General features: G+C 71.6%; 111 protein-coding genes and 1 pseudogene (2 of these 112 running past the window's edge). 73 read left to right on the top strand and 39 right to left on the bottom strand.

All coding sequences use genetic code 11. The features are described 5' to 3' along the window. A protein-coding gene (locus tag B7R87_RS21395; protein ID WP_006346977.1) for a carboxylate--amine ligase crosses the window boundary here: on the top strand, positions 1-354 show its final stretch. It extends 909 nt beyond the left edge of the window; 354 of the gene's 1,263 nt are visible here — the last part of the coding sequence; the start codon falls outside the window, past its left edge; its stop codon occupies positions 352-354. Positions 355-408: 54 nt separating this feature from the next. Then, the gene (locus B7R87_RS21400) at positions 409-1,677 is read left to right on the top strand and encodes an NAD(P)-binding domain-containing protein (RefSeq protein WP_006346976.1); all 1,269 of its coding nucleotides are present in this window, start codon (positions 409-411) and stop codon (positions 1,675-1,677) included. A gap of 82 nt (positions 1,678-1,759) precedes the next feature. On the opposite strand, the gene B7R87_RS21405 is transcribed toward B7R87_RS21400, so the two are convergent. Next, positions 1,760-2,035 carry a hypothetical protein gene (locus B7R87_RS21405; RefSeq protein WP_153227289.1) on the bottom strand — a complete coding sequence of 92 codons (276 nt, stop codon included), beginning with the start codon at positions 2,033-2,035 and terminating at the stop codon, positions 1,760-1,762. 323 nt (positions 2,036-2,358) lie between these two features. Between B7R87_RS21405 and B7R87_RS21410 the strand changes: the two genes are divergently transcribed. Beyond that, positions 2,359-2,937: a DUF4352 domain-containing protein gene (locus B7R87_RS21410; RefSeq protein WP_006346975.1), complete on the top strand. Its 579-nt coding sequence runs from the start codon at positions 2,359-2,361 to the stop codon at positions 2,935-2,937. Positions 2,938-2,982: 45 nt separating this feature from the next. Further along, complete coding sequence (locus B7R87_RS21415) at positions 2,983-3,492, top strand: DUF5949 family protein (protein WP_040914597.1); 510 nt, start codon at positions 2,983-2,985, stop codon at positions 3,490-3,492. A gap of 23 nt (positions 3,493-3,515) precedes the next feature. Here the strand turns inward: B7R87_RS21415 and B7R87_RS21420 are convergent, their stop codons facing one another. Beyond that, a complete protein-coding gene (locus tag B7R87_RS21420) occupies positions 3,516-4,787 on the bottom strand; it encodes a cytochrome P450 (RefSeq protein ID WP_006346973.1) in 1,272 nt (423 codons plus the stop codon). A gap of 248 nt (positions 4,788-5,035) precedes the next feature. On the opposite strand from B7R87_RS21420, the gene B7R87_RS21425 reads away from it, so the two are divergent. The 3 genes from B7R87_RS21425 (at position 5,036) to B7R87_RS21435 (ending at position 7,050) form a co-directional block, all read left to right on the top strand. Beyond that, positions 5,036-5,536, top strand: a complete 501-nt coding sequence (locus B7R87_RS21425) for a hypothetical protein (RefSeq protein ID WP_006346972.1) — start codon at positions 5,036-5,038, stop codon at positions 5,534-5,536. 127 nt (positions 5,537-5,663) lie between these two features. Beyond that, the gene (locus B7R87_RS21430; RefSeq protein ID WP_130584868.1) at positions 5,664-6,134 is read left to right on the top strand and encodes a tyrosinase family oxidase copper chaperone; all 471 of its coding nucleotides are present in this window, start codon (positions 5,664-5,666) and stop codon (positions 6,132-6,134) included. Between the two features lie 55 nt (positions 6,135-6,189). After that, positions 6,190-7,050 (top strand): tyrosinase family protein, encoded by an 861-nt coding sequence (locus B7R87_RS21435; RefSeq protein WP_040914590.1) that lies wholly within the window; start codon positions 6,190-6,192, stop codon positions 7,048-7,050. A gap of 99 nt (positions 7,051-7,149) precedes the next feature. On the opposite strand, the gene B7R87_RS21440 is transcribed toward B7R87_RS21435, so the two are convergent. Continuing rightward, complete coding sequence (locus tag B7R87_RS21440; protein ID WP_006346969.1) at positions 7,150-7,404, bottom strand: chaplin; 255 nt, start codon at positions 7,402-7,404, stop codon at positions 7,150-7,152. Between the two features lie 164 nt (positions 7,405-7,568). Between B7R87_RS21440 and B7R87_RS21445 the strand changes: the two genes are divergently transcribed. After that, on the top strand, positions 7,569-7,820 hold the full coding sequence (locus B7R87_RS21445; RefSeq protein ID WP_233168894.1) for a hypothetical protein: 252 nt from the start codon (positions 7,569-7,571) through the stop codon (positions 7,818-7,820). A gap of 326 nt (positions 7,821-8,146) precedes the next feature. On the opposite strand, the gene B7R87_RS21450 is transcribed toward B7R87_RS21445, so the two are convergent. Beyond that, on the bottom strand, positions 8,147-9,763 hold the full coding sequence (locus B7R87_RS21450; protein ID WP_006346968.1) for an N-acyl-D-amino-acid deacylase family protein: 1,617 nt from the start codon (positions 9,761-9,763) through the stop codon (positions 8,147-8,149). 16 nt (positions 9,764-9,779) lie between these two features. Beyond that, positions 9,780-11,057, bottom strand: coding sequence for an amino acid deaminase (locus tag B7R87_RS21455; protein ID WP_006346967.1), 1,278 nt, complete (start codon positions 11,055-11,057; stop codon positions 9,780-9,782). Between the two features lie 254 nt (positions 11,058-11,311). Between B7R87_RS21455 and B7R87_RS21460 the strand changes: the two genes are divergently transcribed. From B7R87_RS21460 to B7R87_RS21485, 6 genes are all read left to right on the top strand, one after another. After that, on the top strand, positions 11,312-12,298 hold the full coding sequence (locus tag B7R87_RS21460) for a sugar kinase (protein WP_045852886.1): 987 nt from the start codon (positions 11,312-11,314) through the stop codon (positions 12,296-12,298). Next, positions 12,295-13,047, top strand: a complete 753-nt coding sequence (locus B7R87_RS21465) for an IclR family transcriptional regulator (protein ID WP_006346965.1) — start codon at positions 12,295-12,297, stop codon at positions 13,045-13,047. The genes B7R87_RS21460 and B7R87_RS21465 overlap by 4 nt, the downstream gene beginning before the upstream one ends. 39 nt (positions 13,048-13,086) lie before the next feature. After that, positions 13,087-13,497: a RidA family protein gene (locus B7R87_RS21470; protein ID WP_006346964.1), complete on the top strand. Its 411-nt coding sequence runs from the start codon at positions 13,087-13,089 to the stop codon at positions 13,495-13,497. An 829-nt stretch (positions 13,498-14,326) separates the two neighbouring features. Continuing rightward, the gene (locus B7R87_RS21475; protein ID WP_006346963.1) at positions 14,327-15,811 is read left to right on the top strand and encodes a GntP family permease; all 1,485 of its coding nucleotides are present in this window, start codon (positions 14,327-14,329) and stop codon (positions 15,809-15,811) included. A gap of 187 nt (positions 15,812-15,998) precedes the next feature. After that, on the top strand, positions 15,999-16,643 hold the full coding sequence (locus B7R87_RS21480) for a CatB-related O-acetyltransferase (protein WP_006346962.1): 645 nt from the start codon (positions 15,999-16,001) through the stop codon (positions 16,641-16,643). Between the two features lie 52 nt (positions 16,644-16,695). Then, positions 16,696-17,052, top strand: a complete 357-nt coding sequence (locus B7R87_RS21485) for a VOC family protein (RefSeq protein ID WP_006346961.1) — start codon at positions 16,696-16,698, stop codon at positions 17,050-17,052. 133 nt (positions 17,053-17,185) lie between these two features. Here B7R87_RS21485 and B7R87_RS21490 read toward each other — a convergent pair whose 3' ends face one another. The 7 genes from B7R87_RS21490 to B7R87_RS21520 all read right to left on the bottom strand — a co-directional run bounded on the left by B7R87_RS21490 (position 17,186) and on the right by B7R87_RS21520 (position 21,835). Further along, complete coding sequence (locus tag B7R87_RS21490; protein WP_006346960.1) at positions 17,186-17,485, bottom strand: hypothetical protein; 300 nt, start codon at positions 17,483-17,485, stop codon at positions 17,186-17,188. A 346-nt stretch (positions 17,486-17,831) separates the two neighbouring features. After that, the gene (locus B7R87_RS21495) at positions 17,832-18,968 is read right to left on the bottom strand and encodes an EstA family serine hydrolase (protein ID WP_006346959.1); all 1,137 of its coding nucleotides are present in this window, start codon (positions 18,966-18,968) and stop codon (positions 17,832-17,834) included. A 142-nt stretch (positions 18,969-19,110) separates the two neighbouring features. Next, positions 19,111-19,782, bottom strand: coding sequence for a nucleotidyl transferase AbiEii/AbiGii toxin family protein (locus tag B7R87_RS21500; RefSeq protein WP_006346958.1), 672 nt, complete (start codon positions 19,780-19,782; stop codon positions 19,111-19,113). Continuing rightward, a complete protein-coding gene (locus B7R87_RS21505; protein ID WP_006346957.1) occupies positions 19,779-20,147 on the bottom strand; it encodes a hypothetical protein in 369 nt (122 codons plus the stop codon). The genes B7R87_RS21500 and B7R87_RS21505 overlap by 4 nt, the downstream gene beginning before the upstream one ends. 524 nt (positions 20,148-20,671) lie before the next feature. Continuing rightward, the gene (locus tag B7R87_RS21510) at positions 20,672-21,322 is read right to left on the bottom strand and encodes a hypothetical protein (protein WP_006346956.1); all 651 of its coding nucleotides are present in this window, start codon (positions 21,320-21,322) and stop codon (positions 20,672-20,674) included. Continuing rightward, positions 21,315-21,530 carry a hypothetical protein gene (locus B7R87_RS21515; RefSeq protein ID WP_040914572.1) on the bottom strand — a complete coding sequence of 72 codons (216 nt, stop codon included), beginning with the start codon at positions 21,528-21,530 and terminating at the stop codon, positions 21,315-21,317. The genes B7R87_RS21510 and B7R87_RS21515 overlap by 8 nt, the downstream gene beginning before the upstream one ends. Beyond that, complete coding sequence (locus tag B7R87_RS21520) at positions 21,527-21,835, bottom strand: hypothetical protein (RefSeq protein WP_040914569.1); 309 nt, start codon at positions 21,833-21,835, stop codon at positions 21,527-21,529. The genes B7R87_RS21515 and B7R87_RS21520 overlap by 4 nt, the downstream gene beginning before the upstream one ends. Before the next feature lie 559 nt (positions 21,836-22,394). Between B7R87_RS21520 and B7R87_RS21525 the strand changes: the two genes are divergently transcribed. From B7R87_RS21525 to B7R87_RS21540, 4 genes are all read left to right on the top strand, one after another. Beyond that, on the top strand, positions 22,395-23,396 hold the full coding sequence (locus tag B7R87_RS21525) for a hypothetical protein (RefSeq protein WP_130584867.1): 1,002 nt from the start codon (positions 22,395-22,397) through the stop codon (positions 23,394-23,396). Then, on the top strand, positions 23,393-23,947 hold the full coding sequence (locus B7R87_RS21530) for a GNAT family N-acetyltransferase (protein ID WP_006346954.1): 555 nt from the start codon (positions 23,393-23,395) through the stop codon (positions 23,945-23,947). Before B7R87_RS21525 ends, B7R87_RS21530 begins: the two co-directional genes overlap by 4 nt. Before the next feature lie 149 nt (positions 23,948-24,096). Then, the gene (locus tag B7R87_RS21535) at positions 24,097-24,870 is read left to right on the top strand and encodes a glycosyltransferase family 2 protein (protein WP_006346953.1); all 774 of its coding nucleotides are present in this window, start codon (positions 24,097-24,099) and stop codon (positions 24,868-24,870) included. Between the two features lie 48 nt (positions 24,871-24,918). Continuing rightward, a complete protein-coding gene (locus tag B7R87_RS21540) occupies positions 24,919-25,293 on the top strand; it encodes a hypothetical protein (RefSeq protein ID WP_006346952.1) in 375 nt (124 codons plus the stop codon). Between the two features lie 15 nt (positions 25,294-25,308). On the opposite strand, the gene B7R87_RS21545 is transcribed toward B7R87_RS21540, so the two are convergent. Further along, positions 25,309-26,202, bottom strand: a complete 894-nt coding sequence (locus tag B7R87_RS21545) for a LysR family transcriptional regulator (protein WP_006346951.1) — start codon at positions 26,200-26,202, stop codon at positions 25,309-25,311. A 213-nt stretch (positions 26,203-26,415) separates the two neighbouring features. On the opposite strand from B7R87_RS21545, the gene B7R87_RS21550 reads away from it, so the two are divergent. After that, positions 26,416-26,892 carry a hypothetical protein gene (locus B7R87_RS21550; protein ID WP_006346950.1) on the top strand — a complete coding sequence of 159 codons (477 nt, stop codon included), beginning with the start codon at positions 26,416-26,418 and terminating at the stop codon, positions 26,890-26,892. 90 nt (positions 26,893-26,982) lie between these two features. On the opposite strand, the gene B7R87_RS21555 is transcribed toward B7R87_RS21550, so the two are convergent. The 8 genes from B7R87_RS21555 to B7R87_RS21590 all read right to left on the bottom strand — a co-directional run bounded on the left by B7R87_RS21555 (position 26,983) and on the right by B7R87_RS21590 (position 36,249). After that, the gene (locus B7R87_RS21555) at positions 26,983-28,218 is read right to left on the bottom strand and encodes a cytochrome P450 family protein (protein WP_040914568.1); all 1,236 of its coding nucleotides are present in this window, start codon (positions 28,216-28,218) and stop codon (positions 26,983-26,985) included. Further along, a complete protein-coding gene (locus tag B7R87_RS21560; protein ID WP_006346948.1) occupies positions 28,215-29,480 on the bottom strand; it encodes a cytochrome P450 in 1,266 nt (421 codons plus the stop codon). The genes B7R87_RS21555 and B7R87_RS21560 overlap by 4 nt, the downstream gene beginning before the upstream one ends. Further along, positions 29,480-30,103, bottom strand: a complete 624-nt coding sequence (locus B7R87_RS21565) for a GTP-binding protein (RefSeq protein WP_006346947.1) — start codon at positions 30,101-30,103, stop codon at positions 29,480-29,482. The genes B7R87_RS21560 and B7R87_RS21565 overlap by 1 nt, the downstream gene beginning before the upstream one ends. After that, the gene (locus B7R87_RS21570) at positions 30,084-30,440 is read right to left on the bottom strand and encodes a DUF742 domain-containing protein (protein ID WP_006346946.1); all 357 of its coding nucleotides are present in this window, start codon (positions 30,438-30,440) and stop codon (positions 30,084-30,086) included. The genes B7R87_RS21565 and B7R87_RS21570 overlap by 20 nt, the downstream gene beginning before the upstream one ends. Then, positions 30,437-30,862 carry a roadblock/LC7 domain-containing protein gene (locus B7R87_RS21575; protein WP_006346945.1) on the bottom strand — a complete coding sequence of 142 codons (426 nt, stop codon included), beginning with the start codon at positions 30,860-30,862 and terminating at the stop codon, positions 30,437-30,439. The genes B7R87_RS21570 and B7R87_RS21575 overlap by 4 nt, the downstream gene beginning before the upstream one ends. Then, a complete protein-coding gene (locus B7R87_RS21580) occupies positions 30,859-32,277 on the bottom strand; it encodes a sensor histidine kinase (RefSeq protein WP_130584929.1) in 1,419 nt (472 codons plus the stop codon). The genes B7R87_RS21575 and B7R87_RS21580 overlap by 4 nt, the downstream gene beginning before the upstream one ends. A 585-nt stretch (positions 32,278-32,862) precedes the next feature. Next, positions 32,863-34,215, bottom strand: a complete 1,353-nt coding sequence (locus B7R87_RS21585; protein WP_006346944.1) for a M14 family metallopeptidase — start codon at positions 34,213-34,215, stop codon at positions 32,863-32,865. Positions 34,216-34,554: 339 nt separating this feature from the next. Then, complete coding sequence (locus B7R87_RS21590) at positions 34,555-36,249, bottom strand: chitinase (RefSeq protein WP_006346943.1); 1,695 nt, start codon at positions 36,247-36,249, stop codon at positions 34,555-34,557. Between the two features lie 751 nt (positions 36,250-37,000). Here B7R87_RS21590 and B7R87_RS21595 point away from each other — a divergent pair. The 8 genes from B7R87_RS21595 (at position 37,001) to B7R87_RS21630 (ending at position 45,144) form a co-directional block, all read left to right on the top strand. After that, the gene (locus tag B7R87_RS21595) at positions 37,001-37,912 is read left to right on the top strand and encodes a hypothetical protein (protein ID WP_006346942.1); all 912 of its coding nucleotides are present in this window, start codon (positions 37,001-37,003) and stop codon (positions 37,910-37,912) included. 192 nt (positions 37,913-38,104) lie between these two features. Continuing rightward, positions 38,105-38,818, top strand: a complete 714-nt coding sequence (gene cpaB / locus B7R87_RS21600; protein WP_006346941.1) for a Flp pilus assembly protein CpaB — start codon at positions 38,105-38,107, stop codon at positions 38,816-38,818. 7 nt (positions 38,819-38,825) lie between these two features. Then, positions 38,826-40,079, top strand: coding sequence for an AAA family ATPase (locus B7R87_RS21605; protein WP_006346940.1), 1,254 nt, complete (start codon positions 38,826-38,828; stop codon positions 40,077-40,079). Further along, entirely contained in the window at positions 40,076-40,555 is a 480-nt protein-coding gene (locus tag B7R87_RS21610) for a TadE/TadG family type IV pilus assembly protein (protein WP_233168895.1), read from the top strand. Before B7R87_RS21605 ends, B7R87_RS21610 begins: the two co-directional genes overlap by 4 nt. 752 nt (positions 40,556-41,307) lie before the next feature. Further along, positions 41,308-41,685, top strand: a complete 378-nt coding sequence (locus B7R87_RS33165; RefSeq protein WP_187144617.1) for a TadE family protein — start codon at positions 41,308-41,310, stop codon at positions 41,683-41,685. A gap of 64 nt (positions 41,686-41,749) precedes the next feature. Continuing rightward, positions 41,750-43,093 (top strand): CpaF family protein, encoded by a 1,344-nt coding sequence (locus tag B7R87_RS21620; RefSeq protein ID WP_006346938.1) that lies wholly within the window; start codon positions 41,750-41,752, stop codon positions 43,091-43,093. A gap of 196 nt (positions 43,094-43,289) precedes the next feature. Then, a complete protein-coding gene (locus B7R87_RS21625) occupies positions 43,290-44,231 on the top strand; it encodes a type II secretion system F family protein (RefSeq protein WP_006346937.1) in 942 nt (313 codons plus the stop codon). Between the two features lie 13 nt (positions 44,232-44,244). Further along, entirely contained in the window at positions 44,245-45,144 is a 900-nt protein-coding gene (locus tag B7R87_RS21630; RefSeq protein WP_006346936.1) for a DUF5936 domain-containing protein, read from the top strand. Positions 45,145-45,468: 324 nt separating this feature from the next. Here the strand turns inward: B7R87_RS21630 and B7R87_RS21635 are convergent, their stop codons facing one another. Then, positions 45,469-45,621, bottom strand: a complete 153-nt coding sequence (locus B7R87_RS21635) for a hypothetical protein (RefSeq protein WP_157997797.1) — start codon at positions 45,619-45,621, stop codon at positions 45,469-45,471. On the opposite strand from B7R87_RS21635, the gene B7R87_RS21640 reads away from it, so the two are divergent. The 5 genes and pseudogenes from B7R87_RS21640 (at position 45,590) to B7R87_RS34165 (ending at position 49,421) form a co-directional block, all read left to right on the top strand. Next, positions 45,590-45,835 (top strand): hypothetical protein, encoded by a 246-nt coding sequence (locus B7R87_RS21640; RefSeq protein WP_040914561.1) that lies wholly within the window; start codon positions 45,590-45,592, stop codon positions 45,833-45,835. The genes B7R87_RS21635 and B7R87_RS21640 overlap by 32 nt on opposite strands. Positions 45,836-45,864: 29 nt before the next feature. Then, a pseudogene (locus B7R87_RS21645) lies at positions 45,865-46,515 on the top strand (pilus assembly protein TadG-related protein); the annotation flags it as partial. 22 nt (positions 46,516-46,537) lie between these two features. Then, positions 46,538-47,185 carry a hypothetical protein gene (locus B7R87_RS21650; RefSeq protein WP_006346933.1) on the top strand — a complete coding sequence of 216 codons (648 nt, stop codon included), beginning with the start codon at positions 46,538-46,540 and terminating at the stop codon, positions 47,183-47,185. Then, on the top strand, positions 47,182-47,895 hold the full coding sequence (locus B7R87_RS21655; RefSeq protein WP_006346932.1) for an OmpA family protein: 714 nt from the start codon (positions 47,182-47,184) through the stop codon (positions 47,893-47,895). The genes B7R87_RS21650 and B7R87_RS21655 overlap by 4 nt, the downstream gene beginning before the upstream one ends. Positions 47,896-48,044: 149 nt before the next feature. Next, on the top strand, positions 48,045-49,421 hold the full coding sequence (locus B7R87_RS34165; RefSeq protein WP_130584865.1) for a hypothetical protein: 1,377 nt from the start codon (positions 48,045-48,047) through the stop codon (positions 49,419-49,421). Positions 49,422-49,423: 2 nt separating this feature from the next. On the opposite strand, the gene B7R87_RS21665 is transcribed toward B7R87_RS34165, so the two are convergent. After that, on the bottom strand, positions 49,424-50,143 hold the full coding sequence (locus B7R87_RS21665) for a TetR/AcrR family transcriptional regulator (protein ID WP_006346930.1): 720 nt from the start codon (positions 50,141-50,143) through the stop codon (positions 49,424-49,426). A 328-nt stretch (positions 50,144-50,471) separates the two neighbouring features. Here B7R87_RS21665 and rfbA point away from each other — a divergent pair, with 328 nt between their 5' ends. After that, positions 50,472-51,347 (top strand): glucose-1-phosphate thymidylyltransferase RfbA, encoded by an 876-nt coding sequence (gene rfbA / locus B7R87_RS21670; protein WP_040914559.1) that lies wholly within the window; start codon positions 50,472-50,474, stop codon positions 51,345-51,347. Positions 51,348-51,366: 19 nt separating this feature from the next. Here the strand turns inward: rfbA and B7R87_RS21675 are convergent, their stop codons facing one another. Genes B7R87_RS21675 through B7R87_RS21690 form a run of 4 tightly spaced genes read right to left on the bottom strand, consistent with a single transcriptional unit; the run spans position 51,367 to position 55,062 of the window. Next, positions 51,367-52,329 carry a Gfo/Idh/MocA family protein gene (locus B7R87_RS21675; RefSeq protein WP_040914558.1) on the bottom strand — a complete coding sequence of 321 codons (963 nt, stop codon included), beginning with the start codon at positions 52,327-52,329 and terminating at the stop codon, positions 51,367-51,369. A gap of 47 nt (positions 52,330-52,376) precedes the next feature. Then, entirely contained in the window at positions 52,377-53,486 is a 1,110-nt protein-coding gene (locus tag B7R87_RS21680; RefSeq protein ID WP_006346927.1) for a DegT/DnrJ/EryC1/StrS family aminotransferase, read from the bottom strand. A 49-nt stretch (positions 53,487-53,535) separates the two neighbouring features. Then, positions 53,536-54,246 carry a class I SAM-dependent methyltransferase gene (locus B7R87_RS21685; protein WP_006346926.1) on the bottom strand — a complete coding sequence of 237 codons (711 nt, stop codon included), beginning with the start codon at positions 54,244-54,246 and terminating at the stop codon, positions 53,536-53,538. A 36-nt stretch (positions 54,247-54,282) separates the two neighbouring features. Next, the gene (locus B7R87_RS21690) at positions 54,283-55,062 is read right to left on the bottom strand and encodes a cyclase family protein (protein WP_040914557.1); all 780 of its coding nucleotides are present in this window, start codon (positions 55,060-55,062) and stop codon (positions 54,283-54,285) included. A gap of 189 nt (positions 55,063-55,251) precedes the next feature. Between B7R87_RS21690 and B7R87_RS21695 the strand changes: the two genes are divergently transcribed. The 3 genes from B7R87_RS21695 (at position 55,252) to B7R87_RS21705 (ending at position 57,009) form a co-directional block, all read left to right on the top strand. Beyond that, positions 55,252-55,695, top strand: coding sequence for a nuclear transport factor 2 family protein (locus tag B7R87_RS21695; protein WP_040914556.1), 444 nt, complete (start codon positions 55,252-55,254; stop codon positions 55,693-55,695). Between the two features lie 54 nt (positions 55,696-55,749). Continuing rightward, positions 55,750-56,682 carry an NAD-dependent epimerase/dehydratase family protein gene (locus B7R87_RS21700; protein ID WP_006346923.1) on the top strand — a complete coding sequence of 311 codons (933 nt, stop codon included), beginning with the start codon at positions 55,750-55,752 and terminating at the stop codon, positions 56,680-56,682. Positions 56,683-56,751: 69 nt separating this feature from the next. Then, positions 56,752-57,009 (top strand): acyl carrier protein, encoded by a 258-nt coding sequence (locus tag B7R87_RS21705; RefSeq protein WP_006346922.1) that lies wholly within the window; start codon positions 56,752-56,754, stop codon positions 57,007-57,009. Between the two features lie 96 nt (positions 57,010-57,105). On the opposite strand, the gene B7R87_RS21710 is transcribed toward B7R87_RS21705, so the two are convergent. Beyond that, positions 57,106-57,825, bottom strand: a complete 720-nt coding sequence (locus B7R87_RS21710) for a class I SAM-dependent methyltransferase (protein WP_006346921.1) — start codon at positions 57,823-57,825, stop codon at positions 57,106-57,108. Between the two features lie 208 nt (positions 57,826-58,033). On the opposite strand from B7R87_RS21710, the gene B7R87_RS21715 reads away from it, so the two are divergent. The 4 genes from B7R87_RS21715 to B7R87_RS21730 all read left to right on the top strand — a co-directional run bounded on the left by B7R87_RS21715 (position 58,034) and on the right by B7R87_RS21730 (position 63,773). Beyond that, a complete protein-coding gene (locus B7R87_RS21715; protein WP_198965077.1) occupies positions 58,034-59,293 on the top strand; it encodes an aromatic ring-hydroxylating oxygenase subunit alpha in 1,260 nt (419 codons plus the stop codon). Between the two features lie 71 nt (positions 59,294-59,364). Then, positions 59,365-60,582, top strand: a complete 1,218-nt coding sequence (locus B7R87_RS21720; RefSeq protein WP_040914555.1) for a class I SAM-dependent methyltransferase — start codon at positions 59,365-59,367, stop codon at positions 60,580-60,582. A gap of 81 nt (positions 60,583-60,663) precedes the next feature. Beyond that, the gene (locus tag B7R87_RS21725; protein ID WP_006346918.1) at positions 60,664-62,058 is read left to right on the top strand and encodes an activator-dependent family glycosyltransferase; all 1,395 of its coding nucleotides are present in this window, start codon (positions 60,664-60,666) and stop codon (positions 62,056-62,058) included. A 74-nt stretch (positions 62,059-62,132) separates the two neighbouring features. Continuing rightward, positions 62,133-63,773, top strand: a complete 1,641-nt coding sequence (locus tag B7R87_RS21730; protein ID WP_006346917.1) for an FAD-binding oxidoreductase — start codon at positions 62,133-62,135, stop codon at positions 63,771-63,773. Positions 63,774-63,825: 52 nt separating this feature from the next. On the opposite strand, the gene B7R87_RS21735 is transcribed toward B7R87_RS21730, so the two are convergent. Further along, on the bottom strand, positions 63,826-64,944 hold the full coding sequence (locus B7R87_RS21735; protein ID WP_130584864.1) for a nucleotide disphospho-sugar-binding domain-containing protein: 1,119 nt from the start codon (positions 64,942-64,944) through the stop codon (positions 63,826-63,828). A 195-nt stretch (positions 64,945-65,139) separates the two neighbouring features. Here B7R87_RS21735 and B7R87_RS21740 point away from each other — a divergent pair, with 195 nt between their 5' ends. The 4 genes from B7R87_RS21740 to B7R87_RS21755 all read left to right on the top strand — a co-directional run bounded on the left by B7R87_RS21740 (position 65,140) and on the right by B7R87_RS21755 (position 69,196). Further along, positions 65,140-65,910 (top strand): NAD-dependent epimerase/dehydratase family protein, encoded by a 771-nt coding sequence (locus tag B7R87_RS21740; RefSeq protein WP_006346915.1) that lies wholly within the window; start codon positions 65,140-65,142, stop codon positions 65,908-65,910. Next, positions 65,907-67,142 (top strand): acyl-CoA dehydrogenase family protein, encoded by a 1,236-nt coding sequence (locus B7R87_RS21745; protein WP_006346914.1) that lies wholly within the window; start codon positions 65,907-65,909, stop codon positions 67,140-67,142. The genes B7R87_RS21740 and B7R87_RS21745 overlap by 4 nt, the downstream gene beginning before the upstream one ends. Next, positions 67,139-68,236, top strand: a complete 1,098-nt coding sequence (locus B7R87_RS21750; protein ID WP_006346913.1) for a methyltransferase — start codon at positions 67,139-67,141, stop codon at positions 68,234-68,236. Before B7R87_RS21745 ends, B7R87_RS21750 begins: the two co-directional genes overlap by 4 nt. A 66-nt stretch (positions 68,237-68,302) precedes the next feature. Continuing rightward, complete coding sequence (locus B7R87_RS21755) at positions 68,303-69,196, top strand: alpha/beta fold hydrolase (protein ID WP_006346912.1); 894 nt, start codon at positions 68,303-68,305, stop codon at positions 69,194-69,196. 103 nt (positions 69,197-69,299) lie between these two features. Here the strand turns inward: B7R87_RS21755 and B7R87_RS21760 are convergent, their stop codons facing one another. Together B7R87_RS21760 and B7R87_RS21765 are read right to left on the bottom strand one after the other, a co-directional pair. Next, positions 69,300-69,920: a mycothiol-dependent nitroreductase Rv2466c family protein gene (locus B7R87_RS21760; RefSeq protein WP_006346911.1), complete on the bottom strand. Its 621-nt coding sequence runs from the start codon at positions 69,918-69,920 to the stop codon at positions 69,300-69,302. 75 nt (positions 69,921-69,995) lie between these two features. After that, positions 69,996-70,430, bottom strand: coding sequence for an ester cyclase (locus B7R87_RS21765; protein ID WP_100249097.1), 435 nt, complete (start codon positions 70,428-70,430; stop codon positions 69,996-69,998). Positions 70,431-70,658: 228 nt separating this feature from the next. Between B7R87_RS21765 and B7R87_RS21770 the strand changes: the two genes are divergently transcribed. The 11 genes from B7R87_RS21770 (at position 70,659) to B7R87_RS34300 (ending at position 81,135) form a co-directional block, all read left to right on the top strand. Then, entirely contained in the window at positions 70,659-71,009 is a 351-nt protein-coding gene (locus B7R87_RS21770) for an antibiotic biosynthesis monooxygenase family protein (RefSeq protein ID WP_006346909.1), read from the top strand. After that, complete coding sequence (locus B7R87_RS21775; protein ID WP_040914538.1) at positions 71,009-72,289, top strand: beta-ketoacyl-[acyl-carrier-protein] synthase family protein; 1,281 nt, start codon at positions 71,009-71,011, stop codon at positions 72,287-72,289. Before B7R87_RS21770 ends, B7R87_RS21775 begins: the two co-directional genes overlap by 1 nt. Next, positions 72,286-73,530 carry a ketosynthase chain-length factor gene (locus tag B7R87_RS21780; RefSeq protein ID WP_006346907.1) on the top strand — a complete coding sequence of 415 codons (1,245 nt, stop codon included), beginning with the start codon at positions 72,286-72,288 and terminating at the stop codon, positions 73,528-73,530. Before B7R87_RS21775 ends, B7R87_RS21780 begins: the two co-directional genes overlap by 4 nt. An 8-nt stretch (positions 73,531-73,538) precedes the next feature. Then, positions 73,539-74,324, top strand: coding sequence for an SDR family NAD(P)-dependent oxidoreductase (locus B7R87_RS21785; protein ID WP_006346906.1), 786 nt, complete (start codon positions 73,539-73,541; stop codon positions 74,322-74,324). 32 nt (positions 74,325-74,356) lie between these two features. Beyond that, positions 74,357-75,307 carry an aromatase/cyclase gene (locus tag B7R87_RS21790; protein ID WP_006346905.1) on the top strand — a complete coding sequence of 317 codons (951 nt, stop codon included), beginning with the start codon at positions 74,357-74,359 and terminating at the stop codon, positions 75,305-75,307. Next, entirely contained in the window at positions 75,307-76,656 is a 1,350-nt protein-coding gene (locus B7R87_RS21795; RefSeq protein WP_006346904.1) for an activator-dependent family glycosyltransferase, read from the top strand. The genes B7R87_RS21790 and B7R87_RS21795 overlap by 1 nt, the downstream gene beginning before the upstream one ends. After that, entirely contained in the window at positions 76,649-77,422 is a 774-nt protein-coding gene (locus B7R87_RS21800; RefSeq protein ID WP_045852881.1) for an SDR family NAD(P)-dependent oxidoreductase, read from the top strand. Before B7R87_RS21795 ends, B7R87_RS21800 begins: the two co-directional genes overlap by 8 nt. Positions 77,423-77,489: 67 nt before the next feature. After that, positions 77,490-78,785 (top strand): cytochrome P450 family protein, encoded by a 1,296-nt coding sequence (locus B7R87_RS21805; RefSeq protein ID WP_006346902.1) that lies wholly within the window; start codon positions 77,490-77,492, stop codon positions 78,783-78,785. Positions 78,786-79,005: 220 nt separating this feature from the next. Then, positions 79,006-79,890 carry an ABC transporter ATP-binding protein gene (locus tag B7R87_RS21810; protein ID WP_100249096.1) on the top strand — a complete coding sequence of 295 codons (885 nt, stop codon included), beginning with the start codon at positions 79,006-79,008 and terminating at the stop codon, positions 79,888-79,890. Further along, a complete protein-coding gene (locus B7R87_RS21815; protein ID WP_040914536.1) occupies positions 79,887-80,741 on the top strand; it encodes an ABC transporter permease in 855 nt (284 codons plus the stop codon). Before B7R87_RS21810 ends, B7R87_RS21815 begins: the two co-directional genes overlap by 4 nt. After that, positions 80,734-81,135, top strand: coding sequence for a helix-turn-helix transcriptional regulator (locus B7R87_RS34300; protein WP_006346899.1), 402 nt, complete (start codon positions 80,734-80,736; stop codon positions 81,133-81,135). Before B7R87_RS21815 ends, B7R87_RS34300 begins: the two co-directional genes overlap by 8 nt. A 65-nt stretch (positions 81,136-81,200) precedes the next feature. On the opposite strand, the gene B7R87_RS21825 is transcribed toward B7R87_RS34300, so the two are convergent. Then, a complete protein-coding gene (locus B7R87_RS21825; protein ID WP_040914533.1) occupies positions 81,201-82,490 on the bottom strand; it encodes an activator-dependent family glycosyltransferase in 1,290 nt (429 codons plus the stop codon). A 164-nt stretch (positions 82,491-82,654) separates the two neighbouring features. On the opposite strand from B7R87_RS21825, the gene rdmE reads away from it, so the two are divergent. The 5 genes from rdmE to B7R87_RS21850 all read left to right on the top strand — a co-directional run bounded on the left by rdmE (position 82,655) and on the right by B7R87_RS21850 (position 88,754). After that, on the top strand, positions 82,655-84,262 hold the full coding sequence (rdmE, locus tag B7R87_RS21830) for an aklavinone 12-hydroxylase RdmE (RefSeq protein ID WP_006346897.1): 1,608 nt from the start codon (positions 82,655-82,657) through the stop codon (positions 84,260-84,262). Positions 84,263-84,355: 93 nt separating this feature from the next. Next, positions 84,356-85,150 (top strand): phytanoyl-CoA dioxygenase family protein, encoded by a 795-nt coding sequence (locus B7R87_RS21835; protein WP_006346896.1) that lies wholly within the window; start codon positions 84,356-84,358, stop codon positions 85,148-85,150. 206 nt (positions 85,151-85,356) lie between these two features. After that, entirely contained in the window at positions 85,357-86,556 is a 1,200-nt protein-coding gene (locus tag B7R87_RS21840; RefSeq protein WP_078902153.1) for a cytochrome P450 family protein, read from the top strand. A 29-nt stretch (positions 86,557-86,585) separates the two neighbouring features. Continuing rightward, positions 86,586-87,869: an activator-dependent family glycosyltransferase gene (locus B7R87_RS21845; protein ID WP_006346894.1), complete on the top strand. Its 1,284-nt coding sequence runs from the start codon at positions 86,586-86,588 to the stop codon at positions 87,867-87,869. Positions 87,870-87,944: 75 nt separating this feature from the next. Beyond that, entirely contained in the window at positions 87,945-88,754 is an 810-nt protein-coding gene (locus B7R87_RS21850) for an FkbM family methyltransferase (protein ID WP_006346893.1), read from the top strand. Between the two features lie 60 nt (positions 88,755-88,814). Here B7R87_RS21850 and rfbB read toward each other — a convergent pair whose 3' ends face one another. Beyond that, the gene (gene rfbB / locus B7R87_RS21855) at positions 88,815-89,822 is read right to left on the bottom strand and encodes a dTDP-glucose 4,6-dehydratase (RefSeq protein ID WP_006346892.1); all 1,008 of its coding nucleotides are present in this window, start codon (positions 89,820-89,822) and stop codon (positions 88,815-88,817) included. A 31-nt stretch (positions 89,823-89,853) separates the two neighbouring features. After that, the gene (locus B7R87_RS21860; RefSeq protein WP_006346891.1) at positions 89,854-90,714 is read right to left on the bottom strand and encodes a class I SAM-dependent methyltransferase; all 861 of its coding nucleotides are present in this window, start codon (positions 90,712-90,714) and stop codon (positions 89,854-89,856) included. 402 nt (positions 90,715-91,116) lie between these two features. Between B7R87_RS21860 and B7R87_RS21865 the strand changes: the two genes are divergently transcribed. After that, positions 91,117-91,734: a dTDP-4-dehydrorhamnose 3,5-epimerase family protein gene (locus B7R87_RS21865; RefSeq protein WP_006346890.1), complete on the top strand. Its 618-nt coding sequence runs from the start codon at positions 91,117-91,119 to the stop codon at positions 91,732-91,734. A 90-nt stretch (positions 91,735-91,824) separates the two neighbouring features. Here B7R87_RS21865 and B7R87_RS21870 read toward each other — a convergent pair whose 3' ends face one another. Continuing rightward, entirely contained in the window at positions 91,825-93,282 is a 1,458-nt protein-coding gene (locus B7R87_RS21870) for an NDP-hexose 2,3-dehydratase family protein (protein ID WP_006346889.1), read from the bottom strand. 1,064 nt (positions 93,283-94,346) lie between these two features. Here B7R87_RS21870 and B7R87_RS21875 point away from each other — a divergent pair. Continuing rightward, the gene (locus tag B7R87_RS21875) at positions 94,347-96,317 is read left to right on the top strand and encodes an AfsR/SARP family transcriptional regulator (RefSeq protein ID WP_040914531.1); all 1,971 of its coding nucleotides are present in this window, start codon (positions 94,347-94,349) and stop codon (positions 96,315-96,317) included. 176 nt (positions 96,318-96,493) lie between these two features. Here B7R87_RS21875 and B7R87_RS21880 read toward each other — a convergent pair whose 3' ends face one another. Next, positions 96,494-96,928: a DUF192 domain-containing protein gene (locus tag B7R87_RS21880; protein ID WP_078902152.1), complete on the bottom strand. Its 435-nt coding sequence runs from the start codon at positions 96,926-96,928 to the stop codon at positions 96,494-96,496. 77 nt (positions 96,929-97,005) lie between these two features. On the opposite strand from B7R87_RS21880, the gene B7R87_RS21885 reads away from it, so the two are divergent. The 3 genes from B7R87_RS21885 to B7R87_RS21895 all read left to right on the top strand — a co-directional run bounded on the left by B7R87_RS21885 (position 97,006) and on the right by B7R87_RS21895 (position 100,220). Then, positions 97,006-97,758, top strand: a complete 753-nt coding sequence (locus B7R87_RS21885) for a prepilin peptidase (protein ID WP_130584862.1) — start codon at positions 97,006-97,008, stop codon at positions 97,756-97,758. Positions 97,759-98,071: 313 nt separating this feature from the next. Then, positions 98,072-99,694 carry a DUF2079 domain-containing protein gene (locus tag B7R87_RS21890; RefSeq protein WP_233168901.1) on the top strand — a complete coding sequence of 541 codons (1,623 nt, stop codon included), beginning with the start codon at positions 98,072-98,074 and terminating at the stop codon, positions 99,692-99,694. A 175-nt stretch (positions 99,695-99,869) separates the two neighbouring features. After that, positions 99,870-100,220: a winged helix-turn-helix transcriptional regulator gene (locus tag B7R87_RS21895; protein WP_006346883.1), complete on the top strand. Its 351-nt coding sequence runs from the start codon at positions 99,870-99,872 to the stop codon at positions 100,218-100,220. A 384-nt stretch (positions 100,221-100,604) separates the two neighbouring features. Here B7R87_RS21895 and mgrA read toward each other — a convergent pair whose 3' ends face one another. Beyond that, entirely contained in the window at positions 100,605-101,648 is a 1,044-nt protein-coding gene (gene mgrA / locus B7R87_RS21900) for an L-glyceraldehyde 3-phosphate reductase (RefSeq protein ID WP_006346882.1), read from the bottom strand. Between the two features lie 245 nt (positions 101,649-101,893). Here mgrA and B7R87_RS21905 point away from each other — a divergent pair, with 245 nt between their 5' ends. The 5 genes from B7R87_RS21905 (at position 101,894) to B7R87_RS21925 (ending at position 107,926) form a co-directional block, all read left to right on the top strand. After that, the gene (locus tag B7R87_RS21905; RefSeq protein WP_006346881.1) at positions 101,894-102,655 is read left to right on the top strand and encodes an isoprenyl transferase; all 762 of its coding nucleotides are present in this window, start codon (positions 101,894-101,896) and stop codon (positions 102,653-102,655) included. Between the two features lie 378 nt (positions 102,656-103,033). Continuing rightward, positions 103,034-104,359 (top strand): PhoH family protein, encoded by a 1,326-nt coding sequence (locus B7R87_RS21910; RefSeq protein WP_040914522.1) that lies wholly within the window; start codon positions 103,034-103,036, stop codon positions 104,357-104,359. Positions 104,360-104,799: 440 nt separating this feature from the next. After that, positions 104,800-105,492: an aggregation-promoting factor C-terminal-like domain-containing protein gene (locus tag B7R87_RS21915; RefSeq protein ID WP_006346879.1), complete on the top strand. Its 693-nt coding sequence runs from the start codon at positions 104,800-104,802 to the stop codon at positions 105,490-105,492. 134 nt (positions 105,493-105,626) lie between these two features. After that, positions 105,627-107,108, top strand: coding sequence for an AI-2E family transporter (locus B7R87_RS21920; protein ID WP_130584861.1), 1,482 nt, complete (start codon positions 105,627-105,629; stop codon positions 107,106-107,108). Beyond that, positions 107,105-107,926, top strand: coding sequence for a hypothetical protein (locus B7R87_RS21925; RefSeq protein ID WP_130584860.1), 822 nt, complete (start codon positions 107,105-107,107; stop codon positions 107,924-107,926). The genes B7R87_RS21920 and B7R87_RS21925 overlap by 4 nt, the downstream gene beginning before the upstream one ends. Before the next feature lie 71 nt (positions 107,927-107,997). On the opposite strand, the gene B7R87_RS21930 is transcribed toward B7R87_RS21925, so the two are convergent. Both B7R87_RS21930 and B7R87_RS21935 read right to left on the bottom strand, forming a co-directional pair. Beyond that, positions 107,998-108,534 carry an alkyl hydroperoxide reductase gene (locus B7R87_RS21930; RefSeq protein ID WP_006346876.1) on the bottom strand — a complete coding sequence of 179 codons (537 nt, stop codon included), beginning with the start codon at positions 108,532-108,534 and terminating at the stop codon, positions 107,998-108,000. Between the two features lie 3 nt (positions 108,535-108,537). Then, the gene (locus B7R87_RS21935; RefSeq protein WP_006346875.1) at positions 108,538-109,092 is read right to left on the bottom strand and encodes a peroxiredoxin; all 555 of its coding nucleotides are present in this window, start codon (positions 109,090-109,092) and stop codon (positions 108,538-108,540) included. A gap of 266 nt (positions 109,093-109,358) precedes the next feature. Here B7R87_RS21935 and B7R87_RS21940 point away from each other — a divergent pair, with 266 nt between their 5' ends. The 3 genes in view from B7R87_RS21940 to B7R87_RS21950 are tightly spaced (each overlapping or abutting the next) and all read left to right on the top strand, a layout consistent with a single transcriptional unit that may run on beyond the window. Then, positions 109,359-109,883 (top strand): PadR family transcriptional regulator, encoded by a 525-nt coding sequence (locus B7R87_RS21940; RefSeq protein ID WP_006346874.1) that lies wholly within the window; start codon positions 109,359-109,361, stop codon positions 109,881-109,883. Beyond that, a complete protein-coding gene (locus tag B7R87_RS21945; RefSeq protein WP_006346873.1) occupies positions 109,880-110,566 on the top strand; it encodes an ABC transporter ATP-binding protein in 687 nt (228 codons plus the stop codon). Before B7R87_RS21940 ends, B7R87_RS21945 begins: the two co-directional genes overlap by 4 nt. Continuing rightward, positions 110,563-112,303 carry the 5' portion of an ABC transporter permease gene (locus B7R87_RS21950; RefSeq protein WP_006346872.1) on the top strand. Its footprint extends 623 nt past the window's final position, so only the first 1,741 of its 2,364 coding nucleotides appear in the window; it begins with the start codon at positions 110,563-110,565; the stop codon falls past the right edge of the window. Before B7R87_RS21945 ends, B7R87_RS21950 begins: the two co-directional genes overlap by 4 nt.

Below are 112,303 nucleotides of genomic sequence, written 5' to 3' on the forward strand. Positions count from 1 at the left end.
GCGCAGTTCCGGCTCTTCACGGCGCCCGACGGTACGGATGTCGTCCGGGCGCTGTACCGGGATCTGACCGGCCAGGTCCCGCCGCCGCCGGCCGAATGCCCGGGCCGGGTCTTCGTCGCCGAGAACTACGCGCTGCTGTCGGCGCTGACGGCCCTCCCCGCGGCACGGCGGCCCGGCCGCGCACGCCCCGCCGCCCGGTCGGCCCTCGGGGGGCCCGGTCACGGGTCCCGTATCGAAGCCGCCTGGTTCGCCGGGGACGATCCGCTGCCCTTCGCGGCCATGGCGGGCGCGTGGCTGGGGCGCGGGCTGACCAAGGGAGTCCGCCGGGCCCGCGCCGTACTGCACCGCTCCTGACGGCCCGTCCCCTCATCCAGTCTCCCCCCACCCCTCACCCAGGAGGAACGCACCATGTACGACGTGGCAGTCATCGGCGCCGGGCCCTACGGGCTCTCCGTCGCCGCGCATGCGGCCGCAGCCGGAATGCGGACGAAGGTCTTCGGCCGGGCGATGGAGTCCTGGCGGGCCCATATGCCCGAGGGGATGTTCCTCAAGTCCGAGCCGTGGGCGTCGAATCTGTCGGATCCGGCCGGTGCGCGTACCCTCGCCCGCTACGGAGCCGAGGCGGGCTTCCCGGCCGAGCACGGCCGTCCGCTGCCGATCGGCGCCTTCACGGACTACGGGCTCTGGTTCGCCCGGCACGCCGTGCCCGGGCTCGACGAGCGGACCGTGACCCGGGTCGCGGCGGGCGGCGACGGATTCACCGTCGGGACCGCGGACGGCGAGACCGTCCGGGCGCGTACCGTTGTCGTCGCCGTAGGGGTGCTGCCGTTCGTCCGGATCCCGGGGCCGCTGGCGAAACTGCCGCGGGAGTACGTCACGCACAGCACCGGCCACCGCGATCTGAGCGGCTTCAGCGGCCGGGACGTCACGGTCGTCGGCGCGGGCCAGGCGGCCCTGGAGACGGCGACCCTGCTGGCGGAGGGAGGCGCCAGGCCCCTGCTCGTGGCCCGGGCGGGACGGGTGAACTGGAACACCGTCCCGGTGCCGGAGGACCGGCCGCTGCTGCGGCGGCTGCGGACCCCGCTCAGCGGTCTCGGCTCCGGCTGGCGGAGCTGGGTCTACTCGGAACTGCCCTGGGCCGTACGGAGACTGTCCGACGCCCGGCGCGAGCACATCGCCCGCACCGCCCTCGGTCCGGCGGGCGCCTGGTGGCTGCGGGAGCGGTACGAGGGCCGGGTCCCGGAACTGCTGGCCCACCGGATCCGCGGCGCCCGGCTGCACGAGGGCCGGGTCCGGCTCGCCCTGGACGCCCCCGGCGGCCCGGTCACCGTCGACACCGCCCATGTGGTGGCCGCCACGGGATTCACCCCCGACCTCGACCGGCTCACCCTCCTCGACCCCCGGCTCCGCGCCCGCCTGTCCACGGTCGGCACCGGCCGCGCCCCGGAGCTGAGCCCGTCGTTCGAATCGTCGTGCCCGGGCCTGTTCTTCACGGGCCTGCTGAGCGCCCCGGCGTTCGGCCCGTCGATGCGCTTCGTCCACGGAGCGACGTACACGGCCCCCGCAATCCTGACGGCCCTCCACCGCCACCTCCGCCGCACCCCCCGCCCCCACCACGTCCCGGCCCCGCCCCAGCCGTCCCCCACCGCCGACCGGGAACGGGTCCGGGAGGGCTGAACCCTGCCCGGCCCGGCCGGCCCCAGCCACGGCCCGTCCCGCCCGCCCGGACGGCGGGCGGGACGGGCCGGAGTTCCGGGGGTCAGGCCGGGTGGAACCAGTTGCCGCGCAGGGGTGGGGGCGGGGGGCCGGTGAGGGGGTCGTGCGGGGGTGGGAAGCGGGTTGTGCGGGCCCATTCCAGGTCCGGGCCGCCCGGGAGGGTGCGGTTGGCTTCCGCCCATTCGCGGAGCAGCTCTTCGTAGATCGGAGTGGGGCCGGTCGGCTGGGCGGTCCGGTCCGGGTGGGTGTGGGTACCCGGGTGAGGGGCCGGGATGGTCGGGACGCGCTGCCATCGGGGAGTCGAGGATGTCCTTGCCATACGACAGCAAACGGGGGCTCACGGGACGAAGTCACTGTCGGCATGCCTGCGCGGAGTAGCGCAGGAACGGTTTTTCGAGGCGTGGGGGTGTGAGCCGGAGCCCGGGGGCCGTCCTTCCGCGCCCCGGCGCCGGAAGAGCGCGTATTCGGCTGTACGGAGAGGGCGCATGCGCCCCGATCGCGGGCGCTGGGCGCACGCCGGTGCGGCGCGAATGGCGCGGTGGGGTGCACCTGGGCCGACACGAACCCGGTGAGGCCCCCGAATGGCCGCCTCCCGGACCCCAAAGCCGTGATCATACGGAAAACGGCCTGGATGAGGGGATCATGATGCGACGCAAAGCCCTGTCGATCCTGCTGTCGGTTTCTGTGCTCGGCAGTGGTCTGACCGCCTGCCAGGGTGGGTCCGCCGAGAACGCGGACGCCAAGCCGGTCCACCCGGCCGCGATCGCCCGGCCCGCCGGGGACGCCCGGGGCACCGCGCTTCTGGGCGATGCCGTCGACCTCGGCGGACGGGCCTCCGGCGAGCATCTGCGGATGTCCGCCACGGCGTACGTCGACCCCGCCGTACCGGTCCGGAAGACGGGCGTGCCGGTCTCCCGTCCGGCGGAGGGAATGCGCCGGGTCGGGATCCGGGTCGCCCTGCTCAATGTCGGCGGCAGCTCCTACGATGCGAGCGGTACGCAGACCTGGGTCACCGACACGGCCGGAAAACGCCATCCGGCGGTATCCGGCGGGGAAATCACTACCGGGCTTCCGGTGAAATGGAACATTCTTGCGGCGGGTGAATCGGTCGACGGCTGGCTGCTGTTCGATGTGCCGGAGTCCGCCGCTCTCACCCAATTCCACGGTGACCTCGGAAAATCGGTCGTCGAGTGGCGGCTTCAGGCTCCGCCGAGCAGGTGAACGCCGAGGGTGGCGGGGGGTTCCGGGGCACTAGGGTGCCGAACCATGACGACAGCCAACACCGCTACATCCGCCAAGAATTCCATCGACCGCAGTCATTTGGGCACGCTTTCCGTACTCGCCTGGACCGGTGATCCCGAGGCCGGGCACGATATGCCCTATCTCCTCGTCTATTCCCTCGGTGACGGCGCGGGCAGCGCCGAGGAGGGCGAGGCCGCCCTGCTCGGAATGATCGCGGATTGCGGAGCGAAGGCGGGCGATATGTCCGATGCCACCTCCACTTCGGTGAATTCCCCGGTCCGGCTGCTGGTGGAGGCCGGACAGGCCGTCCTCAACATGCCGCACCTCAGCGCCCAGTGCCCGGCGCCGCCGGAGTGGCTGGCGGCGGCCGACGGCCGGGGCCACGCCCATGTCATCATCGCCAGCCGCCCCTGGCCCGAGGCCAAGCCGGGCGAGCAGATCACCGAGGAGAGCCTCCAGACCTACCTCGGTGACGAGCAGACCCTGCTGTCGTCCGCGCACATCCTGGTCCGCGTCTCCCAGCTCCGTTCGTAACTGCCCCGGCCGGCGGTTCGCCTTCACCGCCGGGCGGTGAAGGCGAACGGCAGCGCCCGTACCCGGTTGTCGAAACTGGAGCCGACCAGTTCCGCCGGGCCCGTGGCCCGCAGCCCCTCCGTCCGGGTCAGCAGTTCACCGAAGACCGCTTTCATCTCCTGGCGCGCCAGATGCGCGCCCAGACAGTAGTGCGGTCCACCGCCCCCGTACCCCAGATGCGGGTTGGGCGACCGGGTGATGTCGAAGACGTCGGGCGATGCGAACACCGCCTCGTCGCGGTTGGCCGACGCGTAGAACAGCACCACCTTGTCGCCCGGGCGGAGATCGCGTCCGCCGACCGAGCACTCCGCCGCCACCGTCCGCCGGAACTGGATGATCGGCGTCGAGTGCCGGACGATCTCCTCCGCCGCGCCGTCCCCGTACCGCTCGACGTCCGAGGCCAGCAGCTCCCGCTGCTCGGGATGGCCGCCGAGGAGGACCAGACCGTGAGCCAGGGCGTTGCGCGTCGTCTCCACCCCGGCGACCAGTAGCAGCGAGAAGAAGGCCCCCAGCTCCCGCGCGTTCAGCGCCCGGCCGTCGACGTCCGCCGTGACCAGCGCCGAGATCAGATCACCTGCGGGCTCCCTGCGGCGCTCCCGGGCCAGTTGCCCCATCACGCGCTGGAGATGCGCCAGGCCGCGCAGCCCCCGCCCCGGCATCCGCAGCCTCCGCCGTCCCACGCCCACGTTCTGCGACGCCTCGTCGATCCGGCGGGCGATCTCCCGCCGGTGGGCCTCCGGGATGCCCATCAGATCGCAGATGATCTCGAACGGCATCCGGGACGCCACCGCCGCCACGAAGTCCGCCGGCCGGTCCCGGAGCATCTCGTCCACGATCCGCGCGGCCACCGCACGGATGTTCTCCTCGGCCGCCGCGAGCAGCCGCGGAGTGAAGGCGCGGGCGACGATCCGCCGCAGATCGGCGTGGTCCGGATCGTCCATGTTCACCATGGAGTTGCCGAACAGCGCCTTCACCCACGCCGCCGGTTCGGGGGTGGTGACCCCGGGGGCGCTGGTGAACGTACGGGGCGTCCGGCTGGCGTGCTGGACATCGGCGTGGCGCACCAGGGCGTAGAAACCGCCGGGCCCTTCGGGGGCGCCGAAGCGGACCGGCGTTTCCAGGGCCCGCAGCCCGGCGAAGGCCGCCAGCCGGTCGGGGCGGGGCAGCCGCCAGAACGCCGGATCGGCGAGATCGAAGGGGCCGCGGTCGCCGTCGGGACCGGATGCGCGGATACGGGCGGGGGCCGGGGTGTTCATGGCCTGTGCTCTCCTCGGGGTCGGACCGGCCGGGCGCACTCCCGCTCCCGGACCGCCCCCATATTCCCGCCCATCTCCCGCTATCAGCGGCTTCGTTCCCCGTGGCAGGGCCCTGCGGCTGCTGCATTCGGGGGAACTTTGCCCCGGCCCGGTCGCCGTGATCGTTCTCCGGGCGCGGTTGTCGCCATCGGGCGCGACGTGAAGACGAGAAGACGTGAAGACGAGAAGGAAGAGGAGCACAACCACCCATGAAGTCGACCACCAGGTGTTCAGTCGCGGCGGTGCTGGCGTGCATGGCCTCGGCTGTGGGGGCGGGCTCCGCCGCCGCCGTGTCCGTTCCGGTCACCCTTCCGCTGGAGAGCCTGGAAACGGTCCTCCCGGTCCCGGCGCCCGAGCTGAGCACCGGGGTGCCCGTGCCGGTGCCGGGCGCCCCGCAGGCCCCCGAACATGTCGCCGGGCGGATGCTGCCGTACGGAACGCTGCCGCAGATCCCGCTCAGCAGCGAACTGCCCGTGACGGAGCTGGGAGTGCCCGTGACGGAGCCGCTCGGCGAGAGCACCCTGGGCGTCGCCCGGGCCACCTCCGAAGCGGCGGAGCTGTCACTGGCCACCCCCGGCGCGTCCCTGGGCGCCCCGCTGTCGGCGCCCCGGCCCGAGCTGTACGGGCAGCCCGAGCCGGTCCTGCCGGAGCTGGCCCTGCTCACGCCGGAGTTCCGGGGAGCGCCCGCGGCGGGCGTGCTGTTCCACTGACGACCCACCGGTCGTACTGGTCGTACCGGCCGGGCGGGGTGGTCCACCCGGAAGGGGAACCCTTTCGCCGTCGTCTCGTTGACAGGGTCCGTCCCCCTGTTCCCCGCAGACCGTGAAGGGCCGCCCCATGCGTATCCCCGACCGCCTCGGCACCACCGCCACCACCAGCCCCGGCCGTTCCGGTACGGGCCTGCCGCGCCGGCTGGCGCTCCGCGCGCTGTTCACGGCGGCGGTGGTCGGCGGGACCGCCGGGGCGCTGGCGCCGCTGGTCGGCGCCCTGCGTCCCGGCCGCTCCGGGGCCGGGCCCGCCGCGCTGGAGCGGTTCTCGGAGACGTACCGCGGCCGGCGTATCGAGGGCACGGCGACGGTGCTGGTCCCGGCCCACGGCGCCCCGGCGCACGGCCCGGCGGGGCATGCGGGCGCGCCGCCGACGGTGGAGGTACGGATCGACGGCAGACCGCTGCACATCATGCGGCGCGCCGACGGCAGCTTTATGAGCCTGGTCAACCACTACGAGTCCTTCCCGACGCTGCGGGAGGTGGCCCGCGCCGCCGTCGACGAGCTGGGCGCGGCGCAGCTGGCGGTGCACCGTGGCTGAGTCCCCTGTGGCTGAGTCCTCTGTGGCCGCGGCGCCTGCGGCCGCGGCGCCCCGGGTGCCCGTCCGCAAGAACCAGCGCGATCTGACGGCGGCGGAGAAGAAGCGCTTCGTGGACGCGGTGCTGGAGCTGAAGCGCCGCGGCGCGTACGACGAGTTCGTCCGGATGCACGGCGAGTTCTATGTCACCGACGGCGAGCTGCGGCCCCGGGCCGCGCATATGACCCCGTCGTTCTTCCCGTGGCACCGGCGCTATCTGCTGGAGTTCGAGCGGGCGCTCCAGCGGATCGACGAGCGGGTCACCGTCCCGTACTGGGACTGGACGCTGGACACCTCGGCCACGTCGTCCCTCTGGGCGGACGACTTCCTCGGCGGCACCGGCCGGACGGGCGACCGCCAGGTCACCACCGGGCCCTTCGCCTACGGGAACGGCAACTGGACGGTCAACTCGCGTGTGGTGGACGGCCGCTATCTCACCCGCGATCTGGGCCGTCCTTCCGATCCGCTGACCCTGCCGACGAAGGAGGACGTCGAGCGGGCCCTCGCAGATCCGGAGTACGACGCTCCGCCCTGGGACTCCACGGCGCGCAGCGGCTTCCGCAATGCTCTGGAGGGCTGGGCCGCGGGCAGTCCGGAGCGCTGGCGCACGCACAACCGGGTGCACCGCTGGGTGGGTGGGCTGATGCTGGGCGCCACCTCGCCCAACGACCCCGTGTTCTGGCTGCACCACTCCTTCGTCGACCTGCTGTGGGAGCGGTGGCGGCGGACGCATCCGCGGTCGGGCTACCTCCCGGCGGCGAAGCTGCCCCGGGGCGACCGGCAGCACAACCGGGTCTTCGCACTGGACGAGCCGCTGCCGCCGTGGGACGTGACGCCCGCGGAGCTGATGGACCACACGCGCTGGTACCGCTACGGCTGAGCGGCGCCCGGCCGGTACACAGGCCGGTGCACAGGCCGAGGGCCCCGGTCCGCCGACGGAGGTCGGGGAGCGGGGCCCTCGGGCTCGGGGATCCGGGGATCAGTAAGCGCCGCCGCCGGCGTTGACGCACTGGTTGCCGAACGCCGGGTTCAGCAGGCCGATCACGTCGATCGTGTTGCCGCACACGTTCACGGGGATGTTGATCGGAACCTGGACGACGTTGCCGGAGATGACACCGGGGGAGTTGGCGGCGGCACCGTGGGCTCCGGCGTCAGCGGCAGCCATTCCCGCGCCACCGGCCAGCAGGGCGCCGGACCCGGCGATGACGGCGGCGGCCTTCGCGATACGCGACATCAGTAGTTCTCCTTGCACAGTCTGAGCATCGGCCGCAGAACTTGCGGCCGTCACGTTGACAACGCGGTACCCCGTAGGTGGTAACGGATCTTCGGCGAACTGATCGTCTGTGCGAGTGGCGTCCGGGCCGTGACCCCCGCGGGGGTCCGGCCGTTGCGCCGGGCATGAGCAACCTTGGTCATCACCGCAACAGCAACCGCAAGCCGTCCCGGGCGCTCGCCGTCGCCGGGTTCGCCCTGGCCGCCGTGGCGGCGGCGGGCGCCGCGACGGCGGCCCATGCCGCGCCCGGGGAGGCGACCGCCACGTCCGGCGGCGAGGTCGACCGCAATCTGCTGAAGCCCCCGCCCGGCGGCATGCTCGCCCCGGTCGCGGACGCGGCGTCCACCCTCTTCCAGGGCCGCCTCCCGGGCGCGTAGCCCTTCGAGGGGGGAGGGGATTCCAGGCGGGTCGCGCCCCGGGGGGTCTTTAGGGGCGCTGGGGGTCCCCCCATGCCCCTCGGGCATAGGGGGCGGAACTGCACGAGCAACCGTCCGCGACGGGTCGTCGGCGACGTGCCCTCACCGCGCCGGGTGCGCCCCGAACCCCTGGCACCCGCCGGGCACCGCGCCGGGCGCGCCCCGAGCCCTGGCACCTGCCAGCACGGCGACGGGCGCACCCCGGCCTCATGCCCCCCGGAGGGAATCCGTGCCGGAGCTCCGACGGCGGTGGGGCCCCGGCACGGACGTTTCGGCGGCTCGGGGGCTCAAGCCACCGGCCGGCGTCGGACCGAGCGGCCCGCGAGGACGTCCGTACGGACACCGTCCTCGATGACGAAGCGGCCGTCGATCAGTACATACGGAATGCCCGTCGGCAGAGTCCGCGGCGCTTCGAACGTGGAGCCCGCCGCCACCGTCGCCGGATCGAAGAGCACCAGGTCCGCGCGGTAGCCCTCGCGGACCAGACCGCGGTCCGGCAGCCGCAGCCGGGCCGCCGGGCGGGACGTCAGATGCGCGACCGTCTCCTCCAGCGACAGGACGCCGAGATCGCGCGCGTACCGTCCGAGGTAGTGCGGGAAGGTGCCGTACGCCCGCGGATGCGGCTTCGCGCCCTGGAGTATGCCGTCGCTGCCGCCGGTGTGGACCCGGTGGCGCATGATCGTGCGGACGTTCTCCTCGTGGCCCACGTGCTGGAGGATCGTCGAGCCGAGCCGGTCCGCGATCATCAGTCCGCGGGCGGTGACCCACGGCGCCTCGCCGCGTTCCTTCGCCGACTCCTCGATGGTCTTGCCGACGTATCCGCCGAGCGCCGGGTCGGAGACGCCGGAGATCTCGATGGTCTCCCACTCCATCGGCACCCCGTGGCAGCCGTCGGAGCCGATCTCCTCCAGATGGTGCCGGATCCGCTCCGCGGTCGCGTCGTCCCGCAGCCGGTCCAGCAGCGCGTCGGGGCCGCCTTCGCTCGCCCAGCTCGGCAGGGTGGCGACCAGGGTGGTGGAGCCGGGGGTGTAGGGGTACGTGTCGAGGCTGATGTCGGCGCCCGCGTCCAGCGCCTCGTCGAGGAGGGCCAGCAGTTCGCCCGCCTTCCCCTTGTTGACGCCGAAGTTCATGGTGGCGTGGGCCAGGTGCAGGGCGCAGCCCGCGTCCCGGCTGAGCCGGACCATCTCCTCGTACGCCTGGAGGGCACCGGCCCCGTAGGAGCGGTGGTGCGGGCAGTAGTAGCCGCCGTAGGAGGCGACGACCCGGCACAGTTCGGTCAGTTCGGCCTCGGGCGCGTACATCCCGGGGGTGTAGGTGAGCCCGGAGGACATGCCGACGGCGCCCTGTTCCAGGCCTTCGGCGACGAGCTGCTTCATCCGGGTCAGCTCGGCGTCGGTGGCCGGGCGGTCCTCCCAGCCGACCGCGTACATCCGGACCGTGCCCTGGGGGACGAGGTAGGCGGCGTTGACCGCGATGCCCCGGTCGAGCCGGTCGAGGTACTCGCCGACCGTACGCCAGTCGAAGTCGACGGAGTCGTCGCCGGGGCCGCCGCCGTTCCAGCCGTTGATGGAGCGGCGGACGCCTTCGAGGGTGCGGTCGTCGACGGGGGCGTACGAGAGCCCGTCCTGGCCCAGCACTTCGAGAGTGACGCCCTGGGCGGCCTTCGCCTCGTGGGCGGGGTCGCGCAGCAGTGCCAGATCGCTGTGGGCGTGCATGTCGATGAAGCCGGGGGCGAGTGCAAGACCGGCGGCGTCGAGGACGCGGGTGCCGGGGCCGGTGGCCGGGGCCGGGTCGCCCTCGCGGCGGATCGCGGCGATCCGGCCTTCGCGTATGAGGACGTCGGCGCGGTAGGAGGCGCCGCCGCTGCCGTCGACGACACGGGTGTCGCGGATGAGGAGGTCCATCGCTGTTCCGCCTGTCTCAGAAGAAGGTGCGGATGAAGTCGGTGACGGTGCCGTCGGCTTCGACCACCGGGATCAGCTGCCACTTGTCGAAGGACGTACAGGGATGGGACAGGCCCATCCCGATCCAGTCGCCGACCTCCAGTTCGGCGTCCGGGGCGGTGCGGACCCAGCCGTGCTGGTCGGAGAGCCCGCTGATCTCGATGCCGTCGGCGGGGCGGATCTCGCCGGTCCGCGCGGACCGGACCACCTGGGCCTCGGGGAGGTCGAGATCGTACGCGGCGTCCCGCTTGCCCGCGTTGAGGAAGGCCTGCCCGGGGCCCGGCCGGGAGACGACCTGCGCCCAGAGCCGGAACGCGGGCTGGAGCGCGCCCTCGTCGGGGACCCGGTTGAAGGGGGTGAGATGGCGGTAGTGGCCGTCGTCGTGGGAGACGTAGGCACCGGAGCGCAGCAGCTTCAGCACCGGGCGGGAGAGCGCCGGGATCTCGGCGAAGACGTCGGCGACGGCGTCGAACCAGGCGGAGCCGCCCGCGCTGATCACCACATCGGCGCTGTCGGCGAACCGGCCCTCCCGGTCGAAGGCCCCGGCCAGCGCCACCAGGCGGCGCAGCCAGGCGCGGACCCGCTCGCCGTCGGCGTCGGGCACCTCGCCCTCGTATCCGGCGACGCCCACCAGCTTCAGCGTGCCGGTGGCGGCGATCGCGTCCGCGACGGCGGCGCATTCGGCCTCGGTACGGGCTCCGGTACGGGCGCCGTCCCCGGCGCCGAGTTCGACGACGACCTCGACCGGGCGGCGGGCCCCGGCCTCGGTGAGGGCCCGGTCCATCAGCTCGACGCCGCGGACCGAGTCGGCGTAGCAGACGAAGCGGAAGTCGGGGTCGCGGTCCAGCTCCCCGGCCACCCAGCGCAGCGCGGCCGGGTCGACGACCTCGTTGGCCAGGAAGATCCGCTGGATGCCGTGGGCGCGGCAGACCCGGGCCTGGTGGGGGACGGCGACGGTGATGCCCCAGGCGCCGCGCTCCAGCTGGCGGGCGAAGAGCTGGGGGGACATGGACGTCTTGCCGTGCGGGGCGAAGGCCAGGCCGTGGCGTTCCGAGTAGGTCTGGAGGAGGTCGAGATTGTGCTCGACGGATTCGGCGGCGAGCGCGAGGACGGGCGTGGTGAAGCCGCCGGTGAACAGGGAGCGGCGCTCGGCCGCCAGCTCGGCCACGGTCAGCCCGTCGGCATCCGGCGGCAGCGCCTTGAAGCGGTGGTCGACGCGCTCGTGGCGGAGCTGGCCCAGCGGTTCGGCGGGCATGGGGTCGCCTCCTCGGTTCGTACTCGTGTCGTACTCGGTTCCTGCGTTGCATTATCTGCAACGGTCATTGCGTATAACGCTTGGTGCTGTCTAACATCCGGCCCAGCGCCGGGTCAATGGACCCGACGGCCCCAGACCCCGCGAGGAGCCCCAGGGTGAGCAGCGTGAACGGACCCGACCTCCCGGCACCGCCCGGCGCGGTCGGTGCGGCCGGACCGGCGCCGGTGACCGAGGTGACCTGTCTCGGTGAGTCCATGGTCACGTTCCTCCCCACCGTGCCCGGGCGCCTCGCCGACGTCCCCGCCTTCACCCGGGCGATCGGCGGCGCGGAGTCCAATGTCGCCTGCGCCCTGGCCGCCGCCGGACACCGCACCGCCTGGGTCAGCCGGGTCGGCGCCGACGGCTTCGGCGACCACCTCGTCGCCGCCGTCGCCGCCTACGGGGTCGACACCTCCGCCGTGGCCCGCGACCCCGGCCGCCCGACCGGCGTCTACTTCCGCACCGCCACCGACCGGTCCGCCTCCGGCCACGAGGTCGCCTACTACCGCGCCGGATCCGCCGCCTCCGCGATGTCGCCCCGGACCGTCCCGTACTCCCTGGTCTCCCGCACCCGCGTCCTGCATCTCTCCGGGATCACCGCCGCCCTCTCCGCCGACTGCCTCGCGCTCCTGCGCGAACTGATGCTTTCCCGCGAAGGGCGCCCCCTGATCTCCTTCGACGTCAACCACCGCCCCGGACTGTGGCGGGCCGCCGAAGCCGGACCGGTGCTCCTCGGTCTCGCCCGCGGCGCCGACCTGGTCTTCGTCGGCGAGGACGAGGCCGAGACCGCCTGGGGCATCGGCGGGCCCGACGCGATCCGCGCCGCCCTGCCCGAACCGCGGACCCTGATCGTCAAACAGGGCGCCGCCGGGGCGACCGCGTACGTCCGCGGCACCGACGGCGCCGACACCGCCGTCTTCGTCCCCGCGCCCGCCGTCGAGGTCGTCGCACCCGTCGGCGCCGGGGACGCCTTCGCCGCCGGCTACCTCTCCGCCACCCTGCGCGGACTCCCGCCGCGCGACCGGCTGCGCCACGGCCATCTCACCGCCGCGGCCGCCCTCACCGTCCCCGGCGACGTCGGCACACCCCCCGGCCGGGACCGCGCCGACCGGCTGGCGGCCCTCGACGACGCCGACTGGGAGAGACTTCGTCTCGGCCCCGGCTGGACCTCAGCCGCGGATGAGGAGGTACGTACGCCATGAGCCAGACCGTCGACCGCGCGCTGAGCATCCTGCCGCTGCTCGCCCAGGGACCCGCCGACCTCGGACAGGTCGCGCAGCGCCTCGACGTCCACAAGTCCACCGCGCTGCGCCTGCTGCGTACCCTCCACGACCACGGGCTCGTCTTCCGGCAGCAGGACCAGCGCTACCGGCTCGGCGCCCGGCTCTTCGCCCTGGCCCAGGAGGCCATCGAGAACCTCGACGTCCGCGAGATCGCCCACTCCCATCTCGTCACCCTCAACGAACAGATCGGGCACACCGTCCACCTCGCCGTGTACGAGGAGAACGAGGTGCTCTACATCGACAAGGTCGAGAGCCGCTATCCGGTCCGGATGTACTCCCGGATCGGCAAGCCGGTCGCGATCACCGTCGCTGCCGTGGCGAAACTGCTGCTGGCCGACCTCTCCGAAGCCGAGCGGCGCATGATCGCCGAACGGCTCGACTACCCCATGTACACGTCCCGTTCGACGCCGAACGCCGCCGCCTTCCTCAAGGAGCTGGCGACCGTACGCGAACAGGGCTGGGCCACCGACCTCGGCGGCCACGAGGAGTCCATCAACTGCATCGGCGCTCCCATCCGGGGCGCGGGCGGCAAGGTCGTCGCCGCGATGTCGGTCTCGGCGCCGAACGTCGTCGTCACGGCCGAGGAACTGCTCACCCTTCTCCCGCTGGTCCGCCGGACCGCCGACGCGATCAGCCGGGAGTACTCCGGGGCCGTCACCCCGCACTGACCCCATCCGTCCCTCCCCGAATCCCACGAGGAAACACGCATGACCGAGAAGACCGCGATCACCCCCGCCACCCACACCGCCCCGCCCGCGAAGTTCTCGCACGGCGTGAAGAAGGGCAACATCCTCCAGGTCGCCGGCCAGGTCGGCTTCCTGCCCGCGGTCGAGGGGCAGCCCCCGACGCCCGCCGGCCCGACCCTGCGCGAGCAGACCCTCCAGACCTTCGCCAACGTCAAGGCGATCCTGGAGGAGGGCGGCGCGTCCTGGGACGACGTGATGATGATGCGCGTCTACCTGACGGACGTGGACCACTTCGCCGAGATGAACGAGATCTACAACGCCTACTTCGAGGAGCAGGGCCTGAAGGCGCCGGCGTCCGCCCGTACCACCGTGTACGTCGGTCTGCCGGCCGGGCTGCTCATCGAGATCGACGCGCTGGCCGTCCTGGGCTGACGCGTCCGGTCCGGCGGGGCGCGTCGCCACGCGTTCCCGCGGGACCGGCGGGCGGCACCGGTCCGGCCCCCTGTACCGGCCGGTGCGCCCCGGTGATCGGGTCCGGTACGGCCGGGTGTCGCGGTGGTACGTACGCCGCGGGCATCCGGTTCCTCCGGACGGCGCGGCTGCTGCAGGCCGCGGGCGTCCGGCGCCGCGCGACACCACCACCATCACCATCACCACTGCTGTACGCCCGCAGGCATCCGGCACCGGCCGGGCCACCGATCCGGCCGGTGCCGGATGAACCGCCTGCGGACGGCCGAGGCCGTGTCCGGAAAGCAGCGCCGTCCGCCCGTAGCGCGGGCCGGGCGGGACCTTGCGGACCCGGCCAGGGCCGGCCGGGGAGAAACCGCCCCGCCCGTGCCCGTACCCGCCACCGGCGGGCCGCCCCCTGAACGGTCCGCCGGTGGCGCCCCGTTCGGCCCGTGCACCCCTGCGCACGGCGCCGTACCCCTGCCCCCTCCGCGGGTCCCGGGAGACCCCCGTGGACCGCACCCCGACCCGGCAGCCGACGCTTCCGAGGTTCAGCGAACGGCACCACCCGCCCTATCCGGCGCTACGGGATCACGTCGCTCGCACTGATCACACCAGCAACATCAGCAACACCAGTAGCTCTCGGCTCTCGGTAGTCACCCTTCCGGAAGCCCCTCAGCACCCCCGGCTGGAACCCCTGACGTACCACCGCACCACCGGCCACGGTCCGGCCTCCGCCACCTCTGCCCGCGGAGTGCCGTACCGCGGTCCGCCGTACCCGAGAACCCCTCCACCGACGTAAGGGTTTGTCGTGTTGCCAACCACCGCCATAGCCGCCTCGGCGCCCGCCGCCGAGGCACCGCCCCACACCGGAGGACTCCTCCTCCTCATCGACGGCACCGCCGGTCTGCTGACCGTCGCCGCGCTCGGCATCGTGCTGCTGCTGGTGCTGATCATCAAGGTGCGGCTCCAGCCGTTCGTCGCGCTGCTCGCCGTCTCCATAGCCGTCGGCCTCGCCGCCGGTCTCTCCGTCACCGAACTCTTCGGCACCATCCAGCGTTCCGCCGCCACCTCGGTCATCGAGACCGGAATGGGCGGCATTCTCGGCCATGTCGCGATCATCATCGGCCTCGGCACGATGCTCGGCGCCATCCTGGAGGTCTCCGGCGGCGCCGAAGTCCTCAGCAAGCGGCTGCTGAACCTCTTCGGCGAGAAGCGCGCCCCGCTCGCCATGGGTGTGACCGGTGTGATCTTCGGTATCCCGGTCTTCTTCGACGTCGGCATCTTCGTGCTGGCGCCGATCGTGTACGCCGCCGCCAAGCGCTCCGGCAAGTCGATCCTGCTGTACGCGATGCCGCTGCTGGCCGGTCTCTCGATGACCCACGCCTTCCTGCCGCCGCACCCGGGCCCGGTCGCCGCGGCCGGACTGTTCGACGTCTCGCTGGGCTGGGTCATCCTCATGGGCGTCGTGGTCGGCCTCCCGGCCGTCGTCGCCGCCTGGGTCTTCTCGGACTGGATCGGCCGGCGCATCCACGTCGACGTTCCGCAGGACATGCTGGAGGCCGCCGAGGAGGCCAAGGCGACGGTCGCCGCCGAACGCGCCGCGGAGGGCCGGAGCGCGCCCGAGTCCGAGGTCTCCCTCGCGACCGTGCTGCTGATCATCGGTACGCCGCTGGTGCTGATCCTGGCCGCGACGTTCTCCTCCATCGCGCTGGACGAGTCCACGCTCCGCTCGGTCATCGAGTTCTTCGGCAACCCGTTCGTGGCGCTGACCATCGCCCTGGTGATGGCGTACTACCTGCTGGGCATCCGGCGCGGCTGGTCCCGCAAATCGCTGGAGCAGGTGTCGACCTCGTCCCTGAAGCCGGTCGGCAACATCCTGCTCGTCGTCGGTGCGGGCGGTGTCTTCGGCGCCGTCCTCAAGGCGAGCGGGGTCGCGCAGGCCCTCTCCGACACCTTCGAGGACGTCGGCCTGCCGATCATCGTGCTGGCGTATCTGATCTCGCTGGTGCTGCGGGTCGCGCAGGGTTCGGCGACGGTCGCCATCGTGACCACCGCGGGCATCGTGCTCCCGCTGGTCGAGAACGCCGACCACTCGCAGGCGTTCCTGGCGCTGGTCATCATGGCGATCTCGGCGGGTTCGATCTTCGCTTCGCATGTCAACGACGGCGGCTTCTGGATCGTCGCGAAGTACTTCGGCATCTCGGAGCGCGACACCCTCAAGTCGTGGACCGTGCTGGAGTGTGTCCTGTCGGTCGTCGGCTTCGCGGTCGCCGCGCTGCTGAGCCTGTTCGTCTAGAGCCCCGCCGCCCCGGACCCCGGTCGGCGGGGTCCGGGGCGGCGGTCCGTCCGTCCGGGGGGCGGGGCGCGCGGATCCCGGGGCCGTGGCCGTGGCCGTCCGGCCAACTCCGGCTCCCTGAAACGTGCTTGCGGTGGTGCGCAGAATGGATGTGATCGTCCACCGCCGCCGACCGAAAGCGATACCCATGAACCGCGTTCCCGCGGACCCGACGGTGCTCCACCCGTTTCCCGACCAGCCGCGGGTCGTCCTGCTCAAGCCGTTGGTGACCTCGCCGCTGATCGACATCGGAGAGTACTCCTACTACGACGACCCCGACGACGCGACCGCGTTCGAGACCCGCAACGTCCTCTACCACTACGGGCCCGAGAAACTCGTCATCGGGAAGTACTGCGCGCTGGGAACCGGGGTGCGGTTCATCATGAACGGCGCCAACCACCGTATGGACGGCCCCTCCACCTTCCCCTTCCCCATCATGGGCGGCTCCTGGGCCGAACACTTCGACCTGATCACCGGCCTGCCCGGCAAGGGCGACACCACCGTCGGGAACGACGTCTGGTTCGGCTACAACGCCATGGTCATGCCCGGAGTACGCATCGGGCACGGCGCGATCATCGCCTCCGGAGCCGTCGTCGTCGACGACGTCCCCGACTACGGCATCGTCGGCGGCAACCCGGCCCGACTCATCCGTACCCGCTACAACGACGACGACATCGCCCGCCTGCTCGCCCTCGCCTGGTGGGACTGGCCCGCGGAACACCTCACCGAACACCTCCGGGCCGTCATGTCCGGCACCATCGACGACCTGGAGAAGATCGCACCCCGGAGCTGAGCTGCGGATGCGCTCCGGTCTTCCTGCGCGGCCACAGGTCTAAGCTCTGCGGATGACCTTGGAATGGGAGCAGGTAATCGTCCACGCGGTGGACCCGGCGGCGCTGGGGCAGTGGTGGGCCGACGCGCTCGGCTGGGTGGTGGTCCACACCTCCGACGACGAGTTCGAGATCCGCCCGGCCCCGGACCGCCTGCCGGGTCTGGACTTCGTCCGGGTCGACGAGGCCAGGACGGCGAAGAGCAGGCTGCACCTCGACTTCAGGCCCGACGACCAGGATGCGGAGGTGGCCCGTCTGCTGGCACACGGCGCACGGCGGGTGGACATCGGCCAGGGGGAGCAGTCGTGGGTCGTCCTGGCGGATCCCGAGGGCAACGAGTTCTGCGTGCTCGCGCAGCGGCGGCCTCAGTAGCAGGTCGTCGGGCCGGGGTCGTCCGACGGCGGCAGCAGTCGGGGGCAGCAGCCGATTGACCGGCTGGATCCGGTGGGCTACGGGGGCATCTTCCGAAGGTGCCGGGCCTTTTCGGCCGTATCTCGGCTGCCCTCTACTTGATCTCGACGAACAACACGTGCGTCGGGGTGTCGCCCACGTTCTCTCCGATGTGGGTGTGCGCGGCCATCCACCCCGCCTCGAACGGGGCGCGGTCCACTTCGACGATCCGGTCGTCGAGCTCCATGCGTCGGCGGAAGGCGCTCAGCGTGATCAGCACACTGTCGGGGTGGTGATGCCGCTGGGTGCGTGTGCCCGGCGTATCGCGATACTCCACGACCCGGATCTTGTCGTTCTCGAAAATGACCCGGTAGAACTCCGGGTCGGTCACCGTGGGGTGCCGACTGTCGTCCACAACGGATCCTCGATTCCATGGACGGAATGGCGGGAAGCCCGGCCCCCGCGTCGCCGGATCACCGGAACCGACAGGCGGATCCCGCCGACGAGGCATCACCGGCTCCAGGGCCCACTCGCCTTGCGCGGGGCCGCTGTCCTCGGTGCTGATATATCCACCCATTCTTCTCCACGCCCCGGCCGGCCTGCGCGACAACTAGCCCATTCGGGTGAGTGCCTGTACGCCGGGCCGGCTCAGGACGTGGACGTCACCGGTGCGAGATTGCTCCCGCTGACCGGGAGGAGTCGAGTGGAAGCCCTCTCCGACCCGGCCCGGTCACCCGCAACATCGGAAGAGAAGCGGCCCCTCAGCGACCCAGTGCCCGGACCACCGACTTCAGCAGGCCCTCGTTCTCCGGGGCCGTACCGCCCGGGAAGGCATACCGGCGGCGGGTGTAGGCGTAGGCGAAGCCCTGCCGCAGGTCCGCGAGCGCGAGGGAGCCCGCGGCGCCGCTGTGGCCGTAGGAGTCGGCGCCGAGGAAGGAGAAGCGCAGGCCCATGGCGAGGAAGCCCAGACCGAACGCGTCCGGCTCGCCGGCCACCAGGTCCGTTCCCTCGGAGTGGATCCGGGCGAACTCGGCGGCCGTGTCAGGCTTCAGCAGCGGACTCCGGCCGTCCAGTCCGAACGCGGCCGCCGCGTACATCCCGGCGAGGCCGCGCGCGGAGCCGATACCGGCCGCCGACGTCTGGCCCTTGGCCCGTACCGTGCGGGAGTTCGGGAAGTCGTACAGCTCGACCGGGTCCGGCACATGCTGGTTGAAGGCGATACCGGCCAGGCTGTACGGGCCGTGGGCGGTAGCCTCCAGTTCGGCCTGCTGCTCCGGTGTCGGCAGCATCGGGAGGACGGTGAGAAAGCGCGGCTCCTCGGACTCCGGGAGGCCCAGCCACATGTCCAGGCCGTACGGGGCGCGTATCCGCTCCTCGTACCACTCCTGCAGAGTGCGCCCGGTGGCCCGGAACACGACCTCTCCGACCAGCCCGCCGATCACGAAGCCGTGGTAGCCGAAGAACCGCCCCGGCTGCCAGAACGGGCGCTGCCCCGCCAGCCGGGCCGCGATCGCCCGGTCGTCGGCCAGCTCCTCCAGGGTGAAGCCCGCGTCCAGGCCGACCACCCCGGCCCGGTGCGCGAGCAGTTCGCGCAGGGTGACCTCGCCCTTCCCTTCGGCGGCGAAGTCCGGCCAGTACGAGGCGACGGTACGGTCCAGGTCCAGCAGACCGTCCTGGACCAGGAGCGCGGTCACCAGATAGGCCGCGCCCTTGGTGGACGAGAAGACGCCGAGCAGGGACTCCCCGGTCACCCCGTCCGACCAGAGATCCACCACCCGCTCACTGCCCCGGTGCACCACCAACTGGGCCCCGGGCTCGTGCTCCTCGCCCGCGAGGAAGGCGGCGAACTCGTCCCGCACCCCTTCGAAACCGGCGGCTACCGTGCCATGGACTGCCATGAACCCTCCCGAACTGCCGTACGGATCTTGTGCCTCACGACAACTTGCCTGCGGGCGCCAACTATTCCCGGCGTCGCCGGCCGTCCGCCCGGGGCTCGGCCCCGTGCCATGACGGGATCGGCGCCGTCCGGCCGAGGGAAGGTCAGTCGTCGTCCGGGACATCCTCGGCCTGGAGCCGGGTGGCGAGGTCGTCGGCCCATGCGAGGGCCCACACGCGCAGGTCTGCTGTCTGTTCGGGGTCGAGGCCGTATGCGGCGAAGTCCTGGTCGTCCCACCACTCGGCTCCCGTGAGACGGTCGCGCAGGTCGTGGAGGCTGAATGCGAAGCGGGCGTGGCGGCGGCCGAGGTTTTCCAGGTCCGCAGTGGAGCGGTGCAGCGTCGCGGCGTGGACGTCGATGAGGTCGCGGACCGCGCCGCGGTCCGCGAGCGCGCGGACCTTGGTGCCGATGACGTCGTCCAGCGAGAGAACGGGACCGTACTCGGTGAGGGCCGGCGGCGCCCAGAATGCTTCCTTGAGGATGTCGACCTCGCACTCCTCACCCGTGGCGGGGTCAGTGGCAATGAGCCGACCCGACAGGGGGCTGGACTCGATATGGCGGACGCCCCAGCCGCGCGAGGCCAGGCCGTCGCCGACCGTGCGGATGATCTCGTCGATGGGGGCCGGGTTCTCGGTGGCCACGTCCAGGTCCTGCGAGAGCCGGTCGACCAGCCCGTGGGCCTGCACGGCGTACCCGCCGGTGATCACGAGCGGGTAGGGCGCACCGATGGCGAGGACGTCGGCCAGGAGTCGACGGTGCAGGTCAGTGAGGTTCACGCGGCGGTCGCGGCGGTTGCGGTGATGAGTTCGGGGAAAGCGTTCTCCCAGACGTCCCTGATCGGGCGGCTGATCAGCGTGCGCAGCACGGGCCACTGCTGGACGAGCAGGTCCCGGTTGAGGAAGTCGATCAGGTCCTGGCGCTGTCCTTCGGCCAGGACGGTGCGGTACAGGCCCATCCGGGAGCGCGGCTGCTCCAGCCCGTAGGAGCGGCGGCCCGACCAGACGACGTGCAGTGGCAGGTCCACCGTTCCGTGGGTGGGACCGGTCAGGTCGTCGAGTCGTTCCGGCAGTCGCTGTGCGTACTGCGCACACAACAGGTCGAACGCGTCCGGTAGGGGAAACGAGAGGGGCTGCACGGTCATGCCCTCATTATCGCCTGGCGGGCGGCGCAGGTACTGCGCCGTGCAGGGCTCGGGCGGTTGTGCGGTCGTGCGGAGTCGGGCATCGGTCCTGCCTCCGGTGCGGTCCGGGAGAGCTTGATCCGCCCGGTTCTGTGCAACCTGGGAGTAGTTTGTTCGCTTCTACCTATAGGGAAGACTTGTCTCATGCTGGGTCCGATTCCGGCGATGGGTCCGGGGGCGGGCGGGTGGTGAGTGCCGTCAGGTTCGTGAGGCGGGGCTGCTTCGGGCAGCCGGGCGGGAACGCCTCCGCGTGAAAGCCGACGAGTGGGTGGTGCGCGGGTGGGGCCGCGGCTGCTCCGGCTTCGGTTCGCTGGGCATGCTTCCCCGCTGACCGGCCGAGCGGAATGAGGCTCGGTGCTTGTCGGCCGGTCTCGCTGCGCGGCCCCCCGTGGCCGGGGAAGTGAGCAGACAGAATCGCTGCTCGTCCCTGGGAGTTCAGCGTGCGACAAGTGATGTGTGGCGTACGGGAATGGTGCTGCTGTCGTTCATGCGATGTCGCCGGAAGCCGGGGTGAAGCGGAGCAGGTCAATGGGCGTGCAGCCCATGAGCCGGATGACGGCGAGATCCGCGAGCAGCCAGGGCAGGCGGGGGTCTCCGTACGGCAGTTGGACCGGGTCCTCGCCGCTGAGCAGGGCGGGTGTGTGGAGGGCGCCTCGGTAGCCCCAGGCCCGGGGGCGGCGCACCCGGAGTGCCGTATGGCCACCGGCGAGGGCCGGGCACTGCTCCAGGGCCAGCACCGCGCACGGCTCCGGGCAGACGGGCGGGGTGATCGTCAGTACGTCCTCCGGGTCGCCGTCCGGGGGACCGGCCAGCAGCCAGAGCATTCCGTTCGGGGACCGCGGGGGCGGTTCCCCGCAGACCTGGCAGAGCAGCCGGGCGAGGGCGCGGCGCTGGCGGCGGGGGTCGAGCTGCTCGTACAGGGGCCGGCCGGCTGCCTCGGTGGCACGCCGCCCCCGGCCACGCGCCAGCAGGACCCCGTCGTCAGTGCGGTCGTGGACGGATTCGTCGCGGTACGCGATCCCGCGCCCCCGCAGGCCCAGGACGAGTGGCTCGGGCAGGACGGGCGCGGCGGACCAGGGCGTCACCCAGGGGACGATCCGGCCGTGGAAGCGGGGGAGGCCGTCCGGATCAGGCACGGCAACCTCCGGAACGGTTCAGTTCGCCGGGTACGGGTCCGGGGGAGCAGCCCGTGGTGTCCTGCGGGCAGACGTACCGCACGTAGCCGGGCCCGCTGGCCCGCTCGACGTATCCGGCCTCGACCGGGGCGGTGGTGGTACGCCCGCAGACGCAGCACACGGCGGAGCGCGGCGCCGGTGGCGGGGCGAGCAGGCTCTCCGTCCTCACCGCAGCCACCCCCACCCGGGCCCGGGCCGCGCGGTCCGCACGGCGACGGGCCGGACGAGAACGATGCCCTGCGGAGCGACGTACAGCCGCCGCGGGGGCGGCGGACCGTCCGGGACGGTACGGGCCCGGAGTGCCTCTTCCCTGGCCAGGAGGAGGGCTTGGGCTTCCTCCTGGCCAGGGGTGGTCCAGGGGCGGGTCCACGGGTCGACGCGGGGTGTCGGGAGGGGGGCGGGCGGTACGGGACGCCGTATCCCCGCGATGCGGTCAGCGATACGGGTCAACAGGCAGGCGATAACATCACGCATACGGCTGATCAGCTCCTTAGCAAGCTGGTTGGTCACAGCCCCGGTGGGCCGTGGCGACGGCCCGCCGGGGTGCGTACTTCGGCCCGCTCCCGCTGGCGAACGGAAATGGGGGCCGGTGAATGGTCCGGCTCCGAGGAAAGCGGGTTGTCGCGGCAGTGGGCCAGGTAATTCGGTCCCTGCTGTTGGATCCAGGGACCGGAAATTTTTACACTCGCGCCAGCACGCTCGGTGCGCGCGGGGCTACCGTGGGCTGATGGTGCAGCCGGAGAACATCCGATTCGCCGCCTATCTGCGGGCTGCCGGGCTGTCGCAGGAGGAGCTGGCCGATCGGCTCAACGAGCATATTCAGGACTTAACCGGCCGGTCCGGCAGTATCACCGACCGCCACATCCGTAACTGGCTGACGGGAAAGACGAGGTGGCCTCAGGAGCGCCAGCGGCTTGCGCTGCAAGCCGAGTTCGGCGTTGATGCATATGAGCTGGGATTCATGCCGAGAAACAGTGTAGCGAGCAACGTTTTATCGGCCGTAGCCCTGGCAGATGCAGATCCGGAGGACATCGTGAAACGTCGCCACTTCACTGTTGCAGGCGCCGCCGTTCTTGGCGCGACGGCGCTGCCGAACGTCGCCACCGCAGCTCCCCTGCCCCGTATCGGTATGGATCAGGTCGACGATCTCGAAAAGGCATTCGACCGGCTCATCACCGATGACGACACCTCGGGTTCGACAGCCCGGCTGGAGGCCGAGGCACTGGCCTTCAGCAAGCAGGCGCTGGCGCTCCAGCACAGCGGCGGCATGCTGCCGGAGCGGGTCCGCTCACGGCTCTACTACCTTGCGGCCGCCTTCACCGGATTCGCGGTATGGGCCGCCGTCGACCGCTGCCGCCCCGAACCCGCCCGGCGTCATGTCGAACGCGCCCTCACCTTCGCCAGGCTCTCCGGCAGCGCGGAGGTCGAACTGCGTATCTGGAGCCACCTTTCGATCCTCGCGGGTCAGGGGGGCAACGACAACGAGGCGATGGCCGCGGCCCAGATGGCTCGGTCCTCCCCGGCCTGCCGCCGGGATCCTCTGCTGGCCTCCCTCACCTCCGCCCGCCTCGCCTCCGTTCACGCGGGTGCGGGGAACGGCCGGGCCGGACGGCGCGCCCTCGACGGCGCCCATGCCGCGTTCCACCGTGCCGACCGCGCCGCGCACCGCGAAAGCTGGATGGCGTTCTACGATGCGGCCGAACTCCACGGCCTGTCCGCCCTGACCCTGACCAAGCTCGGTGAGCACGAGGAAGCGGAGGCTCATCTGCACCAGACCCTCGGCCTGCTCCGCCCCGAGTACCGCCGCAACCGGTCCTACTACACTGCCCACCTCGCCCTCACCCAGCTTCGCCAAGGTGACGCGGAGACCGCGTGCGGCACGGCCCTGAGAGTCCTGCCGGACCGGACCGCCGTCACCGGCAGGACCCACCAGGCTCTCCGGAAGTTCGACCACGGGCTGGCCCGGGTCGCCCCCGGAGCCCGGTTCGCCACCGACTGGACCGACCGTTTCCACGACTGGAAGGGACGAGTGTGACCATCGAAATCCGCCGTATCGACGCCGAAGGGCTGCCGACCGTGCGGCAGACCGTCCTGGACATCCACGCCGAGGTACGCCACCAGGACTTCGGCCTCACCGGCGACTTCCACACCGTCGCCCGCTTCGACGAGCGTCTGAGCGCCTATGCCTCCCGGCCCGGGTGGGCCGCCGTCCTCGGTTACGACGCGGGTGAGCCCGTCGGCTTCTGCTTCGGCATGGCGCTCGCCGCCGACACCCGCTGGTGGCGGAGCATGACCGAGCCCGTTCCCGAGGAGGTCATCTGGGAAGACGGCCGCCGCACCGCCGCACTCAACGAGATTGTGGTCCGCAAGCGCTGGCGCGGCACCGGAACCGCTCGCCGTCTGCATGACACCTGGCTGGCCGGGCGGACCGAGGAGCGGGTGACCCTGTTGGTGGATCCCGCGGCCGGAGGCGGCAAGGTGCAGGCCGTCTACGAGAGCTGGGGGTACGAGAAGCTGGGCGAGCAGCAGCCGTTCCCCGACTCGCCGCGCTTCGCCGCCATGATCCGGCCCCTTCTCACCGGCTGACCGGCGACCGCGGGCGTCCTCAGCGCCGCTGAGCGCCCGGCCGGATGCCGTACGCAGCCCTGACCAGCGCAAACATCTCCATGGCAGATCTTGCCCCATCGCGGTGCTTGAATGGACCCGTCGTTCCCTGTCCGGCAAGGAGAAGCGCTGTGCCCCTGGTGTCTGTCGTGATGCCCGTCTACAACTCGGCAGCCACCCTCGGCGCAGCCGTCCGATCGGTGCTCACCCAGACGCACACCGACCTGGAGCTGCTGATCACCGACGACCAGTCCACCGACGGCTCCATGGACCTGCTCCGCGAGTTCGCAGAGCAGGACGAGCGGGTGCTGCCGGAGACGGCCCCGGAGCAGGGCGGTGCGGGACGGGCCCGGAACCTGGCGATCGGGCGGGCCCGTGGGGACTACATCGCCTTTCTCGACAGCGACGACATGTGGCTTCCCGAGAAGACCGAGAAGCAGCTCGCCTTCGCCGCGGAAGGCGATGCGCCCCTGACCTTCACCTCGTACTACAAGATGGCCGCCGACTACGACGGCGAGAGCACCGACTGGGTCCCGAACGGGCGGGTGGTCCGTGCGCGGCACCACGTGGACTACCGCGCCATGCTGGTCCGCGACTACATCGGCGCCCTCACCGCCATGTACGACCGCAACGCCCTGGGCACCCGGCTGATGCCGGAGATGCGCAAGCGCCAGGACTACGCCCTCTGGCTGTCGATCATGCGGGACGGCGCCGACGCCCGGGGTCTGGCCGAGCCGCTCGCGGTGTACCGGGCCCAGCAGGCGGGCTCCCTGTCCTCCAACAAGCTCTCCCTCGTGCAGTACAACTGGGCCCTGTACCGCGAGCACGAGCATCTGTCCGTCCCGCGGGCGACGCGGGCGCTGGCCGGCGCCGTCTGGCAGTCCCTGCGCAACTCGCGCATCTAGGGCGCCTGGTTCGGCGGGCTGTCGGAGGGCCCGCCTACACTCCCGCGCATGTCGTTCTGGATGCACCTCGTGAAGATCAGCCCCGCCCATCTGCCCGCGATACGCGAGCAGCCCGGTGTGCTGCTGGACCTGTTCTCCGACGACGGGGACGCCGAACCGCCCGCGGGCTTCGACCGGGCCACGGACCTCCTGGAGTTCCAGTTCCGCCCCGAGGAGGAGAACCTCGACCACCACCACTGGCTGACCACCGTCCACCGCGTCGGTGAGGCCCTCGGTGAGGATTTCGACCACGGCGATCTCTTCGCGGTCGGCCCCGACCAGGTCGCGAACATCGCCGGTACGCTGCCGGGCGACAGCCCCGTGAAGGAATTCTTCACCGATGCCGCCGGAGAGGGCCGGGCGGTCGTCGGGGGACTCGGCTGAGGCCGCCGTCCCGGATCAGCCGACCCGCCCCGGCGACACCGACCGCAGCAGCTCCTCCAGCTCCCGCGCCGACAGCAGTGGAACCGCCGGGCGGGCCGTGTGGATGGTGCGGCGCAGCGCCGGGTCCGTCAGGGGGCGGAGCACGATGTCCGTGGGGACGGCCCGGGCCGCCAGGGACGGGACCAGGGCCACCCCCAGACCCGCCGCCACATAGCCGAACTTCCCGCTCCACTCCGCAATGCGGATGATCTTGCGGGGGGCGCCGCCCACCCGGGCCCAGGCGTCGGCCAGCGGGGTGGGGCGGTCCCCGTACGCGTGCTGCACCCAGGCCTCGTCGCCCAGGGCGCGGAGGTCCACCGGCCCGGACCCGGCCAGCCGGTGTCCGCGCGGCAGGGCGACGAGGAGTTCGTCCTCGCAGAGCACGGAGGTCACGACCCCCTCGGCAGAGGGCAGTCCGTACGGGTAGTCACTGACCACGGCCAGGTCCAGCGCCCCGTCCGCGAGGCGCTCCATCAGCCCCGCGCTCGGCACCTCCACCACGACCGGCTCGACCTCGGGCCGCGCCGCGCCCAGCGCCCGTAACGCGGCCGGCAGCAGGGAGATATTGGCCGTGGCGAACGCCCCCACGTGCAGCACCCCGCCCTGCCCGCTGTGGAGTGCGGCGAGTTCCCGTTCGACCCGGGCCAGCCTGCCGAGCACGTCGAGGGCGTGCTGATGCAGCAGCCGCCCGGCCGGAGTGAGCCGTACCCCCCGCGGCAGCCGCTCGAACAGGGCCCCGCCCGCGCGCTGTTCCAGCGCCGCGATCCGCCGTGACACCGCGGACTGGGTGTAGTTGAGCCGGGCCGCCGCCCGGGTGAACGACCCGGTGTCGGCCACGGCCGCCAGCAGTCGTAGCGCTTCGGTCTCCATCCGCGCCTCCCGACGGGCATCGTGGCACAACCCATTCCACCCGTGCATGGGTCGCATGCAAACTCGTCGCTGGTGGCATGGATCGGTCCGGCCCTACCGTCGAATCCCCGCACCGACGCCGCGATCCCAGGGGGGACATATGGCGCTGCAAGAGGACCCACCACGGACACGGACGGAACCGGTCCGGCTCGCATCCCGCGCCGGGGCGGCGTCATGACCGCCGCCGGACGGTCCGGCGGATACCCCGTCGCGGGGACCACCGGCGCCCTCGTACAGGCCGGTCTGCGCATGCTCGTCCTGCTGATCGCCGTCTTCGTGGGCGCGCTGATCTGGATCCGGCCGCAGAACTCCGTGATCAAGGGCGCGGTCCCGGTCGCCGTACTGCTCGGCCTGTACGGGCTGCGCCTGGTCTGGCGCGCGTTCCTCACCCGGCGCGGCGGCGGCCGGTGTCATTTCCGCCCGGACGGCCTGGTCGTGACCGGCCCGTCCGGCCGGATACGGGACGGGGTGTCCTGGGCGAACGTCACCGGCATCAAGCGGATGAGCAGCGTGGACCTGCTGATGTGCTTCCACCGGTTCGAGATCGGGCGGCGCGGCACCTCACCCCTGGTCCTGGTCGCGCTGGGCGCGCAGCCCCCGCTGGTCGCGGCGCTGGAGGCCGAGGCCGCGCGGAACGGCCTCCGGGGCTGAGGGGCCCTGCCACCTGCGGAACGAACAGGGCCGTACGGGGAAGTTCCCGTACGGCCCTTGAGACGTGTCACCTGACTCGGAGCGGCCGTATCAGCCGTTCAGCAGGATCGGGAACGACTCCAGGTCGTTCTGGGTCATCACCGGCATATTGCGCAGCTCGTCCGCCGGGACCGCCAGCCGCAGATCCGGGAAGCGGGCGAAGAGCGCCGGGAGGGCGATATGGGCCTCCAGCCGGGAGAGGGCCGCGCCCGGGCACATATGGGGGCCGTGGCCGAAGGTCATATGGCGGATGGGCGTGGCGCGGGTGATGTCGAACGCGTCCGCCTCCGCGCCGTGGCGGTCCCGGTCGCGGCCGATCGCCCGGTACGAGATCACCACGCCCTCGCCCTGCCCGATGACGAAGCCGTCGACGTCGATGTCCTCGGTGGCGAAGCGCATCAGGAGGTGGGTGGTCGGCGGGTCCCAGCGCAGGACCTCCTCGACCACCGTCTCCCACGGGATCTGCCCCGAGCGGACCAGTTCGAGCTGGTCGGGGTGGGTCAGCAGGGCCCGTACCGCATTGAGGACCAGGCCGACCGTCGTCTCGTGGCCCGCGCCGATCATGTCCTTGAGGTTGCCCATCACCTCCAGCTGGGTGAGCGGCTCGCCGCCCTCGTCGGCCAGGATCAGGGCACTGGTGAGATCGTCGCCGGGGGCCGCGCTCTTCTCCCGTACCAGCTCCGTGAAGATCTCCGTCAGCTCGTCGACGGCGGCCAGCCGCTCGTCCTGCGGGGTGAGGAGGGAGAAGAAGGCCTTCCAGAGCCGCATCTGGCGCGGGATCGACTCGTCCGGGACGCCCATCAGATTGCAGACGACGCTCATCGGCAGCGGCTGGGCGAAATGCGGTTTGAGGTCGACGCGGCCGTCGGCGTCCGCATGGCCGGGGAGGGCGTCGAGGAGTTCCGCGGTGATGGACTCCACCACGGGACGCAGCGACTCCACCCGGCGCGCGGTGATCGCCTGGGCCGTCTTCGCCCGCAGCCGCCGGTGCTCGGCGCCGTCCACCGAGAACATCGAACGCCCGGTGTCGATCATGCCGACCAGCGGCCACTGCCGGTCGATCTCCCCGGACTGCCAGAGCTTCCAGCGGTTGATGTCCTTGACCAGCCGGGCGTCCGTGAGCAGCCCGCGGGCCACGCTGTGCTCGGTGACGGTCCAGGCGGGCGCGCCCAGCAGGTCGATCCGGACGAAGGGGCCCGACTCGCGGAGATAGGCGGTCTCGCCGTTCAGGTCGCGGACGAAGGGGTCGATCACCAGGGACGGGGAGGGGGCGGCCGTAACGCTCATAGCTGGTCTCCAGTGGGACGGATGGGCGTGAACCGGACGGGGATCGCCGTCATTCCGCGGAGGAACGTGGAGGGGCGGCGGACCAGGGTCTGCGCGGGTACGGCGAGATCGACGTCGGGCAGCCGGTCCAGCAGCACCTCGATGGCGGTACGGGCGATGATCTCCGCGATCTCCTGGGCGGGCAAGGGGCAGCGGTACTCGCCGTGGCTGAAGGAGAAGTGCGCGCTGTTGCCGCCCTGCGAGGGCGCGAACTGCTGCTGGATCAGCGGGTCCGCGTTGGCCGCGGCCAGTCCGAGCATCACCAGGTCGCCCGCGCGGATCTGCTGTCCGGCGAGCAGGGTGTCCCGGGCCGCCCAGCGGCCCGCGAGGATCTGGGTGGGGGTGTCCTCCCACAGCACCTCGTTCATCGCCTGGCCGACGCTGTGCCGCCCGCCGCCGAGCGCCGCGGCGAACCGGTCGTCGGTGAGCATCAGCCGGATGGAGTTCCCGATCCAGTCGGCGGTGGTGACGAACGCGGCGCCCATGACGTCCTTGACGTTGAGCGCCACCTCCTCCTCGGTGAAACCGTCCTGCGCCAGCATCCACGAGGTGATGTCGTCGCCCGGCTCCACCCGCTTGTTCTTGATGAGCTGGTGGTTGAGCGCCAGATAGTCCTGGTGGGCGCGCATGGCGCCCTCGCCGCCGTCCACCAGCTCGCCCAGCGCCCGGGCCACCGCGGTCCCCTCGGGGTCCGTGTAGCCGAGGAGCCGGGCCAGCGCGAGGACCGGCAGCGGTTTGGCGAACTCCGACACCAGATCCGCCTCGCCGCGCGAGCAGAACGCGTCGATCAGCCGGTCCGACAGCTGCTCGCAGGTGTACCGCAGCTCGAACGGGTCCACGCTCTCCAGCGCCGGCACCACCAGCGAGGCATGCCGCCGGTGGGCCTCGCCCGCCGTGAAGTAGATCGACGGCTGGGGCTTCTGGATCATCGGCAGCAGCGGCCAGTCGTCCGGGATGTTCGGCCACTGGTTCCACAGGCTCACATCGCGCGGGAACAGCTCCGGGTCACTGGTGACCTGGTGCATCTCGTGGTAGTTCACGATCAGCCACGCCGGGATCCCGCCCGGCAGCTCGACCGGGACGACCGGCCCGTGCTCGCGCCGCATCTCGCGGTAGAGCTGGTGCGGTTCGGTGTGGAAGCGGGGGCCGCTCAGCGAGACCGGGGCAGTGCCGGCCGGATGCGCGGGGCAACGGCTCTCCCGGGCGGGTTCGGGGGTGGTCATCAGGCCGTCTCCGGAGTGCCGACGAGTGCTTGCAGATGCTCGACCAGGGCGATCAGCACCTTCTTGCTGGAAGAGCGGGAGCGGGCGTCGCAGTCGATCAGCGGTATGTGCGGATCGAGGTCGAGCGCCTCCCGGAGCTGCTCCGCCGAGTGCGGCGGACCGCCGAAGTCGTTACGGGCCACGATGAACGGGGTCCCGTGGTGCTCCAGCCGGTCGATCGCGTACCAGGAATCGGCCAGCCGCCGGGTGTCGACCAGGACGACCGCGCCGAGGGTGCCGCTGAACAGCCGGTCCCACAGGAACCAGAACCGCTCCTGCCCGGGGGCGCCGAACAGATAGAGCACGGTGCGCTCGTCGAGGCTGATCCGGCCGAAGTCGAAGGCGACGGTGGTGGCCGACTTCTGCGGTACGGCCCGCAGATCGTCGACGTCCCGGCTCGCCAGGGTCATCGTCTCCTCGGTGTTCAGCGGACGGATATCGCTGACCGAGCGGACCATGGTGGTCTTGCCCACGCCGAAGCCGCCGACGATGACGATCTTCAGTCCGTTGTCGGCCGTACTGCTCAGCGGGGTACGGGACGAGGCCGGTCGCGCTTCGGCGAGGTCAGAGTTCGCGGAGTCCAACGAGCACCTTCTCCAGGGTGGCGTGATCGGGAAGCCGCGCCGGGCCCGCCAGGGTGCGCGGATGGCGGACGGTGATCCGGCCCGCGTCCAGCAGATCGGAGAGCAGGATCTTGGTGATGCTGACCGGTAAGCGCAGCTCGGCCGCGATCTCCACGACCGCGACCGGCAGCGGGCAGAGCCGCAGGATCGCGGAGTGCTCCGACTGCATGCCCCGGGCCGGTTCGCATTCGGCGACGATCAGCGTCACCAGGTCGAAATCGTTCCGGCTGGGGCGGCTGCGGCCGCCGGTCAGGGTGTACAGACGGTCCGGGTTCTCGTCCCGGGCGGAGCGGATCACTGCGCCGGGACGTGTTCGGCGGACCGGGGCGGGGCGCTGAGGTGCTCGCCGAGCTGCTCGACCAGTTCGAGCATGTTGTGGCCGACCAGCCCGGCGTCCGCGTCCTCGGCGGCGATCACCGCCACATGGCTGCCTTCGCCCGCCTCGGCGATGAAGAGGATGCCGCCGTAGAACTCGGTCATGGACTGGCGGACGCCGCCGGAACCGTCGCCGAACTCCACGGACGCGCCGTGGGAGAGGCTCTGGATGCCGGCGGAGATCGCCGACAGCTGGTCGGCGCGGTCCGCCGAGAGATCGGCGGTGTGGCAGAGCTTCAGGCCGTCCCGGGAGAGCACGAGCGCGTGCCGTGCGCCGGGCGTGCGTTCCAGCAGTCCTTCCAGCAGCCAGCCGAGGCCAGCCGCGCCGGTGGCTGATGCGGTCATCGGTCGTCCTCCGAAAGGGGGGTCGAGGGGGGTGTGGTCGCACCGGCGCCGGGGCCGGTGTGCTGTTCCTGGCCGGTCACCGCACGCCGGAAGGCGCCGAACCGGGCTCCGGCGCCCGCGGACTGCGGGCGGTTCGTGCCGCCGCCGTCGCGCGGTGCCGCGGAGCTGGGCAGCCCGTCGGGGTGGGTGGCGGCCAGGGTGCGTCCGCGCCGCCGCTTGGGCAGCTCGGCCACGGGCGCCGTGACGGCGCCGGGGTCGGTGGCCGGGGCGAAGTCGTGCTCCTCCCGGGTCCGCCCGCCCGGGAGCGCGCCGAAGTCCGCGGAGCGGGCGGAGCCGCCGCGCGCGGGGGTGGTGGTGCGGGTCGCCGCCGGGGTGCGCCGCAGCCCTGCCGGGATCTGCGGTTCGTCCGGGCGGCTGCGGGTGATCAGCTCCTGGGGGATCATCACGACCACCCCGGTGCCGCCGATGGCCGACGGCCGGAACGAGACCGTGAGCCCGTGCTTGCGGGCCAGCCGGCCCACGACGGCGAGGCCGAGGCGGGTGCCGGTGAGCGTGGACAGGTCGCCGGACTCGCCGGAGACCGCGCGCTCGGCGCGGCGCAGGGCCGTCTCGCCCATCACCAGACCGCTGTCCTCGACGGTGATCACGGCTCCGGCCGGGACCTCCGCGACATAGCCGTGGACATCGGTGGTGGGCGGGGAGAAGTTGCAGGCGTTGTCGAGAAGTTCGGCCAGGACGTGCATGACGCCCTCGGCCGCGTGGCCCGCGACAGCGATGTCAGCGACCGAGCGGATCCGGACCCGCTGATAGCCGGCGACCCGGCCCATGGCGCCCCGCAGGATCGACTCCATGGGGATGGGCTTGGCCCAGCGCCGCCCGGAGCGGGCGCCGGAGAGGACGGCGATGCTGTCCGCGAGCCGGCCCGCCTGGGCGGTGCGGTGGTCGAGGTGGAGGAGGTCCGCGAGGACGTCCTCGTCGTCGTGGCGGTGCTCCATCTCGCGGAGGTCCGCGAGCATGCCGGTGGTCATGGCCTGCATCCGGCCCGCCGCGTTGGCACAGGCCGCCATGGCCGCCGCGCGCCGCTTCTCACCGAGTCCGGCCTCCCCGACGGCGGCGATCCGGCGCCGCTCGCTGCGGTCGGCCTCGTCGGCGATCTGGCGCAGCACCCGCTGGTAGGCGGGGCTGTCCGGGGCGGGTACGGCGGCGAGCGCCGAGCCCGCCCGGGCACCCTGGCGGATGGCGGTCATCAGTGCGGGCACCGTCTGGTCGGCGAACCGGTCGGCTGCTGCTGCGAGATCGGTGGCACGGGCGCCGGCGCGACGGGCCCGGTTCCGGTACACGAGTGCCACCGCGACTGCGGTGGACAGTAAAAGGGCGGCAACGACGATGACGCCGCCTGCGCCGGACAAGGCCATCAACTGCTCCTCGTGCACAGCAGACCTGTGCGAAGTGGTCAACTCCGGGGACCTTATAGAACAGTTGGCGGGTTCACCACCGGCAACGGTCGCCAATCTCCTTCATGGACGTTCGGTAAAAGGCGACACGCGGGCGCACTGCATAAATTTCCGGCCAGTTTTTGGCAAGGCGAGTGGGGTGCGGGGCGGGGTTTCCCGGGGGCTGCGGGGTGCCGCGGACCCTGGGTCGGCGCGATACCGCCGTGCGGCGGGCGACCGGTGGTGAAAAGGGGGCACGCGGGAGGGGTGTTACGCAGACGGGTGCGGGCGTGCGCGGGCGTCCGGCGGCGTACGAGGGCGTGGGACGTCCGCTGCCGCGCGCCCTTGCGGGGGAATCACCGGGCGGCGCGGTGCGGGGGTCCCCCGGGGCGGGCGCGTGGTGCCGGGACGGGGGTACGGGACCGGCCGCCCCGGCCGGGGAGGGCGTGGCGTCCCGGGCGGCCCCGGGGCCGGGGGTACGGAGCCGGGGCGTGCGCCTGGTTGCGTACGCACGCCCCGGCCGCCGGGCACCCGTCACTCCGGGGTCGGCCCGGTGTCAGCCCCGGGTCAGCAGTACTGCGCCTCCTTGCCGATGGACCGGTACATACAGTCCGAGTTCTCCAGCAGTTGCAGTACGGCGTCCCGGTTCCGGCTGGTCTCCCGTTCGATCACCTCGTCGGGCGGGTAGAAACCACCGCCCGAAGCGGTCCGCGGGAACAGCTCGAAGGTGTAGCCGAAGATCCGCTGGTCGCCCCAGAGCCAGTCGTCGATCGACCCGTCGGTGATGTACAGATCGCTGGACTGCTGCGGGGTGAAGCCGTTGCTGGCCGCCATCTTCTGGCCGACGGCCGCGAAGGCGTTGCGGTCGTCCTGGGTCATCCCGGGACCGGTGTCGGAGTAGGTGTAGCCGTACGGCCAGAGCACCAGCTCGCTGTAGGTGTGGAAGTCGATACCGGTTTTGATCTGCTGCACCCCGCCGACGACCCGGGTGCGCACGAAGTCGGCGACGACCTTCACCTCGGGCGCGGACTCCGCGGCCCGGCCGCGGTAGGTCTCGGACGAGGGGCTGGTGGAGGAGCCGCCGCAGCAGCCCCAGCGGTAGTTCCAGTTGCGGTTGAGGTCGGTGCCGACCGCCGTGGAGCCGGTGTTGGGCTGCCGGTTCTTGCGCCACATGCGGTAGCTGCCGGTGGCGATGTCGTACTCGCTGCCGTCGGGGTTGATGCTCGGGATCACCCAGATCTCGCGCCCGTTGATCGCGTTGGTGATCCGGGAGTCGGTGCCGTAGTCCTCGGCGAACTCGCGCAGCAGATAGAGCGCCATCTCGACGGTGAGGTGCTCGCGCGCGTGCTGCTGCGAGGTGAACAGCACCTCGGGCTCGTTCTCGTCGGTGTTGACGTTGTCGCTGATCTTGATGGCGACGATGTCACGGCCCTGGTAGGTCCGGCCGATCACCCGCTTGCTCATGATGTTCGGGTTGGCGGCGACGCGCTGGTCGATCGCCGCCGTCATCTCCGCGTAGTTGTGGAAGCGGGAGTCGGCGGGCGGGAAGTCGAGGGCGCGGACATCGGCCCCGGCGGCCGCCCGGGCGCCGGGACCCGGCAGCGCGGTCAGCCCGTACCCGAGGGCGCGGAGCTTCTTCGCCTGGGCCGGGGTGGCGCTGACGACGACCGCACGGGCGTCGACCTCGTCGATCGCCACACCGGTCGCGGCGAGCCTGGTGCGCGCCGCAGCTCCGGTGACGTCGGCGACCTGGTACTGGGTGATGGTCTCCGCGGCCGCCGCGGCGGCCGCCGCCTTGTCCGCCTTGGGGTCGGGTGGTGCGGCGCTTGCGGTGAAGGGCGCGGTCAGCGCGATGGCCAGCAGGGCGGTGACCGCGGCGTTCCGTCTGCCACGGCCGCTGCCACGTATGCGTAGGCGCATGCTGTCTCCTGGAAGGTGGGGGTGGAACAGAAATGCGACGCCGGTGGTGCTCTGCGTGGGCACATGGTGGTGCCGTGACATGGTCAGGTCAAGATGGCGTCGGTGGCGGGCCCCGGGCAGGAGACGGCGGTACGCAGGAGAGCCGCAGGTCCGCGGTGCGGGCGGCGGTGCGGGGACGGCGGGAACGGGTCCGGAACGCGCGACAGCGCCACCGGGACAGGTCGGTGGCGCTGCCGCTGGTTGTCGTACGACCTTCGGCGTGGGGTTGGACGGTCCGTACGACTGGTCGGGCGGTGTTACGGACGGATCAGGTGCTGCGGTGTTACGGAAGGGCAGGTGTTACGGAAGGGCGTCGACGTGCGGTCCGACGACGCTGGACCAGGCGTTGCCGGCCGTGGCGTCCCAGTTGATGGACCAGGTCATCGCGCCGCGCAGACCCGGCCAGGCCTGGGCCGGCCGGAAGGTGCCGCAGCTGGTGAGCTTGGTGAGGCAGTCGAGCGCCGCGGTCACCGTGGACGGCGAGACATAGCCGCCGCCCGCGCCCCGCGGGGAGGCCGGGACCCCGATGCCGACCTGCGACGGGTCGAGACCGCCCTGGATCTGGATGCACGCGAGGGCGGTGAGGAAGTCCAGCGAGCCCTGCGAGTAGACCCGGCCGTCACAGCCGAGCATCGCACCGCTGTTGTAGTACTGGGTGTTGACGACCGTCAGGATGTCCTTGACCGCCAGCGCCAGCTTGAAGTACTCGGTGCCGGTCGACTGCATGTCGATGGTCTGCGGGGCCATCGTCAGGACCATCCGCGGGCCCGCCTTGGCGGAGAGCTGGCGGAGCGCCTTGGTCAGGTAGGTCGAGTTGATGCCGTGTTCGAGGTCGATGTCGATGCCGTTGAAGCCGTACTCCTGGAACAGCGCGTAGGCGCTGTTGGCGAAGGCGGTCGCGGACGCGTCGCTGTTGATGGTGACGTTGCCCAGCTCACCGCCGACGGAGATGATGACCGACTTGCCCGCCGCCTTCTTGGCCGCGATGTCCGACTTGAACTCGGCGACATTGGCGTAGCCGAGCGCGGAGCTGAGGTTGAAGGTCAGCTCGCCGGGTGTGGTCGTGGAGTCCGCGAAGGCGACCGCGATGATGTCGTACTGCGGGCTGACGTCCCGCAGCTTCTGCACCGTCGCGCCGTTGTTGAAGTTCTGCCAGTAGCCGGTCACCGCGTGCCGCGGCACCGGCGGAATGACGTCTTCCAGCAGGGTGCGGACATTGACCGGCGGGGACGAGACCGCGGACTCGCCCGCGGTGTTGGCCGCCGACACCGAGAAGGCGTACTGGGTGTTGGGGGTCAGCCCGCTGATGGTCGTGGAGTTCGTGGTGACCGTCTGGACCTTCGTCCCGTTCCGGTACACGTGGTACTGGGTGGCGCCCGGGGAGGCGTTCCAGCTCAGCGGGACGGTCGTGGTGGTCGGTGAGCCCGCGGCCAGGCCTGCCGGGACCGGCGGGATCACGGGCGGCTCCTCGCCGCCACCGCCGCCGTCGGGGCCGAAGACGCTGACGTCGTCGACGTAGTAGGCGGACTGGCCGTACCAGCCGTGGGTGTAGACGGTCACCGAGGTGGTGGAGGCGCCGGTACGGAAGGTGGTGGAGAGCTGGTTCCACCCGGTCCCGCCGGGCGACCAGGTGGAGACATCGGTGGTGCCGGTGCCGGTGGCGCCCAGATAGACGAAGCTCCCCTGGACGTAGGCGCTCAGGGTGTACGTCGAGTTGGGCTTGACCGCGACGGACTGGCTGCACCGCGCGATGTCCTGGCCCGCCGGGGTGCCCTTGAGGGCGCCCGCGCCGGTACGGACCGGAGTGGAGGTGGCCGCGCCGTTGCCTCCGGTACAGCTCCAGTTGGCCAGTCCGGTCTCGAAGCCCGGGTTCTTGGCGTTGTTGATGTCGGCGGCCTGCGCCGGGCCCGCGGCGCCGAGGACGGTGAGACCGGCGCCGACGGCCAGCGCCAGGGTCGCTCCGAGCCACTTGCGCGGACGTCTGGTGGATACCACGTACTGCCTCCGGAAGGTGTGGGGGTTGGAGGTACTTGGACGGTGCCGGTGCGTGGGGTGGGGGGATCCGAGTGGGCGGAAGCCGGGTGATCAGGTGGGGATCAGGTGGACCGGGGTACCGGTGGGGGGCGGTGAGACCTGAGGAAACGCAGGGGGGAACGGGGGGAAACCGCTCGGCCGCCGGGCAGGACCCGGGGCGAACGGGCCGAACACGAGAACACAGGAGGAACGGTGGTGCCGCTGTGCGGGCGGCGAATCCGCCGTTGGCGTAAAACTGGTCCAGACCAATCGGGTTGTCAAGACCTCTGTCAGCGATTCGTCGATCCCGGCAGCCCCGGCCGCCCCGCGCGCGACCGGCCGGGTCCCGTCCGACCGGGGGCGATTTTCGGCCGAATCCTTGACGGGCGGCCGGGACCGGGGCCGAACGGCCCTTGCGCCGGAGGGGCCCGTCTGCCGTGGCGCGTCGCCCGGGTCCGCCGGGCGGCCGGGGTCCGGAGCTGGGCCGGAGCCGGTGGATCGGTACCGTAATACCGCCATTCGTACGGCCGTGTCCTGAGCGGAGCGTGCTCGGGGCAGGGCGGTGAGTTCCGGCGGGGTGTTCTCTGGCTCCCACCTCGTGGCTAAAGTGCTGATGCAGGAGCAGCAGGCAGTACGGAACCGCGGTCACGGACTCCCGTCGACCGTTGTCGAACGGGGAACCAGCGTGCCGACCGCAATAGCTGTCACCAGCGCAGATCTGGTGCTACCGCCCATGGACGCGCATACGCCGACGGCGGCGCAGCTCCCGTCCCCCGACGAGGCTCCGCTGGACGACGCCATCCGGGCGGCCGGATTACTCCTGGAGCAGTACGGCCATGTCGTCGTGGCGTACCCCGCTTCCCTCCCGGTCGCCCATGAACGCCGGCTGTACACCGTCCGGTCCGTGCTGGAGAGCCACCGTCTCGCGCTGGTCAAACTGGACCTCCCGCCGCTCGGCACCGCCGTACTCGTGCGCCAGCTCCGCCAGTTGTCGATCTGCGACTTCGGCCCCGGAGTCATCGCCTCCGCCGCGCGGCTGCTCTCGCACTACGTCTACGCCGGGGCGCTGCTGCACTCCGTGGCCAAACTCGACCGGGTCCCCGTCGGCCTGAAGTCGCACGCCAAATCATGGGTGCCCGGGGCCCAGTTCGCCGTCCTGGCGAGCCCGGCCCCCGAACTCATCAAAGTCGGCTCGGGCGGGCAGTCCGACCCGCCGCTGCTCACCGGGCCCGATTTCGCCACCCGGATGGTGCTCGCCCGGGGCCAGGCCCAGCCGGACTGGGTCAGTGGCACGCTGGCCCCCCACTGGCAGGCGCAGGGCGTCGACGAGGTGCCGCTGCCCGCCGCGTCGTCAGCCTGGTGGGGCACACCCAAACTGGTGGAGTTCGCCGCCTTCCTGCCCGATATCGCCATCCTGTACCAACTCGTCTCGTCCGTCCGGCGGGAGGCGTGTTCGTGGTGCGGTATCGAACTGATCGGTGACCTCTGCGGATTCTGTGCCGCGCCCGTCGCGCCCGGCGGTTCCGGTGGCTCCGGTGGTCCTGGCAGTCCCGGTGGTCCCGGTGGTCCCGGCAGTCTTCACCACCCCGATCGGGGTCGGTCCCTCCCTTCCGGTGTCCTGGGCCATGGAACACCGGCGGGCTGACCCCGCAGGCCTGCCCGGAGCAGGACCGTCCGCGCGAGGGGCCGGCGGACCCGGTGGTCCCGCCGGTCGCCTGCGCGCCGCCCGGCCCGGCCCGGGCCCCCGGTCCGCCCGCTGTCCCGTCCGGTATCCCGCGTCCCTTCCCGTCCGCCGTACGTCTCTGCCGTCCTTTCTGCGAACGAGGTTCCCCAGCCCATGAATTCACGCCAACGCCGAGGCGTCATCCTGCTCACGATCTCGGTCCTCTGCGCCCTGGCGGCCTTTGCCGGTGTGATCGCCGTGATCGGCGACGTGAATTCCAAGGTCGGTCCCGAGGTGACCGCGTACCGGGTGAAGACCGAGATCGCGCCCTACTCCGCGCTCCGCGCCGACCAGTTCGAGAAGACCAGCATCCCCGAGCGCTGGCTTTCGGACAGCGCCGTCACCGATCTCGACGGCATCGGCGGGCGGATCGCCGTCACCACCCTGCGCAAGGGCTCCCTCCTCCAGGAGGACATGATCGTCAAGCGGCCCGCGCTGGCAGCCGGCGAACAGGAGATCGCGATCATGGTGGATGCCGCGACCGGAGTCGCCGGCAAGATCACCCCCGGTGATCTGGTGAATATCTTCGCCACCTTCGAGGGGCGCCGGGAGAGCGACCCCGACGAGTCCCGGATCATCGTCTCCCGCGCCCGGGTCATCGACGTCGGACGGCTCACCCCGATCACCGCCAAGGGCGACGAGCGCCGCGACGCGGCCCGCGAGGCGGTGCCGATCACCTTCGCCCTGAACACCGCGGACGCCCAGCGGGTCGCCTATGCCGAGTCCTTCGCCGAGAACGTCCGGCTCGCGCTCCTCGCCAAGGGCAGCCCGGGGGCGCTCAGGCCCGGCGACAGCACGTACACCCTCGACGAAGACAAGAACAGGTGAGTGCCGGATGACCACACGCATCCTCCCGGCCGTCGGAGATCCGGACGCGGCCCGGGCCCTCACCACCCTGCTGAGCCAACTTCCCGGCGCCGAGCCCGCGCTGCCGGTCGCGGACTCGGGGAGCCTGCTCGACCTGCTGGCCCGGCTCGCCGCCGAATCCCTCGACGAACTGCCCGAGGTGGTCCTGGTCCACGAGCGGATCGGCCCGGTCCCGGCGCTGGAGCTGATCCGGGAGATCGGGCTGCGCTTCCCGGCCGTCGGTGTCGTCCTCGTCACGGTCGACGCGGGCCCCGGCCTCTACTCGGCCGCGATGGACTCGGGCGCCCGCGGGCTGATCGGGCTGCCGCTGTCGTACGACGAACTCGCCCAGCGCGTGCAGTCGGCGGCGGGCTGGTCCACCGGGGTACGGCGGCATCTCGGGCACGCCGGGGAACTCGTCGCCGGGCCCGGCGGGCGGGTCGTCACCGTCAGCGGGGCCAAGGGCGGGGTGGGGACGACCGTCACCGCCGTCCAGCTGGCGCTGGCGGCGCGGGCGTCCGGCCGTACCGTCGCCCTGGTCGACCTCGACCTGCAGTCCGGGGACGTCGCCTCCTACCTCGATGTCCAGTTCCGGCGCTCCATCGTCGATCTGGCCGCCATCCAGGACATCTCGCCCCGGGTCCTCCAGGACGCCCTCTTCGCCCACCAGACCGGCCTCGGGCTGCTGCTGGCCCCCGCCGAGGGCGAGCGCGGCGAGGACGTCGGGGACCGGGCCGTACGCCAGATCCTGCACGCCCTGCGCGGACGGCACGAGATCGTGGTCGTCGACTGCGGCACCCAGATGACCGGAGGCAACGCGGCCGCCATCGAAACGGCCGATACGACCCTGCTGGTGACCACGCCGGACGTGGTCGCGGTACGCGGCGCCAAACGGATGGTCCGGCTCTGGGACCGGCTCCAGATCCGCAAGGCCGAGGAGACCGTCGTGGTGGTCAACCGGCACACCCGGGCCACCGAGATCCAACCGCCGCTGATCGAAAGGATCACCGGGACCCGGGTCGCCCGGTCCACGGTGCCCGCGGGCTTCAAGGAGCTCCAGCCGGTGATCGACGCGGGCCGGATGCAGGATCTGGAGGCCCGGTCGGCGGTGAAGCAGGCCCTGTGGGCGCTCGCCGGTGAACTGGGCCTGGTCCGGGTCCCGGAGGAGGCGGTGGCGCAGAAGACGGGCCGGCTCCGGGGCGACCGGGGGTCGATCGGGCTGCGGCGGGGGCGGTCGAGGTGACAGCCCGCCGGGTGGGGCGGTACGGCCGGGGGCGGCCGCGACGCCGACTGCGGTACGGCCCCGACCGCCCGGGGACGGCGCGCGGATCGGGCCGGGTCCGGCCGGGGAAGGTACGGCGGTACGGGGACCGGGGCCAGGCCGTCATCGAGTTCACCGGCACGATTCCGGTGATCCTGCTGACCATCGGGCTGCTCTGGCAGGCGGCCCTCACCGGCTACACCTTCTCCCTCGCGGGGAACGCCGCCGACGAAGCGGCCCGGGCCGGGGCCGTGGGCGGCGGGTCCGCCTGCGCGGACGCGGCCCGCCGGACCCTGCCCGGCAACTGGCAGGGCGCCGAGATCAGCTGCCGTGCGGACGGGGAGCTGTACCGGGCGACGGTACGGCTCCGCGTCCCGGCCTTCTTCCCCGGCGCCGCGGACCTCCCGATCCCGGTCTCCGGCGACGGCGCGGCCCTCGACGAACGGAGCGACCGATGACCACGGGACGGCCTCCGGCCGGGGGCGGCGTGGGCCCCGGGGGGCCCGAGGGCCCCGTGAGCCGGTGGTGGACTACCGGCCCGGGCCCGGCCGTCGGTCCGCGCCGGACCACCGGAACGGAACGGGACCTGCCGAGCGGTCCCGCACCTGCGGGCGGCGGGGTTCCCGGACCGGGTCGTTGCCCCACGGGGCCGGGCGACCCGGCCGCGGCGGGGTCCGTGGACGGGGATCCGGGCCCGGACGGCCGTACGGGCTCCGGCGGGCCCACCGGGCCCGCCTTCCGCACCGGCCCCGTGCTCCGTATCGGCTCTGTTGACCGGAACCGGTTCCGGTGGGGGCGCCGGGCGAGTGGTCCCGCCGTCAACGGGCTCACCGGCGGGCCCCGGGCGGGTGACGGCATTGCCGAACCAGCTCCGGTCCGGATCCGGAGCGGGCGCCGCGGGAGCGGTCCTGCCGTCGACGGGCTTTCGGTCCGGCTCCCGGGCGGGCTCCGGGCGGATGGCGGTGGCGTCGAACCGGTTCCGGCTCGGCTCCGGGCGGATGGCGGTGGCGTCGAACCGGCTCCGGCTCGGCTCCGGGCGGGTGCCGTCGGCGTCGAACCGGCTACGGCCCGAGGCCGGAGCGGGGGCCGCCGGAGCGGTCCTGCCGCCGACGGGTCTCCGGCCCGGATCCCGGGCGGGTCCCGGGCAGACGGCGGTGCCGCCCAACCGGCTCCGGTCCGGGGCCGGGGCCGGGGCGGGCGCCGGGAGGGGCTGCCCTCCGGTCATCGCCCGGCCGCGCGGGATCGCGGACAGGCCGCCGTCGAGTACGCCGGGGTGCTCTCCCTCCTCGTCTTCGTCGCGCTCGCCGCCATCCAGATCGGCCTCGTCGCCTACACCGCCCAGCAGGCCGGCACCGCCGCCCGGGCCGCCGCCCGGACCGAGGCCACCCTGGACGGCACCGGGCGCGGGCCCGCGGCCGGACGGGCGGCGATCAGCGGCTGGCTGGCGGACGGCGCCCGCTTCGACCCCGGCACCTGCTCCGGCGAGGACGACGAGGTCTCCGTGACCGTCGTCGTCGAGGTGCCGTCGCTGCTGCCGGTCTTCGACTTCGACCCGGCGGTGAGGACCGTGACCATGCCCTGCGACTGACGAGCCCCATCCGTACCCCCCGGCTCACCCCCGGATCCACCGCACCACCTGGGAGTTGACAGACATGAGCCTGCGGGCGCGCATCAGCAGCCCCGAACCGGCCGACGGCCGCAGTGAGGTCAACCGGCTCGTCGCCGTCTACCGCGCCAAACTGCTGGAAGAGATCGACCTAGCCGAGATGTCCGCCCTCGCCGCCGTCGACCGCCGGAACCGGCTGGAGCGGGTCCTCGGGCACATCATCAGTCGCGAGGGCCCGGTGCTCTCCACCGCCGAACGCACCCAGCTGATCCGGCGCGTCGTGGACGAGGCCCTCGGCCTCGGCATCCTCGAACCGCTGCTGGAGGACGTTTCGGTCAGCGAAATCATGGTCAACGGCCCGGAACAGGTCTACGTCGAGCGCGCGGGCCGGCTGGAACTGCTGCCGATGCGGTTCTCCTCCACCGAGCAGCTGATGCAGACCATCGAACGCATTGTCTCCACCGTCAACCGTCGGGTGGACGAGGCCAACCCCATGGTGGACGCCCGCCTCCCGTCCGGCGAGCGCGTCAATGTCATCATCCCCCCGCTCTCCCTCAGCGGCCCCATCCTCACCATCCGCCGCTTCCCGCGCGCCTTCACCCTGGCCGAGCTGATCGGCGCCGGATCGCTGGACGAGCAGATGACCCTGCTGCTCGCCGGATTCGTCCGGGCCAAGTTCAACGTGATCGTCTCCGGCGCCACCGGCACCGGCAAGACCACTCTCCTCAACACCCTCTCCGGACTGATCCCGGAGGGCGAACGCATCGTCACGATCGAGGACTCGGCCGAACTCCAGTTGCAGCAGAGTCATGTGATCACCCTGGAGAGCCGCCCGCCGAATGTGGAGGGCAAGGGCCGGATCACCATCCGCGACCTCGTCCGCAACTCGCTGCGCATGCGCCCCGACCGCATCATCGTGGGAGAGGTCCGCGGCGGCGAGACCCTCGACATGCTCCAGGCGATGTCCACCGGCCACGACGGCTCCCTCGCCACCGTCCACGCCAACAGCGCCGAGGACGCGCTGATGCGGCTCCAGACCCTGGCCTCGATGTCCGAGGTCGAGATCCCGTTCCTGGCCATCAAGGACCAGATCAACAGCGCGGTGGATGTGATCGTCCAGCTCACCCGGCACGCCGACGGCTCCCGCCGGGTCACCGAGATCGCCGTGGTCGACTCCTTCGGCCGGGAGGAGTACCGGATCGTCTCGGTCTGCCGCTTCGAGGCCCTGCCCATGTCGGCCGACGGCCGGGTGCACGGCCGGTTCGTCTACCACCCGGTGCCGCGCCGGGTCGCCGAGCGGCTCCATCTGCGGAACGAGGTGCTCCCGCTGGTGTTCGGCGTGGCGGACAGCGTGGCGCAGCTCGCCGTACGGGAGACGAGGACCCTGTGACCCCGATCCGGTACGACACCGGGCCGCGGCGCGGCCGTGAGCCGTACCGCGGACACCCGCAGCCCGGTGGACGCCCGCAGCCCGCCCCGGGCCGGGACCCCGCCCGGGACTGCGCCCCAGCCCCCGCCCCCTACGCCTGGCGGCGTGGGGGGACCCCCAGTGCCCCTCCCGTCGACGCAGAAGGTGCCCGCCCCCGATGAACACCCTCCCGCTCCTCAGCCTCGCGGCCGTCCTGCTCGCGGGCGTGGCCGGGGTGGTCGGCGTCCACTACTGGTCGGCCGGCCGGGCCCAGCTCCATGCGCTCGTCGAGCGCATGTCCCAGACCGGCCCCCCGCCCGAACTCTCCGGCCGGCGCCGCCGGTTCCCCGGCCTCGACCGCCGGGTCCGCCGGACCCGGTTCGGCCGCAAGCTGGAGCGCCGGATCAGGACGACCGGCCTCGACCTCACCCCCGGCGAGTACGTGGCGGCCACCGCCGCCCTCCTCGTCCTCGTCTATACGGTCGTCGCCGCCGTCTTCACCCCCTTCTTCGGGGTCCTCGCCGCCTTCGCCGGACTCTGGGGCGCCGAGTCCTTCCTCGGCTGGCAGCAGGCCAAGCGCACCGAGGCCTTCATCAACCAACTGCCCGAGCTGGCCCGGGTGCTCGCCAACGCCACCCAGGCCGGGCTCGCGCTCCGTACCGCCCTCGCCATGGCCGCCGACGAACTCGACGATCCGGCGGGCGCCGAACTCGGACTGGTCGCCGACCGGCTCGCGGTCGGCCAGAGCCTCGACGACGCCCTCGCCGAACTCGGCGAACGCCTCCCCTCCCGGGAACTCGTCGTCCTCGTGACCACGCTCGTCCTCGCCAACCGGGCCGGCGGCCAGGTCGTCAGTTCGCTGCGGAACCTCACGCAGACGCTGGAGGAGCGGAAGGAGACCCGCCGCGAGGTCACCACGATGCTCTCCCAGATCAAAGTGACCGCCTTCGCCGTCCCCCTCCTCGGCTTCGGCTTCCTGCTGATGATCAACGGCATGTCGCCGGGCGCCCTCGACGAGATGACCGGTTCCTTCGTCGGCCAGACGGCCACCCTGATCGCCGTCGGCCTCTACGTCCTCGGCGGGCTGCTGATCCGCCGCATCTCCCGCATCCAGGTCTGAAAGGGGCAATACGATGGCTGGACTGTCCGGACTGCTCCTCGCCGTACTCCTCGGACTGTCGGTGTACGGAATCTTCCACGGCGTCCGCATGTACCGCGCCGACGCCAAGCTCCCCGGGGACCTCGTCCTCGCCCTGGAGGTCGGCGCCACCCGCACCACCGCCGTCGGCTCCGGAATCGACCGGCTCGGCATGCGCTACGCCCCCGCCGTACTCAACGCCATGGGCCCCAAACGGATCGACGCGCTGCGGCGGCGCCTGGACACCGCGGGCAACCCCGGCGGGCTGACCGTCGACCGCTATGCCGCCCGCCGCGCCGTCTACGGCGGCCTCGGGCTGCTCGCCGCCCTCTCGATGCTGCTGCGCGGCGAATACCTGGTCGCGGTTCTCGCCCTCCTCTTCGGGCTCACCTGGACCGATGTGATCATCCGGGCCGCGATCCGCCGCCGCCGCGCCGATATCGAGCGCACGCTCCCCGACTTCCTCGACGTCCTCGCGGTCGTCGTCTCCGCCGGACTCGGCTTCCGCCAGGCGCTGGAACGGGTGGCGGACAAATACCGGGGGCCGTGGGCCGACGAGATCCGGATCACCCTGCGCCAGATGGACATGGGCGTCAGCCGCCGCGAGGCCTTCGACCAACTGCGCAGACGCAACGACAGCGAGCAGGTGTCGATGTTCGTCACCGCGCTCCAGCAGGGCGAGGAGCTGGGCGCCCCGATCGTGGAGACGCTCATCCAGATCGCCAACGACATGCGCCGTACGGATGCCCAGAACGCCCGCCGGGACGCGGCCCGGGCCATCCCCAAGGCCACGCTCGTGGTCACCCTGATCATGCTTCCGGCCACGATGATCCTGATCGTGATGAGTTTCTACTACGGCTCCGGGGTGGACTTCGCCGATGTCCTCGGCGGCTGACCGGTACGGGAGGAGGCTGCGGCTGTGAACGAGTCCGGAGTACGCGGCGAGTTGACCCGAAAGCCTTTGCTTTCGCAATCGGATATGGGACATTCGACGGCGGGCCCCGGGCCGTCCGGCGGTCCGTGCGCCACCGCGCCGACCGGGTCGGGCAGTCGGGAGGGGGACCCCGTGACAGCAGGACTCCGGCGGGTTCCCTGCCGACCGGCGGAGCCTCCCGCCGGGACCGTCTCCGCCGACGGCCGAAAATCGCCTTTGTTTCCCCAACTCGGCGCCCTGGCGGGATGTTGGTGCCCGGGCCCCCTTCGCAACCGTATCGCCGCGTCATACAGTGCTCGCGAGGCCGTCCGCACGGACCGCGAGGAAGCCGTCACGGCGGGTGGTCTCATGGACCGGTACGAGCCGGGCGGGTGTCGTGCCGCCGTCGGCGCCGAAGGGGAAGACGATGTCGAACGTGACGCTGAAGGCCTTGGCCAAGGCCCGGGTGCACCTTTCCGCCTGGACGGCCACCAGGGCCGAGGCGCTGAGGGAACGGCGCGACCGGGGCCAAGGCGCGGTGGAGTACGTGGGCGTGATCGTGCTGGTGGCGATCATCATTGCCGCGGTGGCCGGTTCGGGCGTGGGCGACGATATCGCCAACGGCCTGAAGTCGCAGGTGCAGCGGGTGCTGAACACCGGCGGCGGGAAGTAGCCGGAGCGCGCGACCGGGGCCAGGCGGCCCCCCTCTACATCACCATGGTGGCCCTGGTCCTCTTCGCCGCACTGGCGTTCTTCGTCGTGGGCCAGGCGGGCGCCGTCCGCAACGGTACGCAGTCCGCCGCCGACGCCGCCGCACTGGCCGCCGCGCAGGAGTCCCGGGACCGGGTCGGGGACGACCTCTGGACCCTCCCCCTCGACCCGGACCTGCTCCGCAGGATCTTCGAGGGGGACTTCACCGGTCCGTCCGGGGCCGCCTGCGACGCCGCCGCCGCGCTCGCCGAGCGGAACAAGGCCACCATCGAGCGGTGCGGCGCGCTCGGCGACGGCCGCTGGGGCTTCTTTGTCCAGGCGCTCTCCGCGAACCCGGTCGGTGACACCGTCGTCCCCGGCACCGGAAGCGCCCGCGCCCGGCAGTCCGCCACCGCCGTCGTGGAGTCCCGGTGCACCTTCGACCCGGCTCCTGCTCCCTCGCCCTCCCCGGAGCCGCCCGAGGGCCCCGGGGACCCGTCTGCGAGCCCACCGCCCGGCGACGGCGAGGAGCCGCCCGAACCGCCCCCGATCGGGGAACTCCACTGCGACGACGGGGATTTCACGCTCGACCCCGAGCGCCCGGACGACTTTCCGGCGATGTCCGACCTCTTCACCGTACGGCTCGCCGAGGACCGACCGTGAACCGACATGAAGGAAAGCACTGATGAGGACCCGGCACGGAGCACAGTCCCCGAGAACCGCCCGAAAGGCCTCCGTCGCGGCCCTGGCCGCCGCGGCGCTGCTGTTCTCCCTCACCGCGTGCGGGCTCGGCGGTACCGACGAACCGGACCGCAAGGGCTCGGACCCGGCCCCGGCGGGCAGCAGTTCGGAGCAGTCCGGAGCCAAGGACGGAGCGACCGGCACGACCGGTGCGACCGGCGAGACCGGCACCCCGGGCGGTGACGGCGGCGACCAGGCCCCCCTGGCGACCATCAAGGGCAGCAACGGCTTCGAGGTGACCTACGCCTCGGCGAAACGCGACAGCGGCGGCTATCTCACGCTGACCGGCGCCATCAGGAACACCAGCGGAAAATCGCAGTTCGCCCCCACGCAGTGGAGCGGCCAGGAGACCGAGGTCAAGCAGACCGGGCCCTCGCTGGCCGGGATGACGCTGGTCGACAAGGCGGGCAAGAAGCGTTATTACGTGCTCCGCGACACCGACGGCAACCCGCTCACCACCACCGGCCTGAGCACCATGCAGCCGGGGCAGAGCCTCGACTTCTTCGCCCAGTACCCGGCGCCTCCGGCCGCCACCAAGTCCGTCGAGGTCCTGCTGCCCCTGATGCCGACCGCGACGATCGGGCTGTCATGACCCGCCCGGCCCGGCCCGCCGCCGTCACCCTCGCCGTACTGCTGCTGGTCACCGGGGTCCAGCTCACCGCAGGGCCCGCCGCCGCGGCCGACGAGACCCCGGGCGCACCCGCCGCCCCGGGTGCCGCCGAGCCGCCGAAGGTCGATCCGGACGACCCCGGGCTGAAGATGCGCGACGGCGCCACCCTCGCCGCCCCGCGCGTCCTCGACATCGTGTCCATCGTCGAGACCGAGGGCGGCGAGGAGCGCCGCGAGGAGACCACCACCTCGCTGACCCTCGCCCTCCAGGCCGAAGTGCTGTTCGGCAAGGACAGCGCCGTCCTCACCGCGCAGTCCGCGGGCCGGATGGCGGCGATCGTCAACGAGATCCGCCGCAACCGGCCCGGCAAGATCCGGGTCTTCGGGTTCACGGACGACCTCGGGACCTACGAACACGGGCTGAAGCTCTCCAAGGAGCGTGCCGAGGCCGTGCACGGGGTGCTGAGCCGGCAGTTGAACAACCCGAACATCGTCTACGAGGTCCGCGGCTACAGCGAGGACTTCCCCATCGCCGACAACGCCACGGAGGAGGGCCGCCGGAAGAACCGCCGGGTCGAGATCACCTTCCCGACGGGCTCCCGGACCACCACCGGCAGCGATTCCACCGGCACCGGTTCCGGTGATTCCGGTGATTCCGGTGATTCCGCGGACTCAGGGGGCGGTACGGCTTAGGCGGCCCCGCCGGTCCGTCCGGCCGTACATTCGAAAGGGAGCCGGTCCGCGGGTACGCTGCGGGCCGGTCGCCCGGCCGAACGCGCCGGGCCCGGGGATCTGTTGGCGGATACGTCGGTCGTCGACCGAGTGGGCTGAGGAGCGGACGGATGGGGCCGGGCCGGGCGATGGCGATGGCGGTATCGGCGGATTCCGGAGGGCGCCCGCAGCGCGCCTCCGCGCCGGGGTTCGTACGGAAGGCCGCCGCGCTGCTGCTCTGCGCCGCCGTGTCGGTGTCCGCGCAGGCCCCGGCCGCCGCCGACACCCGGGCCGATGGGGCGGGGGAGGCGTACGAAACCGCCCGCGACGCCCGCCCCGTCACCGGCGCCACCGCGGGCGAGGGACCCCTGCTGCCCCCCGGGACGTACACCGACGACATTTCGGCCGGGGAGCGGAAGACGTACCGGATCCGGCTCGACGGCACCTCCAACGCCTATGTGTCGGCGGTGCTCGCCCCACCGCCCGGGACCCGGGTCACCGCGTCCGAGGGCATCCGGATCACCCTGAAGTCCCCGGGCGGCGTCGCGTGCAGCGACGGCACCGACATCACCTTCGGCAGCATGGTCGCCCGGCCGGTCGCGGACTACGCGACCCGGCGGATCGGCCCGGGGCGCGCATGCCAGGAGGCCGGGGTGTACGAGTACGCCGTCGAGGGCATCGGCCCCGGCGGCGGCCCGGACGCCACGGCCGCGGACGGCGGGTCCGGCGCCCGGGACCTGCCGACGGAGCTGCGTTTCATGCTGGAGCCCGGGCTCCGGGACGGCGAGGACATCCCGGCCCCCGCCGGCTCCTACGACCAGGGGACCTCCGCCCTGCCCTCCGGTACGGCCAGGACCACCTCCGGCGGCTCCGGCTTCAACGACGCCCCCGCCACCGGCCACGGCGTATGGCGGGACGAACTCGCCCCCGGGGAGACCCGGTTCTACCGTATGCCGGTGGACTGGGGGCAGCAGCTCCTCCTCGACGCGTCCCTCGGCGGGCGGACGTCCGGCGACGGACTGCGGATGACGGTCTTCAACCCGGCCCGCGGCTTCGTCGTCGACGCCGACGCCGCCCGCCCCGGCCGGGCGCTCGCCCTGGCCACCGCCCCCGTCGCCTTCGGCAACCGGACCTCCGGCCGGAACGAGACCGGTGCGATGCGCTTCTCCGGCTGGTACTTCGTCCGGCTGACCCGCGACCGCGACAGCGGCGGTACGGGGGCGGCGGAACGGGTCGCGCTCCGCGTCGCCGTCACCGGGGCCGCCCGCCCCGCGCCGCCGTACGCGGGCGACCCGGTCGCCGCGGGATTCGGGGTCACCGCCGCCGACCGCAGGGCCGCCGGGACCGGGCTGACCGCCCGGGAGAGCGACCGCCGGGACACCCTGCGGACGGTCGCCTTCACCGCCTTCGGACTGGGCACCGCGCTGCTGATCGGACTGGTCGCCTGGACCGTGCTGCTGCGCCGCTCCCTCGCCCGCACCGCGCCCGGCCCGTCCCCCTGGAACTAGCCTCAGGCTCCCTGAGCGCCGCCCCCGGCCGCGGCGGCCGAGCGTTCGACGAACGCCTCCAGCCCGTCCAGGATCCGCTTGAGCCCGAACTCGAAGTGGTCGAAGTCCGGGCCGGAGAAGTCCTCGGAGAGCGCGGCCGTCGCGGGGACCCGCCCGGCCGCCGTGACGCCCTGGATCCGGGCGGCCCCCGTGACATACGAGTCGATCATGACGACCACGGAGACCAGTTCGGGGTCGGGCAGGCCCATGGGCCTGATCCGGGAGATCACCTTCTCCATACCGTCGCCGTCGCCGTCGCCCGGGCCGGGTTTCGGGCGGGACCGGTCGGCCCGGAGCAGCCAGGGGTGGAGCCGGCACCGGGCGAGGCCCTCGCGGGCGAGACACTCCAGGACCGTGCGCCAGTCCGCGCCGGGCCCGTCCGCACAGTCGCCCGTCCACCGGCAGCGGTCCAGCATCAGGTCCACCAACTCGTCCTTGCCCGCCACATACCGGTAGAGCGACATCGTGCCGATGCCCAGTTCCGTGGCGATCCTGCGCATCGAGACGGCGTCCAGACCGTGCGCGTCCGCGATCCGGACCGCTGTTCCGACGATCCGGTCCAGGGTCTGCCCCGGCCTGGGCCCGCGGACGGCTCGCGGGCTCATGTCCCACAGCAGTTCGAGCGTGCGGACGACACCTCTGCTGCCCCTGGTCTCCCCATGGTTTCCCGCCCGGCTCGTCATGGACGTCATGGTAATTCCCGGAAAGGGAACCGGAAACGGTGTGTTCTCGAATATCGCGGTATTGCCGAGCCGATGCGGCGTCGGGTCCGCGATTTCATGGAATTTCCGGGGAGGGCTCCATCGTGCCTCGTGCCGGGCTCAATCGGGGCGCCGCGATCCGTACCCCCGCAGGCCCGCCGGGTGCGACGGCCGCGAGTGGTGCTTGAGGTTTCTGCGAGGCCCCCCGGCAACACTGCTTTCCCGGGAGTTCACCGGGGAAGAGAGTTCTTTCCTGGGCGTAGGGCGTCGAGGAGCGTTCAGGACCGTTCCGTTCTGGAAGGTGGTCTTGGTGAAAGGCATCGTTCTGGCCGGTGGCGCCGGAGCCAGGCTCTATCCGATTACCCACGCGGTATCCAAACAATTACTGCCCGTCGGCGGAAAGCCGATGATCTACTATCCGCTGTCGATTCTCATGCTTGCGGACGTCAGGGACGTCCTCGTCATCACGACGCCCCACGACCTGCCGCGTTTCCGCACACTCCTCGGTGACGGCTCCCGGCTCGGAATGAACATCAGCTATGCGGAGCAGCCCCGGCCGGCCGGTATTGCCGAGGCCCTGCTCATCGGCGCCGGGCACGTCGGCACGGACACGGTCGCGCTGATCCTGGGCGACAACATCTTCCACGGCCCGCGCTTCTCCGATGTGCTGGCGCGGGAATCCCAGGACGTGAAGGGCTGTGTGCTGTTCGGCTACCCGGTGCACGATCCGCAGCGGTACGGGGTCGGGGAGGCCGACGGCGACGGCAGGCTCGTCTCCATCGAGGAGAAGCCCGCACGGCCGCGGTCCAACCGGGCCATCACCGGCCTCTACTTCTACGACGACCGGGCGGTCGACATCGCCAAGGACATCACGCCGTCGGCCCGGGGAGAGCTGGAGATCACCGATGTGAACCGGTTCTACGTCGAGCAGGGCGAGGCCAGGCTCGTCGATCTGGGCCGCGGCTTCGCCTGGCTGGATACGGGCACACCGGAATCCCTGCTCCAGGCCAGCCAGTACGTGGGCACGCTGGAGGAACGCCAGGGATGCCGTATCGCGTGCATCGAGGAGATCGCGCTGCGGATGGGGTTCATCGACGCCGAAGCGTGCCACCGGCTGGGCGAGGAGGCCGGCGGGTCGAGCTACGGGCAGTACGTCATGTCCATCGCCAAGGAGATGAAGGTCTGAGGTCCGGGGGCCGCGGGGATCAGCCGGTGACGATCCTGGCGACCTTCCGGACGTCCTCGACCAACCGTGCCTGGAGCAGTGACGCGTCCTCGCCGACCGGACCGTTCCGGCCGGCGAGGACGGCAGCGGCGAACGCGGCCAGCGCATTGCGCACCTGGTGGTCCGCGGGCATCGCCAGCTCCGTCAGCCGGTCCTGCTGCTGGAGCCGGACCACCGGCTTCAACTGCTCCGGCGGGGTGTACGCCCGCTCGACCGAGAGCCGTCCCTCGCTGCCCCAGAGCGCGTAGCGCGACCGGTAGGAGTGGCGGAACCCGAATTCGAGCTGGGCCGCGACGCCGTCGGGGGCGCACAGCAGGGCCGTGCCCGCCACGTCCACGCCGGTCGCCTCGTCCACCCGCAGGGTCGCCGCCAGCACCTCGGGCTCACCGGACAGATACAGCTGGGCCGTCCGCAGCGGGTAGACACCGACATCCAGCAGAGCGCCGCCGCCGAGGGAGGGGGCGTACCGGAATCCGGTGGGGTCCAGCGGGGGCACCCCGAACGAACCCGACAGGACCTCCAGTTCCCCGATGGCCCCCGCGTCGACGAGCGACCGGACCCCGGCGTGCTGGGAGTGGTGCAGGAACATGAAGTTCTCGGCGAGGGTACGGCGCTGCCGCCGCGCCAGCTCCATCAGCTCGGCGGCCTCCGCCCGGGTCGTGCAGAGCGGCTTCTCGCACAGCACGTGCTTGCCCGCCAGCAGCGCCTCGGCCACGTACTCGAAGTGGAGCGCGGGCGGGAGGGGGACGTACACCGCGTCGATGTCGTCCCGCTCCAGCAGCGCCCGGTAGCCCTGGACGCCGACGCAGCCGAACCGGGCCGCGACCCGTTCCGCCTTGGCGGCGTCACGGCTGGCCACCGCGGTGAGCCGGGCCGCATCGGACGCCGCGATGGCCGGGAGCATCCGGCGCAGCGCGATGTCCGCGCAGCCGAGGACACCCATGCGCACCGGGCCGCCCGCCGTGCCGTCCCGCCCGGTGGGGACAGGACTCACAGCGCCGCCAGTACGTCGTGGAGTGCGCCGATGACCTTGTCCTGCACGGCAGGGTCCAGCGAGGGGTACATCGGCAGCGAGAAGATCTCGTCGGCCACCGCCTCGGTGACCGGCAGGGACCCGGCGGCGTATCCGAGGTGGGCGAAGCCGGTCATGGTGTGGACCGGCCACGGGTAGCTGATGTTCAGCGAGATGTCGTAGCTCTTCAGGGCCTCGATGATCGCGTCGCGCTGCGGATGGCGCACCACGTACACGTAGTAGACGTGGTCGTTGCCCGGCGCGATCGACGGCAGCACCAGATCGGTGTCGGCGAGCCCCTCCGCGTAGCGCCGGGCCACCTCGCGCCGCCCCTCCAGGTAGGTGTCGAGCCTGCGGAGCTTGCGGCGGAGGATCTCGGCGTGCAGTTCGTCCAGCCGGCTGTTGTGCCCCGGTGTCCGGACGACGTAGTAGCGCTCCTCCATGCCGTAGTAGCGCAGCCGCCGGAGATTGGCGTCCACTTCCGGGTCGGAGGTGAGGACGGCGCCGCCGTCGCCGTACGCCCCGAGCACCTTGGTGGGGTAGAAGGAGAACGCGGCCGCGGCCCCCCAGGTACCGGCGAGCTGCCCGTGGCGGCGGGCCCCGTGGGCCTGCGCGCAGTCCTCGAAGACCAGCAGCCCGTGCTCGTCGGCCACGGCCTGCAGGGCGGTCATGTCGACGCACTGGCCGTAGAGATGCACCGGGAGCAGGCATTTGGTGCGCGGGGTGACGGCGGCGGCGATCTGCTCGACGTCCATCAGGTACGTGTCGGGGTGGACGTCGACGAAGACGGGCGTCGCCCCGACCGAGTCGATGGCCACCACGGTCGGCGCCGCGGTGTTGGAGACGGTGATCACCTCGTCGCCCGGGCCCACGCCGATCGCCTGGAGCCCCAGCTTGAGCGCGTTGGTGCCGTTGTCGACGCCCACGGTGTGACCGGCCCCGTGGTAGGCGGCGAACTCCTCCTCGAAGCCGCGTCCGCTGGCGCCGAGCACGAGCTGCCCGGACCGCAGGACGGTCTCGATCGCGTCGTGGATGTCGTCCCGCTCGTTCTCGTACTCGCGCAGGTAGTCCCATACGTAAGTGGTCATGGGCGAGTCACTGTCTCCGCTCGTCTCGGGGGGTACGCCTGGCTGGGGCTCACTGCCGTACGCCGACGAACAGACCGCGGCCGGTCGGATCGCCGGGGAGGTACTCGACGGTGCACCCCGCGTCGGTGAACGCCGCGAGGTACTCGTCCTTGGTGAAGAGGGTGAGCACGTCGACCTCGGTGAACTCCTTGATGCCGTCGCGGTCGCCGACCAGGAAGCGCACCTCCATCCTGGTCGCGCGGCCCTGGAGGGTCGAATGCGAGATCCGGGCCACGGTACGGCCGTTCTCCCGGCCGAGGTCACCCGCGACATAGCCTTCGACATGGTCCTCGGGGAACCACCACGGTTCGATGACGAGCACCCCGCCCGGCCGCAGATGGCCGGCCATCGACCGCACCGCGTCCCGCATATCGGACACCGTGCCCAGATAGCCGATGGCGCAGAACATGCACACGACCGCGTCGAAGGTGCGGCCGAGGTCGAAGGCGCGCATATCGCCCGGGTGCACGGTCACGTCCGGCAGCCGCTGATGCGCCAGCTCCCGCATGGGATCCGCGATCTCCAGGCCCTCGGTGTGCTTGAACAGCGCTTCGAACGTCTCCAGATGAGCCCCGGTGCCGCAGGCCACGTCGAGCAGGGAGTCCGCCTCCGGACACCGCGTCCGCACCAGTTCCGTGACATAGGCGGCCTCCGCGGGCCAGTCCTTGCCCCGGCTGCGGTAGAAGATCTCGTAGACCTCCGCCAGCTCCTGTCCGTACATCTGCTCTCCTGTCGAGGTCGGTCGAAGGGCGCCCGGTCACTCGTCGACCATGGCGACCGCCCTGGTCCAGCCCGCGCCCGCGCCCGCGATCTTCACGGGGAAGCACACGACGGTGAACCCGTACGGCGCGGGCAGGGCATCGAGGTTCGCCAGGCGTTCGACCTGGCAGTACTCCCGGTCGCGGCCGGTGAAGTGGGCGGGCCACAGCACCGAACGGTCACCCGTGCGCCGGTAGCGGTCGATGATGTCGGTGAACGGGGCGTCCAGGCTGAACGCGTCCGTCCCGATCACCCGCACCCCCAGATCCAGCAGCAGTTCCACGGCCGGCCCGTCCAGCCCGGCGAACTCGGTGAAGTACTCCGGGGTGCCCGCCCGCGCCGAGGCGCCGGTGTTCAGCAGGACGATGTCCAGCGGCGCCGGGGTGCGGCCGATCCGCCCGAACTCCTTCTCCAGCCGCTCCGGGCCGACGGCACCGGTCGGCGCGTCGGTGAGGTCGAGCACGATGCCCGGATTGCAGAACCACTCCAGCGGCATCCGGTCGATGTGCTTCGGTACGCCGTCGCCGTACCCGGCCCGGGAGCCGTAGTGCGAGGGCGCGTCGACATGCGTGCCGGTGTGCGAGGTCAGGGTCAGCCGGTCGAGCGACAGGAACTCCCCGTCCGGCAGTTCGTCCGGGTCGAAGTCGATCCCGAAGTGCGTCCGCATCTCCGCGCTCATGTGCTCCGCCCCCTCCCGGGGCGACAGCACCTCGTGGACGACGGGATCGGGTTCGTAAGAAGTGGCGTCCACCGCCGATGACAGGTCGATCAACCGCACAGGGACCTCCCACTGCTGATGCGTACCGCCTGCGCCGACGGAGCAGATCGTGCTCGGTGCGAACGGAGAAACGCTCAAACTTCGCTCGGTTCCCGCGCGTCGCGTTCGAGCCGATGGCGAACGCTGTCGGGAATCGTTCGCAGGTACCCCCTGTTCGGACCCGAACGGGACCAGCCTGAGGAGGACGCGATGGCAGTGACCACGGGGATCTCGTCGTCGGTCGAGTCCGTCTATGCCGAAGTGCAACAGTTCTACGCCCGCCACATGCATCTGCTGGATGCCGGGGACGGCGAGGGCTGGGCGCTGACCTTCACCGAGGACGGCTCGTTCGCGCCGCCCTCGCTGCCGGAGCCCGTCGTGGGCCGCGACGCCCTGGCCGAAGGGGTCAACAAGGCCGCTGCTGCGCTGACCGAGGCCGGCGAGGTGCACCGGCATCTGCTGAGCATGGTGGCGGTCGAGCACGGCGCGGACGGCGAACTGAGCGTCCGCTCGTACGCGCAGATCATCGCCACGCCCCGCGGCGGCAGCCCCCGGCTCCATCTGATGTGCGTCTGCGACGACGTGCTGGTCCGGGTGGACGGCGAACTGAAGGTGCGTGAGCGCCGGGTCACGCGGGACGACCGGCAGCCGTGACCCCGCAGCCGGAAGAGGCGGGGCGGTCGAGGGCAGCGAGAGAGGGACGGCGTCATGACCCCGAGTGATACGAGCCGGTCAGGAACGGTCGCCGTACTGGGCGCGACCGGCGGCATCGGACGACAGGTGAGCGCGGTGTTCTCGCGCGCGGGACACGAGGTCCTCGGCGTGGCCCGGCACCCCGCGCCGCACGCCGCCCACCACCCCTTCGTCCCGCTGGACGTGGCGGCGGCGGACCCGGCGGAGACCGCCGCGCTCCTCGCCGCGCGGAAGGTGGAGCTGGTGGTCAACGCCACGGGCGGCTGGGCGGTCACCGAGGAGGCGATGCACCACGCCCATGTGCGGCTGGTGGACCGGATGCTCGCCGCGGTCGCGGCACTGCCCACCCGGCCACGCGTCGTCCATATCGGCAGTATCCACGAGTACGGTTTCGTACCGCCCGGCACCGCCATCGACGAAACGCTGGCGACCGATCCGAGCACCCCGTACGCCCGGACGAAACTCGCCGGCTCGCAGGCCGTGCTGGAGGCGGCCCGCGCCGGGGACGTCGACGGAGTCGTGCTGCGCGCCGTCAACGTCTGCGGGCCCTACCCGTCGGGGGCGAGCTTCCTGGGCGCCGTGCTGCAGCGGCTGCGCGCGGTGGCGCCGGGGGAGCGGCTGGAGCTGATGATCGCGGACGCCGCCCGCGACTACATCGACGTGCGCGACGTCGCCTCGGCGGTCCTGCGGGCCGCGGACGGGGCGGACTCCGGTGCCGTGTTCAACATCGGGCGCGGTGAGGCACCGACGATGCGGGACCTGGTGACGACCCTCGTCGACGTCGCCGGATTCCCGCCCGAAACCATCAAGGAGACCGGCGGGCCGGTGGAGAGCAAAGGCGGCGGCTGGACGAAGGCCGACATCCGCCGTGCGGAACGGGTGCTGGGCTGGCGCCCCGCCATCGGTCTGCGCGACTCCCTGCGCGATATGTGGGAGGCGCGGGATTGACCCGCGCCCCCGCGCCCCACCGTTCGCCGACGAGCGTTTTCATCCCCCACGAGCTGAGAGGTGTGTGCGATGAGTGAACTCACCCTGCCGGACCTGGTCGAGATCTTCCGGCAGTGCGCCGGCGAGGCGGAGGGAGCCGATCTGCAGAGCGACGACGTCGGGGACAGGGAGCTGGCGGCCCTCGGCTACGATTCGCTCGCCCTGCTGGAGGCGATCAGCCATGTCGAGCGGAAGTACGCGATCGGCATGCCGGACGCGGAGACCCGGATCCGGACGCTGAACGAATTCCTCGACGAGGCCAACGAACAACTGACCCGGCAGCCCTGAAACCGCCGCCCTTCCCGTCCCCGACCCCGTCCCCTCGGTCCCGTTCGGTCCGCTGGTCCGCTGGTCCGCTGGTCCGCTGGTCCGCTGGTCCGCCGGTCAGCCGGCGGACCTGACACCGACGAAGAGGCCGCGGCCTGCGGGCTCGACGGGGATGTAGTCGACGCCGAAACCGGCGGCCGTGAAAGCGGCCTCGTACTGCGCCCGGGAGAACAGGCCGATCAGGTGCGTCTCATGGAAGTGCCGGACCCCCGACGCACCGTCGGCCACCAGATAGTGCACCTGCATCCGGGACGCCGCCCCCTCCCGTACCGAATGGGAGACCCGCGAAACGGTCCGCTCCCCGACGGTCACCGTGCCCCCAGCGACATGGCCGTGCCGGTACGTCTCGGGGAACCACCACGGGTCGACGGCCAGCACCCCGCCGGGACGCAGATGCCGTGCGAACCGGCGCACCGCGCCGACCAGCGCCGACTCGTCGAGCAGATAGCCGATGGAGCCGAACATGCAGGTGATGACGTCATAGGTGCGGCCGAGTTCGAAGTCCCGCATATCGCCCACGTGTACGGGGACATGAGGCAGCGCGGCCTGCGCGAAGCGGGCCATCGGCTCGGACAGTTCCAGACCGGCCACCTCGTCGAACAGCTCGTCGAAGCAGCGCAGATGCGCTCCGGTGCCGCAGGCCACGTCGAGCAGGGAGGCCGCCTCCGGCCTGCGCTTTCTCACCTGCCGCTCGACCTCGGCCGCCTCCTGCAGATAGTCCTTGCCGCGGCCTCGGTGGATCAGTTCGTAGATCTCGGCGAGTTCGGCTCCGTACACGGCGACCTCATTCGATACGCGCCCGGCAGGGACGGGGGTCCGGAAGCACCGATCGTCGGGCGGTCTGCTAGAAGAACGCCGGAGACCCGCTGGACGTACGGGGCGCCCGGGCCCGCGGGGGCGGCCGGGTGTGCTGTCGAGCGGGGTTCGACTCCGCTTTGCCACGGTCGGGGGACCAGGCAACCGCGGCACAGGTTGGAGTCCCTCCGTGAGCACAGAGGTGAGCACAGGCAGGACCACCGGCGAGAAGCACCCGGGCGCGGCGCGCGGCGGTCCCGGCGGTGCGTCCGGCGGCGGCAGCGGTGGTGAGGGTGCCGGGCCGCCGTCCGGTGAGACCGCCGCGCTCCTGGCCGAGCTGCGCCGCTATCTGGACCTGGCGCCCCAGCTCAGCCTGCCGCCGCGGGCGTTCACCTCGCCCGAGCTGTACGAACTCGAACGCACCCGCGTCTTCGGCCGCTCCTGGGTGCTCATCGCCCACCGCGACGACCTCGCCGAACCGAACAGCTATGTGTCGGTCGACGTCGCGGGCGAGCAGGTGGTCGTCACCCGCGATGCGGACGGGGTGCTGCACGGCCTGTCACCGATCTGCCGGCACCGGATGATGCCGCTCGTCGAACCCGGCACCGCCGGCACCGCCGAATCCTTCACCTGCCGGTACCACCTGTGGCGGTACGGACTCGACGGCCGGCTCATCGGCGCCACCCATATGCGCAAGAACCCCGACTTCGACCCCGCGCGCTGCCGGCTGCCCGCCTTCGCGGTGGAGGAGTGGCACGGCTTCGTGTACGTGAACCTCGACGCGACCGCCGCCCCCCTCACCCCCCAGCTGGCCCGGATCTCGGCGGATCTCACGAACTACCGGCTCGACGACATGGCGCAGCTCGGGTCCTGGAGCGAGGAGTGGGCCTGCAACTGGAAGGTCGCCGTCGAGAACGCCCACGAGAACTACCACGTGATGGGCTTCCACCCGGAGACCCTCCAGCCGTCGACGCCCGGCGGGTCCGATACGGACGTACGGGTCGACTCCCCGTGGGCCCTGCGGCTGCTGATCCCCTTCGCCCAGCCGGTGGAGACCTACGCCCTGCCGCTGACCGCCGAGGAGAAGGCCCATATGTACGGGTTCTTCGTCTTCCCCGGGGCGAGCCTGGCCGCGGCGGGCGAAATGATCATCTGGCTCAGTCTGATCCCGCAGACGATCGACCGGACGCTGGTCCGCGGCGGGATCCTCGTACCCCGTGCCGCGCTGGAAGGCGGCGACCTCGACGAGATGCGCCGCCAGGCCGAATCGTACGCGGGCATGATCAACCGCGAGGACCGGGACGGCCTCGAAGCCGTCCAGCGGGGGGTCGGGTCGCGCTTCGCGGGCCGCGGCCATCTGAGCCCCAAGGAACCCGGTGTCGTGGCCTTCTACCAGAGCCTGGCCAGGGCCCTGCTGCGCGGTGACGACGACTGGCCGGGAGGCCTGTGAGCCCGTCGGCCGCAGCCGTACACCAAGACGATCGCCGCACCGCACATCACTTCGAGGAGAGGGCTTCCACCATGCTGAGTTGTCGGATCTGCCGCGGTCGGCTGCACGAGTTCATGGACTTCGGCCAGCAGCCGCTCTCCAGCGGACTCCTGGATCCCGAGTACCTCGGTGACGAGTTCTTCTTCCGGCTGGCCGTCGGTGTGTGCGGTGACTGCACCATGGTCCAGCTCACCGAGGAAGTGCCGCGCCATCTGATGTTCAACTCCCACTACCCGTATCTGTCGTCCGGGTCCTCCGTGATGCGCAGGCACTTCGAGGCGACCGCGCAGCACTTCCTGGAGACCGAACTCGACGGGAAGGACTCCTTCCTGGTCGAGCTGGGCTGCAACGACGGCGTCATGCTCCGCACCGTGGCCGAGGCCGGGGTCCGGCACCTGGGCGTCGAACCGTCGCAGAGCGTCGCCGACCTGGCGCACCGCCAGGGCATCCGCGTCATCACCGAGTTCTTCCAGGAGTCGACGGCGACCGACATCCGCAAAGCCGAAGGGCATGCGCAGGTCATCTTCGCCGCCAACACGATCTGCCACATCCCCTACCTGGACTCCATCTTCAAGGGAGTCGACGCTCTGCTCGCGCCGGACGGAGTGTTCGTCTTCGAGGACCCGTACCTCGCCGACATCGTCGACCTCGCGGCCTTCGACCAGATCTACGACGAGCACTACTACTTCTTCTCCGTGTCCTCCGTGAGCGCCATGGCCGAGCGGTTCGGCTTCGAACTGGTCGACGTGGAGCGGCTGCCCGTGCACGGCGGCGAGGTCCGCTACACCATCGCCCGCGCGGGGCGGCGCACACCCGCCCCCGCGGTTGCGGAGCTGCTGAGCCGGGAGCGGGAGCGCGGTCTCTCGGAGCTCGCGAACCTCCAGGGGTTCGTCGGCCGGGTGGAGCGCGCCCGGGACGAGCTGGTCTCCCTGCTCCGCACGCTGCGGGCCGACGGCCGTACGGTCGTCGGGTACGGGGCCACGGCCAAGAGCGCCACCGTGGCCAACTACTGCGGTATCGGGCCCGACCTGGTCTCGTTCATCTCCGACACCACCCCCAACAAGCAGGGGCGGCTGACACCGGGCTCGCATATACCGGTGCGTTCGCGCGGGGAGTTCGAGAACCCCTTCCCCGACTACGCCGTGCTCTTCGCCTGGAACCACGCCGAGGAGATCATCGCCAAGGAACAGCAGTTCCGGGACTCCGGCGGCAAGTGGATCCTCTACGTCCCGGACGTCCGAGTGGTGTGACGGACCCGCGCTCCCGGTCCCGACCACGCCGCAGAACGCCGGCAGAACGCCGGCAGAACGCCAGCAGAAGAAGGGTGCCCGATGAGGGTCCTGTTCACCACACACACCGCGAAGTCCCATCTGTTCGCGCAGGTCACGCTGGCGTGGGCGCTTCGGGCAGCCGGTCACGAGGTCCAGATGGCGGGCCAGCCGGACCTCGCCGCCGACATCACGGGCACCGGCCTGACCGCCGTCACGGCCGGTGCCGCGCTCGACCTGATGGCACAGCTCGAATCGTACGAAGCGAATGAAACGAACGAAGCGTCCGACGGGTCCGACGGGAGCGCCGACCACGCGTCCCAGGACCCCGGGGGATGGGACGAGGCGGGCGGCGCGGACGACTACCGCGCCGTCGCCGAACGCTTCGAATACTGGACGGACATGACCGAGATCCGCCCGGAGAAGCTGTCCTACGAGTACATGCACGGCATCTTCACCGCCATGACCACGCACGTCTTCCAGCAGTACTCCGCCCCGGCGATGGTCGACGAACTGGTCCGCCACGCCCGCTGGTGGCAGCCGGACCTGGTCGTCTGGGACCCGCTCACCTTCGCCGGGCCCGTCGCGGCCCGGGCCAGCGGCGCCGCCCATGTCCGGCTCCTCTTCGGACTGGACCTCATCGGCCGGATGCGGGAGCCCTACCTCGAAGCGGTCCGCCGGCTGCCCCCGGGCCGCCGGGAGGACCCCATGGAGGAGTGGCTGGGCTGGACCATGCGGCAGTACGGCGGGGAGTTCGGCGAGGATCTCGTCGTCGGGCAGCGCACCGTCGACCCGCTGCCGCCGTCCCTGCGGTTCCCGGTCGGGGTGGACCGCATACCGATGCGGATGGTGACCCACAACGGCAGCTCCGTCCTCCCCGCCTGGCTTCGCGAACCGCAGACCCGCAGGCGGATCTGCCTGACCCTCGGCGTCTCGCACCGCGAACTGCTCGGCGCCGACCGGGTGCCGCTCGACGAGGTGTTCGCGGCCGTCGCCGGAGTGGACGCCGAGGTGGTGGCCACCCTGAACAAGGCCCAGCTCGCCTCCGTCACCGAGATACCCGACAACGTCCGCGTCGTGGACTTCGTCCCGCTGGAGACGCTGCTGCCCAGCTGCTCCGCGGTGATCCACCACGGCGGCGCGGGCACCTTCAACACCGCCCTGAGCTGCGGGGTGCCCCAGCTGATCCTGCCCGACGGGGTGTGGGACACCGACCACAAGGCGCGCCTGCTGGAGGAGCGCGGAGCCGGGCTCCGGGTCGCGGAGCCGGAACGGGCCGACGCCGGGATGCTGCGCGGCATGCTCCGGCGGCTGCTGGAGGAACGCTCCTTCGCCGACGCCGCCGCCGCACTGCGCCGGGAGTCGAGGGAGCTGCCCGCCCCCGGCGCTGTCGTACCGGTACTCGAAGAGCTGGCGGCGGCCCGGCACGGCGCCGGGCCGGAGCCCGTACAGAACTGACGGCCCCGGACGCACCGGACGCACCGGGATCACCGGGATCACCGACAAAAAGACAAGAAGACGGGGGAGTGGCAGTGAAGGATTTCTCGCGCCGTGGATTCCTGGCGAGCGGCGCCGCGGCGGGCGGTGCCGTGGCACTGAGCGGTGCCGGTACGGCGGTGGCGGCGGAGACCCGTGCCGGTACGGCGGCGGAGACCGGGGCCGGTGACTGCCTTCCGGTGCCCCCGGCCAAGGACATCCGGCCGGACGATCCGCGCTACGCCGAACTGAACGCCAGAGGCTACAACGGCCGCTTCTCCGGACGTCCGGAGTCCATCCGCATCGTCCACCGCGCCGACCATGTGGTCGAAGCGGTGGACGAGGCACTGCGGACGGGCAGACGCATCGCCGTCCGCAGCGGAGGACACTGCTTCGAGGACTTCGTCGACGACCCCGCCGTACAGCTCGTCGTCGACGTCTCCGAGATGAAGTCCGTCCGCTACGACCCGGCGCACCGCGCCTTCGCCGTCGAGTCCGGCGCGACGCTCGGTGATGTGTACCGCAGCCTCTATCTGGGCTGGGGCGTCACCGTACCGGCGGGCGCCTGCCCCGGCGTCGGCGCGGGCGGCCATTTCGCGGGCGGCGGCTACGGCGGGCTCTCCCGCCGGTACGGCTTCGTCGCGGACCATCTGTACGGCGTCGAGGTGGTCGTCGCCGGGCGGGACGGGCGGGCGCGTCTGGTGCGGGCCACCCGTGACCCCGCCGACCCCCACCACGACCTTTGGTGGGCCCACACCGGCGGGGGCGGCGGAAACTTCGGCATCGTCACCCGCTATCTGATGCGTTCACCCGGCGCGCGCGGCGCCGATCCCACCACCCTGCTGCCCCGGCCCCCGGCGACGATACGTTCCACCACCATCGGCTGGTCGTGGGCGGACATGACCGAGTCCGCGTTCGTACGGATCCTGCGCAACCACGGCAGCTGGCACGAGAGGGAGTCCGGCCCCGGCTCCCGGTACGCGCCGCTCAGCAGCTGGTTCGTCCTCAACCACCGGGCGGCGGGCCGGTTCACCCTCGTGGCCAGCGTGGACGGCTCCCTGCCGGACGGCGGGAAGCTCCTCGGCGAGTACGCGGCCGCAATCACCGCGGACACCGGCGTACGCCACGAGACCGAGGAATCCACCGCGCTGTGGATGAAGTCCACGCTGACCGCCGACCCGTACGCAGGCGGCCGCTACCCCTTCAAGTCCAAGGCCGGGCTGCTGCGCACGGCCTGGACGGAGACCCAGATCCGTACCCTCCACCGCCATCTGAACCGGGGCGGCGACGAGCACCAGGCGTCGGCCGTCTATCTCTCCACCCTCGGCGGCAGGATCAACACGGTCCCGGCGTCCGCCACCGCGATCCCGCACCGCGACTGCCTGTTCAGCGCCACGTACGAAACCTCGTGGTGGCCCGGCGTGTCCGGCGACGCGCAACTGGCCTGGGTGCGCGAACTGTACCGGGACGTGTACGCGGACACCGGCGGTGTCCCCGTGCCCGGCGCTGCCCACGGCGGCGCCTACATCAACTACCCGGACGCCGATCTGGCCGATCCCCGCTGGAACACCTCCGGGGTGCCGTGGCACGCCTTCTACTACCGGGACAACTATCCGCGGCTCCAGCGGGTCAAGGCGCGGTGGGATCCCGGGAACGTGTTCCGCCACGCGCTGTCCGTCCGGCCCCCGGGCCGCTGACCCGCGGGCGGTCCGGCCCGGCTCCCGGGCCGCCGGCCCCGGGCCCTGTCGTTCACACGAGGGCCTCCAGCCGCCCGACCAGCGCGGCGGGAGACGGCATCGCCGCCGTCTCGTCGCGGACCTCGGCCGCGGCCCGGCGCATTCCGTCGTCCTCCAGCAGGGCCCGGAACTCCGCCGTGCCGACGGTCTCGGCCGCCGCCCCGACCGCGATGCCCCGCTCGACGACCGCCCGCTCGTTGTCCTTCTGGTCGGGGCTGAGCGGCATCACGCACTGCGGCACCCCGAGGGCCATCGCCACCGCCGTGGTGCCCGACCCGCCGTGGTGGATCAGCCCGCCGCAGACCGCCAGCAGCGGCGCCAGGGGAAGCCAGTCCACCGTCGTCACATTGGGCGGCAGTTCCCCCAGGAGCGACGGGTCGCCGCCGCCCAGGGTGACGACGAACTCGGCATCCGTGTCCGCCGCCGCGGCGACCAGCGGCGCCAGCACGGCAAGCCCGCCCCACAGGCCCGCGATGGAACCCAGCGTGACCGCTATCCGCGGCCGCCGCGGCGGCTCCAGCAGCCAGCCGGGCAGTTCGCCGTTGCCGTTGTACGGCACATAGCGCACCGGTACGTCGTCGGCCCCGCGCACCTGCTCCGGAAGCAGCTCCAGCAGGCTCCGCGGCATCGAGTTGAGCCGGATACCGGGCGCCGGCTCCGGCGCGACGCCGTGCCGCAGATAGTGCTCCTTCATATGGTCGCGCAGCAGACCGTCGATGCGCGGCGCGCTGTCGGCCGGCCCGGTGACCACGGATACCGCGGGCACTCCGAGCGCCCCCGCCGCCAGCGGCCCGGCACCCTGCAGCGGCGAGTGGACGATCAGATCGGGGGACCAGCTCCGGGCCACCTCCAGCACCCGGTCGACGGTGACGCCCGAGACCTTCGCGAAGAGCGCGGAGACGAACTCGTCGCCGCCGTCGACGCTGAAGTCGATCTCCTCGGGCCGGAACACCGTCGCATAGTCGAGCCCGGGGGTCACATCGACGACGTTGACGCCCGCGGCGGCCACCGAGCCGACGTCCCCGCCCTGGGCGTAGAGCACCTCGTGACCCGATGCGGTCAGCGCGTGCGCCAGGGGCACGGTGGGGAAGATATGCCCCAGCCCGGGGGAGCTGACGAACAGAACGCGCATGGGAACTCCTCGCGTCACCAGAAGGATGAGGTCGGTGAAGCCCACCCTCCACCCGGGTCCTTGAAGGCGCGCGGAGCCTGGTTGAAGCGGCCTTCCGACCGGGCCTCGCCCAGCCGTCCGGGCACTTTCGAGCGTCCTTCGACACCCGGCTGCGAAGGTCGGTGCCCCCAGCGAGCCGAAGGACTGCCTTGTCAGATGGAGATCATCGGGAACGGGTTCCTCGCACGACACCTCGCACCGCTCTCGGCCGAGCACCCCGGGGCCACCGTGCTGGCCGCGGGCGTGCCCACGCATCCGCTGCCCGACGCCGAACACCGCCGTGAGACCGCTCTCGTCGACGACACGATCCGGCACTGCCTGGGGCAGGACCGGATGCTCGTGTTCTTCTCCACCGTCAGCATGTACGGCGGCCCCGGCGGACCGGGCGACGAGGACGGCCCACCGGCCGCCTCCACCCGCTACGGCCAGCACAAGCTGGACCTCGAACGGACGATCAAGGCCTCCGGGGTCCGCCATCTCATCCTGCGGCTCGGCTATGTGCTGGGCCCGGACGAACCCGCGTTCCGCCTCCTCACCGCGCTCGTCGCCCAGGTGCTGGCCGGCCGGGTGCGGGTCCAGCGCGGGGCCCGCCGGGACATGCTCCACGTGGCGGACTTCGTCACCGTCGTCGACGCACTGCTCCGTACCGGTGTGTGCGACGAGACCGTGAACCTCGCCTCCGGGGACTGCGTGGAGGTGGCCACCGTCGTACGGCACCTCGAACGGCGCCTCGGGGTCTCGGCCCGCTGGCAGGTCTCCGACGACAGCATCGAACACTGCCCCTCGGTACGGAAACTGCGGCGGCTGGTTCCCGAGGTAGACCGGCTGGGATTCGGGCCGGGCTACCACCGGACCGCCATCGACCGATATCTGGAGGCGGCGCGCCCCGCGGACGTCGTCCGGACGGGAAGGACGGAACAGCCATGACGGAACAGGCCGGCAGTACGGGCGGGGCCCTGGCGGGAGGCCTCACCGAGCCCGTCACCCCCGAGGGCCGCACCCTGCTGGAGATACTGGGCAGACATCTGCCGGGCATGGCGTCCGGCGCCGGTGAGCACGACCGCAACGGCACCTTCCCCCTCGACCTCGTCCGGAGCCTGGGCGCCGACGGTGTACTCGCCGCGACCGTGCCCGTCGAATTCGGCGGACTGGGCGTGAGCAGCGTCCACGACGTATGCCTCGCAGTGAAACGGATCGCGGAGGCCGACGCGTCCGTCGCGCTGTCGCTGCACATGCAGTTCAGCCGCGGGATCACCATGTCGTACGAGCGTGAGCACGGCACCGACACCGGGCGCCCCCTCGCCGAACGGCTGCTCCGGCTGATGGGTACCGAGAAGGCCCTGATCAGCGGCGCCCTGAAGGATGCGGGCGGCACCACCGAACTGGTCCCGGCGGCCGACGGCGGCTGGCGGCTGACGGGACGGAAGATCCTGGTCAGCATGGCCCCGTACGCCACGCACTTCGTCGTCGCCGCGCAGACCCGCCCCACCTCCGGCCCCCCGCTGACGGCGTCCGCCTTCCTGCCCGCCGACTCCCTCGGCCTGAAGGCGCCGGACAACTGGAACGGCATGGGCATGCGGGCCTCCGCCAGTACCGAGGTCCTCTTCCAGGACTGTCCCGTCCCGGCGGCCGACGTCTTCCTGCGGGGACCGGTCGGCGTCCGCAGCGACGCCGCGATGGCGGGCCAGACCGTCAGCTCCATCGGACTGCTCGGTGTGTACGCGGGTATCGCCCAGGCGGCCCGCGACTTCACCGTCGCGGGCACCGCCCGGCGCCGCGGCGAGCCCGCCGCCGCGGTCCGCACCCTGATCGCCGAACTCGACGTGAAGCTCTACACGCTGCGTACCGCCCTCGCGGCGGCACTGGCCAACGCCGACCACTACGCGTACCGGGCGACGGACGACCCCGACGAGCGCGGGCGGCTGATGATGGCCCCCTTCCAGTACGCGAAGCTCATCGTCAACCGCACGGCGGCGAGCATCGTCGAGGACTGTATGACCCTGGTCGGCGGGGCCTCGTTCACCGCCAACCACCCCCTGTCCCGGCACTACCGCGATGTCCGCGCGGGCTGGTTCATGCAGCCCTTCACCTACGCCGACGCCGTCGACCACCTGAGCGCGCACGCGCTCGGCACGGACGTCGCGGGCGCCGCGTCATGAGCGGTACGGACGCCGGAACAGCCGGAACAGCCGGAACAGCCGGAGCGGGAGCGGGCGGGGACCGGCAGCACGTCGACGCCCTGGTCCGGATGTCGAACCTGGTCACCCCGATGGCGCTGAGGGTCGCGGCGACCCTGCGGCTCGTCGACCATCTGCGGGCGGGCGCCACCAGCGCCGACGCGCTCGCCGATGCCACCGGAGCGGACGCCGACGCGCTGGCCCGCCTGATGCGGCACCTGGCCGCGGCCGGAGTCCTGGAGGAGCCGGAACCCGGCCACTACGCTCCGACCGGCCTCGGGGACCTGCTCGCCGACGACCATCCGTCGCGCCAGCGCTCCTGGCTGGACCTGGACCAGGCGGTCGGCCGCGCGGATCTGACCTTCCTCGGTCTGCGGGAGGCGGTCCGTACCGGGCGGCCGCAGTACGAGGCCCGCTACGGCAAACCGTTCTGGACCGATCTGTCCGAGGACGACGGCCTCGGTGCCTCCTTCGACGCCCTGATGACCACCCGGGAGGACACGGCCTTCGCCGCCCCCGTCGCCGCCTACGACTGGACCCGGGCCCGGCATGTCCTCGACGTCGGCGGCGCCCCCGGCGGCCTGCTCACTGCGATCCTGCGGGCCGCGCCCGAGGCGCACGGCACCCTGCTCGACCTGCCGGGGGCGGCGGCGCGGACGCGCGAACGCATCGCGGCGAACGGGATGGACGAACGTATCGACGTCGTCGGCGGTGACTTCTTCGACGAACTGCCGGTGACCGCCGATGTCGTGGTGCTGTCGTTCACCCTCCTCAACTGGTCCGATCCGGACGCGCTGCGGATCCTGGGGCGCTGCCGTGACGCCCTGCGCCCCGGTGGGCGGATCGTCCTGCTGGAGCGGGCGGAGGCACCGTCCGGCGGGACGCGGACGTCCGACCTGTACTTCAGCGTGCTGGACATGCGCATGCTGGTGTTCCTCGGCGGGCGGGTCCGCACCGACCGGGAGTGGGCCGATCTGGCCGCCGCCGCCGGCCTCGACATCGTCGGGAAGACCGGACCCCTGGTATCGCCCAATGTGCCGCTGGACTCCTGCCTCTGGGAGCTGGCACCGCGCTGAGCCCGTCCGCACCACCACCGCCGACCATCGGAACCGAGGGTTCCAGGAGCCGAGAGGGATGTCCCAGTGGCAGAACGTATCGTCACGTCGAAGGACGTGGAGCTGTGGAGCGAGGACTTCGGCGACCCCGCCGACCCCGCACTGCTCCTGGTCGCGGGCGGGAACCTGACCGCGCTGAGCTGGCCCACCGAGTTCGTCGAACGGCTCGCCGCCGGTGGACTGCACGTGATCCGTTACGACCACTGGGGGGTGGGCCGCTCCACCGGCTGGGACCCGGCCGAGCGCCCGTACGGATATCTCCAGCTCGCCGCCGACGCGGTCGCGGTCCTCGACGGCTGGCAGATCGAACGGGCCCACTTCGTCGGCATGTCGATGGGTGCCGTCCTGTGCCAGCTCGTCGCGCTGGACCATCCGCAGCGGATGCTGAGCATGTCGATGATGCTGAGCGGTGCGCTCGACGTCGACTTCCCCGGCAATATCCGCCGCGCCTTCGCCAAGGAGCCCTCCGTCGACGGTCTTCCGCTGCCGCAGGAACGGTTCCTGGAGGCGCTCGCCGTCATGAACGAGGACGTCGACGGGCCGGAGGCGGAAGTGGACCGGCGGGTGCGCCGGTGGAAGCTGTTCTCGGGGGACGCGGTCCCCTTCGGCGAGGCCGACTTCCGGCGGTGGGAGCAGCAGGCCATCGACCACTCGGGCTCCCTCGGTGAACCGCAGTCGCACTACGCGGTGCAGCCGCCGCCGCGCGAGCGCGCCCCCGAGCTGCGCGACGTCCGCGTCCCCGCCCAGGTGATCCAGGCCGGCGAGGACCCGATCGCCCCGCCGCCGCACGGCCGCCACCTGGCCGATCTGATCCCGGGCGCGGAGCTGGTGGAGATCGAAGGCATGGGGCACGCGCTGCCGGTCTCGGTGCACGGCCCGCTCGCCGACGCCGTCCTCCGGCACGTGCTCCGGCACGGGTGAAGGACGCGGGGGTACGGGCAGCGGCGCCGCTGCCCGTACCCCCGCTCCGTAGCAGACCCGCGCCCGGCGCGAGACCCGGGTGGAAGCCGACGGCCGTGGCGCGTCAGCCGGACAGATCGAAGCGGGGCTCCTCGTTCCGGCTGCGCTTGACCTCGTAGAAGCCCGGCACCGTGGCCATGAGGAGAAAACCGTCCCACAGCTGGCCAGCCAGTTCACCGGTGGGAGCGGGCGAGACGACCGGACCGAAGAATCCGACCCGTTCACCGCCGGGCCCGGCGACCGACACCACCGGGGTGCCGATATCGCCGCCGGCCAGGGCGACGGCCTCCGCGTGCGAGGAGCGGATCGCCTCGTCGTAGTCGGTGGACCCGGCGACCTCCGCCAGCTCCTCGGGGAGTCCGGCGTCCGCCAGCGCCCCCGTGAGGTTCCCCCAGTCCTCCTGGAGGTGGAAGCGGGTGCCCAGGGCCGTGAAGAGGTCACCGAGCGCCTGCTGCCCGAACCGCTCCTCCACCGCGGCGCACAGGCGCACCGGCGCCCACATGTAGTCCTCCCACTCGCCCTCGGGGTTGTCGTCCCGGTGCTCGTTGAGCACCGACAGACTCATCACCCGCCAGCGGATGGTCACCGGCCGCACCTTGGCGACCTCCACCAGCCACCGCGAGGAGATCCACGTGTACGGGCACACGGGGTCGAACCAGAAGTCGACGGTTCGCTGCTCGGTCATCGGTTCGGCTCCTCGTACGTTCTCGTGCCGGGTCGTCTCTTCCGGTCCCGCCGGGCCCGGTCCGGGAGGAACTCCCTACGGGCGCCAGCCGTCCGGCTCGGGCCACGGCTCACCGAGCTGCCGGTAGGTGCTCTGGTACTCCGGCCAGTCGCGGTGGTCCCTGATCTTGCCGTCGACGATACGCAGCAAATGGATCTGCTCACCGGCGAAGCGGCGGCCGGTCGGCGCGAAACCCACCATGTGTCCGATCTGCCTGCCGTGGAGCACCAGGTACGCCCGTACCCAGTCGCCCCGTTCCTCGATTTTGACCTCCTCCAGGTGAGCGTCCTCGGAGAAGGTCATCCGCACCCAGGCCACCGCCTTCGCGAAGGCCTGGGGGCCCTCGCCGATGCCGTGCTCGATGGTGGCCGGATTCAGATACTCGGGGTGGATGAACTCGTGTACGTCGTCGGTGCTGCCCGTGTTGTACGCCTTGACCATCCGCCGTACGGCTTCGACGTTCTGACTCATCGCGCGCCTCCGGATCTCGGTGTGCTCGTCACCGACGAGCATCCCAACACCGCGATCGGCAGGGGATCGACGTTCGCTCGACCCTCCGCTCCACGGCGGCTCGACCCTTTACCGCTCTGCCGGCGCCCCCGGTCCAGGGGCTGTTGAGCGGGCTGCGAGAGACGACGCCCACGTTGGACGACGCCACAGGGTCAGAGCCCGACGTCGCACGTGAGAAGAGGCGATGAGATGCAACCGAACGACCTTGATCCCACCGGGAGCGGGGTGGTCACCTTCGTCAACAGGTTCACGGTGCACACCTCGGCGGAGGAGTTCGAGAAGGCCTTCGCCGAGACCGGACGGTACCTGGCGGATCGTGACGGCTTCCTCCGGTACACCCTGCACCAGCATGCCGAGGACCCGACCCGGTGGGTCAACATAGCGCACTGGCGCGACGCGGCGGCCTTCCGCGCCGCGGTGGGCTCCCCCTCCTTCGCGCCGCACGCGGCGGCGGTGAGGAGACTGGGCACCAGCGAGCCCGGCCTGTACGTCCCCCGACAGTACGTGTCGGGGGAGTGGGCGGCGACGGAGGACCGCTGATGGCCACCCCCGCGGGCCGCCGTGTCGTCATCACCGGCATCGGTGTCGTCGCTCCCAACGCCGTCGGGCGCAAGCCCTTCTGGGACGCGCTGACCGCCGGACGTACCGCCACCAGGAGAATCAGCTTCTTCGACCCCGGCGCCTACCGCTCCCAGGTCGCCGCCGAGGTCGACTTCGACCCGCTGCGCGAGGGGCTGACCCCGCAGCAGGCCCGGCGGATGGACCGCGCCGCGCAGTTCGCCGTGGTGGGCGCCCGGGAGGGCGTCGCGGACAGCGGACTGGAATTCGCGGAACTGGACCCCGCCCGGACCGGTGTCACCATCGGCAGCGCCGTGGGCTGCACCATGAGCCTGGAGGACGAGTACTCCGTCGTCAGCGACGGCGGACGCCAGTGGAATGTGGACGACTCCTACGCCGGACGGCATCTCTTCGACTACTTCGTGCCCAGCTCCATCGCCGCCGAGGTCGCCCGCGACGTCCGCGCCGAGGGCCCCGTATCGCTGATCTCGACCGGCTGCACCTCCGGCCTGGACTCGGTCGGGCACGCGGTCGAGCTGATCCGGGAGGGCTCGGTGGACGTGATGGTGGCCGGCGCCACCGACGCCCCGATCTCCCCGATCACCGTGGCCTGCTTCGACGCCATCAAGGCGACCACACCGCGCAACGACGAACCCGAACACGCCTCACGGCCCTTCGACCGCAGCAGGAACGGCTTCGTCCTCGGAGAGGGCGCGGCGGTCTTCGTCCTCGAAGAGCTGGAGCACGCCCGGCGGCGCGACGCCCATGTGTACGCGGAGATCAGCGGCTTCGCCTCCCGCTCCAACGCCTTCCACATGACCGGGTTGCGCCCCGACGGCAAGGAGATGGCCGAGGCCATCCGCGTCGCCATGCGGCGGGCCGCGATCGCCCCGCAGGACATCGACTACGTCAACGCGCACGGTTCGGGCACCGTGCAGAACGACCGGCACGAGACGGCTGCCTTCAAAAGAGCCCTCGGCGAGGACGCCCGCCGGGTACCCGTCAGCGGCATCAAATCCATGATCGGGCACTCCCTGGGGGCCATCGGCTCCCTGGAGATCGCTGCCTGCGCCCTCACCATCGAACACAACACCATCCCGCCCACCGCCAATCTGCACGAGCCCGACCCCGAGTGCGATCTGGACTACGTACCGCTGACGGCACGGGAACAGCGGGTGGACGCGGTACTCACCGTCGGCAGCGGCTTCGGCGGCTTCCAGAGCGCGATGGTGCTGCGCGCCCCGGACGGGGCGGCGTCATGACGGCCGCCGCCGTGATCACCGGCATGGGCGTGCTCGCACCGACCGGCCTCGGTACGGTCCCCTACTGGGACAACACGCTCGCCGGGCGGCCCGCGATCGGCCCGATCAGCCGCTTCGACCCGGAGCGCTACCCCAGCCGGCTCGCCGGTGAGATCCAGGGCTTCGACCCGCAGGAGTACGGCATCCCCAGCCGGCTCATCCCGCAGACCGACCATATGACCCGGCTGGCGCTGGTGGCCGCCGGATGGGCGATCGACGACGCCGGGGTGGAGCCCGGCTCACTGCCGGAGTACGACATCGGCGTCGTCACCGCCAGTTCGGCGGGCGGATTCGCCTTCGGCCACCGTGAACTGCACAACCTCTGGAGCAAGGGCCCGGAGCACGTCAGCGCCTACCAGTCCTTCGCCTGGTTCTACGCGGTCAACACCGGCCAGGTCTCCATCCGCCACGGACTGCGCGGCCCGGGCGGGGTGGTCGTCACCGACCAGGCCGGCGGGCTGGACGCCCTGGCGAAGGCCCGGCGGCATCTCCGCGAGGACGTCCGGATGGTGATCGCGGGCGGCGTCGACGGCTCGCCGTCGCCCTGGGGCTGGGTCGCGCAGCTCGCGAGCGGCCGGATCAGCACCGTGAACGACCCGGAGCGGGCGTACCTCCCCTTCGACACGGACGCCTCCGGATACGTACCCGGAGAGGGCGGCGCCCTGTTCGTCCTGGAGTCGGCGGAGTCGGCCCGCGCCCGGGGCGTCCACTCCTGGTACGGGGAGATCGCCGGCTGCGCCTCCTCCTTCGACCCGCCGCCCGAAACGGGCCGGCCGTCCAATCTGCGGCGGGCCGCCGAACTCGCCCTCGACGACGCCGGACTGGAACCCGGCGATATCGACGTCGTGTTCGCCGACGCCGCGGGCGTCCCCGAACTCGACCGTGCCGAGGCGGACGCCATCCGCGCCGTCTTCGGCACGCACGGCGTACCCGTGACGGCGCCCAAGACCATGACCGGACGGCTCGGCGCCGGGGGCGCGGCCCTGGACCTGGCGACGGCCGTGCTGGCCATCCGCCACGGGGTGATCCCGCCCACGGCGAACGTGACGCAGCCGGTTCCCGAGTACGGGATCGACCTGGTCCGCACCCCCCGCGAAGCACCGCTGGCCGCCGCGCTCGTCCTGGCCAGAGGACACGGCGGCTTCAACGCGGCCGCCGTCGTGACCCGACAGCGATCCCGACAGCGATCCCGACAACGATGAGGAGAGACATGCCCACTCAAGACGACCGGGCCGCCGTGGTCACCGGTGCCACCAGCGGTATCGGGCTCGCCGTCACGACCCTGCTGTGCGAGCTCGGGCAGCGCGTGTTCATCTGCGCCCGGGACGCCGAGAACGTCGAGCTGACCGTCGAACGGCTCCGCGACAAGGGGTACGAGGTCGCGGGGCAGGCCTGCGACGTACGCTCCACCGAACAGGCCGGAGCCTTCGTCCGGGCCGCCGTGGACCGGTACGGCCCCGTGGACGTCCTGGTGAACAACGCGGGCCGCAGCGGCGGCGGCCCCACCGCGCAGATCACCGACGAGCTGTGGCTCGACGTCATCGACACCAACCTCAACAGCGTGCTCCGGCTCACCCGTGAGGCGCTCACCACGGGCCGGATGCTGGAGCGGGGCACCGGCCGGATCATCAACATCGCCTCGACCGGCGGCAAGCAGGGCGTGGTCCTGGGCGCCCCGTACTCCGCGTCCAAGCACGGCGTCGTCGGCTTCACCAAGGCACTGGGCCTGGAGCTGGCCAAGACCGGGATCACGGTGAACGCGGTCTGCCCCGGCTATGTGGAGACGCCGATGGCCCAGCGGGTCCGCCAGGGCTACGCCGCGGTCTGGGACACCACCGAAGAGGCGGTGCTGGAACGGTTCGAGGCGAAGATCCCGCTCGGCAGGTACACCACCCCGGAAGAGGTCGCCGGGCTCGTCGGCTACCTCGTCACCGACCAGGCCGCCCCCGTCACGGCGCAGGCGATCAACGTCTGCGGCGGACTCGGCAACTACTGACGGCCCCGCGCGAGGACCAGGAGACCCGCATCATGACGAACCAGCACCGAGCCGAACACCGGATCACCGTGGAAGCGCCCGCCCGCGCCGTCTTCGATCTGATCGCGGACGTCGACGCATGGCCGCGGGTCTTCCCCCCGACCGTCCATGTGGACGTTCTGGAGCGGACCGCGGGCGAGGAGCGCATCCGGATCTGGGCGACCGCGAACGACTCCGTCAAGACCTGGACCTCGCGCCGCGTCCTCGACCCCGCCGGTCTGCGGGTGAGCTTCCGGCAGGAGGTGTCGTCGCCGCCCGTCGCCGCGATGGGCGGCGAATGGATCATCGAACCGCAGCCGGACTCCACCACCCTCGTCCGCCTCACCCACGACTTCCGGGCCGTCGACGACGACCCGGAGGGCGTGGACTGGATCACCCGGGCGATCGACCGCAACAGCGACGCGGAGCTGGGCGCCCTCAAAAGGGCCGCGGAACAGACCCCCGGGGGCGGCGGCGAACTGTCCCTGCACTTCGACGACGTGGTCGAAGTGGCCGGCGACCCTGCCGAGGTCTACGAGTTCCTCTACGACGCGGGGCAGTGGGAGAAGCGGCTGCCGCATGTGAACCGCGTCGAGCTGGACGAGAGCACCCCGAACCTGCAACTGCTGGAGATGGACACCCTCACCCCGAACGGCGCCGTCCACACGACGAAGTCGGTACGGGTCTGCTTCCCGGCCGGAACCATCGTCTACAAGCAGCTCAGGACCCCGGCGCTGATGACCGTCCACAACGGCCGCTGGCGGGTCGAGGCGAGCCCGTCCGGGTGCACCGTCACCTCGACGCACACCGTCGTACTCAACCCCGACGCGGTCGTCCCCGTCCTCGGCGAGGGCGCCACGGTCCAGGACGCGCGCACCTTCGTCCGCGACGCACTCGGCCGCAACAGCACCGCGACGATGCTCCTCGCCAAGGAGCACGCCGAACGAGCCGTACGGGACCGCTGATGCGGGTCCTGTTCACGACCTTCGGCGCCCGCAACCACGTCCACGCCCAGGTCGCGCTCGCCTGGGCCCTGCGGGCCGCCGGGCACGACGTCCGCCTGGCCAGCCACCCCGACCTCGCGGACGTGATCGCCCGGACCGGGCTGACCGCGGTCCCCGTCGGCCGGGAGCTCAACGAGGACCAGGTGATGGAGGAGCTGCGGGAACGGGAGGAGACCTCCCGGGAGGAATATGACGCCGCGACTCCCGACGCCCAGCTCCTCCTGGCGATGGACGAACTCCGCCCGGAGAAGCTGACCTACGACCATATGCACGGCGTGTTCACCGCCATGACCTCGGCGGTCTTCCAGAACTACTCCTCGGCCGAGATGATCGGCGATCTGGTCGACTTCGCCCGCGGCTGGCAGCCCGACCTGGTGGTCTGGGACCCGCTCACCTTCGCCGGGGCCGTCGCGGCCGAGGTCACCGGCGCGGCCCACGCCCGGCTGATGTTCGGCCTGGACCTGGTCGGCCGGATGCGCGAGAGCTATCTGGCGGAGGTCGCCCAGAGGCCGCCCGCCCTGCGCGAGGACCCCATGGAGGAGTGGCTCGGCCCGGTCATGGAGCGCTACGGAGGCACGTTCTCCGAGGATCTGGTGGTCGGCCAGTGGACCATCGACCCGGTGCCGACGTCCTTGCGGCTCCCGGCAGACCTGCCGTACGTCCCGGTCCGCTGTATCGCCTACAACGGCCGCGGCAGCATCCCGCCCTGGCTGCGCGAAGCCCCCAAACGCCCGCGCGTCTGCCTGACGCTCGGGGTGTCGCACCGCGAAGTGATGGGCGGCGACCAGGCCTCCATCGGGGAGCTGATCGACGCGGTCGCCGGACTCGACGTCGAGGTGGTCGCCACCCTCAACGCCCGCCAGCTCCAGGAGGTCGACAGCCTTCCCGGCAATGTCCGCGCCATCGACTTCGTCCCGATGGACGAACTGCTGCCGAGCTGCTCGGCCATCGTCAGCCACGGCGGCTCCGGCACGGTCCACGCGGCCCTTCTCCAGGGAGTTCCGCAGATCCTGGTGCCCGGCACCATGTGGGACAACGGCATCCGCGCCGATCTGGTGGCACGCTCGGGCGCCGGCCTCCGCCTGGACGCCGAGTCCCTCACCGCCGACGCCCTGCGCTCCGCGCTCGACCGGCTCCTCAACGAGCCGTCGTTCGCGGAAGCGGCCGGCCGGCTGCGCCGGGAGACCCTCGCCACCCCCGCTCCGCGGGACATCGTCCCCGTACTGGAGTCGCTGACTGCCGAACACCGGCGCCGCACCGCCACGGGACCCGACGCCCCACGAGACGACCTGGTGAGGAACCATGCCTGAGACAGCCCCCCTCCCGCCCGCCCCGCGATCGGCCGTGGTCACCGGAGGCGGCTCCGGTATCGGCAGGGCCACCGCACGCGCCCTCGCCGACCGGGGCGCGGCCGTCCTGGTCGTCGGCCGTACCGCCACCGACCTCGCCGGAACCGCGGAGGGGTACGACACCATCCGGACCCTCGCCGTCGACCTCACCGAGGCCGACGCACCGCAGAAGGTCGTCGACACCGCCGTGCGCGAACTCGGCGGGATCGACGTCCTGGTGAACAACGCGGCGGCCCTCGGCCACCGCGCCCTCGCGGACGTGGACCCGCAGCAGGTCGCCGCCCAGCTCGCCACGAACCTCGCCGTGCCCGTACTGCTGGTCCACAGCGCGCTCGACGCCCTCGCCGCCGACGGCGGCGGAACCGTGGTGAACGTCGGCTCCTCCGGTGCCCGCGGATCGCGGGCCTGGGCGGGCAACAGCGTGTACGGCGCCACCAAGGCGGCACTCGACTTCCTGACCCGCACCTGGGCGGTCGAACTCGCGCCGCGCGGTATCCGGGTCGTCGGCGTCGCCCCCGGTCTGGTCGACTCCGGGTTCGCGGAGCGCGCGGGCATGTCACCGGAGCAGTACGAAGGCATGCTCCGGCACGTCGGCGGCCTGACCCCGCAGGGCCGCGTCGGCACCCCCGAGGAGATCGCCTGGTGGATCGCCCAGCTGACCCGGCCGGACGCCCGCTATCTGACCGGCGCCGTACTGCCGGTCGACGGCGGCCTCTCCCTGACCTGACCCGACCCGGCACGACCCGATACCGGGGCCCGAACGAAGAGGGTTCCGGAGAAGCGGAGTTGACCACATGGCGAGCATGACCGAGAGCGAATTGGGCCGTGTGCTGCTCACGCACCGCGGCGTCCAGTGGATCATCGGCACGAAGGACGACCCGTACGCGCTGCTGCTGCGGACCGCCTCCGACGATCCCCACCGGCTCGGTGAACTGATCCGTGAACGGGGCCCGCTGTACTGGAGCAGCGCCGAAACCTGGGTGACGGCCCGGCACGACGTGGCGGCCGCCGCGCTCGACGACCCCCGGCTCAGCTTCCGGCACCCCGACGCGGACGCACCGGCCGCGGAGGACGGCGGGGAGCAGCGGGAGCCCATGCCCTGGGAGGTGCCCGCCCTCCGCGAGATCCTGCCGTTCGACGAGATGTTCCTGACCGCGGGCCGGGCCGACTGCGTGCGCGTGCGCGGCCTGCTGGAGCCGCTGCTCGGCGCGGAGGCCCTGGAGCACCGGCGGCCCGCGGCCGACCGGGCACTGCGCGGCGCCCTCGCCGCCGCGGGTGCCGAGTTCGATCTGCGGGCCGATATCGCGGACGGGTTCGCCATCGGCCTGGTACGGGAGATCCTCGGCGTACCGGAAGAGGACCACGACCGGTTCGCCGCGCTGGTCCGCGACGGTGCGGGCGCCCTGGACGCCATGGTCTGCTCCCCGCATCTGCGGACGGCGCACGAGCTGATCACCTCGGTCGACGGCATGGGATCCCTGCTCACCGAGCTGATCGCCCGGCGGCGGGAACAGCCCGGCGACGATCTCGTGAGCGCCCTGCTCGCGGCGGCGCCCGAGGACGAAGTGCGGTCGGTGTGCACCCTGCTGGCCCTCGTCGGCTCCGAGCTGACCGCGACCGTGTTCTGCGCCGCGGTGGAGGCCCTCCTCGACCACCCCGGCGTATGGCGGCAGCTGTGCGAGAACCCCGGACTCGCGCCCGCGGTGGTCCAGGAGACGCTGCGCTATGCCCCGCCCGTCCGGCTCGTACCGCTGTACGCGCACGAGGATCTGGAACTGGCCGGGACCGCCGTCCCGGCGGGCAGCCAGGTCGTGGTGGCCCTGGAAGCGGCCCTCCGGGACCCCGCGGTCCGTACCGAACCCGCCGTCTTCGACCCCGCGGCGGAGCGGAGCGGACGGCAGCCGGTGTTCTCGGTGTTCTCAGAAGGATTGCCCACGTCGCTGCTCGCCCCGCTGGTACGGCTCCTGGCCGATTCCGGGCTCCGCGCCCTGTCCGCCGAGGCGCCCGGGGTGCGGCGCACCGGACCCGTACTGCGGCGGCTGAGGTCGGGAGTCACCGGCGCCGTACTGGAGTTCCCCGCGGCGCGCTGACCCGCGCTTCTGACCGGCGCTCCCGCACGGTGCGTCACCAACCAGGGCTGTCATGTGACTTGTACCGCTTGTAGTAGAGGTACTATCGTTGATTCAACTGGTCTGATCGAAAGGTAGACGGCCTATGGCTGGGACAAGCGATCTGCACGAGTTGAGTCGGACCGGGGGATTACCCGGCGGCTCGCCGGACGAGCGGGTGATCGACATCAGCGGACTGCGGATGCGGTACGGGTCCAAGGACGTCCTGAAAGGCGTCGACTTCAACGTCCGCCGGGGTGAGGTCGTCGCACTGCTCGGACCGAACGGCGCCGGAAAGACCACCACCATCGAGATCATGGAAGGCTTCCGCGCCCGGTCGGCCGGTGAGGTCCGCGTGCTCGGAGTCGATCCCAGCAAGGGCGACGAACTGTGGCGCGCCCGGCTGGGCATCGTGCTCCAGTCCTGGCGCGACCACGGGAAGTGGCAGGTCCGGGAGTTGCTGGCACAGCTCGGCGATTTCTACCGGCCCTACTCCACCGCCGACCGGCCCCGCCCGAGGAACGTCGACGAACTGCTCGCCATGGTGAGCCTGGAGGAGCAGGCGGACCAGAAGATCGCGAATCTCTCCGGCGGTCAGCGCCGCCGTCTCGACGTCGCGATCGGCATCGTCGGCCGGCCCGAGCTGCTGTTCCTGGACGAGCCCACGGTGGGGTTCGACCCCAAGGCCCGCCGTGACTTCCACGACGTGGTGCACCGGCTCTCCGATCTGGAGGACACCACGATCGTGCTCACGACGCACGACCTCGACGAGGCGGAGAAGCTGTCCGGCCGCATCCTGATCCTGGCCGGCGGGCAGATCGTCGCCGACGGCAGCGCGGACCAGCTCGCCCGGCAGGCCTCGGGCAAGGCCGAGGTGCGCTGGGCCGTGGACGGCGAGCACTTCGTCCATGCGACCCCCGACGCCAGCACGTTCGTCCACGAGCTGTTCAAACAGCACGGGGACCGGGTGCGCGATCTGGAGGTCCGCCGCGCCAGCCTGGAGGACACGTACATGACCATGGTCCGGCAGTACGAGGCTGGCCGGTCCGAAGAGGCGATTGCCGCATTCCGGGAGGCCGGCCAGTGAGTCTCTCCGTGTACGCCGTGCGGCTGGGCCTGCGCCGCGGCTGGACCGAGTTCCGGCAGTCCGTGACCAGCCCCGGCGACATCGCCTACTACCTGTTCCTCGGGGGCGTCTTCCTCGGTGTGCTGTTCTTCATGCGGAACAAGACCGTGGACGGCACCGAGCTCTCGCTGGCGACGCTCTCCATGCCGAGCATGATCGGCGGACTGCTGGCCTTCCAGGCCCTGGGCGGTGCCGCGTTCGCGCTGGCGGCCGAGCGCGAGGACGGCACGCTGCTGCGGGCCAGGACCGTACCGCACGGCCTGATCGGCTATATCTCCGGCCGGGTGCTGGGGATCGCGCTGAGCACCCTGCTCACCCTGCTGATCATCCTGATCCCCAGCGTGTTCCTCTTCGACGATCTGGTCACCGACGACCTCGGGAAGTGGCTGAACCTGATCTGGGTGCTGGGCCTCGGTCTCCTCGCCACCCTGCCGATCGGCCTGATCGTCGGGGCGATGGTGAAGAATCCGCGCGGCGCCAACACCTGGGGTATCTTCCCGACGATGGGTCTGCTGGCGATCTCGGGTATTTTCTACCCGATCACCTCGCTGGTGGGCTGGCTCCAGGGCGTCTCGCAGATCTTCCCCGTGTACTGGGTCGGACTGGGCACCCGTGCCGCGCTGCTGCCGGAGTCGGCGGTCGCCGTCGAGCTGGGCGACTCCTGGCGCAGGCCCATGACCGCGGTCGTACTGCTCGTCTGGGCCGTCGTCGCCTTGCTGATCGCGCCGAAGATTCTCAGTCTTACGGCGCGCGGCGAGACGGGATCGAAGGTCGAGGCACGTCAACAGGAGGCATTGAAGCGCGTTGGGTGACAGGGCATCCGGCAGGAAGAGGAGTACGGCGCGGAGCGGCGCGCCGGAGCCGGGGACCGGGACGCCGGAGACCCGGTCCGGCACCGGCACCGGCAAGCCCGCCGCGGGCTGGCGGGCGGCCGGTGAGCAGGGCCGTGCCCGGGGCGGCGGCGGTACGGAGACGGTGCACAACCGCATCGCCGTGCTGCGGGTGGAGCGCGCCATCACCCGCAGGCAGCTCGCCGAGGCCCTCGGTGTGCACTACCAGACGGTGGGCTATCTGGAGCGCGGCGAGTACAGCCCCAGCCTGTTCCTCGCCCTGCGGATCGCGGAGTACTTCGAGGTCCCGGTCGAGGTGATCTTCTCGACCGCCCCGTTCCCCCGGATAGGGAGCACCGCGCCCCCGTCCCGGTGAACGTGCTGTGGCCGTGCGGACGTCGACGCCCGCACGGCCACACCACGCTCACCGGCGCCCCGCGCTCAGCCCGGGTACACCCGGTGTTCGGCGGTGAGTTTCTCCAGCACCGGGACGATATCGGCGGGAGCAGGCGTGCCGACGACCTCCCGGCGCAGCCGTTCCGCGCCCGCGCGGAACGACGGTTCCTCCAGCACCCGGAGCAGTGAGGCCCGCAGCCCCTCCGGTGTCAGCTCCTCCGGACTGATGCAGAGCCCCGCGCCCGCGTCCCGTACCCGCTGCGCCTTGGGCACGTTGCACCACATCGTGGACGGCACCATCACCTGCGGGACCCCGTGGGCCAGGGCCGTCATCAGGGTTCCCGAACCGCCGTGGTGGACGATCGCCGCGCTGGTGGGCAGCAGGGCGTCCAGCGGGGCGAAGTCGACGATCCGCACATTGTCCGGCACGCGCTGGCCCGGTTCGAGCTGATCCGCGGTGAAGGTGGCCACCACCTCCACGTCGAGTTCCGCCACGGCGGCCAGCAGATCGCCCACGGACGTCCGGTCCGCCCCGACCACCTCGCGGAACGATCTGCCGAGGGTCAGACAGACCCGGGGCCTTCGCGGTGGCTCCCGCAGCCAGCCGGGGACCGTCGCCTCCCCGTTGTACGGCACATAGCGCACCGGTACGGACGGCAGGTCCACGGGCAGTTGCAGCGACGGCGGAACGGGGTCGATGGTCCACTGGCCCACGACCAGGTCCTCGGTGAACTTCCGGCCGTGCCGCCGCAGGATGCGGCTCATCCACTCCTCCAGCGGATCCTCCCGCAGCGCGGGCGGCAGCCCGGCCAGCCCGCCGAGGTAGTGCCGGCGCATCAGCCCGACCAGGTCCAGGCCGAACATCAGCCGGGCATGGGCCGCGCCGCTGATCCGCGCCGCGAGCGCGCCGGGGTAGTACATGGTGTCCCACACCACCAGGTCGGGACGCCAGGCACGGGCGAAGTCGATCAGCTCCTCCGTGGTGTCGTCCGGCAGGGTGTTCTGGTAGACGAACGACGTCCACGCGGTGAGCACCCCGTGGACATAGGAGTAGGTCAGTTTCTCCGGCCGGGTCTCGCTGATGTCGAGGACGTCCAGCCAGGCTTCGTCACGGATCTCGTCGGGTTCGTCGGTGTACTCCGGGTTCATCGTGGCCGGAACGTCCAGGACCTCGCCGACGGTGACCGCGGTCAGACCGGCGTTGTTGATGTCCTCGACGACGTCCGGCCGGGTGGCGACACGGACCTCGTGTCCCGCGGCCCGCATCGCCCACGCCAGGGGTACCTGGGTGTGGACGTGGGTGCTCGCCGGGAACGGCGTGAACAGCACTCGCATGGGACCTCACCCTGCCGGGGCGCCGTCGTGCGGCGCTCGAAGAATCCCGCAGCCTCGGACGAGCCCCCGCCGGGGGTCCTCCAGCGGACTTCGAAGCGCACCGGTGAGTCTCGGCCTTCGGGTACCGGCCGGACGGGTGCCGGACCGAAGCGGGGAGGGCGGCAATGGCGAAAGCCGGCACGGAGGTCGATGTCCTGGTCGTGGGTGCGGGCCTGGGCGGACTCTCGACGACGATGTTCCTCGCCCGGCTGGGTGTGCAGGTGCTCATGGCCGAGAAGCATCCGACGACGTCGATCCACCCCAGGGCCATCGGCCAGAATCCGCGCACGATGGAACTGCTGCGGCTGGCCGGGATCGCCGAGCAGGTGCAGGAGGCCACCGACCACCGCGGCGCCAAGGGCCACTTCACGACCCGGGTCGCCGAGACCGTACGCGGAAAGGTGCTCGGCTCCTTCGAGGAGGGCTTCGAGCATCTGGTCGCCAGTACCGCGCCCTGTTCCCCGATGCCGTGGGCGCTGGCCTGGCAGGACCAGCTGGAGCCGCTGATGCGGGACCGGGCGCTGAAGGACGGCGCGCAGGTCCGGTTCGGTACCGCGCTCGTCGGCTGGGAACAGGACGAGCACGGTGTCACCGCGGTGCTGAGCGACCGGGAGAGCGGCGCGGAGACCACCGTACGGGCGCGCTATCTCGTCGCCGCCGACGGCGACCGCAGCCCCATCAGGGAAGAGTTGGGTATCGCCCGCCACGGCCACGGTTCGCTGTCCCACGTCGTCGGCATGATCTTCGAGGCCGACCTTTCGGAGGTCCTGCCAGCGGACGCGTCCGGGCTCTACTACCTGCGCAACCCTCACTTCAGCGGGATCTTCATCGGCAGCAACCGCCCCGAACGGCATACCTTCCTGGTCGAGTACGACCCCGAACACGGCGAATCCGCCGACGACTTCACCCGGGACCGCTGCGTCGAACTGATCCGCATCGGCCTGGACGCGCCCGAGCTGGAACCCCGGGTACTGGACATCCAGCGCTGGGAGATGGCGGCCCGGATCGCCGAACGGTGGCGCTCCGGCCGGGTGTTCCTGGTGGGTGACTCCGCCAAGGTCGTGCCGCCCACCGGCGGACTCGGCGGCAACACCGCCATCGGCGACGGGTTCGATCTGGCCTGGAAGCTGTCCGAGGTGCTGTCCGGCCGGGCCGGACCCGGGCTGCTGGACAGCTACGAACCGGAACGCAGGCTCGTGGCACAGCTCGTGATGGACGAGTCCATGCATCTGTACGCCTCCCGGCTGGCCCCCCATCTGAAGGACCGGATGGCGGGGCCCGTCGGCTATGCCGAGGTCGTGCTCGGCTTCCGCTACCGCTCGGACGCCGTCGTCATCGACGACGACGACACGCCCCGGGTCGAGTCCCCGGCCCGGCCCACCGGACGGCCGGGATTCCGGATGCCGCACGTCTGGGTACGGCGGGCAGGCGAACGCATCTCCACCGTGGACCTCTTCGGCTCCGGCTGGCTGCTGATCACCGGCGAGGACGGCGCCGACTGGACCGAGTGGAGCCTGAGCGCGGCGAAGGAACTCGGCGTCCCGATCGCGGTCCACGGCCTGGCCACCGATCTCGTGGACCTCGACGGCGATCTGGCCGGACGGTTCGGCATCGGCACGGCCGGTGCCTGCCTGATCCGCCCGGACGGCATCGTCGCCTGGCGCACCGCGACCCGTCCGGACGACCCCGCCGGGGCCCTGCGCGAGGCCCTGGCCCGGGTGCTGTCCCGCTGAACACCACCCCCGGCGGGGCCGGCCCCTTCCGGCCGCGCCCGCCCTCGACGCGCAGAGATCCGTACCACCGCGACGAAGGAGAGTGAATCCGCCATGACGGCCAGCACCGGCCCGACCACGGCCGACGTCCTCACCGACGAGGCCCACCGCCACTACCGGGAGAACGGCTTCGTCCGGATCCCGCAGGTCCTCTCCCCCTCCGAGACGGAGCGGTTCAGGACGGCCTCCGAGGAACTGATCGGCCGGCACGGCCCGGAGATCTGGGGCGCGGGCGCCGACGAGGTGCAGGTGCACTTCGTCGCCCAGGCCTGGCTCAAGCACGAGGCGCTCCGCGAACTCGCGCTGCACCCGGCGATCACCGGGATCGCGACCCGTCTCGCAGGCGCCCCCCTGCGTCTCTACAGCACCGACATCCTGCTCAAGCCGGGCCGCAAGGACCTGAACACCCTGCCCACGCTCGTGCACGACGACGAGACCGGCCTGCCGCTCGACGGCCTGGAGAAGACCCTCACGGCGTGGGTCGCGCTGGTCGACGTCACCGTCGAGCAGGGCTGTCTCAGCTATGTGCCCGGTTCCCATCTGCGCGACGCGGAGCACCGGCAGACCCATATGACCAGCTTCGCGGAGCACCGGGCCATCGAGGACATCTGGCCCGACTACAGCAGCCGGCCCCGGGTGACCGTCCCGCTGAAGGCCGGTGACGTCGCCTTCCACCACTGCCGCACCGTGCATATGGCCGGGCCGAACCTGACCGACGCGCCCCGGATGGGCCACGGCATCGTCTACATGGACGCCGGAGCCACCTACCGGCCCGGGACCGAGGACGCCCATATCTCCCATATGACGCCCGGTGATCCACTCGACAACGAGAAGTTCCCCCTCGTCTGAAGAGACGACCTAGGTCGTGTCGTCAAAATGGCGCCGTCCGCCCGAAGGGCGGGGCCTGCGGCGGTCGGTGCGTGCAATCGCAAGGCGGAGGGTTTCCCTCGTACTGGACGTACTTGGGAAATCCCGACAACGCAGCGAGTGTGCGTGCCGGGCGTCGCGGGCCAGGCGGGATTTTGACGACACGGCCTAGGGCAGACCGTAAGGAGGTGAGCGTCATTCAAGGGACACGCAAATCCATCCAGGACCCCGTCCGGAACCCCGCCGTGCACGCCCTGGAGATCAGCGAACTGGGCAGGCGGCTGCAGCGGGCGCACGGGGAGGTGTGGCTGCACCATATGAAGGGCGACCCGTACGCCGATGTGCTCCGCGGCCACGCCGAGGACCCGCACCCGGTCTACGAGCGGATCCGCGCGCTCGGCCCGCTGTGGCGAAGCACCACGGGCACCTGGGTGACGGCGGACCACGGCCTCGCCACGACGCTCCTGGGCGAGGCGTGGCCGCACGGACCGGTGAGCGGTGAGCCCGGCCGGACACCGGTGGCCGACGCGGGACTGGGCGGTGACGCCGCACACTACGAGCGGCTGCACGGACCGGCGGCGGCCGCCTTCGCCCCCGCCGAGGTCACGGCGGTGTGCGAGCGGGCGGTCGACGGCCTCGCCGGGGACTTCGATCTCGTCACCGACCTCGCGGAGCGCGTCCCCGTGGACCTGCTGGCCCGGACCCTCGGGCTGCCCGCGGCACACCGTCCGGAGTTCGCGGAAGCCTGCGCCGCCGCCGGTACCGTCCTCGACGGTCTGCTGTGTCCGCAGCGACTGGAGGCCGCCCGGCGCGCCCTGACCGCCGTCGGCCGGCTGCGGACGCTCCTCGCGGCAGCGCACCGGGACCCGGACGGCACCGGCCCGCGGGACACTGCGGTGCTGCTGGCCACCGCGGGGGTGCGTACCGCGGCGCGGCTCGTCGGAAGCTCCGTGCTGGCGGTGGTGGACCACCCCGAGCAGTGGTCGCGGGTGGCCGACGACCCCGGGCACGCGGCCCTGGTCGTGACCGAGACCCTGCGGTACGACTCCCCGGTGCAGCTGCATCCGGCGGTCGCCCGCGCCGACGCCGAATTCGCCGGGGAGCGGATCGCGGCGGGCGAGCAGGTGGTGGTGCTCGTCGGGGCCGCGAACCGGGATCCCGGGGTCTTCACCGACCCCGGCCGGTTCCTCCCCGGCCGACCGGGCGCCGTGCTCGCCCCCGCCCTGTACCACCGGGTCACGCTGCCGTTCGCCCGCGCCCTGGCCGAAGCCGTCGTCCGCGCGCTGGTGGCCGCGGGCCCGCGGGTGCACCGGGCCGGCCCGCACCTGCGCAGCCGCCGCTCGCCGGTGACCAGGCACCTGCTCAGCTGCCCGCTGACCACCGGCTGACCGGTACCGACAGAGAGAGGAATCCGGCGATGCGAGTCCTGTTCACCTCCATCGAGGGCAATCACTTCCACCAGATGGTTCCGTTGGCCTGGGCCCTGCGCACCGCGGGCCACGAGGTGCAGGCGGCCTGCAACGCACAGCTCGTCGACACCGTCACCCATACGGGCCTGACCGCGGTGCCCATCGAGTCGCCGACCCTGTGGGAACAGCTCGACGACTTCCAGAAAGAGGCGATCTCCCTCTTCAACGAGATCGGCACCAGCAAACAGGACCCCTCCCAAGCGACCTGGGAGGACCATCTCGCCTACGAGAACATGGTGGTCCCCGCGCTCTACCAGCCGCTCAACAACGACGCGCAGATCGACCAGCTCGTGGAGACGGCCCGCAGCTGGCAGCCGGACCTGGTGATCTGGGAGAGCTTCTCCATCGCCGGGGCGATCACCGCCACCGCGGTCGGCGCGGCCCACGCCCGTCTGGTGTCCGGCCCCGAGCTGGCGCTCCAGATGAGCACCCGCGGACACTTCGTACGCCACCGCGACCAGCAGCCCGAGCCGCTGCGCGAGGACCCGACGGCCGAGTGGATCGACTGGACGCTCGAACGCCTCGGCAGCGACCGCCGGTTCGACGAGACGATGCTGACGGGCCAGTGGGTCGTCGACACCCGGCCCGGCAGCCTGCGCCAGGAGCTCGACCTGCCCACGGTGCCGATGCGCTACGTTCCGTACAACGGGCGCTGTGTGGTGCCGAAGTGGCTCTACGAACCGGTGGAGCGCCGGCGGGTGTGCGTCACCCTCGGCACCTCCATCACCAGCGAGGAGTCCGAACGGTTCCGGCTGGGAGAGACCCTCGCCGCCCTCTTCCGCAGTCTGGCCGGACTGGACGTCGAGATCATCGCCGCCCTCGACCCGGCCCAGCGCGACGCCCTGCCCGAACTGCCGGACAACATCCGCACCACCGACTTCGTCCCGCTCAACGAACTGGCCCCGTCGTGCTCGGTGATCGTCCACCACGCGGGCTACCAGACGAAGGCGACCGCGGATCTGCACGGAGTGCCCCAGGTCGTCATCGTCGGCTACGAGTGGGTCAGTGAGGACATGGGGGAGGAGTACGAGAAGTCGGGCACCACCCTGGCCGTCTCCGCCCGCGATCTGACCGCCGAGGTGCTGCGGGAGAAGATTCTCCGACTGCTCGACGAGCCCTCGTACACCGAGCGGGCCGGGGAGCTCCGTACGGAGATCCGGGCCATGCCGACGCCCAACGAAGTGGTGCCGGTTCTGGAGAAGATGACCGCGGAGCACCGGCACGGCGCCTGACGTGCCCACCCGCAGGGCACGGTGAACCAGTGCTCTTCGTGCGCTCTTCGAGACCGGTGCGGAAGCGTCGTCGGCATGTCGAATCAGTGGGATCTCCCGGACGAACTGCCCACCGACCTCCCTGTTGCCCGGTGCGAACTGCCCGACGGCCGCGTGGTGTCGGCGGTTCAGGAAGCCGAAGCACACACTCTCTGGGAGGAGATCAGCAGCGCCGAACCCTACCGACGGGCCGCCGAGGGCATCGGCGCCGACGAGACCGTCATCGACGTCGGCGCGCATATCGGGCTGGCGTCGCTGCTCTTCGCCCGGCTCGCGCCCGAAAGCCGCCTGATGGCCTTCGAGCCCGCCCCCAAGGCGTACGCCTGCCTCGAAGAGAACCTCGCCCGCCATCTGCCGGGGGCGACCGCCTACCGGCAGGCCCTCGGAGCCGCGCCCGGGAAGTCCGAGCTGATCTACCGCCCCTACGTGGCGTCGGCGTCGACCCTGTACGCCGACGCCGAGGACGACACCCGCAATCTCGAAGCGCACCTCGACAACATCGACGCGGACATACAGACCCGCGAGGTCGTGCGGCGGACCTTCGCCGTGACCCAGCGGATCCCGGTCGAGGTGACCACGCTGACCGCCGTCATGGCGGAGCACGGCGTGGACCGGGTGGGCCTGCTCAAGGTCGATGTGGAACGCGGTGAACTCGACGTCCTCGACGGTATCGACCCCGGCTGCTGGCCCCGTATCCGGCGGGTCCTGCTGGAGGTCCACGACATCGAGGGCAGGCTCGGCCGGGTCGTCTCCCGACTGGCGGGCCTCGGCTTCCGGGCCACCGTGTCCCAGTGGGGGGTCTATGTCGGGGGAAGCGTCCATCTGGTGCTCGCGGAGCGGGACTGACACGTCGGGAAGGGAGGGACGGCCGCGGCCGTCCCTCCCTTCCCGACGGTACGGCCCGGCTCAGCCGAGCCGCGGAGCCGAGGCCGGTACGGCTCCGGCCGTACGGCTGACGAGGGGCTCCCACCACGTACGGTTGTCGCGGTACCACCCGACCGTCTCGGCGAAACCGCGCTCGAACGGGATCAGCGGCTCGAAGCCGAGCTCCGCCCTGATCAGCTCGGCATTCAGGGCGTACCGCCGGTCGTGGCCCTTGCGGTCGGCGACCTGGTCCACCCGGTCCCAGCCGGCGCCGAACTCGTCCAGCACCAGGCGGGTCAGCTCCCGGTTGGTCAGCTCCCGCCCACCGGCGACGTTGTACACGGCGCCCGCCCGGCCGGACTCCAGCACCAGCTGGACCGCCCGGCAGTGGTCGTCGACGTGCAGCCACTCCCGTACATGCAGCCCGTCGCCGTACAGCGGCACGTTCCTGCCGTCCAGCAGATGGGTGACGAAGAGCGGGATGACCTTCTCGGGGAACTGGTGGGGCCCGTAGTTGTTGGCACAGCGGGTGACCGAGGTCCACAGGCCGTGGGTCCGGTGGAAGGACCGCACCAGCAGATCACTCGCCGCCTTGGACGCCGCGTAGGGGGAGTTGGGCTCCAGCGGCGACTGCTCGGAGAAGGCGCCCTCGTCGGTGGACCCGTACACCTCGTCCGTCGAGATGTGCACGAACCGGCTCACCCCGGTGCGGACGCAGCAGTCCAGCAGGGTGTGGGTGCCCGTGACATTGGTGGTCACGAAGGGGGCGGAGCCGGCGATGGAGCGGTCGACATGGGACTCCGCCGCGAAGTGCACCACGGCGTCATGGCCCGGCAGCAGGTCCAGCAGCAGCTCGCGATCGCAGATATCGCCCCGGACGAACGTCAGCCGCGGATGGGTGCCCGGCAGATTGGTGAGCGTGCCCGCGTAGGTGAGTTTGTCCAGGACGGTCACCTGCGCGTCCTCGTAACCGCGGTAGCGGCCGGTGAGCAGGCTCCGCACATAGTGGGAACCGATGAATCCGGCGCCACCGGTGATCAGCAACCTCATGACGGACGGCCCTTCGTCGGATACAGGCAGGTCAACGGGTTACGGCCGCGGTGACGTAGCGCACCGGGGTCTCGATGGACAGGGGCCCGCCGTCCCGGCGCATGGCGTCCAGCGCCTCGGTGAGCCGGACCCGCAGCCGCTCCCGGTCGTCGTCGGGCAGGTGCTCCCACAGCAGACGCATGCCCTGGGTGTGGGACCAGGCCACCCAGGCCTCGCCGGACGGTGCGACGAGGTCGACCGGTTCGTCGGCGATCTCCACATCCCGGAACCCTGCCGTTTCCAGGGCCCGGCGCAGGTCCGTCTCCTTCGCCAGCCAGCTGTTGAAGCGGCGCGAGAGCTCCTCGGGCCGCCACTGCGGAGGCAGGTTCTCCAGCAGCGACCGCGGGATCAGCTCGGTGAAGACCGGGGGGAGGAAGGGGAAGGTGTCGTCGTCGAACACCGGGCTGGTGAAGGCGATGCGCCCGCCGTCGGCGAGCAGCTCGGCATAGCGGGGCAGGGCGGCCCGGGCGTCGGGGAAGAAGATGAGGCTGTAGCTGCCGGTGACGATGTCGAAGGAGCGGGCCGGCAGTTCGGGGAACTCCCCGTCCATCACCCGCAGCTCGACATTGCCGACTCCGTCGGACGCCGCCTCCGCCCGGGCTTCTTCGATCATGGCCGGTGCGATGTCGATGCCGAGGACATGGCCGGAATCACCGACGAGTGACGCGGCGTGGAACAGGCACGCCCCCCGGCCGCAGCCGACGTCGAGGACCCGGTCCCCGGGTTTCGGGGCCGCCCGTTCGACAAGGCGCCGTCCCATCGGGGTGAAGAAGGTCACCCCCAGCCGGTCGTAGGACCCCGCGGCCCGGTCGAAGGCCGCTGCGACATGGGCCTTGTACGTTGTCTTGTCCACGTGCGCTCCCAGGAAATTCCGACGGATTGCGAAAGGATGACGAGACGGTTGCGCCTCCGCCGCCGCGACGGCAACGGAATGGGTGTGTCCGGCCCCTCATCGTCCGACGGTGTCCTGCGAATGCGCTCGACACCGGATGGAGCGCGACTGGATGAAACCGTACGCGGATTCGATTCCTTCCGGCAGGGCCGGGAAGGCCGCCGTCCGGGTCCCGGGCGCGCCGGGACCCCGGTGCGGCGCCCCGCCGTCCAGCAGTCGTTGAGGCGCGTACGAGACACCGGGACCATCATCGTCACAGCCCACGGGCCCGGTGGAGAACACCGAATCCTGGCATGCCGGACACGGGACCAGGTGCACACGGATCGCAGACCGACAACATACGGCTTTGAATCGGAGTCTGTTATGGCTTCCACCATGCAGTCGCGGGAACTGTCCGTCGAGGGTGCAATCGAATTCACCCCGCAGGTGTTCGATGACGAGCGTGGCATCTTTCTCTCCCCCTACCAGGAGTCGGCGTTCTCTGGCGCAACCGGAAATACGCTCTTCCGCGTCGCCCAGACCAATCACAGCCGGTCGCAGCGGGGTGTGGTCCGCGGACTGCACTACACGCTGACCCCACCGGGCTGCGGCAAGTACGTGTACTGTGCGCGCGGAAAGACGCTCGACATCGCGGTGGATATCCGGGTGGGGTCGCCGACCTTCGGCCGTTCGGATGCCGTGCTCCTGGACACCGAGACGTTTCGCGCCGTGTATTTCCCGGTCGGCGTGGCCCATGGATTCGTCGCGCTGGAGGACGACACCGTCGTCTCCTATCTGCTCTCCGGGGAGTATGTGCCGGAGCACGAGCTGGCGCTGTCGATCCTCGACCCGGAGCTGGCCCTGCCCATCCCCGGTGATATCGAGCCGATCCTGTCCGAACGCGACCTGGCGGCGCCCACCCTGGAGAAGGCGGCGTCGGACGGTCTGCTGCCGGACTACGCCGAGTGTCTGGCGATCGACCGCGCCCTGCGGTCCGCCTGAGTCCGCCGCGGCCACGACGACGGGTGGTGGCGGCCCACCGGTGAGCCCGGTGGGCCGCCACCACCCGTCCGCGTCCGGCCCCTCCCGGGCTCAGCGCGGCCGCGGGGCGAGCAGGCTGTGCAGACAGGCGACCAGGCTGCGGGCCTGCACGTTGAGGTAGTGGCTGTGCCGGAGGAGCGCGCCGAGCTGGTGCAGCGTCAGCCAGCGGTGGTCCCGGTCCTCCAGCGCTCCCGCGTCGCCTTCGGCCTCGACGACGAGGTAGCGGTTGAGGGCGTGGTGGAACCGGCCGCCCTCCTCGGACAGCAGGCAGGAGAACCTGATCCGGTCCGCCGGGGCCGACAGCATGTCGTCGAGGTAGCGCGGCCGGGCCGCACCGGGCAGTACCTCGTAGCTCTCCGGGACGCACTGCACGGTGGGGGAGAGTTCGACCCCGTCGACATAGCCGGGCTCCGCGCCGGCCTGCATCAGGACGTGGAGTACGCCGTCGATCTCCTTCACCAGCACGGCGATCAGACCGGTCCCGTGCGGTTCGACCATGGGCTGGGCCCAGCCGCCGACCTCGCGGGTGCCGGCCGAGACGTTCACCCCGATCACGGAGAAGAAACGGCCGCTGGCGTGGGAGATCCGCTCCGGCGAACTGTGCCAGTCGCTCAGTCCGTTGAGCGGGACCGGGCCGGTCGTGAGATCGCCCTGGGCGCGGTGCTCGGTGATCCAGCTCAGGAGGTCGTTCATGCTGTGCGCACCGCCCGGCTCCCCGGCGCACGAGCGGACGAGGGCGTCGCGGAAGCCGTCGCCGGACTCCGGAGCGCCGTCGGTGTCACCACCGGTGAGGGGGAGGCAGGACAGTGCCGTGCGGGTGTCCATGTTGACGATGTCCTCGGCCGCCAGCTGCCGGTATATCTGGCCGAGTGTCATCCAGCGGAAGTCCTCCCCGACGGCGATGTCCTCGGTGACTTCGAGGACGATGTTCCGGTTCCGTTTGCGGAAGAACCAGGCGCCTTGTTCCGACTGGAGGACATCGGCCATGACCTGGTGCCGGGACCTGTCCTGGAAGTACTCCAGATAGGGGACCGCGCGCCCCTGGTGCAGCCGGAGGTAGTTGCTGCGGGTGGCCTGCACGGTGGGGGAGAGCTGGAGGTGGTTCCGGTTCCCCGGTTCGACCTTGGCCTGCATGAGGAAGTGCAGCACCCCGTCGAACTCCCTGGCCAGCAGGCCGAGAATGCCGATCTCCGGCTGGTGGATGATCGGCTGCTGCCAGTGGGGCACCGGACCGGAGGGGAACCGGACATCCAGCCCGCCGATGGTGAAGAAACCGCCGCTGCGGTGCCGCAGGGTGCCTGTGCGGGGATCCCGGTCCCAGTCCCGCAGACCGTCCAGCCGCACCCGGTCGACCCGGAGCCCCGACCGCTCGCGGGCGGCGGCGAACCAGGTGGCGAACGAGTCCGGCCGGTGGACCCGGCTCTCCTCGGCGAGGGCCGACCTCAGGAGCCGGGCCGGGAGGGTACGGGGAGCGGGCGGGGACGGGGAGAGCGGGACGGATCGGTACACCAGGGCTCCTTTGTGCCGGGAGGGACAGGGAGGCCGTGCCGCTGGGTACGCGGTCCTCCGCGTCGGCGGTGTGTCGGGGCAGGGCGGACGTACCGGTGACTCCGGGCGTTCCGGTGACGGCGGCTGTTCCGCCGCGCGCACGGTTCAGTACAGTGCGGGCGGCCAGCAGGGACCTCGAATCTCCCTGAACCTCCCCGGGCGCGCCGGGACCGCCGATCCGTTTCACGGCGGTTTGCTTCGCCGCGGCGCACGCACCGCTGGGGGAGCCCTGGTGGCCGCTCGGCGGAACGCATGCATCCAGATGGAATCTGGAGCCGGGTTCGACCGTTCTTCGAGGATGAGCTCCGATGGTTAAGCGCATGACGACCCCATGCGATGGTGTCCCGTCGGGCACGGTCGCCGTCATACGACAGCGGAGCGTGAAGCACATGGACGGCAGCTGGTCGGCCCGGGGCGACCGCATGGAGCGTGCAGTTCTCGCCACGTCGGGCCGGGACCGTGGAGAGTCCGGGCCGGGACACCGGTGCTCCGCTGCCGGCGCGGTCCGCGTCCCGGCACCCTCGGGCGGCGTTTCCACGACGGCCGGTACGGACCGGCCGTCCGCGGTGTCGTCCGCTGGACGCGGGGTGTGCGCCACCGGACCACGACGCCCGGGAAGGGCGATCCGGCCCGGATGCGCACCCGCGAAGCGGCCTCCGCCCGTACGGCGTCCGGCGCCGCCCGGGCCCCCGCCCGCCCGCGATTTCCGGCCGTTGTGTTGCCCCGACGGCTATTTCCACTGAATGTAACCGGAAGATTTCCGTGAGCTTTCAATTGAAGATTGAAGCATGGTTCGGAATGCTTCAGACCATCCTCCGGATGAAAACCATCTGGATGATCTCGTTCCGTTTTCCGTGTCCGAATGGACCCGGATTGCCCAATGGTCAGGGGTTGTGGATTGTGGCGCGAAGTGTGCGCCGGAAGGGTTGAATGAACCTTGTCCTGTCGCAGTAGAAAGGTTTAACTGGTACAAAGGAAGGGGAAATCTCTTGCAAAAATGCAACGTCACTGGCGGGGGACGTGAGATGGACTTCCGGATACTTGGACCGTTAGAAATACTCGATGGTCAGCGCAATGTGGTACCCACTGCACCCAAGCCGCGTCAGGTGATTGCCCTTCTGCTGATGCGGCGAAACACCCTGGTACGGACCTCGGAGCTGATTGACGAACTCTGGGAGAGCGCGCCTCCCGCGAGTGCGATGACTACCCTCCAGACCTACATTTACAAACTTCGGAAAATCCTCACGGCGCGCAATTCCGATGAGATTCTCTTAACCAGGCCCGGGGGGTACACCCTGGCCATTCCCGATTCCTGCACCGATCTCCACAGATTCGAAGTGGAAGCCGAAGAGGGCAGGTTGCTGCTGAAAAAGGGAGACCCGGCGGGAGCCGCCGAGGTACTTCAGCGGTCGCTGGCACTCTGGCGGGGCTCCGCATTGGTCGATGTCGTTCCGGGCGGCCTTCTGTCGTCCTATGTGACGCGACTGGAGGAGTTACGGGAGCGCACCCTGAACCTCAGGATCGAGGCCGATCTCCAGCTGGGGCGCCACCAGGAGCTGATCAGCGAACTGAAGTCCCTCGTGCTGAGCCGCCCGCTCCACGAGAACGTGCACGCCGCGCTGATGATCGCGCTCCACCGCTCCGGGCGGCGCCACGAGGCGCTGGAGGTCTACCAGGTGCTGCGGCGCAGCATGATCGACAACCTCGGTCTCGAACCGGGGCAGGAGCTCCGGGCGCTCCACCAGGCGCTGCTGTCGGAGGCCACGGTCGGGGCGCCGTACGAACAGCGCCGGCGGCCCGTTCTGGCCGAGCCCCTCCAGGTCGCCGCCGCACGTTCCGTGACCCGGGAGCCGGTTCCGCCCGCGGTGCCCGCGGCACCCCGGCCCGCCGCCCCGAGCAGGCCCGTCCCGGCGCAACTCCCCGCGGACCTCACCGATTTCACCGGACGCCGGTCCCTCATCGACCAGGCCCCGGCGGTCCTGGCCCGGGACGAGGAGTGCGAGAACCCCCGTACCGCCACCGCCGTCGTGGTCATCAGCGGTATGCCGGGCGTGGGAAAGACCGCGCTCGCCGTGCATATGTCCCACACCGTCCGGCCGTTCTTCGAGGACGGACAGCTCTACGCGGATCTGTGCGACTCCATGGGCACGGGCCGGGACCCCTCGGAGGTGCTCCATGGATTCCTGCGGGCCCTCGGTGTCGCGGAGTCCGAGATCCCCCCCGACCTGGAGGAACGGTCCAAGCTGTTCCGGTCCACCACCGTCGGCCGGCGGCTGCTGATCCTGCTGGACGACGCATCGTCGCTGGCCGATATCCGACCGCTGCTCCCCGGCGATCCGCACTGCGCCGTCGTCATCACCAACCGGCGGCGGCTGCACGGTCTGGGCGGCGCCTGGAACATCAACCTCGACGCCATGGACACGGCGGAGGGCAGCGAGTTGCTGTCCCGCATCATCGGGGCCGCCCGGGTCAAGCGGGAGAGCCGCGCCGCCAAACAACTGGTCGCGACCGTCGGTGGTCTGCCCCTGGCGGTACGGTGCATCGGCGGCCGTCTGAGCGGCAGCCCGGGGCTCACCCTGTCGAGCCTGGTCCTGCAACTGGCCTGTTCCGAGAAGCTGCTGGACGATCTGCGGCTGGGGGAACTCGACGTACGGTCCCGGTACGACTTCAGCTACGAGCGGCTCGGCCGGGTGGAACGGAGCGTCTTCCGGCTGCTGAGCATCCTCCCGCCGGAACAGTTCACCGCCGAGTCCGTCGTCGAACTCCTCGGCAGCGACAGCCGCACCGTGGAACGCCTGCTCCAGAGCTTCGTCGACAGCCATCTGATCGACATCGTCCGGTGGGAGAACGACTCGGCCCACTACGCCTTCCCCGAGCTGACCTGGGTGTACGCCCGTGAGCGGCTGCTGGACACCCTCTCCAGCGACGGGCTGTGGCGCGAGAGGGGACGACCCCCGGTGGGGGAACCCGTGGGTGTCAACCGCCCGGGAACCTAGCGGCGCAGGTCCTGCGGCCCGGTCCTCCCGGCCGCTCCGGTCGCGTGCTTCGGCGGTGATCCGTCGGCGAGCGGGCAGGGCCTGAAGCCGACACCGCCGGAGAACACCCCGCCCGAGTCCGTCCCGCCCCAGTCCACCACCCCGCCGACGATCAGACGACGGTCATCCGATCCGGGTCACCGGACTCCCTGCTCCACCACCAGCCGTACTCCCGGCCGCACTCCCCACTCCTCCATCGCCCCCGCCGCCGCCTCCAGGACATGGCGGGCCCGGGGCCGGGGCAGCGCGAGACGCCGGGGCGGCAGGGTGTGCCGGGCGACGACCCGGAACTCCGCGTCCAGATACGCCACATCGACGGCGAACCGCATCCCCAGGGTGTGAACGGCATTGCACGGGGTCAGCAGCATCGCACCGGTGACGCCGTCCCGGCCCAGCAGGCCCCGGCGGCGCGTTCCGTACGAAGCGGCGATCTCCAGCGGGATCCCCGGACCGTCCCCGGGCCCGCCGTCCACCGCCCGGCCGCCCACGACCCGCAGGGTCCCCGGACCGCACCGCAGCCGACGCCGCTGCCACCACCACCGCCGCCGCCGTTCCCGCCGCACTCTTCCCATGACGGACGACCGTAGCGGCCGGGGACATACGGTCAACCGCCCGCTGCGGTCCCGTCCCGCGGCCTACCCTCTGAGCCGTGTACGTCACCCTGATCGCCGTAGCCGCCCTGTGGGGCGCCGGCACCGGACTGCTGGTCCCCCGGGCCGTGTACCGGCTCGCCGTCGAACCGGACGAGGCATGGCGGGCCGTCTGCCCGGCCGGGCACCCCTTCGCCGGCCCGGCGCGCGGCTGGGTCGGCGGGCCCGGCTGCGGGTCCGGTCCGGACGCGGGGGAGTGCCGCACCCGGCGAGCCGCGGCAGTTCCCGCCGCGGCGGGCGCGGTGGTCTGCGCGGTACTGGCCGCCGCCACCGGCCCCCGCCCCGAACTGGCCGTCTGGCTGCTGCTGGTGCCCTTCGCGCTGGTGCTGGCGCTGGTGGACCTCCGCGTCCACCGGCTGCCCGACCAACTGACCCTGCCGCTCGCCGCCGTGGCCGCCGGACTGCTCGGCGCGGCGGCGGCACTGCCGGGCGCGGCGGGCTCCTGGACCACGGCGGCACTCGGCGGGCTCGCGCTCGGCGCCGCCTACCTCGGCCTGTTCCTCCTCCACCCCGGCGGCCTCGGCTTCGGCGATGTGAAGCTCGCGCTCTGCCTCGGCACCGTCCTCGGCTGGTACGGCTGGCCGACCCTGCTGACCGGTGCCTTCGCCGGATTCCTGTTCGGATCCGGGTACGGAGTGGGGCTGATGATCCGGGGGCGCGCCGGGCGCCGGGACGCGATCCCCTTCGGCCCGTTCATGATGGCGGGGGCGCTCACGGGCCTGGTCGCAGGCGCGATGTCCGCCGCCGCCTGAACCCCTGGCCCGGCACCCCCGCCCGGCCCCGGCCGCCCCGACCGGGCAGGGCGGCCGCCCTCACTCCGTACCGCACCCGATGGGCACGCTTCTGGAACACGCCCCTGGGCCGTGTCGTCGGAATCCCGCCCGGCCCGCGACGCCCGGCACGCACACTCTTCCCCTGTGCCCTCCGGGCCCGGGCGGGGGTCCCCCCGGGCGGTAGCCCGGGAGGCGTGCCCCCGGCGTTGTCGGGATTTCCCGAGCACTCCCCTTTGACGACACGGCCTAGCGGTACGAACCCGACCGTCAACCCCGTCTAGCATCCGCATCTATGCGGACATTTTCTGACAACACGGCAGCGTGGCGCGGAATGCTGCGTCCCCGCACCTCCGGCTCCGCGCCCGCAGTCGCGCCGGAGCCCGGACCGCGCCCCGCCGCCCGGTTCCCCGCCGCGCTGCTCCCCTGGGCCTGGGCCGCCGGGCTCTTCGCGCTCTATGCGACCGTGTCCGTACGCCGCCATCTGCTCATCCGCACCACCGGTTACGACCTCGGCATCTTCGAGCAGGCCGTCCGCGCCTACGCCCAACTGCGCCCGCCCGTCGTGCCCTTGCGCGGCGAGGACTTCAACCTCCTCGGCGACCATTTCCACCCCGCCATCGCCGTCCTCGCCCCCCTGTACCGGATCTGGCCCGGCCCGCTGACCCTGCTGCTCGCCCAGGCCGCACTCCTCGCCGTCGCCGTCGTCCCGCTCGCGGGCTGGGCGGCCGAAGTCCTGGGCCGCCGTGCCGCCCATGCCGTCGCGCTGGTGTACGGGCTCAGCTGGGGCATCGCCTCCGCCGTCGCCTTCGACTTCCACGAAGTCGCCCTCGCCGTACCCCTGGTCTCGGCCGCCGTCACCGCCCTCGGCCGCCGCCGCTGGAGAGCGGCCGTCCTCTGGGCGGCACCCCTCGTCCTCGTCAAGGAGGACCTCGGACTGACCCTCGCCGCCGTCGGCGCGTACCTCGTCTGGAAGGGGCCCCGGCGGCTCGGACTGTTCACCGCGGCCGCCGGAATCGCGGCCAGCGCCGTCGAGATCAAACTTCTGCTGCCCGCCTTCAACCCGGCGGGCGGCTACGCCCACGGCGAGAACCTCGGCGAAGGCGCCCACGGCTCCCTCCTCACCACGATCGCCTTCGCCCCGCTGGACGCCCTCCGCCCGGACATCAAGGCGATGACCCTGGTCCTCGTCTTCGCGCCGTCCGCCCTGCTCGCCCTGCGCTCCCCGCTCGCCCTGCTCGCCCTGCCCACCCTCGCCTGGCGGATGCTGTCCCAGAACGCCTTCCACTGGGGTACGTCGTTCCACTACAGCGCCGTGCTGATGCCGATCGTGACCGCCGGGCTGATCGACGCGCTGCGCCACTGGCGCACCCCCGGTCCCGTCACCCCCGGTCCCGCCACGGCCGGTCCCGGGTCCGGAGCGCGGTCGCCCGCCGCCCGCCATATCCGGGCCTCCCTGGTCACCGCGCTCGCCGTGACCGCCGTGATGCTGCCCAGCTTCCCCCTCGCCCAGCTGGCCCAGCGCGCCACCTGGCGCACCGGCGAGCACGTCGCGGCGGCGCGCCAGGTGCTCGCGAGGATCCCGGACGGCGCCACGGTCGCCGCCACCAACCGGCTCGTACCGCAGCTCACCTCCCGGACCGAGGTCGTCCTCTTCCCGTCCTTCCCGGTGCACGCGCGGCTGTACGAGTACGCCCGGGACCGGCTGCCGCGCCCCACCGCCGAGTGGATCGTCCACGACCGCCACGCACCGCCCGCCTGGCCCTACCACGCGGGCCACTGGCCCTATCCGCCCGAACAGCAGACGGCCGAACTGGAACGGGCCCAGCGGGTGTACGGCTACCGGAAGGTCGCCGAACGCGACGGCATCACCCTGCTGCGGATGGGCCCGCCCCGGCCCCCCGGCGCCCACGGTTGAGCCGATGGCCGAAGGCCGATGGCCGGTACGGGGTGGTCCGGAATGAGGGCGGCACCCGTCCTTGTTGACCGGGGAGCGGTCCGCGCGGTCCCCCGTCGACACGAACGGGACGATCCGCATATCGCCGCCCCCGCACAGCCGTTGATCCGCCGTCAGGCCGGACGAGGAGTTGCCCGTGACCGTACGAAAATCCACCTACGAATGTGGTCTCGATGCCGCCGTCGACGTCGTCGGCGGCAAATGGAAGGCGCTGATCCTCTGGGAGCTGCACACCCACGGCGCGGTCCGCTTCGGCGGGATGAGGCGGGCGCTGACCGGGATCAGCGAGAAGGTGCTGATCCAGCAGTTGCGGGAGCTGGAGTCGGACGGAATCGTCCACCGAGAGGTGTACGCGGAGGTGCCGCCCCGGGTGGAGTACTCCCTCACCCCGCTGGGCGAGGCGCTGAACAAGGCCCTGGAGCCGCTCGGCGAATGGAGCAAAACCTATATGGACGAGGTCGTCGCCCGCCGGGCCGGCGTGGCGTAGGGCTTCTCCTCGGGGATCACGCCCGGCCCGCGTGTCCCAGCCGCCCCCGCCGCTCCTCGGCGTCAACCCTGCGCCCATTCGGGTCTCCCCCTTCGGGGGATGCCTGCCGGCGCCCCTGTCGGCCCCGCACCACCGCTGTTCTGCGGGAAAACCCCGGAATCCCGGGGCCCGCGCCCGCGTGCGCCCCGCCGTCCGCCGCCATCCGGACCCGCGGACGACACCCCGGCGGCCCCCGGATGCGTCCCTCGGCGGCGGTGACGCGTTATGGTGGAAACCCCCCCTCGGGCCGGTCCGTATCCCCCCCCACGGACCGGCCCGGTTTCTTTTTCCGGGCCCGTAGGGACCGGGGCGACACCCCTCCGGCCGCGGAGCCCGGGGACGGGCTCAGCCCAGACCGCGCCCGGCCCAGATGTTCGTCCCCGCGGTGTCCACCGCGAAGGCGTCGATCTCCGTCAGCTCCGCCGCGGTCAGCGGGGGCGAGGAGAGCGCGGCGACGTTCTCCTCCACCTGCGCCACGCTGGACGCGCCGATCAGCGCCGATGTCATCCGCGGATCCCGCAGCACCCAGCTCAGCGCCAGCTGCGCCAGCGACTGGCCCCGGCCGGCCGCGATCTCGTTCAGCCCGTTCAGCCGCCGGACGACCTCGTCGGAGAGCAGACCCGGGTCCAGCGACTTGCCCTGGGTGGCCCGCGAACCCTCCGGGATGCCCTGCAGATACTTGCCGGTCAGCAGCCCCTGGGCGAGCGGTACGAACGCGATGCAGCCCATGCCCGCCGTCTCCAGCGTGTCGAGCAGCCCGTCGTCCTCGATCCACCGGTTGATCATCGAGTAGGACGGCTGGTGGATCAGGGCCGGGACGCCCATCTCCTTCAGCAGCCGCGCCGCCTCGGCCGTCTGCTCGGCGTTGTACGAGGAGACACCCGCGTACAGCGCCTTCCCCTGCCGCACCGCGGACGCCAGCGCGCCCATCGTCTCCTCCAGCGGAGTCTCCGGGTCGAAGCGGTGCGAGTAGAAGATGTCGACGTACTCCAGGCCCATCCGCTGCAGGGACGCGTCCAGCGACGACAGCAGGTACTTCCGGGAGCCCCACTCACCGTACGGACCGGGATGCATCAAATATCCCGCTTTGGTGGAAATGATGAGTTCGTCCCGATAGGCGGAGAAGTCCTGGGCGAAGAGCTTCCCGAAGTTCAGCTCGGCCGAGCCGGGCGGCGGCCCGTAGTTGTTCGCCAGGTCGAAGTGGGTGACACCCAGATCGAAGGCGCGGCGCAGGATCGCCCGCTGGGTGTCCAGCGCGCGGTCGTCGCCGAAGTTGTGCCACAGGCCCAGCGAGACGGCGGGCAGTTTCAGCCCGGAGCGGCCGGTGCGGCGGTACTCCATGGCGTCGTAGCGGTCGGGGACGGCGAGGTAAGCGGAGGAATCAGTCACGTATCCCTCCTTATCACGGACTTGTGACAGACCGGGTTGGGCCCCGGTGGCCCCTGCGCAGTACTGTGGCGCCTTCAAGGGATTCGCCGCACGGCCCGGACGGTGTGCACCGCACGGGTGGGGACCGGGGCCGGTGCGCGTCGCCCGTACGGACCCGGGGCAGCCCCGCGGTCCCCCACACCCCCAGGTCCGCCGAGCCCCGGACCGGGGCGTCGTGAGCCCGATCGGACCGAGAGGTGGACTCTGTGAACTTGCGGGACCTGGTGTACAGGCTCTACGCACGCCGGGTGGAAGGCCGACTCGACCACGCCCAGGTGCCCAAACACATCGGAGTCATCCTCGACGGCAACCGCCGCTGGGCGAAGGCCTCCGGCGGCACCGCCGCCCAGGGCCACCAGGCGGGCGCCAGCAAGATCCTCGAACTGCTCGGCTGGTGCGCCGAGACCGATGTCGAGGTCGTCACCCTCTGGATGCTCTCCACCGACAACTTCGACCGGCCCGACGAGGAGCTGACCCCGCTCCTCGGCATCATCGAGCAGTCCGTCCGCGATCTCGCGGCCGACGGCCGCTGGCGCGTCCACCACGTCGGCACCCTCGACCTGCTGCCCGCCCGTACCCAGACCGTGCTCAAGGAGGCCGAACAGGCCACCGCGGACCACACCGGCATACTCGTCAACGTCGCCGTCGGCTACGGCGGCCGCCAGGAGATCGCGGACGCGGTCCGCTCCCTGCTGCACGAGCACGCCGAGAAGGGCACCAGCTTCGAGGAGCTGGCGGAGATCGTCGATATCGACCTGATCTCCGAGCACCTCTACACCCGCGGCCAGCCCGACCCCGATCTGGTCATCCGCACCAGCGGCGAACAGCGGCTCTCCGGCTTCATGCTCTGGCAGAGCGCCCACTCCGAGTACTACTTCTGCGAGGTCTTCTGGCCCGCCTTCCGCAAGGTCGACTTCCTGCGGGCACTGCGGGACTACGCGGCCCGCCACCGCCGCTACGGCGGCTGACCGGCTCCCCGCCCGGGGAGACGACCTGGGGGCTTTCCGCTCCCTTCACCCACTGTTCGGCCATCCGCCGCCCCCGGCCGGGGCATGGCCGCGCATGATCCAGGGCATATTCCCAGCAGGTCGGCGTCCGGTCCTCGGGCGCCGGACTCCGTGGGCGGCTCCGGCCGCCCGCCCGGGAGGCCCTTTGCACACGAAGGCACGCACCAGCGGTGCGGACCACGCGGAGGGCCGGAGCTCGGCCCGTGCACTGCGGCCCGCAGCCCGGCTCTTCTCCCCGCCTGACGGCGGGGCCGGTCCCCCGCCGTCAGTGGCGGGCGGATCCTGGCCCGCGACGGCACCGCTCCGTCGACCTCTTCCGAGGGGGTACGTCCTTCCGTGGTGAACAGCAGCACTAAGCGCCGCATGCCCGACCGGCGCACGTACGTTCTCGACACCAGCGTCCTGCTGGCCGACCCGAACGCCCCGACCCGCTTCGAGGAACACGAAGTCGTGCTCCCGATCGTGGTCATCGCCGAGCTGGAGGCCAAACGCCACCATCCGGAGCTGGGCTACTTCGCCCGGCAGGCCCTGCGCCTGCTGGACGAGTTCCGCATCCGCTACGGCAGGCTCGACGCCCCGCTGCCGCTCGGCAGCCTGGGCGGCACCCTCCGGGTCGAGCTGAACCACTCCGACCCGGGGATCCTCCCGGCCGGCTACCGGCTGGGCGACAACGACTCCCGGATCCTCGCGGTGGCGAGAAACCTCCAGGCCGAGGGGTACGACGTCACCGTCGTCTCCAAGGACCTGCCCCTGCGGATCAAAGCGTCGTCGGTCGGACTGCTCGCCGAGGAGTACCGCGCCGAACTCGCCATCACGGACTCCGGCTGGACCGGAATGGCCGAACTCTCCCTCCCCGCCGACCAGGTGGACCTGTTGTACGGAGGCGAGGAGAGCGTCCATGTCCCCGAGGCCGCCGAGCTGCCCGTCCACACCGGGCTGGTGCTCCAGTCCGAGCGCGGCCGGGCCCTGGGCCGGGTCACCCCCGGGGGCACCGTCCGGCTGGTCCGCGGCGACCGCGAGGCCTTCGGCATCCACGGCCGCAGCGCCGAACAGCGGATCGCCCTGGACCTGCTGCTCGACCCCGAGGTCGGCATCGTCTCCCTCGGCGGACGGGCGGGCACCGGGAAATCGGCGCTCGCGCTCTGCGCCGGCCTCGAAGCCGTCCTGGAGCGCAGGCAGCACCAGAAGGTGATGGTCTTCCGTCCGCTGTACGCGGTCGGCGGGCAGGAACTGGGCTATCTCCCCGGCACCGAGGCCGAGAAGATGAACCCCTGGGCCCAGGCCGTCTTCGACACGCTGTCGGCGGTCGCCGGCCGGGAGGTCATCGAGGAGGTCCTCGGCCGCGGGATGCTGGAGGTGCTGCCGCTCACCCATATCCGGGGCCGCTCCCTGCACGACGCCTTCGTCATCGTCGACGAGGCCCAGTCGCTGGAGCGGAACGTCCTGCTCACCGTGTTGTCCCGGATCGGCGCCAACTCCCGGGTGGTCCTCACCCACGACGTGGCCCAGCGGGACAACCTGCGGGTCGGCCGGTACGACGGAGTGGTCGCCGTGGTCGAGAAGCTGAAGGGCCATCCGCTCTTCGCCCATGTCACCCTCACCCGCTCGGAACGCTCCCAGATCGCCGCACTGGTGACCGAAATGCTGGAGGACGGGCATATCTGAGGAGAGTTGAGAGGGCTTTAGGGGTCTTCACGGGGCTTGGGGAGGCTTTACGGCCCTTTACGGCGCCGTCCCGCCAAAGGCGCAAGAGCCTAGCGGGACGGCGCCGTTCCGTATCCGCGTTCGACCGAAAAATCGGCGCGTAGGCCATGTGAGCTTTCCCACGCAATCGGGAATTGCCTTGCGGTGCCGGGTTCCGGCAGAGTCTTGCTTCCGTCAGGCCCCGCACACGACACCCATGGACACCTGTGGTGCCCCGCACCACTCCCACAACTCCACAACCGACCGTCGTGTGCCGCCCGGAAAGCATCACCGGCCACTCCCGCGACGGGAGTTGACCACGGGCCAGCGCCTCCCGTGACCTGTATTTCAGCGGAGGCCAGCGCCAGGGGCACGATTCGCCCGCGGGGTCACCTGTGCGGGTGATGCTGGAAGGAAACCGTGTGAGCCGGATCTCGGTCCGGGGATTCGCGGTGGCGTCCGCCACCGCGGTCACCACCGTCGGAGCCGTTGTCGGCGTTGCCTCGGGCAACCCCCAGTCCTCGGACAATGTGGAGACGGCCGCGTCCGACGCGACGACCCTCCTCGCGGACGTCCCCTCGGGCGAACAGGTCCAGGTGCAGGCAGTAGCACTGGCCGAGCAGGCCGGTGCCCAGGCCGCCGCCGCCGAAACCACGGCCAAGAAGTCGGCCGAGGAGTCCGCGCGGATCGCCGCGGCCAAGGCAGCCAAGGACAAGAAGGCCGCCGCCGAGGCCAAGGCGAAGAAGGAGCGCGAGGAGGCCAAGGAGCGCGCCGAGCGCAGCAAGGCCCGCGACGCCTCCAGCTTCACGGCCAAGGCCTCGTACTCCATCTCCGAGGTCAAGGACATCGCCCGCCAGATGATGTCGGCCGGCGACTTCCAGTGCTTCAGCAATATCGTGACGAAGGAGTCGGGCTGGCGCTACACCGCGACGAACCCGTCCTCGGGCGCGTACGGTCTGGTCCAGGCGTACCCCGCCACCAAGATGGCGACGGCCGGTGCCGACTGGCGCACCAACCCGGCCACCCAGATCAAATGGGGTCTGAGCTATATGAAGGAGCGCTACGACAGCCCGTGCGGAGCCTGGTCCTTCTGGCAGAAGAACCGGTGGTACTGACCTCCCGCGGTCTGCCGCTCAACTTCACGGAACCCCACACCGTCCCTACGGTGTGGGGTTCCGTGTTGTTGTAGCGTCGTCGGTCCCGGAGCGCCGGGCGACTGGGGGAGAGCATGGGGGGCAGGGGAAGCGTCATGTCACGGATTCCGGGGTGGCTGGCCGGTGCCGCGGCCGGGCTCGGCCGGGCCGCCGAGCTGCTGCAGGAGCGGCGGGCCGCGGCGGACGGCGACGACGAGGGCCGGAGCGACAAGACCTCGGGCGGGTACGGCAGTTCGGAGCGGTCCGCGGGGGTCACCGGACCGGCTGCGGCCACCGGTGGCTCCGGCGAGGCGTCCGGGGGCGCGGTGGCCGTGCCCCCGCCACCCGCCTACGCGCCCGCCGTCGCGCCGAGGCCCGATCCGACCTCCACCATCCCCTGGGGCATCCGGGTCGCCGCCGAGGCCGGCTGGCGACTGCTGGTCCTCGCCGGGGTGTTCTGGGTGCTGATGAAGATCATCAGCGCGGTGCAGCTGGTGATGCTGTCCTTCGTCGCCTCCCTGCTGATCACGGCCCTGCTCCATCCGACCGTCGCCCGGCTGAAGCGGTGGGGGATGCCGCGCGGCCTCGCCACCGCGGTCACCGTGGTCGTCGGGTTCGTCGTCATCAGCCTGGTCGGCTGGTTCGTCGTCTGGCAGGTGATGGAGAACCTCGACACCCTCTCCGAGAAGGTCAGGGACGGTATCGAGGAGGGGAAGCGCTGGCTGCTGGACAGCCCCTTCCATGTCACCGAGGGCCAGATCAACGATATCGCCGACAACTTCAGCCAGGCGATCGGGAACAACACCCAGGAGATCACCTCCGCCGGGCTCCAGGGCGTGACGGTGATGGTGGAGATCCTCACCGGCATCCTGCTGGCGATGTTCTCCACGCTCTTCCTGCTGTACGACGGGGACCGGATCTGGCAGTGGACGCTGAAGCTGGTGCCCGCGCAGGCGAGGGAGGGTGTCGCCGGGGCCGGTCCACGGGCCTGGCGGACCCTGACCGCCTATGTGCGGGGCACGGTGCTGGTGGCCCTGATCGACGCCATCTTCATCGGGCTCGGGATCTATGTCCTCGATGTGCCGATGGCCGTACCGCTCGCCGTCTTCATCTTCCTGTTCGCCTTCATCCCGCTCGTCGGCGCCGTCATCTCGGGGGCGCTGGCCGTGGTCGTGGCGCTGGTCACCCATGGGCCGTTGACCGCGCTGCTGGTGCTGGGTGTGGTGCTCACGGTCCAGCAGATCGAAGGCCATGTGCTCCAGCCGTTCATCCTGGGCCGTGCGGTACGGGTGCATCCGCTGGCCGTCGTCCTCTCGGTGGCGGTCGGCGGGATCACGGCAGGCATCGGCGGCGCGGTGGTGGCGGTTCCGCTGGTGGCCGTGGGCAATACGGTTGTGGGCTATCTGCGGGCGTACGGCAAGGAGCAGGCGCTGCGCGACGCGGCCCCGCCGCCCGCCGGGACCGCCCCGGCCCCGCAGTCGCCGCCGCCCCCGAGGGCGGCGGAACCCCCGGCCGGGTCCGGAGAGACCCCGCCGCCGACGGCGGCGGCAGGGACGGCCGCGGCGCCCGCCGCCGCCGAAAGAGGGGAGCCGACGTGATATCCGAGCCCGAACTGGTCGGCGGCGACGCCCCGGAGCGGGGGCCGCTGCTGCCAGGGCCGCCCGGGATCCCGGACCCCCCGGACGGGGAGCACCGCGACCGGGACGGCGACCCGGACGGCGGCCGGGGCGAGCGGCTGGAGTCGGGCCGCGAGGGGCGCCGGCCGCCGCTGAAGCCCTGGCAGTGGGGTGTCGCCGGAGCGGTGGCGGCTTCGCTGCTCTGGGCGGGCGGGCTGTTCGCGTACCAGGCCACCACCGGCGGGGACCCGGATCCCGGCCCGTACCGCGCGGTCGAGGATCTGTGCGCACCGGCCGCCATGAAGGAGCTGACCGCCGTCCTCGGCAAGGTGTCGTCGCGGGACCCCGAGCAGTTCGCGCACCCGGCGATGGACGAGGCGCAGTGCAGCCTCGTCCTCGGCGCGGATCCGGCGGTCAGCAGCGGGCTGACGTCCGTCGATCCGGCGACGGGAGTGGCGCGCAAGCTGAGCATCGGGGTCCGGATCAGCTACACGCTGCACCGCAGGACCGATCCGGGGCCCGAGTTCGACGCACGGATCCTGGCCCGGGCGAAGCGGATGCACATCGAGGCCGAGCCGGTGCCGGGGGTCGGTGAGCGCGCGTACCGTACGGCCGAGGGCCAGGACCAGGTGCTCCATGTCCTCGACGGGCAGGCCGTACTGGAGCTGCAGGTCTACTCCTACTGGACGGGCGAGCAGGACGCGCCGCCGCCGTCCCTGGAGGGGGTCGAGGAGAGCCGGGGCGCCCTGGAGGCGGATGCGCGGGCGCTGCTGGAGGAGTTGCGCGGCGGCCGGGGCTGATCCCGTACCCCCGGGTATGAACAGGGCCCGTACGACGTGTGCCGTACGGGCCCTGCCATGCGTTCCGGCGGTCAGCCCGCGAGCGCGGCCTCGGACTCCAGCGTGGTGCCCACGGCCTGGACGACGGAGGCGATCTTGAACGCCTCCTGGACCGTCTCGCGGTCCACGCCCGCCTTGCGGAGCACCTGCTCGTGCGAGTCGAGGCACTGGCCGCAGCCGTTGACGGCGGAGACGGCGAGCGACCAGAGCTCGAAGTCGACCTTCTCCACGCCCGGGTTGCCGATGACGTTCATCCGCAGACCGGCGCGGAGCGTGCCGTACTCCGGGTCGGAGAGCAGGTGCCGGGTGCGGTAGAAGACGTTGTTCATCGCCATGATCGCGGCGGCGGCCTTGGCGGCGTTGTACGCCTCGGGCGACAGCTGCGCCTTGGCCTCCGGCTCCAGCTCACGCAGGACGATCGGGCTGCGCGAGGCGATCGCGGTGGCCAGCACGGTGCCCCAGAGCTGCTGCGGGGTGAGCTTGTCGTTGTTGCCGATGACCGAGCCCAGGTTGAGCTTCAGGTCCTTGGCGTAGTCCGGTATGGCGGACTTCAGCGCGTCGAGCGACACGGGTCACTCACCGGCCAGCAGCGTGGCGGCGTCCAGGGTGTCCTCGCCCTTGGTCCAGTTGCACGGGCACAGCTCGTCCGTCTGGAGGGCGTCGAGGACCCGGAGGACCTCCTTCGGGTTACGGCCGACGGAGCCCGCGGTCACCATCGTGAACTGGATCTCGTTGTTCGGGTCGACGATGAAGACGGCGCGCTGGGCGAAGCCGTCGGCGCCCTCGATGCCGAGGTCGCGCATCAGCTCGTGCTTGGAGTCGGCCAGCATCGGGAAGGGCAGGTCACGCAGGTCGGCGTGGTCCTTGCGCCAGGCGTGGTGGACGAACTCCGAGTCGCCGGAGAAGCCGAGGACCTGGGCGTCGCGGTCGGCGAACTCGTCGTTCAGCTTGCCGAAGGCGGCGATCTCGGTCGGGCAGACGAAGGTGAAGTCCTTCGGCCAGGCGAAGACGACCTTCCACTTGCCCTCGTAGGACTTGTGGTTGATGACCTCGAACTCCTTGCCGCTCTCGAGCGAGACGCAGGCCGTCAGTTCGAAGGTGGGGAACTGGTCGCCGACAGTGAGCACAGTGTCACTCCATGGTGCTGAGGGGTTGGACAAATCCACCCTGTCATACCCGCGATCGCCGGTGAAATTGATCAATCAGGTCAGTGTGATCCGATCCTTCAATCAATCGGAGGGCACTCTTCCGGGCGGGCGCTCCGCGCTGTGCGGACCGGGTGCGGCGGCCGTGCCGATTCTGCCAGGCGTCGGGCGTTGTGCGGGTGCTCGGCGGGCGTACTGCTCCCACCTGCGTATGCACTCCATGTATACCTCGTGTGTATAGTCGGACCATGTCCATCGGTCACACCCTTCTCGGGCTCCTCGAATCCGGCCCTCGTCACGGCTACGACCTCAAACGTGCCTTCGACGAGAAGTTCGGCCACGACAAGCCCCTCCACTACGGGCAGGTCTACTCGACCATGTCCCGGCTCCTGAAGAACGGACTCGTCGAGGTCGACGGCGTCGAGCCCGGCGGCGGACCCGAGCGGAAGCGGTACGCGATCACCGACGCCGGGATCACCGACGTCGACGCGTGGCTCGCCCGGCCCGAGGCCCCGGAGCCGTACCTCCAGTCCGTGCTCTACACCAAGGTCGTCCTCGCCCTGCTCACCGGACGAGGCGCGGCGGAGCTGCTCGACGGTCAGCGCTCCGAGCATCTGCGGATGATGCGGATCCTGACCGACCGCAAGCGCCGCGGCGACTTCGCCGACCAGCTGATCTGCGACCACGCGCTGTTCCATCTGGAGGCCGATCTGCGCTGGCTGGAACTGACCGCGGCCCGGCTGGACCGTCTCGCCCGGGAGGTAGGCGCATGACCACCGAAGGAGCCCTGCTCGTCGCCGAGGACCTGCGCAAGGCGTACGGCCCCACCCCCGCCCTGGACGGCGCCCACTTCTCCGTCCACGCCGGTGAGGTCGTCGCTGTCATGGGGCCCTCCGGCTCCGGCAAGTCGACCCTGCTGCACTGCCTCGCCGGCATCGTGCCGCCCGACTCCGGATCCATCCGCTACCAGGGCCGCGAACTGGCCTCGCTCTCCGACAAGGAGCGCAGCAAACTCCGCCGTACCGCCTTCGGCTTCGTCTTCCAGTTCGGCCAGCTGGTGCCCGAGCTGACCTGCACGGAGAACGTCGCCCTGCCGCTCCGCCTCGCCGGGACCGGCCGGAAGGAGGCCGAGACGGCCGCCCGGCAGTGGATGGAGCGGCTGGAAGTCGACGACATCGGGCACAAGCGCCCCGGCCAGATATCCGGCGGGCAGGGGCAGCGGGTCGCCGTCGCCCGCTCCCTGGTCACCTCGCCCCGGGTGCTCTTCGCCGACGAACCCACCGGCGCCCTCGACTCCCTCAACGGTGAGCGGGTGATGGAGCTGTTCACCGAAGCCGCCCGGTCGACCGGCGCGGCCGTCGTCCTCGTCACCCACGAGGCCCGGGTCGCGGCCTACTCGGACCGGGAAGTCGTCGTCCGCGACGGAAAGACCCGGGGCCTGGAGTACGTCGCATGACCGTCCGCACCTGGGCCCGCGACCTCGCCCTCGGTATCCGCTTCGGCGCCTCCGGCGGGCGCGAGGGCTGGACCCGTACCCTCCTCACCGCACTCGGCGTCGGCCTCGGCGTCGCCATGCTGCTGCTGGCGTCCTCCGTCCCCGGCATGATCGAACAGCGGGACGACCGCGCCGACCGCCGGACCCCGGCGGAGATCAAGCAGATCGGCTCGCCGGAGATTCCGCCCAGTGCCCGCACCGTGCTCTGGGACGGCGTCGAAACCCTCTACCGCGACCGGGTCGTCAAGGGCACCCTGCTGCGGGCGGACGGCGCCGACCCCGTACGGCCGCCCGGTGTCGCCGCCTTCCCGAAGCCCGGCGAGATGGTCGTCTCACCCGCCCTCGGCGAACTCCTGCGCTCCTCCGAGGGCAAGCTCCTCGGCGAGCGCTACGGGGGAAAGGTCATCGGCACCATCGGCGACGAGGGCGTCCTCGGCTCGCGCGAGCTGTACTTCTACCTCGGCAGCGCGGACCTCACCCAGGAGTCCGGCAGCACCCGGATCGGCAGCTTCGACGCCGCCGCCAGAACGTCCCCACCGCTCAACCCCATCCTCGTCGTCCTCCTCGTACTGGTCTGCGTGGTGCTGCTGGTGCCGGTGGCCGTCTTCGTCGCCACCGCCGTCCGCTTCGGCGGCGAGCGGCGCGACCGGCGGCTCGCCGCACTCCGCCTGGTCGGCGCCGACACCCGGACGGTCCACCGGATCGCGGGCGGCGAGGCGCTCTTCGGCGCCCTGCTCGGACTCGCCTTCGGCATCGGCCTGTTCTTCGCGGTCCGGCCCCTCGCCGGGTACATCGGACTGTACGACCTGAGCGCCTTCCCCTCCGATGTGACACCGGCGCCGCTGCTCGGCGCGCTGATCGTGGTCGCCGTACCCGTCTCCGCCGTCGCGGTCACCCTTCTCGCCCTGCGTACGGTCGTGATCGAACCGCTCGGCGTCGTACGGCACTCCGCCACCAGGCAGCGCCGTCTGTGGTGGCGGCTGCTGCCCCCGGCTCTCGGAATCGCCCTGCTGCTCACCGGCCGGCTCGGCTCCGGCGACGAGGACGTCGCGGTCTTCCCGATAGCGGCCGGGGCGATCCTGGTACTCATCGGGCTCACGGCCCTGCTGCCGTGGCTGGTCGACGCCGTCGTCGGACGGCTGCGCGGCGGTTCCGTCCCCTGGCAACTGGCGGTCCGGCGGCTGCAGCTGAGCAGCGATGCGGCCGCCCGGGCAGTCAGCGGCATCATGGTCGCGGTCGCCGGGGCGATCGCGCTCCAGATGCTGTTCTCCGCGGTCGAGGGGGACTTCGTCCGCGAGACCGAGCAGGACCTGGCCCGGGCCCAGCTGAGCGTCACGGCGGACGTCACCGGTGCCGGGTCCGCCGAGCGGGTGGTCACCGACCTCCGGGGGACGGAAGGGGTCCGCACGGTCACCGGAGTGACCCAGGCGCAGCTCTACAGCCCCGCCCGCACCCCGGAGGAGGTGGCGGCCGGTCACGGCGAGATCATCACGCTGACCGTCGCCGACTGCCCCACCCTGGGTGAACTCGCCGAGCTCCCCTCCTGCAAGGACGGCGACGCGTTCGTCGTCGTCGGCAGGGACACCGAAACGGGCGCGCTGATCAGGCAGTCCGCCGCCCTCGGCAAGCCGTATCTGACGGGAGCCCCCCGGGAGAGCACCGCCGGCGGCAAGCCCGTCAAGGCCTGGAGCCTGCCCG

Origin of the sequence: Streptomyces tsukubensis, assembly GCF_003932715.1 — a bacterium.
Lineage (GTDB): Bacteria > Actinomycetota > Actinomycetes > Streptomycetales > Streptomycetaceae > Streptomyces > Streptomyces tsukubensis.

Excerpts from the sequence above, each read along its gene's own strand:
- B7R87_RS21875 (WP_040914531.1), top strand. The coding sequence starts at position 94,347 with ATGGACTTCCGGATACTTGGACCGTTAGAAATACTCGATGGTCAGCGC.
- B7R87_RS21785 (WP_006346906.1), top strand. The coding sequence starts at position 73,539 with ATGCCCACTCAAGACGACCGGGCCGCCGTGGTCACCGGTGCCACCAGC.
- B7R87_RS21845 (WP_006346894.1), top strand. The coding sequence starts at position 86,586 with ATGCGAGTCCTGTTCACCTCCATCGAGGGCAATCACTTCCACCAGATG.
- B7R87_RS21555 (WP_040914568.1), bottom strand. The coding sequence starts at position 28,218 with ATGAGCGTTACGGCCGCCCCCTCCCCGTCCCTGGTGATCGACCCCTTC.
- B7R87_RS21470 (WP_006346964.1), top strand. The coding sequence starts at position 13,087 with ATGACCGAGAAGACCGCGATCACCCCCGCCACCCACACCGCCCCGCCC.
- B7R87_RS21580 (WP_130584929.1), bottom strand. The coding sequence starts at position 32,277 with ATGGCCTTGTCCGGCGCAGGCGGCGTCATCGTCGTTGCCGCCCTTTTA.
- B7R87_RS21465 (WP_006346965.1), top strand. The coding sequence starts at position 12,295 with ATGAGCCAGACCGTCGACCGCGCGCTGAGCATCCTGCCGCTGCTCGCC.
- B7R87_RS21655 (WP_006346932.1), top strand. The coding sequence starts at position 47,182 with ATGACCCGCCCGGCCCGGCCCGCCGCCGTCACCCTCGCCGTACTGCTG.
- B7R87_RS21695 (WP_040914556.1), top strand. The coding sequence starts at position 55,252 with ATGGCAGTGACCACGGGGATCTCGTCGTCGGTCGAGTCCGTCTATGCC.
- B7R87_RS21495 (WP_006346959.1), bottom strand. The coding sequence starts at position 18,968 with ATGGCAGTCCATGGCACGGTAGCCGCCGGTTTCGAAGGGGTGCGGGAC.
- B7R87_RS21880 (WP_078902152.1), bottom strand. The coding sequence starts at position 96,928 with ATGGGAAGAGTGCGGCGGGAACGGCGGCGGCGGTGGTGGTGGCAGCGG.
- rfbB (WP_006346892.1), bottom strand. The coding sequence starts at position 89,822 with ATGAGGTTGCTGATCACCGGTGGCGCCGGATTCATCGGTTCCCACTAT.
- B7R87_RS21835 (WP_006346896.1), top strand. The coding sequence starts at position 84,356 with ATGACGGCCAGCACCGGCCCGACCACGGCCGACGTCCTCACCGACGAG.
- B7R87_RS21445 (WP_233168894.1), top strand. The coding sequence starts at position 7,569 with ATGAGCAACCTTGGTCATCACCGCAACAGCAACCGCAAGCCGTCCCGG.
- B7R87_RS21800 (WP_045852881.1), top strand. The coding sequence starts at position 76,649 with ATGCCTGAGACAGCCCCCCTCCCGCCCGCCCCGCGATCGGCCGTGGTC.
- B7R87_RS21455 (WP_006346967.1), bottom strand. The coding sequence starts at position 11,057 with ATGCCCGCCGAACCGCTGGGCCAGCTCCGCCACGAGCGCGTCGACCAC.
- B7R87_RS21440 (WP_006346969.1), bottom strand. The coding sequence starts at position 7,404 with ATGTCGCGTATCGCGAAGGCCGCCGCCGTCATCGCCGGGTCCGGCGCC.
- B7R87_RS21735 (WP_130584864.1), bottom strand. The coding sequence starts at position 64,944 with ATGCGCGTTCTGTTCGTCAGCTCCCCCGGGCTGGGGCATATCTTCCCC.
- B7R87_RS21620 (WP_006346938.1), top strand. The coding sequence starts at position 41,750 with ATGAGCCTGCGGGCGCGCATCAGCAGCCCCGAACCGGCCGACGGCCGC.
- B7R87_RS21685 (WP_006346926.1), bottom strand. The coding sequence starts at position 54,246 with ATGTACGGACAGGAGCTGGCGGAGGTCTACGAGATCTTCTACCGCAGC.
- B7R87_RS21700 (WP_006346923.1), top strand. The coding sequence starts at position 55,750 with ATGACCCCGAGTGATACGAGCCGGTCAGGAACGGTCGCCGTACTGGGC.
- B7R87_RS21420 (WP_006346973.1), bottom strand. The coding sequence starts at position 4,787 with ATGAACACCCCGGCCCCCGCCCGTATCCGCGCATCCGGTCCCGACGGC.
- B7R87_RS21765 (WP_100249097.1), bottom strand. The coding sequence starts at position 70,430 with ATGAGTCAGAACGTCGAAGCCGTACGGCGGATGGTCAAGGCGTACAAC.
- B7R87_RS21720 (WP_040914555.1), top strand. The coding sequence starts at position 59,365 with ATGCTGAGTTGTCGGATCTGCCGCGGTCGGCTGCACGAGTTCATGGAC.
- B7R87_RS21745 (WP_006346914.1), top strand. The coding sequence starts at position 65,907 with ATGACGGAACAGGCCGGCAGTACGGGCGGGGCCCTGGCGGGAGGCCTC.
- cpaB (WP_006346941.1), top strand. The coding sequence starts at position 38,105 with ATGAATTCACGCCAACGCCGAGGCGTCATCCTGCTCACGATCTCGGTC.
- rdmE (WP_006346897.1), top strand. The coding sequence starts at position 82,655 with ATGGCGAAAGCCGGCACGGAGGTCGATGTCCTGGTCGTGGGTGCGGGC.
- B7R87_RS21400 (WP_006346976.1), top strand. The coding sequence starts at position 409 with ATGTACGACGTGGCAGTCATCGGCGCCGGGCCCTACGGGCTCTCCGTC.
- B7R87_RS21485 (WP_006346961.1), top strand. The coding sequence starts at position 16,696 with ATGACCTTGGAATGGGAGCAGGTAATCGTCCACGCGGTGGACCCGGCG.
- B7R87_RS21760 (WP_006346911.1), bottom strand. The coding sequence starts at position 69,920 with ATGACCGAGCAGCGAACCGTCGACTTCTGGTTCGACCCCGTGTGCCCG.
- B7R87_RS21480 (WP_006346962.1), top strand. The coding sequence starts at position 15,999 with ATGAACCGCGTTCCCGCGGACCCGACGGTGCTCCACCCGTTTCCCGAC.
- B7R87_RS21575 (WP_006346945.1), bottom strand. The coding sequence starts at position 30,862 with ATGACCGCATCAGCCACCGGCGCGGCTGGCCTCGGCTGGCTGCTGGAA.
- B7R87_RS21550 (WP_006346950.1), top strand. The coding sequence starts at position 26,416 with ATGACCGCCGCCGGACGGTCCGGCGGATACCCCGTCGCGGGGACCACC.
- B7R87_RS21810 (WP_100249096.1), top strand. The coding sequence starts at position 79,006 with ATGCGGTACGGGTCCAAGGACGTCCTGAAAGGCGTCGACTTCAACGTC.
- B7R87_RS21890 (WP_233168901.1), top strand. The coding sequence starts at position 98,072 with ATGCGGACATTTTCTGACAACACGGCAGCGTGGCGCGGAATGCTGCGT.
- B7R87_RS21750 (WP_006346913.1), top strand. The coding sequence starts at position 67,139 with ATGAGCGGTACGGACGCCGGAACAGCCGGAACAGCCGGAACAGCCGGA.
- B7R87_RS21725 (WP_006346918.1), top strand. The coding sequence starts at position 60,664 with ATGAGGGTCCTGTTCACCACACACACCGCGAAGTCCCATCTGTTCGCG.
- B7R87_RS21520 (WP_040914569.1), bottom strand. The coding sequence starts at position 21,835 with ATGCGTGATGTTATCGCCTGCCTGTTGACCCGTATCGCTGACCGCATC.
- B7R87_RS21415 (WP_040914597.1), top strand. The coding sequence starts at position 2,983 with ATGACGACAGCCAACACCGCTACATCCGCCAAGAATTCCATCGACCGC.
- B7R87_RS21545 (WP_006346951.1), bottom strand. The coding sequence starts at position 26,202 with ATGGAGACCGAAGCGCTACGACTGCTGGCGGCCGTGGCCGACACCGGG.
- B7R87_RS21430 (WP_130584868.1), top strand. The coding sequence starts at position 5,664 with ATGCGTATCCCCGACCGCCTCGGCACCACCGCCACCACCAGCCCCGGC.
- B7R87_RS21505 (WP_006346957.1), bottom strand. The coding sequence starts at position 20,147 with ATGACCGTGCAGCCCCTCTCGTTTCCCCTACCGGACGCGTTCGACCTG.
- B7R87_RS21705 (WP_006346922.1), top strand. The coding sequence starts at position 56,752 with ATGAGTGAACTCACCCTGCCGGACCTGGTCGAGATCTTCCGGCAGTGC.
- B7R87_RS21630 (WP_006346936.1), top strand. The coding sequence starts at position 44,245 with ATGGCTGGACTGTCCGGACTGCTCCTCGCCGTACTCCTCGGACTGTCG.
- B7R87_RS21665 (WP_006346930.1), bottom strand. The coding sequence starts at position 50,143 with ATGACGAGCCGGGCGGGAAACCATGGGGAGACCAGGGGCAGCAGAGGT.
- B7R87_RS21595 (WP_006346942.1), top strand. The coding sequence starts at position 37,001 with ATGGACGCGCATACGCCGACGGCGGCGCAGCTCCCGTCCCCCGACGAG.
- B7R87_RS21405 (WP_153227289.1), bottom strand. The coding sequence starts at position 2,035 with ATGGCAAGGACATCCTCGACTCCCCGATGGCAGCGCGTCCCGACCATC.
- B7R87_RS21450 (WP_006346968.1), bottom strand. The coding sequence starts at position 9,763 with ATGGACCTCCTCATCCGCGACACCCGTGTCGTCGACGGCAGCGGCGGC.
- B7R87_RS21560 (WP_006346948.1), bottom strand. The coding sequence starts at position 29,480 with ATGACCACCCCCGAACCCGCCCGGGAGAGCCGTTGCCCCGCGCATCCG.
- B7R87_RS21640 (WP_040914561.1), top strand. The coding sequence starts at position 45,590 with ATGTCGAACGTGACGCTGAAGGCCTTGGCCAAGGCCCGGGTGCACCTT.
- B7R87_RS21410 (WP_006346975.1), top strand. The coding sequence starts at position 2,359 with ATGATGCGACGCAAAGCCCTGTCGATCCTGCTGTCGGTTTCTGTGCTC.
- B7R87_RS21940 (WP_006346874.1), top strand. The coding sequence starts at position 109,359 with ATGTCCATCGGTCACACCCTTCTCGGGCTCCTCGAATCCGGCCCTCGT.
- B7R87_RS21780 (WP_006346907.1), top strand. The coding sequence starts at position 72,286 with ATGACGGCCGCCGCCGTGATCACCGGCATGGGCGTGCTCGCACCGACC.
- B7R87_RS21770 (WP_006346909.1), top strand. The coding sequence starts at position 70,659 with ATGCAACCGAACGACCTTGATCCCACCGGGAGCGGGGTGGTCACCTTC.
- B7R87_RS21425 (WP_006346972.1), top strand. The coding sequence starts at position 5,036 with ATGAAGTCGACCACCAGGTGTTCAGTCGCGGCGGTGCTGGCGTGCATG.
- B7R87_RS21825 (WP_040914533.1), bottom strand. The coding sequence starts at position 82,490 with ATGCGAGTGCTGTTCACGCCGTTCCCGGCGAGCACCCACGTCCACACC.
- B7R87_RS21460 (WP_045852886.1), top strand. The coding sequence starts at position 11,312 with ATGGTCACGTTCCTCCCCACCGTGCCCGGGCGCCTCGCCGACGTCCCC.
- B7R87_RS21790 (WP_006346905.1), top strand. The coding sequence starts at position 74,357 with ATGACGAACCAGCACCGAGCCGAACACCGGATCACCGTGGAAGCGCCC.
- B7R87_RS21680 (WP_006346927.1), bottom strand. The coding sequence starts at position 53,486 with ATGACCACTTACGTATGGGACTACCTGCGCGAGTACGAGAACGAGCGG.
- B7R87_RS21805 (WP_006346902.1), top strand. The coding sequence starts at position 77,490 with ATGGCGAGCATGACCGAGAGCGAATTGGGCCGTGTGCTGCTCACGCAC.
- B7R87_RS21585 (WP_006346944.1), bottom strand. The coding sequence starts at position 34,215 with ATGCGCCTACGCATACGTGGCAGCGGCCGTGGCAGACGGAACGCCGCG.
- B7R87_RS34165 (WP_130584865.1), top strand. The coding sequence starts at position 48,045 with ATGGGGCCGGGCCGGGCGATGGCGATGGCGGTATCGGCGGATTCCGGA.
- B7R87_RS21540 (WP_006346952.1), top strand. The coding sequence starts at position 24,919 with ATGTCGTTCTGGATGCACCTCGTGAAGATCAGCCCCGCCCATCTGCCC.
- B7R87_RS21605 (WP_006346940.1), top strand. The coding sequence starts at position 38,826 with ATGACCACACGCATCCTCCCGGCCGTCGGAGATCCGGACGCGGCCCGG.
- B7R87_RS21775 (WP_040914538.1), top strand. The coding sequence starts at position 71,009 with ATGGCCACCCCCGCGGGCCGCCGTGTCGTCATCACCGGCATCGGTGTC.
- B7R87_RS21650 (WP_006346933.1), top strand. The coding sequence starts at position 46,538 with ATGAGGACCCGGCACGGAGCACAGTCCCCGAGAACCGCCCGAAAGGCC.
- B7R87_RS21945 (WP_006346873.1), top strand. The coding sequence starts at position 109,880 with ATGACCACCGAAGGAGCCCTGCTCGTCGCCGAGGACCTGCGCAAGGCG.
- B7R87_RS21865 (WP_006346890.1), top strand. The coding sequence starts at position 91,117 with ATGGCTTCCACCATGCAGTCGCGGGAACTGTCCGTCGAGGGTGCAATC.
- B7R87_RS21795 (WP_006346904.1), top strand. The coding sequence starts at position 75,307 with ATGCGGGTCCTGTTCACGACCTTCGGCGCCCGCAACCACGTCCACGCC.
- B7R87_RS21850 (WP_006346893.1), top strand. The coding sequence starts at position 87,945 with ATGTCGAATCAGTGGGATCTCCCGGACGAACTGCCCACCGACCTCCCT.
- B7R87_RS21740 (WP_006346915.1), top strand. The coding sequence starts at position 65,140 with ATGGAGATCATCGGGAACGGGTTCCTCGCACGACACCTCGCACCGCTC.
- B7R87_RS21675 (WP_040914558.1), bottom strand. The coding sequence starts at position 52,329 with ATGGGTGTCCTCGGCTGCGCGGACATCGCGCTGCGCCGGATGCTCCCG.
- B7R87_RS21920 (WP_130584861.1), top strand. The coding sequence starts at position 105,627 with ATGTCACGGATTCCGGGGTGGCTGGCCGGTGCCGCGGCCGGGCTCGGC.
- B7R87_RS21625 (WP_006346937.1), top strand. The coding sequence starts at position 43,290 with ATGAACACCCTCCCGCTCCTCAGCCTCGCGGCCGTCCTGCTCGCGGGC.